The organism is Flavobacterium sp. T12S277 (assembly GCF_048514875.1).
GTDB lineage: Bacteria > Bacteroidota > Bacteroidia > Flavobacteriales > Flavobacteriaceae > Flavobacterium.
Map to the genome: position 1 here is coordinate 115,344 of NZ_JBLYEG010000010.1, position 89,996 is coordinate 205,339.

General features: G+C 36.4%; 79 protein-coding genes. 28 read left to right on the plus strand and 51 right to left on the minus strand.

The window, feature by feature from the left end:
- Positions 1–63: 63 nt before the first annotated feature.
- Entirely contained in the window at positions 64–2,670 is a 2,607-nt protein-coding gene (gene mutS, locus ACN1CN_RS15100; protein WP_419136231.1) for a DNA mismatch repair protein MutS, read from the minus strand.
- A gap of 156 nt (positions 2,671–2,826) precedes the next feature.
- Between mutS and ACN1CN_RS15105 the strand changes: the two genes are divergently transcribed.
- Both ACN1CN_RS15105 and ACN1CN_RS15110 read left to right on the plus strand, forming a co-directional pair.
- Positions 2,827–3,249, plus strand: a complete 423-nt coding sequence (locus tag ACN1CN_RS15105; protein ID WP_264522786.1) for a DUF1573 domain-containing protein — start codon at positions 2,827–2,829, stop codon at positions 3,247–3,249.
- A gap of 77 nt (positions 3,250–3,326) precedes the next feature.
- A complete protein-coding gene (locus ACN1CN_RS15110) occupies positions 3,327–3,863 on the plus strand; it encodes an RNA methyltransferase (RefSeq protein ID WP_264522785.1) in 537 nt (178 codons plus the stop codon).
- A gap of 72 nt (positions 3,864–3,935) precedes the next feature.
- Here the strand turns inward: ACN1CN_RS15110 and folK are convergent, their stop codons facing one another.
- Both folK and ACN1CN_RS15120 read right to left on the minus strand, forming a co-directional pair.
- Positions 3,936–5,072, minus strand: coding sequence for a 2-amino-4-hydroxy-6-hydroxymethyldihydropteridine diphosphokinase (folK, locus tag ACN1CN_RS15115; RefSeq protein ID WP_419136232.1), 1,137 nt, complete (start codon positions 5,070–5,072; stop codon positions 3,936–3,938).
- 58 nt (positions 5,073–5,130) lie between these two features.
- Positions 5,131–6,318: a carboxypeptidase-like regulatory domain-containing protein gene (locus ACN1CN_RS15120; RefSeq protein ID WP_419136233.1), complete on the minus strand. Its 1,188-nt coding sequence runs from the start codon at positions 6,316–6,318 to the stop codon at positions 5,131–5,133.
- Positions 6,319–6,521: 203 nt separating this feature from the next.
- Here ACN1CN_RS15120 and sppA point away from each other — a divergent pair, with 203 nt between their 5' ends.
- The 3 genes from sppA to ACN1CN_RS15135 all read left to right on the plus strand — a co-directional run bounded on the left by sppA (position 6,522) and on the right by ACN1CN_RS15135 (position 12,008).
- Positions 6,522–8,279 (plus strand): signal peptide peptidase SppA, encoded by a 1,758-nt coding sequence (gene sppA, locus ACN1CN_RS15125; protein ID WP_291285938.1) that lies wholly within the window; start codon positions 6,522–6,524, stop codon positions 8,277–8,279.
- Positions 8,280–8,292: 13 nt separating this feature from the next.
- Positions 8,293–9,240 carry an alpha/beta hydrolase gene (locus tag ACN1CN_RS15130; protein ID WP_419136234.1) on the plus strand — a complete coding sequence of 316 codons (948 nt, stop codon included), beginning with the start codon at positions 8,293–8,295 and terminating at the stop codon, positions 9,238–9,240.
- A gap of 173 nt (positions 9,241–9,413) precedes the next feature.
- Complete coding sequence (locus ACN1CN_RS15135) at positions 9,414–12,008, plus strand: AsmA-like C-terminal region-containing protein (RefSeq protein WP_419136235.1); 2,595 nt, start codon at positions 9,414–9,416, stop codon at positions 12,006–12,008.
- A 46-nt stretch (positions 12,009–12,054) separates the two neighbouring features.
- Here ACN1CN_RS15135 and ACN1CN_RS15140 read toward each other — a convergent pair whose 3' ends face one another.
- A complete protein-coding gene (locus ACN1CN_RS15140) occupies positions 12,055–13,134 on the minus strand; it encodes a glycosyltransferase family 9 protein (RefSeq protein ID WP_419136236.1) in 1,080 nt (359 codons plus the stop codon).
- Between the two features lie 240 nt (positions 13,135–13,374).
- Complete coding sequence (locus ACN1CN_RS15145; protein WP_395343601.1) at positions 13,375–14,169, minus strand: DUF2797 domain-containing protein; 795 nt, start codon at positions 14,167–14,169, stop codon at positions 13,375–13,377.
- 249 nt (positions 14,170–14,418) lie between these two features.
- Between ACN1CN_RS15145 and ACN1CN_RS15150 the strand changes: the two genes are divergently transcribed.
- From ACN1CN_RS15150 to ACN1CN_RS15165, 4 genes are read left to right on the plus strand one after another with little or no spacing between them, the layout of a single operon-like run.
- A complete protein-coding gene (locus ACN1CN_RS15150) occupies positions 14,419–15,927 on the plus strand; it encodes a GH3 auxin-responsive promoter family protein (protein ID WP_264522778.1) in 1,509 nt (502 codons plus the stop codon).
- 40 nt (positions 15,928–15,967) lie between these two features.
- Positions 15,968–16,573 carry a hypothetical protein gene (locus ACN1CN_RS15155; RefSeq protein ID WP_419136237.1) on the plus strand — a complete coding sequence of 202 codons (606 nt, stop codon included), beginning with the start codon at positions 15,968–15,970 and terminating at the stop codon, positions 16,571–16,573.
- On the plus strand, positions 16,570–17,160 hold the full coding sequence (locus ACN1CN_RS15160; protein ID WP_419136238.1) for a Zn-dependent protease: 591 nt from the start codon (positions 16,570–16,572) through the stop codon (positions 17,158–17,160). The genes ACN1CN_RS15155 and ACN1CN_RS15160 overlap by 4 nt, the downstream gene beginning before the upstream one ends.
- Before the next feature lie 43 nt (positions 17,161–17,203).
- A complete protein-coding gene (locus ACN1CN_RS15165; RefSeq protein ID WP_264522775.1) occupies positions 17,204–17,449 on the plus strand; it encodes a redox-active disulfide protein 2 in 246 nt (81 codons plus the stop codon).
- 175 nt (positions 17,450–17,624) lie between these two features.
- Here ACN1CN_RS15165 and serB read toward each other — a convergent pair whose 3' ends face one another.
- The 6 genes from serB to ACN1CN_RS15195 form a co-directional block, all read right to left on the minus strand.
- Positions 17,625–18,854 carry a phosphoserine phosphatase SerB gene (gene serB / locus ACN1CN_RS15170; protein WP_264522774.1) on the minus strand — a complete coding sequence of 410 codons (1,230 nt, stop codon included), beginning with the start codon at positions 18,852–18,854 and terminating at the stop codon, positions 17,625–17,627.
- Between the two features lie 250 nt (positions 18,855–19,104).
- The gene (locus ACN1CN_RS15175) at positions 19,105–19,545 is read right to left on the minus strand and encodes a VOC family protein (RefSeq protein WP_264522773.1); all 441 of its coding nucleotides are present in this window, start codon (positions 19,543–19,545) and stop codon (positions 19,105–19,107) included.
- A 45-nt stretch (positions 19,546–19,590) separates the two neighbouring features.
- Positions 19,591–20,028 (minus strand): SRPBCC domain-containing protein, encoded by a 438-nt coding sequence (locus ACN1CN_RS15180; protein ID WP_264522772.1) that lies wholly within the window; start codon positions 20,026–20,028, stop codon positions 19,591–19,593.
- A 2-nt stretch (positions 20,029–20,030) separates the two neighbouring features.
- On the minus strand, positions 20,031–20,438 hold the full coding sequence (locus tag ACN1CN_RS15185; RefSeq protein WP_419136239.1) for a VOC family protein: 408 nt from the start codon (positions 20,436–20,438) through the stop codon (positions 20,031–20,033).
- A gap of 91 nt (positions 20,439–20,529) precedes the next feature.
- On the minus strand, positions 20,530–20,934 hold the full coding sequence (locus ACN1CN_RS15190; RefSeq protein ID WP_419136240.1) for an SRPBCC family protein: 405 nt from the start codon (positions 20,932–20,934) through the stop codon (positions 20,530–20,532).
- A gap of 54 nt (positions 20,935–20,988) precedes the next feature.
- Positions 20,989–21,393: an SRPBCC domain-containing protein gene (locus tag ACN1CN_RS15195; protein WP_419136241.1), complete on the minus strand. Its 405-nt coding sequence runs from the start codon at positions 21,391–21,393 to the stop codon at positions 20,989–20,991.
- A 169-nt stretch (positions 21,394–21,562) separates the two neighbouring features.
- Between ACN1CN_RS15195 and ACN1CN_RS15200 the strand changes: the two genes are divergently transcribed.
- Positions 21,563–22,528, plus strand: a complete 966-nt coding sequence (locus tag ACN1CN_RS15200) for a GlxA family transcriptional regulator (protein ID WP_291285928.1) — start codon at positions 21,563–21,565, stop codon at positions 22,526–22,528.
- A 20-nt stretch (positions 22,529–22,548) separates the two neighbouring features.
- Here ACN1CN_RS15200 and ACN1CN_RS15205 read toward each other — a convergent pair whose 3' ends face one another.
- From ACN1CN_RS15205 to ACN1CN_RS15235, 7 genes are all read right to left on the minus strand, one after another.
- Entirely contained in the window at positions 22,549–23,058 is a 510-nt protein-coding gene (locus ACN1CN_RS15205) for an isoprenylcysteine carboxyl methyltransferase family protein (RefSeq protein ID WP_419136242.1), read from the minus strand.
- A 244-nt stretch (positions 23,059–23,302) separates the two neighbouring features.
- Positions 23,303–24,535 (minus strand): ATP-dependent Clp protease ATP-binding subunit ClpX, encoded by a 1,233-nt coding sequence (clpX, locus tag ACN1CN_RS15210; protein ID WP_264522765.1) that lies wholly within the window; start codon positions 24,533–24,535, stop codon positions 23,303–23,305.
- Between the two features lie 180 nt (positions 24,536–24,715).
- Positions 24,716–25,390, minus strand: a complete 675-nt coding sequence (gene clpP, locus ACN1CN_RS15215; RefSeq protein WP_089054473.1) for an ATP-dependent Clp endopeptidase proteolytic subunit ClpP — start codon at positions 25,388–25,390, stop codon at positions 24,716–24,718.
- Between the two features lie 241 nt (positions 25,391–25,631).
- Entirely contained in the window at positions 25,632–26,954 is a 1,323-nt protein-coding gene (locus ACN1CN_RS15220) for a trigger factor (protein WP_264522763.1), read from the minus strand.
- A 118-nt stretch (positions 26,955–27,072) separates the two neighbouring features.
- Complete coding sequence (locus tag ACN1CN_RS15225) at positions 27,073–27,417, minus strand: phage holin family protein (protein WP_264522762.1); 345 nt, start codon at positions 27,415–27,417, stop codon at positions 27,073–27,075.
- 39 nt (positions 27,418–27,456) lie between these two features.
- Entirely contained in the window at positions 27,457–27,945 is a 489-nt protein-coding gene (locus ACN1CN_RS15230) for a YdcF family protein (RefSeq protein WP_419136243.1), read from the minus strand.
- Between the two features lie 40 nt (positions 27,946–27,985).
- Positions 27,986–28,750 (minus strand): alpha/beta fold hydrolase, encoded by a 765-nt coding sequence (locus ACN1CN_RS15235; RefSeq protein ID WP_419136244.1) that lies wholly within the window; start codon positions 28,748–28,750, stop codon positions 27,986–27,988.
- A 208-nt stretch (positions 28,751–28,958) separates the two neighbouring features.
- Here ACN1CN_RS15235 and ACN1CN_RS15240 point away from each other — a divergent pair, with 208 nt between their 5' ends.
- Complete coding sequence (locus tag ACN1CN_RS15240; RefSeq protein WP_419136245.1) at positions 28,959–30,341, plus strand: hypothetical protein; 1,383 nt, start codon at positions 28,959–28,961, stop codon at positions 30,339–30,341.
- Positions 30,342–30,383: 42 nt separating this feature from the next.
- Here the strand turns inward: ACN1CN_RS15240 and ACN1CN_RS15245 are convergent, their stop codons facing one another.
- The 3 genes from ACN1CN_RS15245 to ACN1CN_RS15255 form a co-directional block, all read right to left on the minus strand.
- Complete coding sequence (locus ACN1CN_RS15245; protein ID WP_419136246.1) at positions 30,384–31,244, minus strand: DUF4249 domain-containing protein; 861 nt, start codon at positions 31,242–31,244, stop codon at positions 30,384–30,386.
- Positions 31,245–31,247: 3 nt separating this feature from the next.
- On the minus strand, positions 31,248–33,527 hold the full coding sequence (locus tag ACN1CN_RS15250; RefSeq protein WP_419136247.1) for a TonB-dependent receptor plug domain-containing protein: 2,280 nt from the start codon (positions 33,525–33,527) through the stop codon (positions 31,248–31,250).
- Between the two features lie 140 nt (positions 33,528–33,667).
- Positions 33,668–34,381, minus strand: a complete 714-nt coding sequence (locus ACN1CN_RS15255; RefSeq protein WP_291285921.1) for a pyridoxine 5'-phosphate synthase — start codon at positions 34,379–34,381, stop codon at positions 33,668–33,670.
- Positions 34,382–34,497: 116 nt separating this feature from the next.
- On the opposite strand from ACN1CN_RS15255, the gene ACN1CN_RS15260 reads away from it, so the two are divergent.
- The 8 genes from ACN1CN_RS15260 (at position 34,498) to murI (ending at position 43,071) form a co-directional block, all read left to right on the plus strand.
- Positions 34,498–35,157 carry a CBS domain-containing protein gene (locus tag ACN1CN_RS15260; RefSeq protein WP_264522755.1) on the plus strand — a complete coding sequence of 220 codons (660 nt, stop codon included), beginning with the start codon at positions 34,498–34,500 and terminating at the stop codon, positions 35,155–35,157.
- Positions 35,158–35,268: 111 nt separating this feature from the next.
- Positions 35,269–36,156 (plus strand): NAD kinase, encoded by an 888-nt coding sequence (locus tag ACN1CN_RS15265; RefSeq protein ID WP_264522754.1) that lies wholly within the window; start codon positions 35,269–35,271, stop codon positions 36,154–36,156.
- Positions 36,157–36,329: 173 nt separating this feature from the next.
- Positions 36,330–37,019: a DUF6089 family protein gene (locus ACN1CN_RS15270; RefSeq protein ID WP_419136248.1), complete on the plus strand. Its 690-nt coding sequence runs from the start codon at positions 36,330–36,332 to the stop codon at positions 37,017–37,019.
- A 4-nt stretch (positions 37,020–37,023) separates the two neighbouring features.
- On the plus strand, positions 37,024–37,764 hold the full coding sequence (locus tag ACN1CN_RS15275) for an isoprenyl transferase (RefSeq protein ID WP_264526376.1): 741 nt from the start codon (positions 37,024–37,026) through the stop codon (positions 37,762–37,764).
- Entirely contained in the window at positions 37,697–40,444 is a 2,748-nt protein-coding gene (locus tag ACN1CN_RS15280; RefSeq protein WP_419136249.1) for a BamA/OMP85 family outer membrane protein, read from the plus strand. Before ACN1CN_RS15275 ends, ACN1CN_RS15280 begins: the two co-directional genes overlap by 68 nt.
- Positions 40,445–40,486: 42 nt before the next feature.
- The gene (locus ACN1CN_RS15285) at positions 40,487–41,503 is read left to right on the plus strand and encodes an OmpH family outer membrane protein (protein WP_419136250.1); all 1,017 of its coding nucleotides are present in this window, start codon (positions 40,487–40,489) and stop codon (positions 41,501–41,503) included.
- A gap of 15 nt (positions 41,504–41,518) precedes the next feature.
- Entirely contained in the window at positions 41,519–42,022 is a 504-nt protein-coding gene (locus tag ACN1CN_RS15290) for an OmpH family outer membrane protein (protein ID WP_264522751.1), read from the plus strand.
- A gap of 272 nt (positions 42,023–42,294) precedes the next feature.
- Positions 42,295–43,071, plus strand: a complete 777-nt coding sequence (murI, locus tag ACN1CN_RS15295) for a glutamate racemase (RefSeq protein WP_419136251.1) — start codon at positions 42,295–42,297, stop codon at positions 43,069–43,071.
- 4 nt (positions 43,072–43,075) lie between these two features.
- Here murI and ACN1CN_RS15300 read toward each other — a convergent pair whose 3' ends face one another.
- Entirely contained in the window at positions 43,076–44,311 is a 1,236-nt protein-coding gene (locus tag ACN1CN_RS15300; protein ID WP_419136252.1) for an aromatic hydrocarbon degradation protein, read from the minus strand.
- On the minus strand, positions 44,312–45,640 hold the full coding sequence (locus tag ACN1CN_RS15305; RefSeq protein ID WP_419136253.1) for a DUF4270 family protein: 1,329 nt from the start codon (positions 45,638–45,640) through the stop codon (positions 44,312–44,314). It abuts the gene before it with no gap.
- A gap of 231 nt (positions 45,641–45,871) precedes the next feature.
- Here ACN1CN_RS15305 and ACN1CN_RS15310 point away from each other — a divergent pair, with 231 nt between their 5' ends.
- The 5 genes from ACN1CN_RS15310 to ACN1CN_RS15330 all read left to right on the plus strand — a co-directional run bounded on the left by ACN1CN_RS15310 (position 45,872) and on the right by ACN1CN_RS15330 (position 50,051).
- Positions 45,872–46,714 (plus strand): DUF6268 family outer membrane beta-barrel protein, encoded by an 843-nt coding sequence (locus tag ACN1CN_RS15310; RefSeq protein WP_419136254.1) that lies wholly within the window; start codon positions 45,872–45,874, stop codon positions 46,712–46,714.
- A gap of 16 nt (positions 46,715–46,730) precedes the next feature.
- Positions 46,731–47,735, plus strand: coding sequence for a Kelch repeat-containing protein (locus ACN1CN_RS15315; protein ID WP_419136255.1), 1,005 nt, complete (start codon positions 46,731–46,733; stop codon positions 47,733–47,735).
- Positions 47,725–48,057, plus strand: coding sequence for a DUF4907 domain-containing protein (locus ACN1CN_RS15320; protein WP_264522745.1), 333 nt, complete (start codon positions 47,725–47,727; stop codon positions 48,055–48,057). The genes ACN1CN_RS15315 and ACN1CN_RS15320 overlap by 11 nt, the downstream gene beginning before the upstream one ends.
- Complete coding sequence (locus ACN1CN_RS15325) at positions 48,058–49,167, plus strand: sensor histidine kinase (protein ID WP_419136256.1); 1,110 nt, start codon at positions 48,058–48,060, stop codon at positions 49,165–49,167. It abuts the gene before it with no gap.
- Positions 49,168–49,334: 167 nt separating this feature from the next.
- The gene (locus tag ACN1CN_RS15330; protein WP_264522743.1) at positions 49,335–50,051 is read left to right on the plus strand and encodes a LytR/AlgR family response regulator transcription factor; all 717 of its coding nucleotides are present in this window, start codon (positions 49,335–49,337) and stop codon (positions 50,049–50,051) included.
- 94 nt (positions 50,052–50,145) lie between these two features.
- Here the strand turns inward: ACN1CN_RS15330 and ACN1CN_RS15335 are convergent, their stop codons facing one another.
- Both ACN1CN_RS15335 and ACN1CN_RS15340 read right to left on the minus strand, forming a co-directional pair.
- Entirely contained in the window at positions 50,146–50,670 is a 525-nt protein-coding gene (locus tag ACN1CN_RS15335; RefSeq protein ID WP_419136257.1) for a gamma carbonic anhydrase family protein, read from the minus strand.
- 9 nt (positions 50,671–50,679) lie between these two features.
- The gene (locus ACN1CN_RS15340) at positions 50,680–51,669 is read right to left on the minus strand and encodes a type IX secretion system membrane protein PorP/SprF (protein ID WP_264522741.1); all 990 of its coding nucleotides are present in this window, start codon (positions 51,667–51,669) and stop codon (positions 50,680–50,682) included.
- 145 nt (positions 51,670–51,814) lie between these two features.
- Between ACN1CN_RS15340 and ACN1CN_RS15345 the strand changes: the two genes are divergently transcribed.
- The 3 genes from ACN1CN_RS15345 to ACN1CN_RS15355 all read left to right on the plus strand — a co-directional run bounded on the left by ACN1CN_RS15345 (position 51,815) and on the right by ACN1CN_RS15355 (position 54,188).
- Positions 51,815–52,714 (plus strand): NifU family protein, encoded by a 900-nt coding sequence (locus tag ACN1CN_RS15345; protein ID WP_264522740.1) that lies wholly within the window; start codon positions 51,815–51,817, stop codon positions 52,712–52,714.
- Positions 52,715–52,877: 163 nt separating this feature from the next.
- Positions 52,878–53,285, plus strand: a complete 408-nt coding sequence (locus ACN1CN_RS15350) for a YtxH domain-containing protein (RefSeq protein WP_419136258.1) — start codon at positions 52,878–52,880, stop codon at positions 53,283–53,285.
- An 87-nt stretch (positions 53,286–53,372) separates the two neighbouring features.
- Positions 53,373–54,188, plus strand: a complete 816-nt coding sequence (locus ACN1CN_RS15355; RefSeq protein WP_264522738.1) for a mechanosensitive ion channel family protein — start codon at positions 53,373–53,375, stop codon at positions 54,186–54,188.
- A 7-nt stretch (positions 54,189–54,195) separates the two neighbouring features.
- Here ACN1CN_RS15355 and tsaB read toward each other — a convergent pair whose 3' ends face one another.
- The 7 genes from tsaB to ACN1CN_RS15390 all read right to left on the minus strand — a co-directional run bounded on the left by tsaB (position 54,196) and on the right by ACN1CN_RS15390 (position 62,098).
- Positions 54,196–54,870 (minus strand): tRNA (adenosine(37)-N6)-threonylcarbamoyltransferase complex dimerization subunit type 1 TsaB, encoded by a 675-nt coding sequence (gene tsaB, locus ACN1CN_RS15360; RefSeq protein WP_264522737.1) that lies wholly within the window; start codon positions 54,868–54,870, stop codon positions 54,196–54,198.
- Positions 54,871–54,903: 33 nt separating this feature from the next.
- Positions 54,904–56,196 (minus strand): efflux RND transporter periplasmic adaptor subunit, encoded by a 1,293-nt coding sequence (locus ACN1CN_RS15365; protein ID WP_419136259.1) that lies wholly within the window; start codon positions 56,194–56,196, stop codon positions 54,904–54,906.
- A 6-nt stretch (positions 56,197–56,202) separates the two neighbouring features.
- Complete coding sequence (locus ACN1CN_RS15370) at positions 56,203–57,654, minus strand: TolC family protein (RefSeq protein WP_419136260.1); 1,452 nt, start codon at positions 57,652–57,654, stop codon at positions 56,203–56,205.
- An 81-nt stretch (positions 57,655–57,735) separates the two neighbouring features.
- Positions 57,736–58,851, minus strand: coding sequence for an efflux RND transporter periplasmic adaptor subunit (locus ACN1CN_RS15375; RefSeq protein WP_264522734.1), 1,116 nt, complete (start codon positions 58,849–58,851; stop codon positions 57,736–57,738).
- A gap of 40 nt (positions 58,852–58,891) precedes the next feature.
- Complete coding sequence (locus ACN1CN_RS15380) at positions 58,892–60,157, minus strand: ABC transporter permease (RefSeq protein WP_264522733.1); 1,266 nt, start codon at positions 60,155–60,157, stop codon at positions 58,892–58,894.
- 2 nt (positions 60,158–60,159) lie between these two features.
- A complete protein-coding gene (locus ACN1CN_RS15385) occupies positions 60,160–61,404 on the minus strand; it encodes an ABC transporter permease (RefSeq protein ID WP_291285906.1) in 1,245 nt (414 codons plus the stop codon).
- Complete coding sequence (locus ACN1CN_RS15390; RefSeq protein ID WP_264522731.1) at positions 61,397–62,098, minus strand: ABC transporter ATP-binding protein; 702 nt, start codon at positions 62,096–62,098, stop codon at positions 61,397–61,399. Before ACN1CN_RS15390 ends, ACN1CN_RS15385 begins: the two co-directional genes overlap by 8 nt.
- 180 nt (positions 62,099–62,278) lie before the next feature.
- Between ACN1CN_RS15390 and ACN1CN_RS15395 the strand changes: the two genes are divergently transcribed.
- On the plus strand, positions 62,279–63,685 hold the full coding sequence (locus ACN1CN_RS15395) for a DUF4403 family protein (protein WP_419136261.1): 1,407 nt from the start codon (positions 62,279–62,281) through the stop codon (positions 63,683–63,685).
- 75 nt (positions 63,686–63,760) lie between these two features.
- Here ACN1CN_RS15395 and ACN1CN_RS15400 read toward each other — a convergent pair whose 3' ends face one another.
- The 19 genes from ACN1CN_RS15400 to ACN1CN_RS15490 form a co-directional block, all read right to left on the minus strand.
- Entirely contained in the window at positions 63,761–64,027 is a 267-nt protein-coding gene (locus ACN1CN_RS15400; RefSeq protein ID WP_419136262.1) for a hypothetical protein, read from the minus strand.
- On the minus strand, positions 64,017–64,559 hold the full coding sequence (locus ACN1CN_RS15405; RefSeq protein WP_419136263.1) for a DUF420 domain-containing protein: 543 nt from the start codon (positions 64,557–64,559) through the stop codon (positions 64,017–64,019). The genes ACN1CN_RS15400 and ACN1CN_RS15405 overlap by 11 nt, the downstream gene beginning before the upstream one ends.
- Before the next feature lies 1 nt (position 64,560).
- On the minus strand, positions 64,561–65,250 hold the full coding sequence (locus tag ACN1CN_RS15410) for an SCO family protein (RefSeq protein WP_419136264.1): 690 nt from the start codon (positions 65,248–65,250) through the stop codon (positions 64,561–64,563).
- A gap of 10 nt (positions 65,251–65,260) precedes the next feature.
- Positions 65,261–65,902 carry a hypothetical protein gene (locus ACN1CN_RS15415; RefSeq protein ID WP_419136265.1) on the minus strand — a complete coding sequence of 214 codons (642 nt, stop codon included), beginning with the start codon at positions 65,900–65,902 and terminating at the stop codon, positions 65,261–65,263.
- A 78-nt stretch (positions 65,903–65,980) separates the two neighbouring features.
- On the minus strand, positions 65,981–66,331 hold the full coding sequence (locus ACN1CN_RS15420) for a cytochrome C oxidase subunit IV family protein (protein ID WP_173965424.1): 351 nt from the start codon (positions 66,329–66,331) through the stop codon (positions 65,981–65,983).
- Positions 66,332–66,349: 18 nt separating this feature from the next.
- Positions 66,350–67,333, minus strand: coding sequence for a cytochrome c oxidase subunit 3 (locus ACN1CN_RS15425; protein WP_264522725.1), 984 nt, complete (start codon positions 67,331–67,333; stop codon positions 66,350–66,352).
- Positions 67,334–67,375: 42 nt separating this feature from the next.
- Positions 67,376–67,975 (minus strand): cytochrome c oxidase subunit 3, encoded by a 600-nt coding sequence (locus tag ACN1CN_RS15430; protein WP_264522724.1) that lies wholly within the window; start codon positions 67,973–67,975, stop codon positions 67,376–67,378.
- A gap of 2 nt (positions 67,976–67,977) precedes the next feature.
- The gene (cyoE, locus tag ACN1CN_RS15435; RefSeq protein WP_263362698.1) at positions 67,978–68,880 is read right to left on the minus strand and encodes a heme o synthase; all 903 of its coding nucleotides are present in this window, start codon (positions 68,878–68,880) and stop codon (positions 67,978–67,980) included.
- A gap of 159 nt (positions 68,881–69,039) precedes the next feature.
- The gene (locus tag ACN1CN_RS15440; RefSeq protein WP_419136266.1) at positions 69,040–71,163 is read right to left on the minus strand and encodes an energy transducer TonB; all 2,124 of its coding nucleotides are present in this window, start codon (positions 71,161–71,163) and stop codon (positions 69,040–69,042) included.
- Positions 71,164–71,181: 18 nt separating this feature from the next.
- Positions 71,182–71,925: a deoxyribose-phosphate aldolase gene (deoC, locus tag ACN1CN_RS15445; protein WP_419136267.1), complete on the minus strand. Its 744-nt coding sequence runs from the start codon at positions 71,923–71,925 to the stop codon at positions 71,182–71,184.
- 398 nt (positions 71,926–72,323) lie between these two features.
- On the minus strand, positions 72,324–72,695 hold the full coding sequence (locus ACN1CN_RS15450; protein ID WP_419136268.1) for a VanZ family protein: 372 nt from the start codon (positions 72,693–72,695) through the stop codon (positions 72,324–72,326).
- 4 nt (positions 72,696–72,699) lie between these two features.
- Positions 72,700–73,080: a glycine cleavage system protein GcvH gene (gene gcvH, locus ACN1CN_RS15455; protein WP_173965419.1), complete on the minus strand. Its 381-nt coding sequence runs from the start codon at positions 73,078–73,080 to the stop codon at positions 72,700–72,702.
- A gap of 86 nt (positions 73,081–73,166) precedes the next feature.
- Positions 73,167–80,384, minus strand: coding sequence for a cell surface protein SprA (gene sprA / locus ACN1CN_RS15460; RefSeq protein ID WP_419136269.1), 7,218 nt, complete (start codon positions 80,382–80,384; stop codon positions 73,167–73,169).
- A gap of 24 nt (positions 80,385–80,408) precedes the next feature.
- A complete protein-coding gene (gene ruvA / locus ACN1CN_RS15465) occupies positions 80,409–80,990 on the minus strand; it encodes a Holliday junction branch migration protein RuvA (protein WP_264526340.1) in 582 nt (193 codons plus the stop codon).
- Between the two features lie 77 nt (positions 80,991–81,067).
- Positions 81,068–83,359, minus strand: a complete 2,292-nt coding sequence (locus ACN1CN_RS15470; protein WP_291285896.1) for an NADP-dependent malic enzyme — start codon at positions 83,357–83,359, stop codon at positions 81,068–81,070.
- A 158-nt stretch (positions 83,360–83,517) separates the two neighbouring features.
- Entirely contained in the window at positions 83,518–83,943 is a 426-nt protein-coding gene (locus ACN1CN_RS15475) for a CBS domain-containing protein (RefSeq protein WP_264526338.1), read from the minus strand.
- Positions 83,944–84,711: 768 nt separating this feature from the next.
- Positions 84,712–86,652, minus strand: coding sequence for an OmpA family protein (locus ACN1CN_RS15480; RefSeq protein ID WP_419136270.1), 1,941 nt, complete (start codon positions 86,650–86,652; stop codon positions 84,712–84,714).
- Positions 86,653–86,663: 11 nt separating this feature from the next.
- On the minus strand, positions 86,664–87,569 hold the full coding sequence (locus ACN1CN_RS15485; protein ID WP_291285893.1) for a type IX secretion system membrane protein PorP/SprF: 906 nt from the start codon (positions 87,567–87,569) through the stop codon (positions 86,664–86,666).
- A gap of 49 nt (positions 87,570–87,618) precedes the next feature.
- Positions 87,619–89,996, minus strand: a 2,378-nt coding sequence (locus ACN1CN_RS15490; protein ID WP_419136271.1) for a gliding motility-associated C-terminal domain-containing protein, incomplete at its 5' end; no start/stop codon positions are given.

Below are 89,996 nucleotides of genomic sequence, written 5' to 3' on the forward strand. Positions count from 1 at the left end.
TTTTCGAAAAAAAAATCGACTTATTTTATAACTTTCTGATAACCTAAACTTTAAAAATGAAATTTATTTTCGAACTAACATCCTTTTAATCTCGTTGAGTTTCATCAGCGCTTCGACCGGTGTAATCGCATTGATATCAAGCCCCAGAATTTCTTCTTTTATCTCTTCCAATAAAGGATCATCTAAATTAAAGAAACTCATCTGCATTTCGTCATTTTCAGACTTAACACCATTTAACGCTTCACTTGAATGGTTTTTCTCCAGTTTCTTCAACAGCTTTTGCGCCTTCAAAATTACGATCTGAGGCATTCCAGCCATTTTCGCCACATGAATTCCAAAACTATGGGCACTTCCTCCTTTTACCAGTTTACGAATGAAAAGAACATTATCTTTTAGCTCTTTTACCGCAACATTATAATTCTGAATTCTAGGCAACGATTCCGTCATTTCATTCAATTCGTGGTAATGTGTTGCAAACAAGGTTTTAGGTCTTGATGGGTGTTCGTGCAAAAACTCAGCAATCGCCCAGGCAATCGAAATCCCGTCATAAGTACTGGTTCCTCGTCCTATTTCATCCAGAAGTACCAAACTGCGATCTGAGATATTATTCAAAATAGAGGCCGTCTCATTCATCTCAACCATAAAAGTAGATTCTCCCATCGAAATATTATCCGACGCCCCTACTCTGGTGAAAATTTTATCTACAACTCCCATTCTAACACTATCAGCAGGAACAAAACTTCCCATTTGAGCCAACAATACAATTAAAGCGGTTTGCCTTAAAATAGCAGACTTACCCGACATGTTTGGACCGGTGATCATGATCAACTGTTGTGTCTCTCTGTCCAGATAAACATCATTAGCAATATAAGGAGTTCCAACCGGCAATTGTTTTTCAATAACAGGATGACGTCCGTTTTTGATCTCCAATTCAAAAGTCTCATCGATCTCCGGACACACATACTGATTTTCTATAGCCAATTGCGTAAACGAACACAAACAGTCCAGCTGCGCCACCAAATTGGCATTCATTTGTACCGGTTTGATATAAGTTGCAATCCACGCAACCAATTGCTCAAAAAGCTCCGATTCTATTTTATAAATTTTCTCTTCTGCTCCCAGAATTTTGCTTTCGTATTCTTTTAATTCCTCTGTGATATAACGCTCCGCATTTACCAGTGTTTGTTTACGAATCCATTCTGCAGGAACTTTGTCTTTATGGGTGTTTCTAACTTCAATATAGTACCCAAAAACATTATTAAATGAAATTTTAAGCGAAGAGATTCCTGTACGTTCTGATTCTCTTTTTTCAATACCTTCCAGATATTCTTTTCCGGAAGTTGAAATAGCACGCAAATCATCCAGCTCTTCACTGATTCCTTTTGCAATGGCATTTCCTTTAGCCACAGCAACCGGCGCATCCTGATTTAAGGTGGTTCCGATTTTCTCTCGTAACAAATCGCAGGCATGCAGACTATCTCCAATAACCTTCACCGCTTGTTGCGGACTTTCAAGTGCAAGGGTTTTGATCGGAATAATAGCATCGAGAGATTCCTTCAGATAGACAATCTCACGCGGTGAAACTTTCCCTGCTGCAATTTTAGAAATCAAACGCTCTAAATCTGAAATCTGCTTGATCTGATACTGGATACTTTGTAAAACTTCGGAATTGGATTTTAAATACGAAACGACATCATGACGTCCTTTTATTTTAGCATTATCCTTTAAAGGCAAAGCCAGCCAGCGTTTCAACAAACGTCCTCCCATTGGCGAAAGCGTTCTGTCAATCACATCCAGAAGGGTTACAGCATTCGGATTGTAACTGTGGTACAATTCTAAGTTTCTGATGGTAAAACGATCCATCCACACATAGGCATCTTCAGCAATACGCTGAATGGCTGTAATGTGCTGCACTCGGTTATGCTGTGTTTCCGACAGGTAATACAAAATTGCTCCGGAAGCAATGATTCCTTCTTTTAATTCTTCTACACCAAAGCCTTTTAAGGAAGCGGTCTGAAAGTGCTTCGTCAGCGTTTCCAAAGCATAATCTTCCTTATAAATCCAGTCTTCTAAATAAAAACTATGAAAATCATCTCCAAAAGCGCTTTTAAAATCGCCCTTATTGTTTTTCGGAACCAAAACCTCACTCGGGTTAAAGTTCTGCAACAATTTATCGATATACTCGGCATTTCCCTGAGCCGTTAAAAACTCTCCTGTAGAAACATCCAGAAAGGAAACTCCGATATTTTTATTAGCAAAATAAACCGATGCTAAAAAGTTATTTGATTTAGACTGTAAAACCTCATCGTTTAAAGAAACACCGGGAGTTACAAGCTCCGTTACACCGCGCTTCACGATAGTTTTGGTCATTTTCGGATCTTCAAGCTGATCGCAGATAGCCACACGAAGTCCGGCTTTGACCAATTTTGGCAAATACGTATTAATAGAATGGTGCGGGAAACCAGCCAAAGCAGTTTCTGTGTCAGAACCTGCACCTCTTTTGGTTAACGTTATTCCCAGAATTTTTGAGGCTCTAATAGCATCTTCTCCAAAGGTTTCATAAAAATCACCTACTCTAAAAAGCAAACATGCATCAGGATATTTTCTCTTGATCTCGTTGTACTGTTTCATTAAAGGTGTTTCTTTCACCACTTTCTCTTTCGCTGCCAAATTATTGTATTTTAAATGAAAAAATTAAGACAGCGAATTTATGATTTTTTGGAGGAATATAGAAGTCGTTCAAAAATTAAAATATTTTAAGCTTTTTTTAAGTTGAGATATAAGAATTTTACATAGATTTGTCATAATTAAAAAAGACTCTAAAAGATGAAAAAAATAATTTTAATCGCTATGTTAGCTGTAGTTGGAATTACAGCTTCTAACGCTCAAAGCGCTAAAAAAGGTAAAGCTCCTAAAGTTGAAGGTGCTGGAATGGCTTTCGAAACAGAAACTATTGATTACGGAACTATCGCTCACAATGCAGATGGAAAACGTGAGTTTGTTTTTGTAAACAACGGAACTAAACCATTAATCATCACAAACACAACAGGATCATGTGGTTGTACTGTACCAACAACTCCAAAAGAGCCAATCGCTCCGGGAGCTAAAGGTATTATTGGTGTAAAATATGCTACTGACAGAGTTGGTGCTTTTACAAAAACAGTAACTGTTACTTCTAATGCTGAAGGACAACCTACAAAAGTTCTTACTATTAAAGGTACTGTTTTACCAGATCCGGTAAAAAGCTAATCTGAAAAGTAAAATAAAATAATTAAAAAAGCTTCCTTATCTTTGGAGGCTTTTTTTATGACCTGAATACAAACAATATGAGAAAACTTGAAAATAGCGAACTGGACCGAAAATCAATTGAAGATTTTAAGAGATCAGACAAAACTCCCTTAATTTTAGTCTTAGATGATATTCGCAGTCTGCACAATATTGGATCTGTGTTTAGAACCGCCGATGCTTTTTTGATCGAAAAAATAATCCTGTGTGGTATTACCGCCACTCCACCCAATAAAGAAATCCACAAAACAGCTCTTGGCGCTACCGAAACCGTAGCCTGGGAACATCACGAGAATGTACTCGAGGTGATCGAAAATCTTAAAAAAGAAAATGTACTGACGCTTGCCATCGAACAAGTGGAGAGTGCTATTTTTCTTCAGGATTTTAAAACCGAAGAAAATCAAAAATACGCATTGGTTTTTGGCAATGAAGTTTACGGTGTTGCTCAGGAAGCCGTTGCGCTTTGCGATGGCTGTATCGAAATTCCGCAATTAGGCACCAAACACTCTTTAAACATTGCGGTAAGTGCCGGAATTGTTGTTTGGGATCTGTTTCAGAAATTAAACTGGCCGAAATAGGGAATGTGGCAATTAGATAATGAGGTAATTGGTCAATTAAGTAATTATCTCATTATCTAATTGACTAATTATCTAATTAAAAATCTTCTTCTGAATTTCGTCTAATATAAAAAGGTAATCTTTGTGGTTTTTCACAAAATCGCGATCGGAAACGTCAATAATCAGTACGTTCAGATCGGTTTGAGACTTAATGTACTCCAAATAACCGTTGTTGATTTTATCCAAATATCCTGCTTCAATATTCTGCTCGTAATTTCGCCCGCGTTTCCTGATATTTTGCAGCAATCTTTCCGTATTCTGATACAAATAAATGTACAAATCAGGTTTTGGCATTTCTTTATAGATGATATCAAACAAATTTCGATACAAGCGATATTCATCTTCTGCAAGGGTAATTTTGGCAAAAATCAAGGATTTAAAGATGTGATAATCGGCTACAATAAAATCTTTAAACAAATCAAACTGCGCCAGATCATCTGATAATTGCTGGTAGCGATCGGCCAGAAAAGACATTTCCAACGGAAAAGCATAGCGATTTTGATCTTTATAAAATTTAGGCAAAAACGGATTATCGGCAAAACGCTCTAAGACTGTTTTGGCATTAAAATCTTCGGCTATTTTTTGCACTAAAGTCGTTTTCCCTGCTCCGATATTCCCTTCAAAAGCAATATAATTGAAGTTTTCGAGTGCAATTTCACGCAAAGGATTTTTCAAATGCTGAACGACTTTGCAAATACTATCGTCCGGCGAAATGGCAATTAACTCTGAAACGGATTTCTGAAAAACCGGATGTTTCCAGTCTAAGTTTAAATCCTGCATGGGAAGCAAAACAAAATTTCTGTTTTGCATTAACGGATGTGGAATCTGTAATTTTTTAGATTCAATAGTTTCATCATCAAAAGTAATCAGGTCAATATCGATAATTCGGGATTGATATCCTTGCTGCTCCAACCTGATTCGGCCTAATTGTTTTTCGACTTTTAAAACCTGACTTAATACTTTTTGTGCCGATAAGTAGGTATGCAAAACCAGCGCGCAATTATAAAATGCATCGCTTTCAAACCCCCAGGCAGGAGTTTCATAGAGCTTTGAAACTCTGATTACAGTCCCCACTTCTTTATGTATCAAACTGATACACGTTTCGATGTTTGCTAACCTGTCTCCCTGATTACTGCCTATTGATAAAACGATCTGATGTTGTGACTTCATAATTAATGCAAATTAACTAAAACTATTTTAGAATTAACCACATTATTTGATTCAAGAACTAGAAGTTTCCATCTATTTCAAACTCTTTCTTGTTGTCTTTGTTTTCTGAAACCCGTTTCAAAAACGTACTTAAATCATTTGTTAACGGCAGCTGATTCTGACTTTTCCAAAATTGCTGCGAGTACGGATATTTGACTTTAAAAAGATCCTTATCCATCGACAGGTTTGACTTTGCTTTTTCGGCAATAAAACTATTGGTTACAAAAAAATTAGTCGAATAATCGTAAAACGCTTTTTTCACTACTTCGTTTTCAAGCAATTCTACTCTAACCTCTGATTTTGCGTTATTCAGATAATATTTTTGGGTACTGCTGCTTTTCTTATAGTTTGCGCTGATCTTTAAAACAGTCGTTCGATATTCGACTTTACCCTTTTTTTGAAACGGTATCTTTTCCTCATTATCATTAAAATCAAAATAGGTTTCTACAATAGCATAGTCGTCCTTATTGATGATAAAATAACCACTTCTTTTTTGCCCACTCGCATTCTCCGTTTTTCGGATAAAACTAATTTTAAAAAAATTACCGCTTATCTTTTTTTCCTGCGTTAGCTCAAAGTCTTCCAGATTGATTAATATCATCGCATTGGTATCAAATAATTTTTCAAAACTCTGAAATTCAAAATACACAAAATCCTCCTTCACTTTTATTCCGGCTTTCCTCATATTCAAAATCTCCACTTCGCATTTATTATCCGGTTGTGATTTTGTTTTAAAAATACCCTTTCTCGATACTTTTCCATAAATATCCTGCAGTCGTTGCATTTCTCCATTTCTCTTCAAAACACATCGCAAAAAGAAATTTTCATTGTAAGGTTCGAAGATATAATTCTCTTTCACTTTGGCATATGCTTTTTTCATGATTGCCATTTCGGCACCCACTACTACTTCTTCCAATTCAATGGTTTTGCTTTCTAAAAAGATGGTGTCCCGTTTGTTTATTTCCGCAAAGCTGAGTTTAAGATTTTCATAGCCAATCAAACTAAAATTCAATTCATCCTGATCTGAAATAAAAGAAAAAGCACCGTCCGCATTGGTCATCGAATTGTCTTTTTGATTGTAAACACTTACATTTTCCAAAGGAAGTTTCGTCAATTTATCGACTACTACTTTTTTGGTCTGTATTTTTTGAGCCCCGGCATAAAACCCAAAGAAGAAAAGGGTTAAAATGATCACTTTATCTTTCATAGTACAACAATTGTTTTCATCAAATATAAAATATTCTAAGCTCAAACAATATTTATCTTACTAAATATCTTATCTTTAATTTAATGTCCCAAAACATAGCAGTTACAGCTATTTCATCAAATTCTGTGTTCAAATTACTTTGTTTTTAGACTACTTTTGTAACAAACCAACCTTTTTAGATACTTATTAAAAAAAATACACTTATGAAGTTTTTAGGAAATATAATTGCCACCGTTATTGGTATTTTTGTGTTTATTATCCTCTTCTTTTTTGGGGTAATTCTTATTGGAGCAATTTTTGGAGGAGACGATGCTGTTTCTGTCAAAAGTGATTCTGTAATCGAATTAAATTTAAAACAAATTCAAAACGACTATGCCGGAAAGTACAAAGACCCTTGGGTTACTGTTTTCTCGGATAAAAAAGGCATCGGCTTAACTGATGTAATCAATGCCATCGAAGCGGCAAAAACAGATGACAATATTAAAGGGATTTCTATTTTAAATGACGAGTCTTCTTTAGGTTTGGCACAATACAAAGATTTGAGAAACGCGCTTGAAAGTTTCAAAAAATCAGGAAAATTTGTTTGGGCTTATGCCAATACTTACTCTCAGAAAGAATATTATCTTAATTCAGTAGCCAATACTATTTATTTGAATCCTGCCGGTGATTTAGACTTTAAAGGTCTTTCGTCTGAGGTGATGTTCTTCAAAGATTTTCAGGACAAATCAGGCATTCATATGGAAGTGATTCGTCACGGAAAATACAAAAGTGCTGTTGAGCCTTTTCTTGAAAATAAGATGAGTGATGCCAACAGAGAACAAGTAACTGCACTTTTAAACTCGATCTGGACTACTGTTTCGACGGATATTTCAAAAAGCAGAAATATTCCGCTGGCCAAATTAAATGAAATCGCCAATGGTTTATTAGCGAGAACTCCGGAAATGGCCAAAGCACAACATCTGGTAGATATTATTGCTTATGAGGACGTCTACCATAATGCGATCAAAAAAGCCCTGAAAGTAACGGGAGATGACGATTACAACAAGATTTCTATTTCAGATTATACGCAAAATAACATTACAACAGCTTTAACCAATACGGCAACGGATCAAATTGCTATTATTTATGCTCAGGGCGAAATACAAAGCGGCGAAGGAGATGTTACGGTAATTGGTGAAGGTTCTATGCGACGTTCTTTACAGGAAGCTCGCAAAAATGAAGATGTAAAAGCAATCGTTCTGAGAATCGACAGTCCGGGAGGAAGCGCCTTAACTTCTGATCTGATCTGGAGAGAAATTGAAATTACCAAAAAAGTAAAACCGGTTGTGGTTTCTATGGGGAATTATGCTGCATCAGGCGGTTACTATATTGCTTGTAACGCCAACAAAATTTTTGCGGAGCGCAATACGATTACAGGTTCTATAGGTGTTTTCGGGATACTGCCCAACTTTACGCCTTTGGCCAATAAACTGGGTATAAACACCGAACAGGTAAAAACACATGAAAACTCAGCAAATTACAGCCCGTTTGTACGTGTGGACGAAAAATTTAAAGCCTTTACTTTAGAAGGTGTAGAACACATTTACAACACTTTTGTAACGCATGTGGCGGAAGGCCGAAAAATGACTTTTGCTCAGGTAGATGCTATCGCACAAGGAAGAGTCTGGTCAGGAAGTGAAGCTTTAAAAATTGGATTAGTGGATCAAATTGGAGGCTTGAATGATGCGATTGCTGAAGCGGCGAAAATTGCAAAAATCAAAACGTACAGCACACAAAACTATCCTGAATACGAAAAAACATTCAATGACCTTATTTCAAGACTGCCTTTTGCACAATCAAAAGAAGCTTTTATTAAGGAAGAAATTGGCGAAGAAAACTATATGCTTATCGAGCAGGTAAAAAGACTTCAGCAACAAAAAGGCGTTCAGGCGATGCTTCCTTTTGGAATAAACATTAAATAATTCCTTTTTAAAAATGAAAAAGTTATTTGCGCTTGCTGCTCTTCTGTTTCTGAGTTTTGTAAATGCCCAAAATAAAACGGAAGTTTCTTTTAAAGAAACTCCGATCGTTTTAAAAATCAATATCGATCAGCTTTTTGGTACGTTGACAATGCCGGATTTAAAAACAAAATGTCCGGTAGCCTTAATCATTTCGGGTTCGGGCCCTACGGATCGCAACGGCAACAATCCGATGATGAAAAACAATTCTCTGAAAATGCTGGCAGAAGCCCTGGCAAAAAACGGAATTGCCTCATTGCGATACGACAAAAGAGGAATTGGAGAAAGCAAACCATCGGCCATTTCAGAACAAACTCTTGTATTTGAGAATTACACTGAAGATGCCAAAAGCTGGATCAATTTGTTAAAGCAAGACCTTCGTTTCTCTCAGATCATTGTAATCGGACACAGTGAAGGTTCTTTAATTGGAATGATTGCTGGAGCAAAAGCCAATAAATTTATCTCCATTGCAGGGGCAGGAGAATCTGCTGACCAATTGATCAAAACGCAAATTGCTTCTAAATCAAACAAACAAATAGAGGAAATGACTTTCCCTATTATTGACAGCCTGAAAAGCGGTCATACCGTAAATAAAGTAGATCCAATGCTGAATTCTCTTTTTAGACCAAGCATTCAGCCCTATTTAATTTCTTGGTTTAAATACAATCCGCAAACCGAAATCAAAAAGTTGAACCTCCCTGTTTTAATCGTTCAGGGAAATCAGGATTTACAGGTAACCGTAAAAGATGCAGAACAGTTGTCTCAAGCCAATAAAAATGCGGAGCTCCTGATCGTTGACAAAATGAATCATATCATGAAAATCGTCGACGGAGACCATCAGTCCAATCTGGAAAGTTATAAAAATGAAAGTTTGCCTGTCTCCAAAATCATGATCGATAAGATTGTTTCTTTCATTAAAAAATAATCGCAATCATAAAATCCTTAAAAAACCGTTTGAATATATAATTCAGACGGTTTTTTGTTTTTAAGAAACAGGAGTATACTCTTATGTTTTACAAAAACTTTATATACGAACTCCACCAAAAAAAACTATTTTTGCAGCAATCAGTTAGCAATTTAACCCCTCAATTTATTTATATGTTAAAGAAAATTTTAAAAATAACAGCCATAGTTCTTGTGGTCCTAGTAGCGGCCTTATTTGCCATTCCGTATTTCTTTAAAGATCAAATAAAAGCCAAAATTTCAGAAGCCATCAACGAAAGTGTTGACGCGAAAGTAAGTTTTACGGATGCCGATTTAAGTTTGTTTCGAAACTTTCCGAACGCGACAGTGGGGATCGAAAAACTGGTGATTATCAATAAAGCTCCTTTTGAAGGGGATACTTTGGTTTCGTTAGGCGAACTGAATTTGAAGATGAGCATTAAAGAACTTTTTAAAGGAAAAGACGAACCTTTGAACATACAGGGAATCAGTTCTACAAACGGTCTCATCAATATTATTTTTAACAAAGATGGTGTTGGTAATTTTGATATCGCCCTAAAAAACAAAGAAAAAGAAGCGAAAGACGACAAAAGCAAACCGCTTTCGCTGAAAATTCAAAACTATAAAATTGAACAATTTACTTTCAGATATATCGATCAGGGATCTAAAATAAGAATGGTAATCGACAGTTTGAATCACGAAGGAACGGGCGATTTTACCAATTCAAAATTAGATTTAACCACAAAGTCTACGGCTAACGTTTCTTTGGATATGGATAAAATCAATTACATGAAAAATGTAAAACTGACTTTAGATGCTGTGTTAGGAATTGACCTTGAAAAGAGCAAGTATACGTTTAAAGAGAACAAAGCTTTAATCAATCAATTGCCTTTAGAGTTTGACGGATTTATTCAGATGGCAGATGCCAAACAAATTTACGATCTGAAGTTTAAGACACCTACTTCGTCTTTTACAAACTTCCTGGGACTAATTCCTTCCGCTTATGCTTCCAGTCTGGACGGGGTAAAGACTACCGGAGATTTTACAGTAGCCGGTTTTGCTAAAGGAGAATTGACGGAGACTACGGTTCCTAAATTTAATATTGCAATTGCTTCAAACAATGCTTCGTTTCAATATCCAAACCTGCCAAAGTCGGTTCAGAATATTGTAATTGATACAAAAATTATCAACGAAACAGGGATTCTGAATGATACTTATGTAAATCTGGATAAACTTTCCTTCCGAATTGATCAGGATGTTTTTAACGCCAAAGCCAACATCAGAAACATAACACAAAATCCGATGGTGAATGCCGCTTTAAAAGGAACGATCAACCTTTCGAATCTTTCTAAAGCGTATCCAATTAAAATGGACAAACCTCTTGCCGGTATTTTAAAAGCTGATGTTACTACACAATTTGACATGGCTTCTGTTGAAAAGAGTCAATATCAAAATATTAAAAATGCCGGAACAATGAGTTTGTCAGGGTTTAAATATACCGACGAGAACAACAAATCAATGAACATTAGTACGGCATTGGTTGAGTTTAATCCGAGTACCATAAACCTGAAGAAATTTGATGCTACGACCGGAAAAAGTGACTTAAGCATTAATGGTGTACTGGAAAATTTCTATGGTTTTATGTTCAAAAAACAAGAGCTGAGAGGAAATTTCAATATGAGTTCAAACCAATTGGCGGTTGATGATTTTATGACTTCAGGAACGGCTGCAACAGAGAAAACGGCTGCAAAACCATCTGAAGCTATGAAGATTCCTGCTTTTTTAAATTGTACTTTAAATGCCAAAGCCACTACGGTTTTATACGACAATCTAAAACTAAAAGACGTTTCGGGCAGGTTGATTGTGAAGGATGAAAAAGCAACTTTAGAAAACTTTAAAACATCGATTTTTGGCGGAACAATTGGTCTTAACGGAGCTGTTTCTACCAAAACAAAGGTGCCTACTTTTGATATGAATTTAGGTTTCAATCAGGTGGATATTGCGCAAACATTTACGCAATTGGACATGATGAAAAAAATTGCTCCTTTGGCCGGAATCATCAACGGAAAACTAAATTCTACTATAAAATTAAACGGAAACTTAGACGACAAAGAGTTAACTCCGGACTTAAAATCGATTTCAGGAGATTTGATTGGTCAGTTGCTTTCGACTACTGTAAATTCTAAAAACTCAACGGTTTTAAATGCCTTAACTTCAAACCTGAAATTTATTGATCCTAATAAAATAAATCTGAATGATATTAAAGCGGCCTTAACGTTTGATAACGGAAAAGTAAGTGTAAAACCATTTGACATCAAATATCAGGACATTAAGATTACAGTTGGCGGAACACATGGTTTTGACCAAACGATGAATTACAATTTAAAATTAGACGTTCCTGCCAAATATTTAGGCAATGAAGCCAATGCTTTCCTGGCAAAAATGTCTCCTGCAGATGCTGCAAAACTGCAAAACATTCCGATAAATGCTATTGTTAGCGGTAATTTTTCGAATCCAAAAATAACAACGGATATGAAAAATGCGGTGACGAGTCTGGCGGCACAGGTTGCGAATCAGCAAAAAGACAAGCTGACTCAAAAAGGAACTTCAGCCCTTAATGATTTTATCAATAAAAACACAAAGGCAAAAGACACCACAAAAGCAGCTGCCACTGAAAAAGAGCAGAAAACTCAGGAAGTAACTAAAAAAGCCAGCGACTTAATCAATGGCTTGTTTAAGAAGAAAAACTAAATAAAAAAAGGCATCTACGGATGCCTTTTTTGTTGTTCTTATATTTTTAAATTGCTTGTCCGATAGTACTAAGCTTCCCATTATTCAGGATGGAGTTTATGATTTTCACATAATCCTTTTTAGTGTGTAAGTTAATATCTATTCCGATACTGCAATTGTCGTAAGGTTCGTATTTTTTAAGGTTGGAGACCGAGAAGAGTCCAATTGTTGGAGTCTGTACTGCGCTGGCCAAATGCATGATTCCGCTATCGGCACCAATAAACAAGTCGGCATTGGCAATTACAGATCCTATTTCTCTGATGTCCTTGCTGTAAAATGTTGGCGCCTGAAAGGCAATCTGCGAAACATTTTCTACAGGCAGAATTTCGATAATATTATAGTCTTTATATTCTTCCTTTAGCTGGGTGTAGAAGTTCTCCCACCACTCCTCTGACAGGCATTTTGCACCAGTAGCATAAGTAAAAATACAAATCGTTCTTTTAGAGTTTTGTACTAAATCATTTAAGATTTTCTTTCCTTCCACAATTTCAGAAGAAGACAATCTAAGGTCAATCGGGGCTATTATTTTATTGCTTTTTGCTAATCCAAGTTTCGTTAAATAATTTCGGAAATTATAAACGGGGTATTTCGCAATATGATCGTAGTCATTTTTTAGAAGTTGAGATTCATCGTTTGAATCTCCGTAGAATTTATATTTAGCATTAGAGAACTGGACCGCTAAACGTCCTGAAGAAGAATTTTGATCGACATTGATCGCGATATCGTAGTTTTGTCTTTTTATTGAAATCCAGACATTCAGATATTGGAATAAATTGCTGAATGGTTTTTTAGGCAAACCGATTACTTTATTAATATTTTGATAATTTCCAAAAATCACCAGAGCTAAAGCTCCCTTAACAAACAAATCGACTTTACAATTTGGAAACATATCGGTGACTTCCTGAACAAGTGGCGTAATCAATAATAAATTTCCCAGTCTGGCATTTGGCCTACAGATCAAAACCCGCCTTACTTCGTTTTTATCTACTAAAACAATGTTCTGTTCTGTTCTTGGTTTTCCAATGTTCTTAGTGAGGTAGTGCATTAAGCTGCGCCTGACCACATTTACTCTTTTTAAAACACTCATCTTTTAACTAATTTATTGATTAAATATTTGTCTTTGGAAATTCAAAAAAAACTTTCGTTTATCCTTTTACTAAACTAGGTTCTCTTTAGATCTAAAATAAAAATCTTCTAATAAATAATTATTACAAAATTGTAATCAAATCTTTCAGGATTCAGATTACAACATGCTAAAAACAGTGTTATAAATATAATAAAAAATTAACAATCAATACTTTACGATATATTTTTTCTCTCTAAAATGTTAAACCGCTATGCTCACCACATAACCTTCGGACCCTCTAACATTAAAAACAGTTCCATTTTCAAAAATCAGATACTGCCCTTTAATTCCGGTTAGTTTTCCCTGAAAAGTTGGGGTTTTATCCAGATTTAGGCTTGTTACTTTGGTCGGATAATTTAAAACCGGATAGTGCAGTTCATACAAATCATTCTTTTGAGCATAAAAATATTCCTGTACTTCTGCAGGAATTAAGCTTTCCACTTTTGCTTTCTCTGCAAGCAGGTCAAAACTTTCACCTGTATTTTGAAGCATCTTTCTCCAGTTTGTTTTGTCGGTATAATGGTCTTTTAGTGCGACCTCCGTGATTCCGGCCAAATATCGGTTTGGAACTTCAACAATTGCAATGGCCTGAGTTGCTCCCTGATCGATCCAACGTGTCGGCACCTGAGTTTTACGGGTTACTCCAACTTTTACCTCACTCGCCAAAGCCAGATAAACCACGTGCGGCTGAAGCTGTACTTTTTGTTCGTACTCCAAATCCCGGTCTGCAATTCCAAGATGTGCCGTACTCAGTTCCGGACGCATAATCCAATCACCAACAGCAGGGCTCGAATAAAAGCATTCATAGCAAAATCCTTGTCGGTATATCTTTTTCTTCTTATGACAGTTCAGACATTCAAATCCCACAAAATTAATCTCAATTTCTTTGTTCAGTAATTGATTCATGTTTAGAAAACTGTCTTCGAAAACCAAATAATACTGAATTGGAGCCCCTATTTCAGTTTGCATTTTTGTAAGTACGCCTTGATATGTCATTAGAATTGAGATTGCTGATTGTAGATTTTAGATTGGCCTGCCTGAATTCTGAATTTTAAGGATTAAAATTCAGCTGAACCGGAATGTTTAATAAAAATAGAATGTTATTTTTTACAAAAAAACACTATTTTTGATACAACGGCAAAGTTAGTATTTGTCTTTCGATATTCAAATTTTAAGGTTCCTGATTTTACGCGAATTGTAAAATCTAAAATCTACAATCAGCAATCTAAAATATAAATTTCACTCATGCCCTTATCAATAATCAACTCTTTCGCTTCCTGGGTCCTAAAACAAAGGATACATCAAATAGAACTTTTTCTAAAATATCCGAATGAAGTTCAGGAAGAGCTGCTGCACAATTTATTGACAGCTTCAGAAAATACTATTGTAGGGAAACAGTATGATTTTGCATCGATCAATTCTTATCAAACTTTTGCTGAAAGGGTGCCGATTGCTACCTACGAAGAGCTTCAGCCTTTGATTGAACGTACCCGACAAGGGGAACAAAATGTATTTTGGGAAACCCCAATAAAATGGTTTGCTAAATCGAGCGGAACTACAAATGCCAAAAGTAAGTTTATCCCTGTGAGTAATGAAGCCCTCGAGGATTGTCATTATAAAGGGAGTAAAGATTTACTTTGTCTGTACCTCAACAACAATGAGGATTCGGAATTGTTTCTGGGCAAAAGCCTCCGTCTGGGCGGAAGTTCCCAAATCTATGAAAACAACAATACTTTCTTTGGCGATTTATCTGCTATTTTGATTGAGAATATGCCTATCTGGGCTGAATTTAGCAGTACCCCAAGCAGCAAAACTTCGCTAATGAGCGAATGGGAATCTAAAATTGCTGCGATTATAAATGAAACGAAAAACGAAAATGTAACCAGTTTTGCAGGCGTTCCGTCATGGATGCTCGTTTTAATGAATAAAGTTTTGGAGAACACGGGCAAAGAAAGTCTTTTGGACCTCTGGCCAAATCTGGAAGTTTATTTCCACGGAGGCGTGAGTTTCTCTCCATATAAAGAACAATACAAAAAGATTTTACCAAGCAAAGATTTCAGATACTACGAAATCTACAATGCGTCGGAAGGCTTTTTTGCTATTCAGGATTTAAACAATTCGAGCGATTTGCTGTTGATGCTGGATTATGGTATTTTCTATGAATTTATAGCCATGGATACCTTTGGTACTCCAAATCAAAAAGTAATTCGTTTGGCCGATGTAGAGCTAGATAAAAACTATGCCATTGTCATTACAACGAATTCCGGTTTATGGCGCTATTTGATTGGAGATACAGTTCGTTTTACTTCTCTAAACCCTTATAGAATCAGAGTAACGGGCAGAACCAAACATCATATTAATGTTTTTGGAGAAGAACTAATGGTCGAAAATACCGATCAGGCCATTGCCAAAGCTTGCCAGCTGACGCACACCGAAGTGATCGATTATACCGTTGCTCCTATTTTTATGCAGGACAAGGAAAAAGGAGCTCACGAATGGATGATCGAATTCAAGAAAAAACCTGCTGATGTAGGACTTTTTCAAAAAGTGCTGGATGAAACACTACAAACTTTAAATTCTGATTACGAAGCCAAACGTCACAACAATATGACTTTAAATCCTTTGGTGATTAATGTGGCGCGTGAGAACCTGTTTTACGACTGGCTAAAAGAGCGTGACAAATTAGGCGGACAACATAAGATTCCAAGACTTTCGAACCAGAGGGATTATTTGGAGCAATTGAAAGAAATGTAGTTTTTGATAAGATCTTTAATGAAATACCACGTTAGTTAGAATGGAATCAACAGAAAAAATTCAGAATTTAATTCCAATAGGTTATCTGTTTCTTGTCGTACTGGGAATTTTAAAAGAATGTGTTTTCTTTTTCCAATTGAAAATAAACATTCTGAAATATTCAACCATTATGGATATTCTAATCAGCCCCATTGCTGATCTAACTGCAAATCCGATTATCATTTTAAGCCTAATGGTTTTCGCCGTTCTTATCTTAGTTTTTCTGAGTTTGTGCTACAAGGATCGCAACAAAAGCTGGGCAAAAAAATTAATCGGTACTAAACCAGATGGCGATAAATTTTCAGACCTAGAGATCAAAAGCAAGCTGAAACATTTTTTATTAGTTTCCATTGGAATTGGATTGCTTAGTTTTTTCCTTGGTTTGGGAATTGGCGAAGGTCACAAAATTGCAGAGAAAATCAGGCTCAATAAACTGAAATACGAGCAAAAACTTACCTTTAACACAGGTGAAACCGAAGCCATTTTTTTGATAGATGTAAATAGCGCTTATTATTTTTATCTGACTCCAAAAAATAATGCGATCAAAATTGCTCCTCTGGGATCTATTAAAAATGTTGAGTTAACGAACTTAGAATCTGCAAAATGAAAAGTTCCCTTTTGATTTTACTGTTTATTCTCGTTTCCTGTACCAAAGAACAACATTCAAAAATAATTGTTCTTCAACCTTTGGGGAATTTCAAAACAGAGCAGGCAAAAAATGTTTATCATAAAATACAAACGATTAACCCTAATGTTGTTTTAAGAGCCAACATTCCCTTCCCGGAAAATGCATTTTACCCGGCCCGAAACAGGTATCGCGCCGACACTATTATTAAAACCATCAAAGATAATGTGGGCAAAGATTCTGTAATTGTGGGTTTATCCAACAGCGACATTAGCGTTACCAAAGGTAAAAACAAAGATTGGGGCGTTATGGGACTGGGGTATCATCCAGGTAAATCCTGTGTGGTTTCTGATTTTAGACTGAGCAAAAGAAACAAAGAAGTACAATTCTATAAAGTTGTTTTGCATGAGTTAGGCCATACCGAAGGTCTGCCTCATTGTCCTGTAAAAACATGTTTAATGAGGGATGCTGAAGGAAAAAATCATTTAGATGAGGAAACTAATTTTTGCATAAACTGTAAAAACTTTTTAATCGGAAAGGGGTGGAAACTAAACTATCCTACAACCTGAAATCTCAAAATACACTATTCAATTAACCAAAAACCAAAATAAGATGAGTACTAAAAAATTTAGCGAAATGACTACTGAAGAATTACTTAAAAGCCAAAAAATGTCAAAAACAGCCACCTATAGCTTTGCCGTAATTTTACTTTTATTATGTATTGTCAACATCTATCTTGTTTTTAAAAAAGGATTCAGTGCTTCTCAGGTTGTTCCTATTGCTTTACTGCCACTACTTGTTTTGAATTTTAAGACTTTAAAAGACATCAAAGAAGAATTGAAATCCAGAGAAAAATAAGACTCAATATTACCGAATCGCATGAGGGATAGAAGTGGAAATCCTTTTGTGCTGGGGTTCGGCACAAAAGATTGAAACGTATAGCCCGACCCGCTTTTTCAGCGAGACATGCCCATAAAAAAACCTTAGGTTTTATAAAAACTAAGGTTTTTTTGATTTATTTCAACTGTCAGGTTTACATCATATCAATATACCTGTCGTGGTACCCTAATAAATATAAAACTCCGTCAAGACCCAGACTTGAAATCGAGGTTGCCGCGTTTTCTTTTACTTTTGGTTTGGCGTGAAAGGCAATTCCCAAACCTGCTAAATTTAGCATTGGCAAGTCATTGGCACCGTCTCCGACCGCTATAGTCTGATTGATGTGAATTCCTTCTTTTTCGGCAATTGCTTTAAGGTATTCGGCTTTTTTCTGACCGTCTACAATATCGCCTATATATTTACCGGTTAGCTTACCGTCTTTAATTTCCAATCGATTCGCATGAACATAATCGATACCCAATTCTTTCTGCAGGTACTCTCCAAAATAGGTGAATCCTCCAGACAATATTGCCGTTTTATATCCGTAATATTTTAAGGCTTTCATCAATCGATGCGCTCCTTTTGTAATGGGTAAATTGAGGGCGACATTTTGCAAAACATCTTCGCTTAGCCCTTCGAGTAAAGCCATACGCTGTTTAAAACTTTCGTTAAAATCAATCTCGCCATTCATTGCCGATTCAGTGATAGCACGAACCTCATCTCCTACTCCGTTCAGCTCAGCCAGTTCATCAATTACTTCGGTCTGAATTAAAGTCGAGTCCATATCGAAGCAAACCAAACGTCTGTTTCGTCTGTAAATATTGTCTTCCTGGAATGAAATATCGACATCCAAAGTTCTGGAAATTTCCATGAAACTTGCCGTCATATGGATCTTATCTACAATTTCACCGGTCACGGATAATTGTATGCAAGAGCGTGGATATTCTTCTATTTCTACAATAGACGTTCTCCCTGTTAATCTTATAATAGAATCAATGTTCAGATGCTGGTCTGACATTATTTTAGTCACAGCGGCCAGCTGAGAAGCGGTCAGTTTTTCGCCCAGTATATTGATGATGTAACGCTGTTTGGACTGTGATTTTACCCACTTTTCGTAATCGTCGATAGAGATCGGAATAAATTTTACTTTAATTTCCAACTCATAAGCTTTGAACAGCAAGTCTTTTAAAACCGGACCCGAGGAGGAACCTGCCTGAATTTCAAATAAAATCCCCAAAGAAAGTGTATCATGGATATCGGCCTGACCAATATCTAAAATATTAGCATCGTAGGTTGCCAACACAGCAGTCAAACCTGCCGTCACTCCTATTTTATCATGTCCTGAAACTTTTAATAAAATAATCTCTTTGTCTTCTCTTACCATCTTAATCTTTATTGATTTTATGAGTGACAAAAATCGACAATCTAAAGTTGATAAAAAAAGATATTGCTTGTTTTTTAAAAAGAAAAAGCACCTAAGAATGTGCTTTTTGGAGTAATTTAACAATTATGTTCCGGGATCAAAATAACCTAACTTTTTTGATCTCAGAACTGTTTTTGACCACAGATTTCAAGGATTAAAATAAGCAATCCCTGAAATCTTTTTTATGGTGGACAAAATGAAAGAAGTTATTTTAAGTCGGTATATTTTCATCAAAGTTTACCATCCAGCTTACACCGAATTTGTCTTTGAACATTCCGAAATAAGCTCCCCAAAAGGTTTTTGCCATTGGCATAAAAACGGCTCCTCCTGCTGAGAGTCCGTTAAAAATTCGATCTCCTTCTGCTGCGCTGTCTACATTTATTGAGATTGAAAAATTCCCGCCAAAAACTACATCACCGGATTGTTCACTGCTATCACTTCCCATCAGGATAGTGTTTCCAATTGGCAATGACACGTGCATGATTCGGTTACCGTCTTTTTCGGATACCGGACCACATCCTTCTTCGCCTTCCGGCATTTCATTAAATCTTCCAAGAAACGGAAATTCTCCTCCAAAAACGGATTGATAAAACAGAAATGCTTCTTCACAATTTCCGTTAAAAATTAAATAGGGGTTTACTGCTGTTGCCATGATATTTGTTTTTTTGTTTATTGTTTATTGTTTGTCGTTTGTTATTTATTGTTCTGAAAGTTCTTTGGCCATTTCGAGCCCTTTAGGAAAAGCTTCTTTAAAGTAGTCAATGTATTTTTCGACTACATCTACCTGAGCCACCAAATCGGTAAACTCATCGTCGGCTGTTAAACGATAGGTTTCCATTGCGCCGCTCCACTTTTTTGTTTCTTCGTCAATAGGCAGTTCTTTAAAATCTTTGATTTCGCCTATATGTTTAAAAGCCATGTACTCGTTTGGCGTTTTGGTCTCGATAATGCTGTTCATTCCTTCTCCGTTTGGAGACAGAAAATGTATTTTATCCCCCTGATTCCATTCACTTACCGCATATGAACCTTCACAAAAAGCTCCTGTCCATTTTTTATACGTTTCGTCATTCCACAAAACCGACCAGACTTTTTGTGCCGGAGCTTTAATTCTAATTTTAAATTCTAAAGTTTCCATACTCATGATAGTTTACTAAAATCCATAAATAATACGTTCCAACGATGACCGTCTAAATCCGCAAAACCGCAACCGTACATCCAGCCCTGACTTTCTGCAGGGGAAGCAAAAACAGTTCCTCCGGCTTCTGTAACTTTTCTCGCCAGTTCATCGACCTCGGCAATACTTTCGGCATCAATGGAGATCAAAACTTCTGAACTTGTTTGGGTATCGGTGAGTTTATTTTGAGAAAAACTGGCAAACAATGCTTCTTCAAAAAGCATCACTACAAATTTTCCTTCTCCAACCACCATGCAAGTTGAGCTTGGTGTATCGTGTTCTTCATTAAAAGAGAATCCTATTTTCGAAAAAAAAGCTTTTGATTTTGCCACCTCTTTTACTGGCAAATTCAGCCATATTTGCTTTGTCATTCTTACTGCTTTTTAAAATTAAATTCTTTCTCTGCGATGTCAATCAGCACCTTTGTCACTTTGCTTCTTTGAACCTTTGAGCCTAAAAAAACTAATTGCTCTCGGTATAACTTTTAAAATTATCCATGATCGCTTGCCAGCCGCCGCGTTGCATTTCTTCCGGATTTTGCGTTTCAGGATCAAAACTTTCAATGACCTCCACTCCGTTTGGCGTTTCTTTAAAAGCAATTTCTACTTTTCTCCCATCTTCTAAAATATATTCAATGGCTTTATTTTTTTCGACTACTGTATATTCTCCTCCAAAATCAAAACTCATACTGCCATCTTTTGCAGCCATAGTCGATGTAAATTTCCCTCCTACTCTCAGGTCATTTTCGGCATGAGGTGTATGCCAGTCCGGAGAAGCAAAACTCCACTTTGTGATGTGTTCCGGTAATGTCCAAAATTCCCAAACTTTGTCTATTGATGCTTTAATCGTGTTTTGTACTGTTATCATTTTGTTTTTGTTTTTAATTGTATTTTTAAATTTAAATCTTGTTCCGTTTTTTATTTAATTATTTTCAACATAGTCTTTAAAACAGTCAATCACGGCCTGACACCATTGCCTTTGCATGCTTTCAGAATTTTCTGTTTCAGGTTGAAATTTTTCTGTAAGAATTACTTTTTCACCATTTTCTTCAAAATGAACACTTCCGATTCTGTTGTCAGCTAGTTGATACGCTATTACCAAAAAGGTTTCTACCCCGGTGTAAACTCCTTCATAATCAAAAGTCGCAGTTCCGTCTTTGGCAGCCATCGTATATTTGAATTTACCTCCAACCTTCAAATCATTTTCGACATAAGGTGTAGACCAGTCCAGAGAACCAAAACTCCATTTTGTGATGTGTTCGGGTGCTGTCCAGAACTCCCAGACTTTGCTTACGGGTGCGTTAATGGTATTTTGTACTGTTATCATGGTTTATTTATTAAAATAAAAGATCTTTCTTTATAAAATTACAAATTATTTAAAGCAAATTTAATTTTTTAGGATTAGCTTTAGGTTACATTAAAAGTCAATTTTAGGGGCATTTAAGACAAAATACTTACTTTTGTAAACATTCATTTTTCCAAAAACCTATATTATCATGACTAAGAAAGTAGGATTAATTGTTCCGCACGACTATAAATTACTAAGTATAGCGGCCATTTTAGAAGTTTTTGAAACCGCCAATAAACTCTCTAAAGAAAACGAAAAACCTTTTGAAATTATGGTATTTCAATCGGCTGAACAGATCAATGAAGGACAGTTGTTTGGGTATAAGGTTAATCCGATTGAAGATTCGGATACCATTCTTGAACTTATTTTGATCCCCGCTTTTACCACTGATAATATGAGTGAGATGATTGCAAAGAACAAAAATTTCATCCCCTGGCTGAAAAAACACCATCAGTCCGGAGCCGAACTGGCGAGTTTTTGTACCGGTGCCTTTTTATTTGCCGCTTCGGGTTTGCTTAACGAAAAGTTAGCCACAACACATGTTGATGCCTGCAGCGCTTTTACCAAAGCATTTCCGTTGGTGAAATTAAAACCCGAGGAAACTTTAACCGCAGACGGTAGTTTGTATACCAGCGGAGGCTCGACCTCAACTTTTCACTTACTGATTCTTTTGGTTCAGAAATACTGTGGAAATGAAATTGCAGTTCAAATTGCGAAGATTTTCTCGATTGATTTAAACCGATACAAACAAAGCTATTTCAGCACCTTTAGACCGAATCATTTGCACAATGACACCTTAGTTGCGATGCTGCAACAAAAAATAGAAAGCCAATACCACACGATCGAAAAACTGGAAGAGATTACCAAAGACATTCCCACAAGTGCCCGCAACATGACAAGGCGGTTCAAGCAAGTTACAGGTATCCCGCCAATCGAGTATTTGCAAAATATAAGAGTGGAAAGTTCTAAAAAATATCTGGAACAAACCCAGCTTTCGATTTCTGAAATTATTGAAAAAACGGGCTATAATGACCCTAAAGCTTTTAGAAAAGTATTTTACAAAATGGTGGGCATGAAACCTATTGAGTACAGAGAGAAGTTTAGGGTGCAGTAAAATGCCCCGGAAATGATGGGTTACTTTATGCTTTTCATCGCCTCTTCTTCCTGAATAATCCGAATCACTAAAAGTATCAGATACACAGGGAAAAGGTATGTTAATGTCTTCCATGCATTACACAATAATCCGACTCCCACAAGTTCGGGAATGATATTTAAAAAGTAATTTGGGTGTCGTATCGTTCGAAACAAAAATGATCGGACTATTTTGTGATTGGGAGCAATATATATTTTTACAGTCCATATCTCCCTTAACTGATAGATAATATAAAAAAGCATTGTATAGCCAAAGATCATGAGACAAAGTCCGTATTCACTATATCTGTTGAACATTATTTTCTGGGTATAGGCTTCATAAAAGGAGCATACATAAAAAAGAAAATGTGTTACGGATAGAAAAAAAGAATTTAGTTTTCCAAATTGTGTTGCTCCCTCAGCTTTTAGTCTTTTCTCATTTGCAAGTGATATGGCAAGTGATATAATCCGCACTGTAAAGAATGCTATTAAGACAATTAATACTTTATTCATAATTTGTTATGTTTAATTAAAATGGTGTTTTTAGGACGGTGTCAATCAAATAGTTCTCAATTATAACTCGTAATTAACATAATCGCCAATTACCCTGGCTAGCTCCTTCTCACAACAACACATTTTTTTCAAATATAAGAAAAAACTTAAAAAACTAAACTAAAAAAATATTTTACTGAATAAAAAAACCTGCCCGAATTAACGAGCAGGTTTTAATAAACTGTTTTAATCTAATTTTAGAAACTTATGAAGCGATTTCCATACGTTTCAATAGATTTTTATTTAAAGTATGTTTTGCATAATCTTTATCGATACTTAAGATTTTATCGTCTGAACTTGGCAATTCGTACATGGCATCGGTTAAAATTGCTTCGCATAACGAACGCAATCCACGTGCACCTAATTTGTACTCTAATGCTTTGTCTACAATAAAATCTAATGCTTCATCTGTAATGGTGAACTCAACATCATCCATTAAGAATAATTTTTGATATTGTTTTACCAGAGCATTTTTAGGCTGTGTCAAAATTGCACGCAAGGTCTCTTTATCTAAAGGATCCATATGCGTTAAAACTGGTAAACGTCCAATAATTTCAGGAATCAAACCAAAATCTTTAATGTCTTTTGGAATGATGTATTGCAATAAATTGTCTTTATCGATATTGTCTACATTTTTAGAAGTCGAATATCCAACAGCCTGACGGTTCAGACGTTTAGAGATAATGCGTTCGACACCATCAAAAGCACCTCCTGCAATGAACAGGATGTTTTGGGTGTTTACTTCCACAAATTTCTGGTCCGGGTGTTTACGTCCTCCTTTTGGCGGTACGTTAACCACTGTTCCTTCTAATAATTTTAGTAAAGCCTGCTGCACTCCTTCACCAGAAACGTCACGGGTAATGGATGGATTATCACTCTTACGGGCAATTTTATCGATCTCATCAATAAAAACGATTCCTCTTTCGGCTTTGGTTACATCATAGTCGGCAGCTTGCAGCAAACGTGTCAAAATACTTTCGACATCTTCTCCTACATAACCTGCTTCTGTAAGTACGGTCGCATCAACGATAGCCAAAGGAACATCTAACATTTTAGCAATCGTTTTGGCTACTAATGTTTTTCCTGTTCCGGTTTGTCCCACCATGATGATGTTACTTTTTTCAATCTCTACTTCATCGTCTAATTGCTGTTGCATTAAACGCTTGTAGTGATTGTAAACAGCAACCGACATTACTTTTTTTGTCTGATCCTGACCAATAACATATTGATCTAAGAAGGCTCTGATTTCTTTTGGTTTCTTTAAAATTAAATCCCCAACAAGTTTTGCGCTTCCGCTTGATTTTAATTCTTCTAATACAATTCCATGTGCCTGTTCGATACACTTATCACAGATATGTGCATTAATACCTGCAATCAATAAATTGGTTTCTGGCTTTTTTCTTCCACAAAACGAACATTCTAATACTACTTTAGCCATTCTTTCTTAGTTACTAAGCTGCAAAGTTACTAAGTTTCTAAGATTTATCACTAAAACCTTAAAAACTTAGCAACCTCTTAACTTTTTATTTTTTGTTTCAGGTGTAATTTTGTTTCAGGTTTCAAGTTTCAAGTTAATCTTATAACCTTAATAACTTTGCCACTTTGAACCTTTAAAAAATTATCCTCTTCTTAATACTTCATCAATCATTCCGTATTCTTTCGCTTCGTCAGCAATCATCCAGTAATCACGCTCACTGTCTTTATGTACTTTGTCAAAAGTTTGTCCTGAATGCTGAGAGATAATATTATACAATTCATCTTTCAGTTTCAACATTTCGCGTAAGTTGATTTCCATATCTGTTGCAACTCCCTGAGCTCCTCCTGATGGCTGGTGAATCATTACTCTTGAATGTGGTAAAGCCGAACGTTTTCCTGCTGCTCCTGCACATAATAAAACAGCTCCCATAGAGGCTGCCATACCGGTACAAATTGTCGCTACGTCTGGTTTGATATACTGCATGGTGTCATAAATTCCTAATCCTGCATAAACACTTCCTCCAGGAGAATTTAGATAAATTTGGATGTCTTTTGAAGCATCAGCACTTTCTAAAAATAATAATTGTGCCTGAACGATATTCGCGATCTGATCGTCGATACCTGTTCCTAAAAAGATAATTCTGTCCATCATTAATCTCGAGAAAACATCTAATTGAGAAATATTCAACTGACGTTCTTCAATAATGTATGGAGTCATATTAGTTGGATTCATTGCAGCTATGATTTTATCATAGTACATTGCGTTTACTCCCTGGTGCTTTGTAGCAAATTTTTTGAATTCTTTACCGTAGTTCATATTTTTAGTTTAAAGTTTGAAAATCTAAAGTCAGAAAGTGACTTAATCGGATAAGACAAAGTTCATACCTTTTTATAAAGGATGCCAATTTGTCTTACTTTTTTTTGTTTCAGGTTTCAAGTTTCAGGTTGTTTACCGTTCGTTCCAACGAAAACTTGAAACCTGAAACAAAAAAACTTGAAACAAAAAAAAGAGCGTCAGAAAAAACTCCTGACGCTCAAATATACTTATTTTTTAGAAATTATTCTCCGTATGAAGCGGCAATAAATTCTTCGTAAGTTACTTCTTTTGTTGTTGGATTTGCTTTTTCTTTGAACACTTCCAATAATTTTTCAGCTACTACCTGCTCAGAAAGTCTTTTCACTTCTTCCTGGTTAGATAATACTCTTGCAACAATTCCCTGAACTTCTTCGTCAGTTGGATTTGTTTGTCCAAATTGAGCCATTTGCTGTCTGATTGCGTTTGTTGTAAAAGCTTTCAAATCTTCAAATGTAATTTGGATATTGCTTTGAGCCATAGCTTTTCCTTCGATCAATTGAAAACGTAATCCTTTTTCAGATCTTGCATATTCAACCTCAGCTTCTTCTGCAGAAAGTTTTTTCTCTCCAACAGTTTGTAACCATTTTTTAAGGAATTCAGCCGGTAAATCAAATTTTGTGCTTTCGATCAGGAATTCCTGAACGTCTAACAATAATTTTTGGTCTGCCTGTTGTGCGAATTGAGCTTCAGCATCTTCTTTAATTTTAGCTTTCAAATCTTCTAAAGAAGCTACTTTCCCTTCACCAAAAAGTTTATCAAATAACTCTTGGTTCAATTCAGCCAATTCAGCTCCGTTGATTGCCTCGATAGTAAAGTTTACTTCGATATCTAAACCGTGAACATCATCATGAGCTACTTTTAAGTAATCCATTAATTGGTGATCATCTTCGAATAAACCTTTTGTGCTTACTGCTACAACATCACCTACTTTTTTACCGATGAATTTATCAGCAGTAGCTTTGTTGAATGTAGATAAAGCAATTGTAGTGGTATTGTTGATTCCTTTTTCTTCGTTAGAGAAAGTTCCTGTCAAATCTGAATCAGCCACTACCGCTTCTTGTGGAATTGCTTTTCCGAATTGTTTTTGGATACGCTCTACCTGACCGTCGATTAATTTATCGTCAGCAGTTACGATGTATTTTACGATATTGTTTTTAGCTTCTAAATCAATTTCGAAGTTTGGCACTAAACCAATTTCGTATTCAAATGTTAATTCTTCAGCATCCCAGTCAAAGTTTTCATTTTCTTTGGCAAGTGGAGTTCCTAAAAGATTTAATCTTTCAGATTGAACAAAACGCTCTAAAGCCAAATCAACTACTTTTTTAACTTCTTCCTGCTTAATTGCTTTTCCATATTGTTTTTCAACAAGGTCTTTAGGAACCTGTCCTTTTCTAAAACCTTTTACAGTAGCCAATGGCATTTTTTCGTTTATTCTTTTTGCTACCTGACCTTTATAATCCATGTGAACAACTGTCATTACGATGGTTTCGTTCACAGCGTCTGTTGCTACTCTTTTAATATCCATTTTCTTCTTTAATTTACATAATAAAATTGGGTCGCAAAATTATAAAATTTTTGCAACCCAACCAAGTTTTTAATCTATTGTATTTGAATACGTTTTAATCACGCTCTCTCAATTTGTTTTAATTCTCGTCTCCTACTATTTTGTAGGTAATAGACTGAAGGATAGACAAGATGACACTAAAGAACAAGGCTGTCCAGAATGAATCGACCGCAAATCCTCCGACAATATTGGTACATAGTAAAATAATGATCGCATTAATCACCAGTAAAAACAAACCTAAAGTAATAAGTGTCACAGGCAATGTCAGGATGACTAATATTGGTTTTATAAACAGATTTAACAACCCTAAAACAACCGCAACAATTATTGCTGTCGTAAAACTTGCCACATGTACACCCGGTAAGAAATTTGCGATTAACAAAACCAAGCCTGCAGTAACAAGGAGTCTAAGTAATAGTTTCATATTTTTTTGATTTAAAATTTTATTTAAAAGTACTAAAATTTAATAATATAAACCTTTAGTTAAAATTCCGCTGATCGCTTTTTTTTCGTGAGCCAGCAATTTCTCTTTTTCCTCATCAGACATGTCGTGTACTACTCCGGCGTATTCTATACCATCAAATCCTAAAATTTCATCAAAAATAAGCTTTACCCTTTCCACATGATAATCGGAAGTAATGACAACAACTGAATTTAAATGATGCTTTAAGATTATTTTTTTGGACAACACAGCATCTTCAACTGTATTAGCCGACAATGCGGTCTCTAAAAAATTTTCCGGACAAAGTCCGTTGTTTCGTAAATGTTTCATGGCATAATCGGCATGCGGAAGCAACGCCTTATTAAAATGTTCGCCAAAACCACCTGTACAAATAATACAATGCTCTTTAGGGATAAAAATATCCAGACAATAATTTAAACGGTCTAAAGCAATTTCCCCCAAGTCTCCATTGTCTGAGTTTGGTGATCCTAATACAATTATAACTTTCATCTTTTTAAACAGAATAGCATTTACAGTCTAAAATCAAAGCTTACTCTTTTAAAAAGGTAGCGGTCAGTTCAAAAAACAATTTTGGATTTTCGGCATGCAGCCAGTGTCCGGCATTGGGAATGGTTTCGAATTTCGCCTTTGGAAAATGCCCGCGTATGGCGTCAAAATCTGAATCTGCAATATAACCTGAATCTCCTCCTCTAATAAATAAGGTATCTTTATCGAAAACCAGACCTTCAGCCAGTGGTTTTCCGATAGCATCCAGATTGTCATTAAAAACAGCCAGATTGAATCTAAAAGCCAACTGCCCTGGTTCAGCCCAGTATAAATTTTTCAGCAAAAATTGTCGGGTACCAAAATCAGGAACGTATTGTGCAACGATTGCCTCAACATCATTTCGGCTTGGTTTTACCGAAAAATCAACGGCATTTAAACCTGCCAAAATATCCTGATGGTGTTGTTTGTAAAATCTCGGACCAATATCGGCTACAATTAACTTATCAAGGATTTCAGGATAGGTAGTCGCAAAAAGCATGGCTACTTTCCCTCCCATTGAATGTCCCAAAAGATCTATTTTATTCAACTGATTGGCCTGACAATATTCAAACACATCCTGTACCATCGCCTCATAAGACCATTCATCTGAATGAAAACTGCGGCCGTGATTTCTTAAATCTAAAAGATGAACCTGAAAACCGGCATCGACATATTGTCCTGCTAGTGTTTTCCAGTTATCAGACATTCCTAAAAATCCGTGCATGATGACTAAAGGTTTTCCTTCCCCTTCTATTTTTGAGTATAACATTTATTGTGGTTTTAAAAACTGCTCACAAAGGTAAAAAAAGTTTAGGGATCCACCTTTAAACTAATTAGGCTTCATACGGCTATTTTAGTAGAAAAAAGTTCCCTGCCTTACGGCTTCCCGTAAAGAAAGCACAAATACTAAACGTAACTTGCGGCTCTAAAAATCAAAGTGAATTTTTGATTCAATTTATTTAATTTAAACCTCAACCATGATTAAAAAATTATTTTTACTATCGTTAGTTGCTTCTCAACTTATGGTTTCATGTTCTAGTGACGAACTCAAAGAAGAAACTCCAACTGAACAAAATCAGACTCTGGCAGAACAAATTGCAAATCTTGTAAAACAGCCTTATTCAAAACTAACTCCGGCGGAACAAAAAGTAAAATTAGAAGCTGAAGCTAATGAGATGCTGGTTCAGTTAGACAAATCAAAAAGTTCTGGCGCTATTGAAGCAATACAAAACTTAGGCAGATTATTAGGCCTTAGAAAGATTGATATTTTTAATGGAAAAAATGATAATGCAGTAGAAGATATTTTAAATGTTTCTGGTGTTTACGGTATTTATACCTGGGACAATACTGCAAAAATCTGGGTTAAAACAGCTTCTACTACAGAATTAAAGTTTGTTTTCCCTGCAAAAGCGTCACAAACAGCAAACAATGCAGTATTCTCTGCTAAAAGCACTTCATCTGATATCAAAGTAAAAAGCATCGATACTTATGGAAGCTGGAAGTATGACCCTGTAAAACAGCAATACACTCAAAGTCCATCTGTATATGACTATTTCTTTTTACCAACAACTGCAGATGCTACCTTAACAATTGATAATGCTCCGGCAGCTACTTTTACACAAACTGCAAAGTATTCTAACAAAAAAGAAATTCCAGACGATTTTGCCTACAAGATGACTTTAAATGATGGGTATGCCTGGGAAATGAGTGGTAAAAAAGCACTTGAAAGTACTTCAAAAGCAGCTTTTACTTTTAACGGAAAAACATTAGTTGATTTCAACGCCGGAAGTACAGCAAACATTGATGGTTTACTTGAAAATAGCGAACTGGTTCAGTACAGAGGAAAAGCAAATGGTTTAATTAAGTTAATGGACAATTTTATTATTGTTGCTAATATGGATTTAGCTACTGAAGCAGCTGATGATATTGCATTAGACAAAAGCATAATCCGTCCTGCTTATATAACTGACAACACCAACCCTAAAAATGACTACAAAGCCTATTACACTGCTTTAAACGCATACGAGAAAAAATACTCTGAAGGCTTGGTCGCTCTTTTCAACAAAAACATAAAATTGATCTTAGTTTCTAAGAAAGACGGAACTAAAATAGCTGATATTATCCAACATTCAGAAGCGAGAGGTAAACATACTTTTAACCTGCCAGTTTGGAATGAGAAAGACAAATACTGGTCATGGGGTACAAATCAAGGGGAATCATTCTCACAACCTTACATGGAAGAAATCTATTACCTGAAATTCAGTGACAACACTGAGGTAGAAATGAGCACTTATTTCTCAGAAGGTTTTGGAGCACTTGAAACTAAATTCGAGAATTTCGTAAAAGCATTCCAAAGATAATTGCTTTTAAAAGATAACCTTAAAGCCGTTTTGAAAACATTTTCAAAACGGCTTTCTTTTTTCCGGAGTCTTAACAATCAAAGTACTCTGACCATATCCTGCCCAAATACCTATACCGCCTTTTATGTTTGATTTTAAACTAGTGTTTGCCGGATAAATAGGGTTTCTGCTGTTTACGATTTCGTTTTGCCAGCTGTTCCAAAAATCCAGCGCTTCTTTATTTTGAGTTCTCAATTTTACATGAATTAAATCTCCGTCTGTAAAATAAGGCGTAAACTTAGTTTTAGGAAAGAGTAAAACTCCTCTGTTAATTTGTACGGATACTGCGGCTGTACTAAAGTTCTTATCGTCTAAATTACCATAAAACGAAGGCACAAAAATAGACTCCTTCCCTTCTATTCTTGTCGCAATCTGATAATAGTTCTTTTCGTTTACCGGATCGTCAAATTTCACAAAAACATAACCCGTTGTATCGGAATCCGTTTTCTTTACGTACTCAGCACTTTTTATCGCTACGGTTTTTGGAATTTTGGTTGTCGCTTCCACAATCCGATTCAGGAATTCAATTTTTAACGAATATTCTTTTCCTGCTTCTCCTTTTAAGGTTGTCCCATAATACACAAACGGAGGCACTCTGTCTTTATCATTTTTAACCTTTAAGACCTCCGACGTCTGACCGTCAGAAACTGTAATTTTGGCTGATCGGATCACATGATTTAAAACATTGGTAGAATCAATCATTTCGGTAACCGGAATACTCCTCGACAATAAAACCTGAGCATAATCGCCTTCCTCAATCCAGCCCTCTACTACAATTTTAGATTCGGCACTTTGCGTACTAAAATCGTCTTTCGAACAACTTGTCACGACCAAAACTACAAGAAACAGTATATATTTTTTCATCTTTTAAAATTTAAATCTCCAACTTACAGAAGGCAATATGCGATACAAAACCTTTTCTTCCTGTTTTACAATTACACTGTTTTTATCTTTATTCACCTTAACATCCAAAACCATATAAATCGGATTTTCGATATTGAAGGTATTGTAAATTGAAAAATTCAGCGCACTTTCTTTTTTATTGGTTTTCAGGAAAAAGTAATTCACCGAAAGGTCTGTCCGGATATAATTGGGCATCTGCGCATTGTTGTAGCCCGAATATTCTTTAACGGGATTATTGTTGATGAAATACCAGGAAGTAGGCATTGTAAATCGGTTCCCGGAACCAAATAACTGTGTTACTCCAAAATTCCATTTGGCATTCAGCTCATACATTCCGACGATCGACAAATTATGGCGTCTGTCGTATTTGGCAAAATATGTTTTCCCATTATTCAATTCCTCAAAATTTCGATCGGACCAACTTAACGTATAACTCAGCCAGCCTGTAAACTTCCCATTGCTTTTGCGCAGCATTACTTCTAGTCCGTATGCTTTTCCTTTTCCAGTTAACAAATCGTTTTTAAATGTTGTCGTTTCATTAAACTGAGTAATCCCGTACGGGTATTCGAGTAAATTTTTCATCGAGCGATAGAATCCTCCGAGAGAAGTCGTAAAGTTCTTCGAAATATTCTGATTAGAACCAATCGAAAATTCATCCGACAATTGCGGTTTTATACCATCGGAACTGGCGATCCAAAAATCAGTAGGAATCCCGACACTTGAAGTTGTGATCAAACTCAGATACTGATATTGTCTGTTATAAGATCCGTAAAAAGAGTATTTCTCGTTCCAGCTATAATTCAACAAAACACGGGGCTGAAAATGCAAATAGGAATCACGGGAACCGGACGTGTAATAATTAACCCTAAGACCCAATTCAGCATTTAAACGATCGGTGAATTTTGGTCTTATGGTAGTAAAAACAGCCGCTTCATTGGCATTAATTGTATTGTTTTGAATAGCACTATTGGCATCGGTCAGGTTTTCGACATTGACTTTTTGAGGCTGCAAATCATGATGTACATATTGCAGACCAGATTCTACAGGAACATTTTTGATCTGATATCGAAAGACATTATTAAATCCAAAGTCTTTTACATAGGACGAAACGTCAAACCCAATTGTAGCCTGCTCCATATCCAGCTCATTAGAATATTTACTAAAATAAACGGCGTTTGACATGCTTATTTTTGGCGAAATGGTTGTGACTAAGGTTGGCGAAATGGTAACATTGCTCCACTTTAAACTTGTGCGCAAAGCAAGATTTTCATCATTGATTTTTAATGCATCACCACTAACAAAAGCATCTACAGAGAGTAAATTGTTCTTAGAAACCTGAGAAATAAAAGTGATATTTCCGTCAGAGAAACCGTATTTCATATTCTGAACGTCATTGTTTTTTGAACCGGAACGCAGTAAGGGCGCAACAATCTCATCAATATACGTTTTCCTGCCCGAGAGGTACAAGCCCGAATTTTTACCTATTGGAGCCGTCAAGGTAAGCTGTGAAGCTAAAATTCCAACATTCCCCTGAATACCCAATTCTGAAGGTACTTTTTTATTCGGAATCAAAAGTGTGGTTGAACTTAAACGTCCGCCATATTTTGCATTCGAACTTGATTTATCAAACTCGACACCTTTAATATGATCGGTATTGTAAAAAGGAAAAATGCCCAACAAGTGAGACATTCCATACACAGGAGTGCCATCGTATAAAATGGCATTGTGCCCCGGGTCTCCACCCCGAACATATAAATATCCGTTTGCATCTCCCGAATTTTGCACTCCGGGGGTCAACTGCAAAAGCTTTATGATATCGGTGGTTCCTAAAACGGTTGGAACAGAAGAAAGTTCTTTTAAATTAAACAATAATTTGCCTCCTGATAAAGTTGTAATGGCACTTTTTTTATCATTGTTTACTATAACTTCTTTCAGATGAGCAACATCTTTTTCGAGTACGATCGAAAGCACGGTATCTTTGACAACCTTAAGCTTAATAACTTTCTTAAGATATCCCAATTGGCTAATGGCTATTTCTACCTGCCCTAAGGGCATTTGCTGTGAAAAATGACCAATAGAATCTGATATGGCGTAATAGTACTGCTGATCCGTCTCTAAAGAAACACTTGCTCCAATGAGGTTTTCATGTTCAGAAGATTTTATATTCCCAATGACGCTGGCTTTGGATTGGGCAAATACATTGGAAAAACAGAGTAAAAAAAAGAGGGTAATTGTTTTTGGCACTTGATTTTAATAAGAAAAGTGCGAAAGTAAACAATTACCCAATGTTTTCTGAGCGTATATGCTATTTTATTTCCTCAATGAATTGGCGTTCTGCTCAATTCGGTACGCAATGCGTTCCAAAATCATCTAAAACAGAAAACTTACTTCAACTTATTCAGATACATATTTACTACATTATCCAAACCAAGATAAAGCGCTTCTGAAATTAAAGCATGACCAATAGAGACTTCTAGCAATCCTGGAATATTTTGTTTGAAAAACTGAATATTATCCAGGCTAAGATCGTGACCTGCATTGATTCCCAAACCTAATTCATTGGCCAGTTTTGCAGCTTCCACATAAGGATCGATTCCGTTTTTATTTCCTAAGCCGTATTGATGTGCAAAAGCTTCGGTGTACAATTCGATACGATCTGTTCCGGTTTTTTTTGCTCCTTCAATAACCTCCAGCACCGGATCAACAAAAATCGAAGTTCTGATTCCGTTGCGCTGAAATTCCTGAATAACTTCGGTTAAGTACGATTGATTGGCGACAGTATCCCAACCCGCAGACGAGGTAATCGCCCCAATAGCATCAGGAACCAAAGTCACCTGTGTTGGTTTGCATTCTAAAACCAGATCGATAAAATTATGCTGTGGATTTCCTTCAATATTATATTCGGTATGTACAATTGCTTTTAAATCGCGTGCATCCTGATAACGAATATGACGCTCATCCGGACGCGGATGAATCGTGATTCCCTGCGCACCAAAATTCTGAATATCGGCCGCAACTTTTAATAAATCAGGAACATTTCCGCCACGTGCATTTCGCAGCGTTGCAATTTTATTGATATTTACACTTAACTTTGTCATATAAATAGATAATTAATTCTAGTAACACTATATTTGTTACGACAAAAATACAAAGTAAAACGTAGCGTTTTTTGCTATTTTTTGATTATTTTGCATGAAATATCTTCAATAGATTTATGACAGAAATTACAAACTATATCACCAATGATTTCAGGGCAATTGATAGTCAGGAAACGATAGCATCGGTTCAGGACTTTTTTGCTGATTTGAATTTTTCGCATTTTCCGGTTCTGGAAAACGGCATTTTTATTGGAAGTATTGCCGCTGATGATGTCGAAACTTTTGACACCGACAAAAAAGCAATTGATTACAAATATACTTTAGAACGTTTTTATGCCCGAAAATCGATGCTGTGGCTCGATGTTTTAGAAGTATTTGCTAAAAATCATACCAATACCATTCCGATTCTTGACGAAAATAATGCCTATGTTGGTTATTATGAAATGGAGGACATCATGAAATTTTTTCAGGAAACCCCATTCATAAAAGAACAAGGCGGTATTATTATTGTTCAAAAAGGACTTTTGGATTACTCTATGGGCCAAGTGACTCAAATTATAGAAAGCAACAACGGTAAGATCCTTGGCTGTTTTATCTCTGAAGCTGATTTAGACAATGTTCAAATCACCATAAAAATTGGTGTTGGACCTATGAATGAAATCATTCAGACGTTTAGACGCTACAATTACGAAATCATCTCAGAACATCAGGAAGACGCCTATATCAACAGTTTAAAAGAGCGTTCAGATTACCTGGACAAATACCTTAATATATAATGTGCCAATGAGTAAATTAGATAATTAAACAATTTCCTATTGACAAATCATCTAATTAACACATTAACTAATTATCTAATTTCTAATTACCTCATTATCTAATTACAAAGAATGAAAGTAGCCATTTACGGGCAGTATTACCAAAACAGTACGGAGCCTATTATTAAAGACATTTTTATTTTTTTCAATTCCAATAATGTCGAAATGGTAATTGAAGAGAACTTCCTGAAAATGCTCTACGAAAAAAAGATCGTTAAAAAGGAATACAACACCTTTTCGGCCACTACTTCGTTAGATGATAGTTTTGAAATGCTTATTAGTATTGGTGGTGACGGTACCATTTTGAGAGCTGCTACCCTGGTTCGCAACTCGGGCCTTCCTATATTAGGTATCAACGCAGGAAGATTAGGATTTCTGGCAAGCGTTCCAAAAGAAAGTATTGATAATTTTCTACAATATATCATTGACAAAAAATACACCATCTCCGAAAGGACTTTACTGAGTTTAACCTGCGATCCGAAAAACGACGCTATCGAAGACGAATTAAACTTTGCGATGAACGAAGTTACGGTGAGTCGAAAAGACACTACCTCGATGATCACGGTTGAAACGTATTTAAACAACGAATACCTAAATTCGTATTGGGCAGATGGTTTAATCATTTCAACACCTACCGGTTCAACAGGTTATTCTTTAAGCTGTGGCGGTCCAATTTTGACCCCAAATGTCGAAAGTTTAGTAATCACTCCTATTGCACCACACAATTTAAACGCCAGACCTTTAGTCATCCCGGACAATACCGAGATCAAACTTCGCGTTACCGGAAGAGAAGATCAGTATTTAGTCTCTTTAGATTCCAGAATCACTTCTGTAAAAAACGAATCTGTTTTAAAAATCAAAAAGACGGATTTCAAAATAAAAATGGTGGAAATACCGGGCGAAACTTTCTTAAAAACCTTGAGAAACAAGCTACTTTGGGGAGAAGACAAGAGAAATTAAGCTTTTTTCTGAATTACCACTATACGATAATGCTACATTTTCCCGTTCTGCATATAGCGAATCGACATTAAATGGCTTAAAATCATATTGTAAATTGAAAAAAAAGCACATTTAGCTAAACAAACGTTGATTCGTATCGATAATTATTATATTTGCACGCAATTTCCAATTAAATGAAGAAAATTTTTAATTTATTGTTATGTTTTTTCCCCTTTATTACACTAAATGCTCAAATCAATGAGATTGGTGTTTTTCTGGGTGGAAGCAACTTTGTAGGAGATGTAGGCAACACTACTTATATCTCTCCGGAAAAATTGGCTTTCGGCGTTTTGTACAAATGGAACAAGAGCCCACGTCATTCGTATCGCTTCTCCTACACTCAATCAACCATTGTTGGAAACGATTTAGACTCAAAGGAAACAGGAAGAAACAGAAGAGGCTATAGCTTTAAAAATAATGTAAAAGAACTTTCTGCGGGTTTGGAATTCAATTTTTTCGATTTTAATCTGCATGATTACCACCCAAAAGTGACTCCTTATATATTCTCAGGACTAAACTTTTTTATGTACGACAAATTGTATCGCTTTACATCAAGTCCAAGCGTAACACAATCAGTGAGTTCAAACTCATTTGCCATACCTATTATATTAGGTATAAAATCTAACATTACCCCACATTTAGTGCTTGGAGCTGAAGTTGGAGCACGATATACTTTTACAGATGCTATCGACTCCAGCAACCCAAATACAAAAAACACGAACATATTACAGTTTGGAAATTTAAATAATAATGATTGGTATGTCTTCTCTGGTATTACTTTAACTTATACCTTTGGACAAAAACCTTGCTATTGCGCAGAATAATAAAATGAATTTACTAGAATCTATAGATCAAACAAACTTACCCAAACATTTGGCCATTATTATGGACGGAAATGGTCGTTGGGCAAAACAACAAGGTTTTTTAAGAGCATTTGGTCACGAAAACGGAACAAAATCTGTAAAAAACACTATAAAAACCTGTGCCAAACTTGGTATTGAATACCTGACACTATACGCCTTTTCGACAGAAAACTGGAATCGTCCAAAATTGGAAGTCGAAGCACTGATGAAAATTTTGATCAATTCATTAAAAAAAGAGCTTGTTACCTTACAGGAAAACAACATCAAACTTAATGCAATTGGCAACCTTGAAAAACTACCAAAATCGGCTCAAAAAGAGCTTTTGGATGTAATCGACAAAACAAAAAATAACACGCGTCTAACCTTAACTCTTGCATTAAGTTACGGATCAAGAGAAGAATTGGTAAATGCCGTGAGAATCATCAGTGATAAAGTTAAAAATAATATAATTTCAATAGACGCTATTGACGATTCAATTATAAATGAGCATCTTTACACGCAAAATTTACCTGACGTAGATTTATTAATAAGAACAAGTGGAGAGCATAGAATAAGTAATTTTTTGCTATGGCAGATCGCCTATGCAGAACTATATTTTACTAATGTCTTATGGCCAGACTTTAAAGACCAAGATTTATATGAGGCTATTATTAGTTATCAAAAAAGAGAACGTAGATTTGGAAAAACCAGTGAACAAATTAAATAATATTTTAGTGTTGCAAAAAAGAATACAAATAGTCTTTACCCTACTTATTTTGGGTAGTTTTTCACAAATTAAAGCACAAGAAAGAGTTCCTTTTGATCAAGGGAAAAAATATATTCTTGCTAAAGTTTCTGTTGTTGGTAAAATAAGCTTTAACGAACAAACCGTTGTTACTTTCTCTGGCCTTCAAAAAGGACAGGAAATAGCAGTTCCGGGGGAAGAAATTAGTGGCGCTATTAAAAAATTAGGTAAACTAGGACTTTTTGACGAAATCTCTTTTTACGTTAACAAAATCGACAACGACAGTATCTATCTGGATCTGAACATTGTTGAGCTTCCTAAATTAAATGAAGTTAAATTTGTAGGGGTTAAGAAAAATAAAATCGAAGGATTAATTAAGGACAACAATTTAACCAAAAACAAAATTGTCAACGAAAACTTAATCACGACAACCAAAAATTATATTGAAAATAAATATAAAAAAGAAGGTTTCTACAACACCAAAGTCACCATTACCAACACTCCTGATACCCTAAACGGTCATCGCGTAAACATGCTGGTACGGATAGACAAAGGCGATAAAGTCAAAATTAGCAATATCGATTTCATAGGTAACAAACAACTTACCGGAAATCAATTGCGCTCTGCCATGAAAGATACCAAGCAAAAAAATGTACTTCGTATCTTAAAATCTTCCAAATTCATTCCTGAAAAATACAAAACCGACTTAGAAAAAGTCGTTGCTGCTTATAAAGAAAAAGGATATCGTGACGCCCGTATTATTTATGATTCTGTTACTTACAACAAGAACAAGAACATGTTGGGCATCAAAATTAAAGTTGAAGAAGGAAACAAATACTACTTCGGAAACATCAAATTCTTAGGAAATACCGTTTACTCTGATCAATTATTAAACCGTTATTTAGGAATCAAAAAAGGAGAAACCTACAATGGTGTTTTATTGGAAAAACGTATCGCCGACAAAACAAAACCTGATGCAGAAGACATCACAAACTTATATCAAAACAACGGTTACCTGTTCTCTAACATCAACGCTGTAGAGGTAAAAACAGTAAACGATACCATCGATTTTGAAATTAGAGTTACCGAAGGTCCTATCGCCTACTTCAACAAAATATCGGTTGTAGGAAACGATAAAACAAATGACCACGTTATCTATCGCGAGTTAAGAACAAAACCGGGAGAAAAATACAGTAAAGAGCAATTGGTAAGAACCATTCGTGAGATTGGACAATTAGGATTCTTTGATCCTGAAGCAATTGATCCAAAATTCAAGAACGTAGATGCCGCAGCCGGGACTGTTGATATTGAGTACCATGTTGTAGAGAAAGGATCAAGCCAGGTCGAACTTCAGGGAGGTTACGGTGGTGGAGGTTTCATTGGAACACTGGGATTATCGTTTAACAACTTCTCAGCAAGAAACCTTTTCAACAAAGAATCGTACAAACCATTACCAATGGGAGACGGTCAAAAAGTAGCCCTTCGTTTACAAGGAAGTACTTACTTTCAAACCTATAGTGTATCGTTTTCAGAGCCATGGTTTGGAGGGAAAAAACCGGTACAATTTAGTTCATCTATCTCATACAGTAAACAATTCCTAAACAACTTTGCTACCAGAAATGTAGATAAAAGCAAAAGTTTTAACATCTTAACGCTACAAGTTGGTTTAGCAAAAAGACTTAATGTGCCGGACGATTACTTCGTATTGTCACAATCTGTAAGTTACCAGCACTATGATTTGAACAATTATAATACAGGATTGTTTACCTTTGGTAACGGAGCGTCAAGAAACTTAGCGTATACTATTGGACTTTCGAGAAGTAATAAAGGGCTTAACCCAATATTCCCGACCTATGGTTCAGACTTTAGTATTTCTGCAAAAGTAACACCTCCTTATTCCTTATTTAACGGAATTGATTATGGTGATTTAAAAAATCAAAAAGAATACAAAACACAATATACAGGAAGTCCAACATCTGGTGCAGATGGAAGACCAATGAATACTGGAGATTACACTAAAACAGAAACTATAAACGGACAACCGGGTGTAGTGAGTGTAGGTTCTGATTACGCAAGTGCAGATACAGACCAGGGTAAAGTGGATCAAAAAAGATACAACTGGCTTGAATATTATAAAATTAAATTCAAAGGTGAGTGGTATACCAAACTTTATGGTAAATTAGTAATGCGAACTTTAACAGAGTTTGGATTCCTTGGAGCCTATAATCAACAAAGAGGTGTTGTACCGTTTGAGCGCTTCTATTTAGGAGGAGACGGAATGGCGAACTACTCGATGGATGGTAGAGAAACAGTACAGTTAAGAGGTTATGAAAATAACTCTTTGACTCCGGTAAATGCAAATGGAGATCAGATTGGAGCAACAATCTACAATAAGTTCTCTATGGAATTGCGTTATCCGATTACGTTAAAAGCTTCTGCATCGATTTATGCATTGGCGTTTTTAGAAGCGGGTTCATCATACCCAACTTTTAAAGCTTACAATCCATTTGATCTAAACCGTTCAGCAGGTGTTGGTTTACGTGTATTCATGCCAGCCTTCGGATTATTAGGAATTGACTGGGGTTACGGTTTCGATCCTCAACCGGGAGAAACTAAGGCGCATGGTAAAGAAATTCATTTTATTATCGGACAACAATTTTAAAAAAACAATAGTTGGTTAAAAATTTTCAAATAAAGTAATGTTATGAGAAAACAATTTTTATTTATATTTTTAGCCCTGATTGTAGCAAATACAAGTCAGGCTCAAACAAGAACGACAAGGATTGGCTACATCGATATGGAGTATATTTTGGAAAATGTTTCTGATTACAAAGAAGCAAAAGCACAATTAGAGCTTAAAGCTCAAAAGTGGAAACAAGAAATAGAAACCAAAAAAATAGACATCAATAATCTTAAAGAAAGCCTTAAAGCCGAAAGAGCTTTACTGACGAAAGAGCTTATTGAGGAAAAAGAAACCGAGATTAAATTTCTCGAAACTGAAATGATGGATTATCAGCAGAAGCAATTTGGTTCTGACGGTAATTTAATGCATCAGAAAGCAGGATTGGCAAAGCCTATACAAGATCAGGTTTTTACAGCGGTACAAGATATTGCCGAAGCAAAAAATTACGATTTTATCTTTGACAAATCCTCTGATTTAACCATGCTTTTTAGCAATAAAAAGTACGACATCAGCGATCAGGTTATTCGTATTCTGAACCGAACTGAAAAACGCGAGCAGCTGTCTAAAAAACAATTGAAAAACCAGGAAGCTAAAGAAAAACTGGAAAATGCAATTGATGAGAATCCGGAAATGGCTGACCGTCAAAAAACATTGGACGACAAAAAAGCAGCCCGATTAAAATTGCTTGAAGACAGAAGACTGGAGCAGGAAGCTAAGAAAAAAGAATACGACGACAGAAGAAAAGCACTAGCAGCCGAAAGGGATGCCAAAAAAAATGGCACGGTTTCTGAACCTGCGAAAACAGAGCCAGTGAAAACAGACGGTACAACAGCTAAACCTGCCGCTACCACTGTTACACCAACAGAAGGAACAACACCGGCACAACCGGCAGTAAATAAAGCTGAAGAAAGACAAAAACTTTACGAACAGCGCAAAAAAGAATTAGAAGACAGAAGAAAGAAAATTTTAGAAGAAAGAGAAGCGGCTAAAAAAGCAAAAGAAGCCGAAATGCAAAAATCAAATACGACCAATAATTAATTAATATTTTTAAAAATGATGAAACAAATCAAAACTTTACTAATTGCTGCAATACTAGTTTTAGGAGCAAGTAACACGATGAACGCGCAAGCTAAGGTAGCTCACGTTGATGTTAGCGAGATTATGTCGAAAATGCCTGCAATGCTAGATGCTCAAAATCAACTACAAAAATTAAGTGGTACATATGATGCTGAATACAAAAAAATGGTTGACGAATATCAAGTAAAAATCAAAAAATACGAAGCTGAAGCTGCAACTGTAACTGATGCTGTAAACGGAGAACGTTCGAAAGAAGTTCAGGACATGCAAAAAAGAATTGTTGACTACAGAGACAACGCTCAAAAAGAATTACAACAAAAAGAAACTGACATCGTAAAACCATTAATGGAAAAAGTAAGAGCTTCTATCCAAAAAGTTGGAAAAGCTAAAGGTTTCCAATATGTATTAGACGGTTCTACTTTATTATTAGCTGATGGTCCAAACATCACTGCTGATGTAAAAAAAGATTTAGGATTCTAATAAACGAATTCTTTATATAAAAAACGGTCTGTACTTGTGTACGGACCGTTTTTTATTACGATCTATTCAACCGTAAAAAACCTGTCATCTTTTCATATTCTACCGATATGTAATCTCTCCGAGATACCGGCTTTGTCTACTTTTTTAGGAGTTAGATATCGGTAACCAAAAAAAACTTGGCGACTTAGCGTCTTCGCGAGCAAAAAAAAACATTCAAAGATTTCCTTTAAATTGAGAGATGCATATATTTCAAAAAACATTAAATTTGTACTATGACAAACAACAATCCTATAGGCGTTTTTGATTCCGGTATTGGAGGAACTTCCATCTGGAACGCCATTCATGAGCTACTTCCAAACGAGAAGACCATTTATTTAGCCGACAGTAAAAATGCTCCTTACGGTCAAAGAACAAAAGAAGAGATTGTTGCTCTAAGTAAAAAAAATGTCGATTTTTTACTGGAACAAAACTGCAAACTAATCGTCGTAGCCTGCAATACGGCAACAACCAATGCCATTCGTGAGCTTCGCGCTGATTACGACATTCCTTTTATCGGAATTGAACCGGCCATTAAACCGGCTGCCACCAATTCGAAAACACAGGTTATCGGAATACTGGCGACCAAAGGAACTTTAAACAGTGAATTGTTTAATAAAACTGCTGAAATGTTTCAGCATACGACTATTATTGAACAAGTGGGTTACGGACTCGTTCAGCTCATTGAAGACGGGAAGCTCTATTCTCCGGAAATGACTCAATTACTGGAATCCTACTTACAGCCTATGATCGATGCCAATATCGATTATCTTGTGCTGGGGTGCAGTCATTACCCCTATTTGATTCCGCAAATCAAAAAGATACTTCCGGAGCACATTCACATCATTGATTCGGGAGAGGCCGTTGCAAGACAAACGCAAAACATCCTGCGCGAGACCGTTGGTTTTACCACCAACCCAGAAAGCGAGCCTGTATTTTATGTCAACTCCAATCCTGAGGTTTTAAAATCGATTTTGGAGTACAAATATCCTGTGATCGAAAAGGATTTTTAAAGTCTTATTCAAATTTTCGCTTGACGAACCAAATTCCGTCCAAAGATAAATTAAGGGATATTTTATGGTAGTTTTCTTTGATTAGATTATCCGAAATTCTCCCTCTTTGTCCGTACGAATAAGAAATATTTAAAGACGAGTTTGTATTTTCGATAGGCAAAGTAAGCCCTATGGAAATTGCGGCATTGTTGATTCTTTTTCCATCGATTTCAAGATAACCGGTATCAAAATTGGCTCCCGCAGCATACTGTACCCTATCCCAGTATTTGCGCACATTTTTTCTCCCACTATAGGTAAATCCCAAAGCAAACCGATCCTGGTTTACAAAATTGCCGTACAATTCAGATTGATTGGTATTCCCCCACAGGCTTTTTTCGTAATCCAATGTCATGTTTAAATTGTTTTTGAAGCGTTTACTAATCCCGATACCCATCTCTAAAGGCATATAATAATCATCGGTATCTGAAGCCACATCCGATTCTATTGTTGTTACCACATCATTGGCAATGGTTTGAACGCTTTGTACTTTGGACGCCTTTATCTGACTTGGTACTTTAAAAGTTGTCGCAACCGTAAAAGTAGAATCAATTTGATATTGAGCCCCTAATGTGGCACGCAGACCGTTGTAATTTGTTTTTTTCTGAATGCTGGTAACCGAATTCATGATTAAAAAACTCCTGTTGTCGGTTGTATTTCCAAACAGCACGGATGCCGAAGCTCCAACTGAAAACTTCTTACCAAATCGGTAACCATACGACAAATCCAGATTGTTTAATCCGCCCGAACCTGCTGCCGTTAAATAATAAAAATCCTGACTGTTTTCGATTGGCAGTTTTAAATTCGAAATTTTAAAAGCCGAACTCGAGTAAGGGCGTATCGCGATACTAAATCCTGAGTTTTTAGTTACGGGAAATGCAAAAGCCAGATGTGAAAATTGAAAATTGTTACGGCTTTCGCTTCGTGAACTGCTTTGATAAGTGGTAGAAATGGCTTTTCCGCCAATATCAAACATAAAATGATGCTGTGGCAGATACCCCAGGGAAGCCGGATTCAGATTATTAATAAAAGTAGCAGACGGCAAAGCAATTCCCGACGACCCAATAGACGGAATGTCTCCAAAATCGGAGTCATACACGCTTCCCAAACCATACAACGAATAAGGAGAACTTGAAATACTTTGAGCAAACGAAGTAAGTGACATCAAAATGAGCCCACTTAAATAAAGAATTTTACTTTTCATTTAATAAGAGATGTAATAAATTTTAAGCAGGAGTTTATTGTTCAAATGTTTCTGATCACCCAAAACAATCCGGTCAACTGTCTTAGAAATCCCGGGCAAGGTGAGAATAAGAGAAGATCTTGTATTGGATGGTTTCAGCATTTCTTTCTGCAGGAAATAACCAATAGGGATCAAATAACCAACGTTCTCATTAAATTCATCGCTCTTTTTGTTCAAAACACCAAATACTTCCTTTCTGGCTGAATTGACCAATGAAGCACTAATTCGGTTTAAATTATCACCTACATAAATTTTCAAAGAATCGGCCAGCGGGTATTTCTCTGAATAGGTATTGTTAACCGGTTTAAGAAACAATTGCGCATCGACAATTGCTCCATTGGCCGAGATATTCTTCAATTGCTTAATGTTGGGAAAATCAATCCTACAGGCCACTCCGGTACCCGCCTGAATAAATCCCTGTCGATTGGTCAGCGAACTCGGCAGTTTACTATTCGAAGCCGGCAAATTTTGGATTATGGTTCCCGTTTTATCCAAAGAGATCGCATTAAACTGTTTTTGAGCATCCGAAATTTTAAAATCTATGATGTATGGCACTTCTTCGGTGTTTGCCTGATATTTCGAATAATACATCCGCACTGTACTTGTCGCGACATGAAAACCAATAACGCTTCCCGAATTTGCAGTAGACGGAACGAGAACGAGCCCTTTCAGATATTCACTAAAACTATCAAAATCTGTAATTTCTCTTTTCTTGAGTTTCTGAAAAAGAGCGGCTCCAAAAGTGCTGCTCATTTTTACATTAATCGAGTCTTTCTCACCTGGTCTGGGCTTGTATGAAATAGTTCCCAGACTCTCATCACCATAACTTAAAACCGAATTATTGTAAAAATTATAATCGTTTGTATTGGGCTTGACTTTCTGAGTCAATCGACGAATGTCAAAAGTCTGTACTCTGGTGGTATCTCCGTAATAATACTTGTCGTATTTGAGAATCATCGAAATAGAATCAAAAACATAATTGGTTGTTTCCGTATCCGATCCGTCATTTTTTAAAGCATAAGAATCTGAAGCCAGTTGAAAATAACTGTTCGATTTTACCTTTCCGTAAATAGGATCTTCATAATTTCCAATTAAAATCCGCTTTTGATTAGACGTTACCAAAGAGTCAAAGTTTATGGTTGACACCTCTACACTCATTGTGTCAATCAAAATAACCTTATTGCCTAAGGCCAGATAATCGGACCCCACCACAAATTCGCCGGCATCCGAATCGGTTCCGCATGAAAACAGGCTAATCGCTAAAAATAACATCCCTATATACTTGTGCATAATCTAATTTTTTGAACAAATATAAATGGCACTCTTTCGCGCTGCATCATAACATATACAGTCCTGCTTTTTTGCACTACAAACAGCCAAAAATCATCTACAACAGATCAACACCAACAAATACCGCATTCAGCCTTAAAAACGGCTGTTTAGTCTATCAAAAATAGTCATACATATATCTTCTTTTTTTTAAAACCAGTAGCCTCCTACTTTTGAACCAATAAATAAACAATGAAAATAAGGGTACTCATTCGTTCGATGTTATTGATTTCGTTTTTCGGGATGAAAGCTCAGGAAAATATTGAAGTCAACCTGAGTTTAAAAACGGAACCAACCGATCAAATTGATTTCACTCAAAGTAGTATTGGCATATCCTACAGCAAAAAAACAGGTCGTAAAAACGAAATAACAAACACATTAGCCTATTCGAATCTGAGCGTGAATTATGAATTAGGGCATTACAAAACAAAGGAAAATGAGGAACAATTCAACCAGATTCAAAACAAATTTGAAATTACGCATGCGCTTTCCAATACAACCCATATGAGTTTTTCGATTGTTCCAACACTAAATTTCCAGAGTAGTCCGGAGCTGAGTGATCTTTCTCTTTTGGGAAGTTTAGAAATGAAGCAGCAGTTCAATTCGCGAACAAGCCTTAAGATCGGAATTGCGAGATCGACGGCACTGGGCAATGCCAAGTTCTTACCTGTACTGTCTTTGCATTATCAATTCAACACGGAGGGCAGCTTGTTCATTGGTTTTCCGGATTCAAAGATCACCTACTCTAATAATGTCCGCAACAAATTTAGTCTGACCAACAGCTTCAATGGTAATTTCTATCATTTAGATGCCGAAAACCAACCGATTAACGCTGCTGAAAAGGCTACTTTATCACAAATGACAACAGCATTTGAATATGAAAGAAATGTAGACAAAAACTGGTTTTTGAATTTTAAAGCCGGATATGATTTTAACAAAAAATACAGTCTGACGGACAAAGACGATCATAAAGTCTATGATTTTAATACCGGCAATGGCTATGTCTTAGGAATTGGCATCAAATACAAACACTAAATAAACTTAATACATTATGAATAATTTTAAAAAAAGAATAGTATTCGCAACGTTGTTTTCAAGTCTCTTTTTTATAGGCTGCAGCAACGACAGTGACGAAGATTTAATAGGAAACTGGATTAAAAAATCGGCATTTGACGGACCTGCAAGATCCAGTGCCACCAGTTTTGTAATTGGCGATTATGCTTATGTAGCAACAGGTTATACCGGAGATGTTTATTTGAAAGATTTATGGTCTTACAATTCTACCGGAGATTACTGGGAGCAAAAAGCTGATTTTCCGGGGATCGGAAGAAGTTCTGCCTCGGCTTTTGCCCTGAATCAAAAAGGGTATATTGGTTTGGGTTATGACGGAACGAATAAATTAAAAGACTTTTATCAGTACAATCCCACTAACAATACGTGGAGTCAAAAAGCCGATTTTGCCGGAACAGGCCGTTACGCAGCAGTAGGTTTTCAGGCGGGTGGCAAAGCTTATTTTGGAACCGGTTATGACGGAAATTATCTGAAAGATTTCTACCAATACAACGACCAGACCAACACCTGGACACTTGTAAATGGTTTTAGTGGAAATAAACGACGCAACGCAACAGCCTTTGTGATCGCCGATAAAGTGTATCTTGGAACGGGAAGTAATAACGGCGTTTATCAGGAAGATTTTTGGGAATTTGATCCTGCGACTGATGTATGGACGCGAAAACGCGACATCGATAAAGATACCGATGATGACAATTCGTACAATGACGATTATGCTATTGTTCGTTCAAATGCCTCAAGTTTTGCAATGAACGGTTTAGGATATGTTGTGGGCGGAGAAAACATCAAAACGATCTGGGAATACAATCCAACTACCGATTTATGGGCAGAAAAAACACCTATGGAAGGTGCCAGCCGAACAGATGCTGTGGGGTTCGCCATCAACAATCGCGGATTTTATATGCTGGGAAGAACAGGTTCAACGTATTTTGATGATGCCTGGGAATTTAAACCTTTAGAGGAACAAACAAGTGATGACAACTAAAATAAAAATGCAATTCTTCTGGAGTAAAATCCGGAAGAATGTATTGCTTACGGTACTTATTTTACAATTTATAGCCTGCGCGAAAAATGAAACTTTTAAAATCGAAGCCTTCAAAACTACGTCAGGTTGGGGTTATTCGATTGCTATAAAGAACAAAATCATCATCAAGCAGGCTATTATTCCGGTCATAAACGACTCTAAAAGTTTCGCTACAGAAAGTGATGCCTTAAAGGTGGCGCACTTAGTCGCAAGCCGACTCGATCAAAATAGATCGCCAACAGTAACCAAAAATGATTTAATTTTATTAAAAATAAAATTATAGATGACACTAGATACGATCAGAAATACAAGTTCAAACAAAATTTTGTTCCATACCATCATCTGGGTTTTCTTTATTCTGACTTCATTAATTCAGTTTTATGAAAGTCCGTTTAAGGTCAGCACCGATTTTTATGTACAATGGAGCACGGGGATTGTTTTGTTTTATCTGAACTATTTTTATCTGGTTCCTGTTTTGCTTTTAGAGAAAAAATACTGGCTCTATTTTGTATTTGTATTTGCTCTTATTTTACTTTTTATGATTATCCGAATCAATTATTTTATTCCTGATTTTACCCAGGCAAGACCTTTAAAAAATTTGCCGCCTCCGGAAGATCTTAAATTAATGTACAAAGGCACAAGAGTAAAAGCAATTTTTGCAACAAGACAGCAGCCTTTATTTTTTAAAATTGGCCCATCGTTTTTCTATATTTTAATCATCACCATCAGTGCGATTATCAGAACACTTACAGCTTTTTACAACAATCAGCAAAACAAACTAATTGCCGAAACCCACCGAACAAATACGGAGTTGATCTATTTGCGCAAACAAACCAATCCGCATTTTTTATTCAATTCCTTAAATAGTATTTATTCTCTGGCACACAAAAAATCCGATTTAGTTCCCGATGCCATCGTTACCTTATCCGAGCTCATGCGGTATATGCTGTATGAAACTGATAATAAAACCGTTGATTTGGAAAAAGAGATCAATTACATCCAGAACTATATCGAATTGCAAAAACTACGATTAAACAATATTGAAGACATTGTTATCAATGTTCATGGCGACACCCGAAACAAGTTTATTGAACCCCTGTTATTGATTTCGTTTGTCGAAAATGCGTTCAAATACGGAACTGATTATAAAGGTGCGGCTCATGTTAAAATTAAAATATTCATTCTGAACAGCAGTCTCGATTTCTGGATCGAAAATACAATCGAAAACTATAGCAAAGATCCTGACAATTCAGGTATTGGGTTGGTGAATATTCAAAACCGACTGGATTTGCTGTATCCCAATGCACACAAATTGGATATAACGCAAGACGACAAATTTTTTCGTGTGCATTTGAATCTGGAATTAGATAAAATTCAAACGGCCATAAACTAAATACGATGAATTGCAATTTTACAACAGCTTACCGCAAAAAAAGACCCTGAAAGTAGCAGGATCGTTTAAAATCCGGTCCGTATTTTATGATAATTTTAAAACTTATTTTACTGGTTTAAAAGTACTTTTGGCTCTAAACAAAATTTTTAAAATTAAAACTTCAACAGATGAAATGTGTAATTATAGACGATGAACCTTTAGCGGTTGAGTTACTGGAAGATTTTGTTCGAAAAGTAGATTCTCTCGAATTGGTGCACACTTTTAACAACGCCATTGATGCCGTTTCTTTTATCAATCAAAACAATATTGATCTGATTTTTCTGGACATACAGATGCCTCATTTCTCCGGAATCGATTTTTTAAATACCATTGAAAAAAAACCATTGGTTATTTTTACCACCGCCTTTTCCGATTATGCTGTAGAAGGTTTTAATCTGGGTGCAGTAGATTATCTGGTAAAACCCATTCCGTTCCATCGTTTTCTAAAATCGGTCGTACGAGCACAGCAGGTTTTACACCCGGCCACAACCGTTCAGGCTATTTCTGAAAACACAGCCGGAGCTGAAACAGAACAGGATTTTATGTTCGTAAGAGCGGAATACGAAAATGTAAAAATGAATTTTTCTGATATCCTTTTTATCGAAGGACTTAAAGATTACGTAAAAATATATACTATTGATAATAAATTTACTCTTACTCTAATTAGCTTAATCAAACTTGAAAACCTGCTTTCCAACAAAGGGTTTTCACGCATTCACCGCTCTTATATCATCAATATAAAACATGTGAAATCCATTCAAAAAAATAAAGTTCTGATTAGCGACAAGCGAATCCCAATTAGCGAAAGCTATAAAACGGCTTTTTTCGAAAAGATCAACCTGTAATTTTTTAAATTTCAAAAATAGAAATTCCAAATTCCAAAAGCGTCGAACCTTGGAATTTGGAATTTGATTTTTGGAATTTGGAATTTTGAAATATTTATTCCTGTTCATCGTTTTTAAACCAGCCGGAATACATGACGTAATTGTTTGAAATACGTTCAATTTCGCCTGCAAAATCGGATTGATCAATGTCTTTGACTTTTTTAGCCGGAACACCCGCATAAATACTTCCCGAAGTGATTACCGTATTTTGCGTAACCACAGCACCAGCCGCAACAATAGAGTTGCTTTCGACTATACAATTGTCCATGACAATAGCCCCCATCCCGATCAGCACATTATCGTGAATGGTACAACCGTGAACAATAGCATTATGTCCGATTGAAACATTGTTTCCTATGATAGTTGGGTGTTTTTGATACGTACAATGAATAATGGCTCCATCCTGAATATTGACCTTATTTCCAATGGTAATAAAGTTTACATCACCACGGATAACGGCATTAAACCAAACACTGCACGAAGCTCCAAAGGTAACATCACCCACAATTGTTGCATTTTCGGCAACATAACAATCCTCTGGAATCAAAGGTGTTTTTCCATTTACAGATTTAATCAGCATACTATATTTTTAATTAATTGCAGGACAAGCGCAGTCGTAGCGTTCCTTTTTACAAAATAAATTGATTCCCAGTGTAATTTGGTGATAGCCACCTGTATTAAATTTTACATCACCGGTAACCTGAGAATAGGTATAGGCAAACATGAAATTTTTATAATTCACACCCACGATTGGTGTAATATACTGTAGTTTTTGAGCGGCTACCCCACTGTTAGTGCTGTATTGCGTACCGTTAAGACTTTTTCTGTAGGACAAAGCAGCCCATAAACTTCCGAAGTCCATGTTTTTGTAAGCTTTAAGGTTTAAATCGATTGTTTTTTCTTTGGTTTTATCAAAGAACTGAAACAATACGGAAGGTTCCCAGGTAATATCACTTCTTTTTCCAAAAACATATCCGGCGCTAAAAAGAAATTTTCTCAGATTATCGCTCTCATATTCGGTATATAATTCTCTTCTGGTTTCCAGCACGCCCTGAACTGTTGCATGGGCATAAAAATCAAGATAGTTGTACGATGCTCCGATATCTAAATTGAAGTACGAATCTTTTTGAATCGAACCAAAAACGATAGGATCAAAAGTAGTTCCGAATTTCGTTTCATCCAGCTGGCTCTGAATCACTCCACCGCTAATACCAAATGACAGCTGATTTAAATCAACTTCGTCTCTCGAAAACATAATATGATGTGCGTAGGTAAGTTTTAATCCTTTTTGAGAATGGTAACCGTTTTTGTCGTTGAAAATAATGATTCCGGCTCCTGATCGTTCCCCTATCCTGCCATTAAAAGTCAGTGTTTGTAGCGAAGGAGCATCTTCCTGACCAAACCATTGTTTCCGGGCCGTCAATCTTATCTTAGCGCAATTTGCAGCGCCCGCCATAGAGGGATGAATTAAATAATAATTATCTGACAAATAATCGGAGTAAACGGGAATTCCTTCTTGTGAATAGGAGTAGGTCGATACAATTAAAAAAAACAATAAAACACTGATTCTAAACTTCATAAAACAACATATTAATCAACTAAATTTAAGGCAGTACAAATTTAATAAGATTTATTGGAAAAGAGTCTTAATTCTTTTATTAAAAAATCAAATAGTAGGTATCAGCAAAAAATAACTTTACTAAATTTGTAAAAAATTACAAATCATGACAAAAATCACCATAAAAGAAACTCAAAACCCAACGATATTAAAATTTGAATTTGAAGATTTTATTACTCAAAATCAAAGTTTTGAATTCAAAAATATTGACGAGGCGCAAGCGTCTCCATTAGCACAGCAATTATTCTATTTACCGTTCGTAAAAACCGTTTACATTTCAGGAAACTTTATCGCAATCGAAAGATACAGTATTGTAGAATGGGATGATGTAAAAGATGCTGTTGCAGAACAAATTACGGCATTTGTAGACAAAGGTGGTGTAATTATCAAAGCGGATGAGAACACAGCTAAAAAACAGCCCATCACGGTTTATGGAGAAACAACTCCAAATCCTGCTGCGCTGAAATTTGTGGTAAGCAGAATGCTGACAAGAAACGCGGTTGAATACAAAAATATCGATCAAACGGCTTCTTCTCCACTAGCTAAAGAGTTGTTCAAATTTCCTTACGTGAAAGAAGTTTTTATTGATGAAAATTACATTTCGGTAACCAAATACGACATCAACGACTGGCAGGAAATTACGCTTGAAGTAAGAACTTTTATCAAGCAGTTTATTGAAAATGGCGGAACTGTTTTGGATGAGAGCCTTATTGAAGTGGCTACTAAAAACGACATTACAAAAGACGAAGCTTTTGATAAATTAGATGTTACCTCACAACAAATCATCAACATACTGGAAGAATATGTAAAACCGGCAGTAGCTGCTGACGGGGGAAATATTGCTTTTGATTCTTATAATGAAAATGACAAAACGGTAAAAGTAATTCTACAAGGTGCTTGCAGCGGCTGTCCGTCCTCTACTTTCACTTTAAAAAGCGGAATCGAAAATATGCTAAAAAGCATGTTAAACGATGAAGAAATTAAGGTAGAAGCTTTAAATGCTTAAAATTTTTATCCGATAATAAAGAACAAAAAGCGTCTGCCATTGGTAGGCGCTTTTTTTACGAAAAAACATATCCCGCTAATTATCAGCAAATTATTACTCTAAAAAGGTTATAATACTTTAAAAATAGTTAATATTGTATTCTAAACTAATCAATATCATAACTATGGGATTATCTTCATTCTTTAAGAATTTGTTTGGCACAGCCAAAGATTCTGCTACTGATTTGGCACAACAGGCCGAAACTACTTTTGAACAGGCCAAAGAAGCTGCTGCTCCTTATATCGATAAAGCGGAAACCTTTGCCGAAGAAACTTTTACAAAAGCCAAAGAGGCATCAGAACCACTGATCGAAACGGCAACGGGCTATGCACATCAGGCGAAAGACTTCGTTAGCGAATATGTAGAAAAAGCATCTGATTCGATAAGCGATGTAATTGATACCGTAAAAGAAAAAACCAGCGAGCTTACCGGAGAAACCAAAACAGTTGTTTCAGAAACCGTAGCCGATATTAGCGAAAAAACAGCTGCTAAAGTGGATGAAGTTATTGACGAGACTCCTGAGAAGGAATAAAACTACTTTTTCTTATCTTAGGAAATATCTTTATATTTGCAAAACTAATATACCTTCTCTTTGAGAAGGTTTTTTTATTCGAAAAACATGTACATTTATCCAGAGCAGATTAGTAGTTATGCTACTAAATTTATTAACGTATTAGTTGATTATTCTCCAAAATTAATCTCGGCATTTATCATTTTATTTGTCGGAATCTACGCCATCCGATTGATAAACAGAATCATTACAAAAATAATGGTGCAAAGAAATTTGGATCCTACCCTGACCCGATTCCTTTCTGACATCTTAATTTGGGCACTCCGAATTTTATTGTTTGTGACTTTTATTTCAAAATTGGGAATCGAAACATCATCATTTGTTGCCATATTAGGAGCCATGGGACTTGCAGTAGGTTTGTCTTTACAGGGATCACTTTCTAACTTTGCAGGAGGAATGCTGATTATTGTTTTCAAACCCTTCAAAGTTGGTGATACCATCGAAACTGCGGGCGGAATTGTTGCAACAGTAGTCGAAATTCAGATTTTTGTAACCAAGATGTTAACGGCCAACAATCAGACCGTTTTTGTTCCTAACGGTGCTTTATCAAACGGAACAATCATCAATTATTCGATGCAGGGAGAACGAAGAGCCGATTTGACGTTTGCTGTTTCTTATGACTCCGATATCAAAAAGGCAAAAGACATTCTTTTGAACGTTTTAAACAGCAATCCGAAAGTGCTTAAAAAGCCTGCTGCGGAGGTTTTTGTCAAAAACTTAACGGCAAGTTCGGTAGAGTTCGCCGTACGTCCGTGGGCAAAAAATGCTAATTATGGAGCTGTTTTCTCTGAAACTTTAGAGAATTGTAAAGCCGCTTTAGATGAAGCCGGAATTTCGGTTCAGCCATATACACTTCAGAAATAAAAAGGTTTTATGCTTTTTTTGATGGAGGTGCCATCATAAAATCTTTTAAATAATAAGGTTCAAAATAAGCGACATCAACAGTGTCGCTTTTTTGGTATTTATCGTAACTGATTTGACTCATCGCAGCCGCTGAAGGATATTTAATGTCTTCTAAAAAGACAAAATTCGGCTGGGTTAAAACTGCTTTACATTTATCGGCACAATCTCCCACAAAATAAACAGTCTCTGTATACTCTTTGAAAGAGTCTTCCGTAATAACTTCAGCCTGAATCGTTCTTTCTACTTTTAAATCTGCTGTAAACACTTCGCTATACACTTCCATTCTTCTGGCATCGAGCATCGGAATAATTTTTCCTTCGGCAACTTTGGCCTGTGACGCTAAGGTTTGTAAAGTGTCCACTGCGATCAATGGAATATTTAAAGCAAAACACAGTCCTTTGGCTGCCGAAACACCAATACGCAAACCGGTATAAGAACCCGGTCCCTGGCTCACGGCAACAGCCACCAAATCCTCAACTGCGATACCTGCTTCTGCAATTACTTCTTCGATAAAAACATGCAGTTTTTCGGCATGCGAATAGCCTTCTTCGGCTATTTCCCTGCATCTGATTGTTTCTCCATTTTTAGCAATGGATACGGAGCAATTTTTGGTAGCGGTTTCGATATTGAGAATAAAAGACAATGTGTGTATTTTTAAAATTGATAGTTATGCAAATTATTTCTTAGGAGCAGCTGCTGTTTTAAGCTTTACTTTATCTCCTGAATTTAAATCTTTAGAAACGGTACTATAAGGGCCTGTGATTACAACATCTCCCGATTTTAATCCTGACATTACTTCGATATTAGTATCGTCCTGAATACCCGTTTTAATAATTCTGATTTTGGCTTTGTTTCCTTCTTTTACAAAAACGCACTCAAACTTTTTATCGCTTTTCGGAGCTGCTTTTTTGTCTTCGTTCGGATCTTCTACTTTAAAGTCCTTTACAGCACTAGTATCTGATTTTACCACAACTGAACTGATTGGCACTGCCAAAACATCCTTTTTAGTTTTGGTCAAAATATCAACTGTAGCGGTCATCCCGGGTCTGAAAGGTGAATAAGTAGACGGCTGTCCTTCCAGTAAGTCCTGGTAAGACTCTTTCAGGATACGCACTTTCACTTTAAAGTTTGTTACCTGATCTGAAGTCAGCGCTGTACTGGCTGAGTTAGAGATACTGGTTACAATACCTTTAAATTTCTTTTTCAGATAAGCATCAACTTCAACGTTTGCTTCGTCGCCAATTTTTACTTTAACAATATCATTTTCGTTTACATCCACTTCCACTTCCATGTTGTTTAGGTTGGCTACACGCAAAAGCTCTGTTCCTGCCATTTGCTGTGTTCCTAAAACACGCTCTCCGAGCTCTACATTTAAAACTGAAATTGTTCCGTCGGCAGGAGCATAAATTAAAGTACGTCCTAAATTGTCTCTGGCTTCGGTAACTGATGCCGAGGCACTTTTAACATTGTAGTACGCATTTTGTTTGTTTGCCTTGGCTACTTCATAAGTCGAAATTGCTTTATCCCAATCTGATTTTGAGATTACTCCTTTATCGTATAAAGTTTTATTACGGTCGTAACTTGCTTTTGCTTCTTTATAACTCGCTTCAGACTGGGTTAAACCAGCTTTAGTTCCGGATAAATTAGCAACAGAACGATCCAGACCTGAGGTATACAAATCAGGATTTATTTTTACCAATAAATCTCCTTTTTTAACTACCTGACCTTCTTTTACGTTTAACGCAATAATTTCTCCCGAAACCATTGACGATAGTTTAACTTCTATCTCGGGCTGAATTTTACCCGTTGCCGAAACTGTTTCAACAATTGTTGAAGCTATTACTTTTGAAATTTCTACTTCTTTTCCCTCATCCTTATTCCCTATAACCCCCGCTTTCGAAAGACCAACTAAAACTGCAATAAGCGCTACTGCACCGCCTACTAAAAAATAAATCGTTTTTTTAGACATAATAAATTATTTTGTAACAATTGGAACAATTGGAATTCCAAAGTAGAATTCAAGAATTTTTATTTTGAAAATGTAATCGTATTTTGTTCTGATAACGTCAGACTGTGCATTGGTTAATAATGTTTGTGCCTGCGTAAAATCAAATGAATTCATCAAACCTACATCGTATTTCTCTTTTGCATAGTTGTAAGCCTGCTGTCTTGCCTCTAATGTTACGGTTGACGATTCATAAGTATTTAAAGCTCCTTTTGCATCTGTAAAAGCAGTATAAACATTACGTTGCAAATCTAAACTTTTTTGCTCTAAATCTATTTTAGATTTCTCTAAACTTACTTTACTTCTTTCTACATTATTTCGAACAGAGAAACCATTAAAAATAGGAATCGAAAGTTGCAATCCATAAGATTGTCCTTTATTATCGTTAAACTGATCTAAAATTGGTGCTGCATTTCCTAAAATTGGTGAGTAATTATCTTTTAAAACGGGTTGATTTGTTCCCTGAACATAACCGATCGGAATCGAAGGGTTAGCCGTATTCAAAGTAGATCCGGTAACAATCTCCGAATAACTCGCTCTTGTATTAAAATTGTAAAAAGCACTCAAAGTTGGCTGATAAGCTCCTTTTGCAATCGCTACATTTTTCTGCGCAATTTCAAGATTAGTCTGAGCCAGTTTTAATTCGGTTCTTATTTCTTTTGCTTTATTGTAAATATCAACCGGGCTTTGTGCCATGATGTTATTTTCATCTTTTGCGTTTGTATTATCAATTACATCAAAATCTGCAAATTCTTTTAATTGTAAAAGCTGAGCCAGACTCAATTTAGAAATCAGCAAATTATTTTCGGCAACAATAATACCTTGTTTATCTGTAGCCACTGTTGCTTTCAGGTCAAATAAATCACCACGCGGAATTGTTCCTGCATTTACCATCTCTTCAGAACGTGCCAAACGTTTTTCATCGATAGACAATTGCTCAGTTTTTACTTTTAAATTTTCTTTGTTAAAAAGTATCTGCAAAAAAGCATTGGCTACATTCAGCGCAATATCTTCCTGCATTTTCAGCAATTGATACTTTGATGCGACTATAGAAAGATTTGCTTTTCTAAGTGTATTCTGATTTTGTAAACCTCTGTAAATATCAACTCCAACCGTAGCTCCGATAGAAGAATACTGAGTTGTTTGGTTTTCAAGCAAACCTGTTGTAATATTCTGATTCAAACCAATGTTCCAGGAATGTGAAGCGTTTGCACTAACACTTGGTAAATAATTACCTATTGCTCCTTTTTTATCAATGGCTGCACTTTTAATATCCAGTTCTGAATTTTTGATCGTGATATTATTCTCCATTGCATATTTCACGCACTCTTCCAAAGTCCATTTCTTCGCCTGTGCGTGACCAGACAGGCCAAACCCAAATAACATTGCAAAAACCAGGCTATTGTATTTATTTATTTTCATATATTTTGAATGAAAGCATAGTAAAAAGACTACGCAAATTTAACATTTTTTAAAAACCAAAAACTCTTTATTTGCTTCAATTTATTTTTTTTCTGTTTCAGTAATCAATCCCTGATTCCAGATTTTAATTTTATCTGAAGCTTTAACTCCGCTTTTCACCTGAACATAAATTCCGTCGCTAACCCCTAAAACCAAGTCTCTTCTTTGAAATTTTTGAGGAGCAGTTTCAATCTCCACATAAGGCTTTTGCGTTTTTTTATCAAATTGCACTAATGATTCTTTGATCGCTAAAACTTTATCTGCTTTTTCCAGGATAATCGAAGCATTTGCACTTAAACCGGCTCTGATAAAAGTAGCGTCTCTATTCTCTAAAGCCGCTTTAATTTCAAACTGAATGGCTCCGTTTTCTACAACTCCTTTAGGAGCTATATCGGTCAGAACTGCATCAAACTTCTTGTTTTCGATTGCTCCGACTGTGATTTCAATTGCCATTCTTTCTTTGATTTTCCCTACTTCAGATTCGTCAATTTTTCCAATAAAAATCATTCTTCCCACATCGGCAACACTGGCAATGGTAGTTCCTTCGTTAAAGTTGTTACTTTCGATAACCTGATTTCCTACTTTAACCGGAACGGCCAATATCATTCCGTTTACCGTTGAACGAATTAAGGTGTTGGCATAATTTCCAAGCGAAGTTGTTGTTCCTGTTTTTACGATATCTAAACTTTGTTTGGCTGCAAGATAGGTTTGTTTGGCCTGTTTGTAAGCCAATTGTGCCGCATCAAAATCATTTGCAGAAATTACATCTTTGTCAAATAATGTTTTTTGTCTTTGATAAATTTTCTCCTGATTGTCTAAAGCAATTTTACTGGTTTGTACCTGATTCTGGGTACTGCTCACATTAGAAACATTGGCTACAACTCTGATTTTTGCGATCATATCGCCCGCCTTAATTTTCTCTCCTGCTTTGATATACACTTCTTCGATAATACCTGAAATGTTTGGTTTGATTAAGACCTCTTCATTAGGCTGAATATTACCCGTTGCAATTGTATTCTTCACGATCGTTTTAATCTCTGCTTTCTCCGTTTTAAAAACAATTGGAGATTCTTGGTTTTTAGCGTACAAGTAGTATAGTGCGCCAAAAAAAACAATAGCAATAAAGATTAAAATGGTTACGGTTACTCCTTTTTTCATTGTGTTTTCGGTTTAATTCGATTATATTCTGATTGATAATTTATTCTGTTCGCAAAGCGTCTACCGGCTTTACATTAATTGCGGTTTGTGCCGGAATAAATCCTGCCAGCAAACCAGATCCTACTAATATGATTAAAGCAACAAATACAACTCCTAAGTCGACACTTGGATTAGCAAACATAGTGTTACTATCTGCCGGCATAGAATCTAAAGCCATATTTAAGAGCGCAATAATTCCGGTAGCTACAGCAATCCCAAGCATTCCCGAAATAATCGTTAGAAATATAGATTCAGATAAAATTTGTCCACGAATTGCTGCAGGAGTCGCTCCTAAAGCTCTGCGGATACCGATTTCCTTAGTACGTTCTTTAACTACAATGAGCATAATATTTGAAATACCAATTACGCCCGAAATCAAAACCAATGTCCCCACAAAATAGGCAATAATTTTCAGTATGTTAAAAAGACTTTGTACTTTATTGTACTGTTCGTATAAATCAAAATTTCCAACAGCTCTTTCATCAGCAGGATTTACCGAGTGAAGCGCTTTTATTTTTTCTAAAATCTTTGGTTTTAAATCGGTAATAGAGGTTCCGTCTTTTGCGGTTAGTGCCATCCAGCCTACTTTATCCCCAAAATTAAAGGCCTGTTGAAAAGTGGTAAACGGAATAAATATATTTTTCTGTTCCTGCTCTGCATTCCCTCCCTGCTGTTTTGATTTATAAACGCCCACAACCATAAAATTGATCCCATTGATTTTCACATAGGTTCCAACCGCTTCTTCCTCTTTTCCGTAAAGTTCACTAATCACTCCTTTACCAATTACCGCTACTTTTCGTCTGTCAAGAATGTCCTGCTGATTGACAAATCGTCCTTTAATGATATCCATCGGCTGCTGTTTGATTAGCTCCGGATAGTCTCCGTAAATGGTAAATGCCGCAGTTTTGGTACCACGAACTACATTATTGGTTCCGTTAAAATCACCCAGCTGATTTCGGGGTGATACGTATAATAAATCCGGTAAAGTCGATTTCAAAGCCGCAACATCACTATTTCTAAAATCATAACGACGTGTTTTAGGCAAACCTTTGTATGCTTTTGACGTTGTCTGACTCCACATAAACATGGTATTGGTTGCAATTCCGTCAAAACCTTTTTTTACACCATTTTCCAAACCATTTCCGGCTGCCAGTAAAATGACCAGAATAAAAATTCCCCAGAATACCCCAAATGCCGTTAGAATCGTTCTGAAAACGTTGGCTGTCAAAGCCTGTAAAATCTCGTCCCAATTATCTTTTTTAAACATAATTATTCGTCTCTAAGTGCTACAATAGGTCTAATTTTGGCTGCTCGGTATGCCGGAAAAAATCCTGCCATAGCACCAGCAAATACAAGCAGGACAAGCGTGGTTAAAGCTACACTAAAGTCAACTTCAGGATTTCTAAAATATTCACTTTGTACCAATGGCCCCACAAATTCCAACAACATTAAACTGGACAATAAACCTATAAAACCAGCGATCGTGGTAATAAAGATAGACTCATGGAGAATCATCGAAATAATGGAAAACGGAGAGGCTCCAAGTGCTTTTCGTATTCCAATTTCCTTTGTTCTTTCTTTTACGATGATAAGCATAATATTACTTACTCCCACAACTCCGGCGATGATGGTACAAATACCAACCCACCAAAAGAACAATCGGATATAAAGATTTAAATCATAAAATTGTTTTGCCTCCTCTACTGAACTAAAAATACCGATACCGCTATTGTCATCAGGCGCAATAATGTTTTTACTTTTCAATAATGCTTTTACCTCTTCTGTGAATTTTTTTGATTGTGCCAAGGCCTCATCATAATTCTCTTTTTTATTTAAAACAAACTGCATTCCGTCTATTTTATCGCCAGCTCCGTAAGCACGCTGATTAGTGGTCATAGGCATATAAACCCTTGATTCTTCACGCTCTCCTGAAGGATCTGTAAAAACCCCAATCACTTTAAAATTAATATTGTTGACTAAAATCTCTTTTCCTATAGGATCTTGCTCTTTAAACAGATCTTGTTTAACCTTCAAACCAATAACTGCCACTTTCTCATTATGAATCATGTCATTATTATTAATGAAGCGTCCTTTAATAATAGTTGCATTTTCAAGCACCATATAATCCGAACTAATCCCCCTAAACAAATAATTTCCTGATTCTTTCCCGTAACTCACAACCCCTCCCCAGGTACTGCGAACAGGTGATTTTTTATCAATCACGTCACCAAACTTCTTAACCGGAAGATCATAATCGCTATTTCGTAACTGAATTCGTCTGCCAGGATTTAGCCCCTTATATTGTTTAGTTGTTGCTTCAGACCAGACTTCGATTATTCCCTTTGCGTCATTTTCAAATTGCTTCTCAATTCCGTTTTGAAGTCCTTTCCCTGCTCCGAGCAAAATCACTAAAATAAAAATCCCTGACGCTACAGAAACTCCGGTAAGAAATGTTCTCAACCGGTTTTTAGAGATTGCATCAAATATTTCCTGCCAACGCTCAATATTAAACATAAGATGAGGCTCTAACTTGTTCTACTTTTTTATCATCGATAATTAATCCGTCTTTCAGGACCACATTTCTTTTGCACATTGCGGCAATATCAGGTTCGTGAGTTACAATCAGAATTGTTTTTCCTTCATCGTTAATTCCCTGAATCAGCTCCATAACTTCATAGGAAGTTTTAGTATCCAAAGCTCCAGTAGGCTCATCGGCCAATAAAACTTTTGGATTTGAAGCCAAAGCTCTCGCGATAGCAACACGCTGTTTCTGACCTCCGGAAAGTTCATTAGGCAAGTGATGAGAATGTGAACCAAGTCCGACCTTCTCCAAATATTTCATTGCGATATCGTAACGTTCTTTTCTTTTGATTCCCTGATAATACAAAGGCATTGCAACATTATCGAGAGCCGTTTTGTAATTGATGAGATTGAAAGATTGAAAAACAAAACCTAAAAACTTGTTGCGATATTTAGAGGCTATGGTTTCGTTTAACTTCTTAATAGGGGTTTTATCTAACACATAACTACCAGAATCAGCCTCATCCAGAATTCCCAATATATTTAAAAGTGTTGATTTCCCAGATCCTGATGATCCCATAATTGCAACCAGTTCACCTTCTTCAATATTAAAATTAATTCCTTTTAACACATGCAACTCCGAATTGCCCATTTTATAGGACTTGTGCAAATCTTTGATCTCGATCATGGTAATAACTGTTAAATTTTAAAACAATAATAACATTTTTCTTAACCGGTTTATGGTAATAAAACGTTAATAATTAGCCTTTGTTCTTGGAATTAGACTCTCTTTCTTGCTAATTGTTACACATTTTCACGATAATATAATTGTTTTCTTAATTTTGTCAGACTTAAAAAAATCTTAACGATGAAGTTTACTTCCATTATCTCTTTATTCACGCTAATTGCGGTACTTACAAGCTGCTCTACAGCTCAAAAACTGGAAACCTTAAAGCCGGAACCGGACGACGCAAGCCCCTTAGTTTATGAAGCAACACCCTCTTTTATCAATTTACCCATCACGGTAAAGCTTACTGACATTGAAAATCAGACCAATTCTCTTCTAAACGGATTGATTTATGAAGACAATACGATCGACGACGACGATATCGAGATGAAAATCTGGAAACAGGCTCCGATAAGAATCCTAAATGATCCCGCAGGTCCGGACAAAAAGATAAAAACAATTTTACCACTAAAAGCAACGATCAAATACCGTATTGGTACCAAAAAACTAGGCGTTGAACTTTACGATACCAGAGAATTCAACCTGAATGGTGTGATTACGCTCTCTAGCGAAGTGGCACTGACGAACTGGAAATTAAACACCAAAACGGAGTTTAAATCATTGGACTGGAACGAAAGTCCAACCATGCAAATTTTCGGAAAAAACATGCCTATTACGTATCTGGTAAATCCTGCGATTTCGATCTTTAAATCGAAAATCGAAAAGAAAATCGATGAGGCGATCGAAAAATCAATGGATTTTAAACCTAATGTATTAGCGGCCTTAGAAAAAATATGCACGCCCTTTCAATTGAGTGATACCTATGAAAGCTGGCTAAGAGTTGTTCCGGTTGAAGTTTATTCGACCAACGCTAAACTGAAGAATGATCAGTTTGTACTGGATATGGGAATGAAGTGTAATATGGAGACGATCGTAGGCAAACAGCCCGAATCGAAATTTAGTGCTAATAAAATCATCCTGAAACCTGTCGCTAAGATCCCAAATCAGATTTCGGCAAACATAGCGGCTATATCGACTTATATTGATGCTTCAAAGATTATGACCAAAAATTTTGCCGGTCAGGAGTTTGGTTCCGGCAGTAAAAAGATCACGGTAAAAAATGTATCGATCTGGCATAAAAACGGAAAAATGGTGATCGCACTTGATGTTTTAGGATCGATAAATGGTACGCTTTATCTCAACGGATTCCCGCAATACAACGCTCAAACCAAAGAAATTTACTTTGAAAAGCTTGACTATGTTTTAGATACCAAAAGCAAATTAATGCGTACGGCAAGCTGGCTGGGACAAGGTTATATTTTAAGAAAAATGGAAGAAAGCTGTCGCTATTCGATACAACCTAATTTAGAAGAGGGTAAAAAAAACATGGCTGCCTATCTTAAAAACTATTCTCCAATGCCGGGTGTTTTTGTGAATGGAAAAATGGAAGACATTCAATTTGATAAAATTCAACTGACCAATCAGGCCATTATCGCCTTTATCAAAATAAATGGAACCGTAAATGTCTCGGTAAACGGTTTGAAATAATAATGAGGTAATTAGTTAATGAGATAATTAGAAAATTAGGTAATGTGGTAATTCATTATCTAATTTTCTAATTGACTAATTATCTTTTTTCTTTTTAGATTGATACATTCTGTAGATCAGAACACCTATTACAGCCACCAGTAAGTACGGGATGACCATTAAATAAACAATTCCGTTGTTTACTGCTTCTGCTTTTTTAATATTTGAATCTCCGGCAAGTGCCGCACGACACATCGCGCATTGTGCATTTGCTGAAATTCCAATGAAGAAAAAACAAATTCCAAATAGTATTGCCTGGAATTTGGATTTTAAAGGTTGAATATTATTGTTTTTAATGCGCATAATAAGGAGAAATCATTAGATAAACTACAACCCCGGTAACGGCAACATACAGCCAAAGCGGGAAGGTAATTTTTGCAATTTTTTTATGTCTGTCAAAACGTTTTGCAAGTGCACGTACATAGGTAATTAACACCAATGGGATAATTGCGATAGACAATAAAATATGAGTAACCAGGATAAAGAAATAAATGTAACGGATTGCTCCTTCTCCTCCAAATTTAGTAGAATCAGAGGTCATGTGATACGCCACATACATTACTAAAAAAGCAACTGAAAGCGCGATCGCAAAAGTCATTAAACGCTCGTGAAGCTTGCGTTTTCCATTTTTAATAGCCAATACAGCCCAAACCAAAACTACAGCCGTAATACCATTTGTGGTAGCGTAAATTGGAGGCAGAAAAGAAAGCGGCTCAACATTAACTCCAAAATCTTTTAATTTGACTCCAAACAGTATCGCCACTACAAGCGGAATTATAATTGAAACCGCAACAATAAGCTTACTGTATTTTTTTTCTAATGAATGATCTTCCATTTTATTCTTCTAATAATATTTTAATGTCTTCCTGTATCTCTCTTACGCCTTTTTTGTCTAATCCGTCATAATAGATGTTTGGGTTTCCAAATTCATCTTTTCTGCAACGAATATTTCCGTCTTTATCAATTAAAGCAAACAAACCTGAATGTTCAAAACCTCCGCTTACTTTTTCATTCTCTCCTGCATACAAATTAAAGCCTTTGTTAGACAATTCCATGATCGTCGTTTTATCTCCCGTTAAGAAATTCCAGGTAGATGATTTCACTCCTAATAACTTCGCATGGTCTTTTACAACTTGCGGTGTATCGTGTTTCGGATCGATGGTGATGGATACAATTCCGAAATTCGGATTTCCGAAGAATGTTTTTTCAATTTCCAGCATGCTCAAATTCATTTTCGGGCAGATTGACGGACAGGTTGTGAAGAAAAATTCTAAAACATATACTTTTCCTTTATAGGTTTCATTCGAAACTTTTGCATTATCCTGATTCGTTAATTCGAATTTTGGAGCAGGTCCGATCTTCATCAATTTACCATTGGCTTTTGATGTTTTTACACCAACATTGTCCAAACGGTTTCCTTTTACAATTTCACCGTTCTTAATTCTGTCAACGATTTTAGGTACAGCATAAATTCCAAAGATTAAAATGATAAATGAAATACCGATATAGGATTTATTTTTAAACATGATACAAGGATTAAAGTTGCTTAGTTGCGTTGTGGTTCTTTTTTAGAGCAGCACGATATTCGTATAGAATAATTTTAAAATCATCCAGCATTTCATTGCTTAACTCAGAAGGATGAAAGGTATCATAGCCTTCTTTGTATTCGGCAGCATCTTTTCTACCTCTCAGGTTTCTTTCTTTGTCTACAATATAGACATTCGGAGTCCCAAGGTTCTGATCTAATTTTCCTTTTAAATGCAGTTGATTGTAAAATGTTTTAATTTCCTCAGGTGAAGCAAAAACGAAGTTCCAGCCTTTCACATCAGTAAAAGGTTTAAGTGCATCTAATACTTTTTGTGCATCAGCTTCTGTTCCTAGCGGACAAAGTATCACAAACTGAAGATCTTCAAAACCATTATAACGTTTGTAGATTTTTTCGTTTAAGTTGAAATAATTCCCTCGATTACTTAAAATCTCAGATCCTGAAAAACCCAAAACTGTGATCTTTTTATCCAATAAAACTTTCTTACCGTCCAGAGATTTCCAATTACCAAAGTCGGCAATTTTTGGCGTTATAACGGGAAGTGTAGTGAAGCTGTTAACACCGGAAGCAAAAAACAAATAAGCTACAATTGGCAAAACAAAAAGGACAAAGAGAACTATATTTTTTTTCATTATATCTGCAGAAGTTATTGAGGTACAAAAATAAAAAAATCCCGATGTTATCGGGACTCTTTTCGAATTAATATCATGTTAAAAATTCCATTTAATAGTAGAATCTTTAAAAACCCCATAAATATAATGTCCTTCTGTCAATAGAATAAACAATAAATATAAAACTAGGAAAATAACCGGTGCTACCACAGACCATCTAAGGCTGCTTTTTTCACCTTCCATGTGCATAAATGCCCATACTATATAATATGCTTTAAATATTGTAAGGATGTAAAATATCCAGTTCAATAAATTAAGACCAACAAAATGATTAAATTCTAATACTCCAGGTTTGTAAATACCAAGGATAACTTCTACTGTAGTTACTACTGATAGTAATGCAAAAACAAACCAGATTCTTTTTGTATTTGATACGTGCTCGTGTGACATAATAATTAAAATCTAAAATTAAACTAAGTAGAAAACTGTAAATACAAATACCCAAACTAAATCGACAAAGTGCCAGTATAAACCAACTTTCTCTACCATTTCGTAGCTTCTTCTTTTTTCGTAAGTACCCAATAATACATTAAAGAAAATAATGATATTAATGATAACTCCAGAAAATACGTGGAATCCGTGGAATCCTGTGATGAAGAAAAAGAAATCAGCAAATAATTTATTTCCGTATTCGTTTCTAATCAAGTTAGCTCCTTCTACAACATATTTAGCGCTTGCTAAACGAGTCTCAGATTCTTCTCTTGATAAAACTGTTTTTTTCTTTTTATCTGTAAGTTGTTCTGTTCTGATCAAAACTTCAGGATGTGCTTTAAAACCAGCCTGAATTTCAGCAACTGTATAAGTTGGCTGTGACTGAGCATCTTCCATAAACCAAGTTGAATGGCTTCTTGTTAAAGCTTCTCTTTGTTCTGGCAATTTAACTGCAAAATCAGCAAGAGCTACTCTTTTACCATCTTTATCAACAAACTGCAATAAACTTCCACCTGCTGTTTCTACTGCTCCGTACTCACCTTTGATGAAGTTTTTCCACTCCCAGGCTTGAGAACCCACGAAGATTAAACCTCCAATGATCGTTAAGAACATATAGATTGCAACTTTTGTTTTTTTCAATTGGTGACCTGCATCAACAGCCAAAACCATTGTTACAGATGAGAAAATCAAAATAAAAGTCATTAAGGCCACATAGTACATTGGTGCCGCAACGCCATGCATAAATGGAAAGTGAGTAAACACTTCATCAGCCAAAGGCCAGGTTTCAATAAATTTAAATCTAGAAAAGCCATAAGCGGCAAGGAATCCAGAGAATGTTAAGGCATCCGATACGATAAAAAACCACATCATCATTTTACCATAACTTGCTCCTAGTGGCTGAATGTCTCCGCCTCCCCAAGTTTTTTCGTCGTTGTTTGCAGTAGTAACTGTCGCTCCCATAAAAGATATTCGTTAAAAAGTTCCCAAATTTACGTTTTTTTCTTATTTAAAGAAATATAAAAATAAAAATAAATACAACCATAATAAATCCAAAAAGTGCCAATACATCGCACCTAGTTCTATACCAAGAGTTTGAGTCGAATTGTATTTTTGTTTAAAATGATTATAAATTATAATTAAAAGTGAAATTAACCCTCCGGCCAAGTGTAACAAGTGTGTCACGGTTACTACATACAAAAATGTTGTAGTAATTGAACTACCTTCTCCGGTGAAATAATACCCGCTTTCTACGATTTGTCCGAAGCCTGCAAATTGCAGTACAACGAATAAAATCCCCAAAGCCAATGTCCCCAAAAGCAATGCTGTAGTAGCGCTTCTATTGTCTTTTTGAATGGCTTTTTTAGCCAGGTAAAAAGTAACACTACACGCTATAATAACTGCCGTACTGTAATAAAAAGCTGTTGGCAATTCAAAGTTTTTCAACCAGTCGGCTCTTGATTTACTTACCACAAAAGCACTTGTAAGTCCGGCAAACATCATGGTCATACTTACCATTGCGAATAACAGGATAAGTTTTGCCGATTTGGCTTTCCTTAGCTTATCTTCAGCTGCCGTTTCTGTTCTTGTTATTGTCATTTCCATAACTATCTTAAAAATTTATCTACTATAAATACGATTTGCAGCAATGATATATACGAAACGCTTACCAACATTAATGTTCTCGCTGCTTTTGCTGTTCTTAACTGATACAAACGCACGGCATAAAACAACATCCACAATCCCAATAAAAACACTAAAATTGCTGCTATTGGTGTAATAAACAATTGCCCTGTATAACCTAAAACCGGCAGTAACGAAGCAATGATTAACCAAACTGTATATAAAATAATCTGCAAAGCGGTTCCTTTATCTTTTTTTCCGGTTGGCAACATAAAGATCCCAGCCTTCTCATAGTCTTCATACAAAAACCATCCAATAGCCCAAAAATGAGGGAATTGCCAGAAAAACTGAATCAAAAACAGCGTTCCGGCTTCGATACCAAATTCTCCTGTAGCGGCAACCCATCCTAACATGAAAGGAATCGCCCCCGGAAAAGCACCTACAAAAACAGATAACGAAGTTACCGTTTTTAAAGGGGTATAAATACTGGTATATAAAAATATGGAGATGGCAGCAAACATTGCCGACTTGGCATTTATGGTGTAAAGCAAAGCGATACCCACAATAGTAAGCAAACTCGCCACAAACAAAGCCATTTTTGGAGACATGCGACCAGAAGGAACCGGACGATTTTTAGTTCGATCCATCAAAGCATCGATGTCTTTTTCGATCACCTGATTGAAAGCATTTGAAGCCCCAACCATGCAATACCCTCCAATTGCCAAAACTGCCAAAACACTCCATTTGAAAGGATGTTCCTCATTAACTCCCAATAAATACCCGGCAACAGAAGAAAACAATACACTGATTGCTAAACCAGCTTTAGTAATCTCTTTGAAATCGGTAAATATTGATTTTATTGAAAATGTATTTTTAGTAGCGTTCAATACGGTAATTGTTTGGATGTTTTTTTTGAGTGGTGCAAATGTACAAATTAGATTGTAGAATTTAGACCTATAAATTTAGATTTTTTTCAATAAAACCTTTACAAAATAAGGACTTGCAAATCTTTAACACAATTATTTCGAAAAATCTTATTAAAAATCCTAGTAATCAAAATACCAATTGAAGATATCCGAACGCAATCCGATAGAAAACCAGGTTGTACTTTGCTTAAAAGTTGTTGCTGTATCTTTTGTAGGATCAAAGTTTCGATATAAGAAACTTCCAAACAGTTTCAGATTCGTCATCGGGTTTAACAAATAACCTCCTTGTATGTCGGCAATAAAAACGCTTGTTTTGTTCCCCTGCCCTACTTTTACCTCATTATCGAACGGACGTTTTTCATCATAACTTTTGTAAATATTACCTCCGTAGTTAAAACTATCCTCTGCAGTATCAAAGTCCAGTCCTCTTGTACCCATAGTAAACTTGGCATCGGCAAAATAACGTCCTCTGTGGTAACGTCCGATCACCAATAGTTCTTTAAAATTCCCGCCCCATTGGTGCCCGACACTCTGATTGTTATGCCCGTAATTGGTAATCACCGCACTGTGCGAGTATACATACGGACGTACATGGTTGTATTCCAGTTGCAATAACAGATCTTTCACTTTAAAAGCATTGTAATACTTCGCTCCAATCTGGTATCCAAATTTATTTTTCCAGCTATTGTTTCCACTTTTAATGTCTCCCAATGAAAATTCATCCAATAAAAACTGAGCATACAAATTAACATTATTGTTCCATTTGTACTTAGAAGTTAATCCCAAAAGTGCATTTCCACTTCTTGACGATGAAGCGAATTCTACAGATCGATAGAAAATAATCGGGTTCACAAAATTAATATCAAAACCTCTGTTGTTGGTATCCGTCCAGACTACTGACTCAAAAAAACCTAAATTCAGTTTATTCGAAACATTCCAGCTCAAATAATGATTGGCCATAAATTTTGTGGCATAAGTTTTTTCTAATGTAACATCCGGACGAACATCTTTGAGCCACATATAGGTGTTCGTGTATTTTATTTTCCAGAAAGTGGTGTTGATTTTAAAATACGGATACGGACTTGCCCCGTCGCTTTCCAGCAAAGAGCGATAACCATCACCGATAAAGTTTCTTCCGTAACCCAATTGCAGATCAAAGATTTTGCTTGGAGCGTAAGTAATATTCGCTTCTGCCAAAGGAAAATCATAGGCATCCGTTTTGAATCGCTTGGCAATTCCCATTCCCGGAAGAATGGCCGGATTTCCTCCTGACGGCTTTAAAGTTTCGGCAAAATCATTGTAATAACCTGCAAATCTTCCCTGACTTTCAAAGATGGTTGTTGTAAAATTAATTTGTTTCCCTAATCCTCCTCTAAAATTCAAAGCACGCGTATTGACATAGGTGTAGGAAGCATCCAAATCTGAAGCTTTACCCATTTGCAAGTCAACAATTGGATTTAGAGCCAGCCAATAGTCTTCTCCCTGAATCTGAACCATGTTTTCATTCCAGAATTTTCTTCCCAGCCAGGTAGAAACATTTTTTTGAAGCGATTGATTGACTGCTTTTAAATTGTAGTATTTCGAAACTTCGGTATAGGTATAAGGCTTAGATGCGGTATGATTGTTACTTCCCACCTGATTCATCGCTCCATCAAACTGCGCATAATAACTGTGTGAAAACGGAATATTCAAATGACTTTCAAATTCCGGATTGTTGTATTTTTTATACACAATACTATCCAGCTCGGTCATTGGTTTCTCAAGAGGTTTTAAAATTTGAGCCGCTGCCAATGCCTCCTCAGCAAGCTGATTGGCGCTTTTTAGCGGAATGTCTATTGAAATGGTGTATTTGGAATAGGTTGGTTTCCCGTTATAGGTAGAAGGTTTTATTTTCGGGAATTTCTTAAAAACACGTGTCGCTTCTTCTGACAAAGCATCGTTTACCGCATTTACATAAATTACTTTGAATTCTCCATTTGCATCTACTTCAAAAAGCACTTTTACTTCTCCTTTGTAGTTGGCTTGTTTTAGATTTTCGGGTACCTGATAATTTTGAAACACAAAATCCTGTACTTCTTTATAAAAACAATTTTCCAGTTGTTTGGATTGAAGGTTTTCGCAATTTGGGAAAACCGGAAATTGTTCTGCGGTAAAACCGGGTTTAATAGAGGTGTTTGTATTTTCCTGCGAAAAAGCAAACAAAGTGGTTAAGGTTAAAATACAAGACAGGAAAATCTTATTCACGTAAATTTGGGTTTTTATTTAATATTGATTTGGGGTATTCCCTCCATCTGCGATTGTTTTTGCAGCAGAGGTTCCGATTCGTTTTACTCCTAAACGAATCATTTCTATGGCATCGTCGTAAGAGCGAACTCCTCCAGCCGCTTTAACCGGCAAAGGCGATGCGTTTTCTAACATCATTATAATCGTTGGCAGTGTTGCTCCGTTTGGCAAATCGTTTTCGGTTTTATAAAAGCCGGTAGACGATTTCACAAAAACCGAAGCATAGTTTTCTTCTTTAAAATGCGATATGACTACATTTTTAATCAGTGCCGAAAGCTGAATTATTTGAGTATCATTTAGGGCCGCAACCTCGATAATCCATTTTACGGTTTTATTGTTCGCAAGACCAATTTGTGTTCCCACTAAAATTTCCTGCTTCACTAAGTCGATATCACCCTCTTTAAAGGCAGCATAGTTGCAAACAAAATCCAGATCATCTGCTCCGTCTTCAATTGCTTTGTTTGCTTCTTTTAATTTAGATTCTAAATCTGAGCTTCCTTCAGGAAAGTCAATAACGGTGCCCACCAGTAAAGTCGAATTGGCTTTATGAATCATTTCTTTCGCCAAAACCACCTGTTCCGGCCGAATCATGATTAGTTTAAAGCCTTCTTGAATTGCTTCTTCAATAGCATTTTTAACCACAAGGGTGTTTTCTGCTTCTGACAGTCCCGCTTGTTCAGCGGTTTTTAAATAGGTAGAGTCCAGATATTGCTTAACATTCATGATTTGCGAGTGTTCTGAGAATTGGGACAAAAATACATTTTAAATTAAAATTAACAGTCATGGCCGCGAAGATTTACACAAAGTCGACACCGGTTTCTTTTCAAACAAAGCAACATGAAAAAATAATCTGACAAGGTGCAATCGTTAAATTAATAGATTTTTGAATGTAGCGTAACGATTGCTGCTTTTTGATTTGATGCTTCTCAATAGTATAATCGACCATTTTATAGCACATCAAAAATCAAAAATCGTTAATCAAAAATCGCTAATCTTTTCATCCTTTTTTTTCTGACTCAAAAGAATTTCTCGCAAAGTCGCGAAGCCGCGAAGGTTTGACCAAACTGGAAAGCGTTACCATTAGGGCACAAAAAAACCCACCGAAGTGGGATTTTATATTTTTAAATTTTATCTATTTGTTTTTTAAACACTATAGCGGCAAAGATGCCAAATAGAGCTCCAAGTGCATTAGCCAAAACATCTGTTACATCAGATGCTCGTGTAACCGTTAAAACACTTTGCAGAATTTCGATTGTAATTCCGAAAAAAACTGAAAATATAAATGAAATTAAATAAGCTTTGAAATCGTCTGGTGCTTTCCCTTTCAGCTCTTTTTTGAAAAACAAAATCCAGGAAATTGTAAATCCAAAATGAAAACAAAAATGGACAATTTTATCTATACTCGGAAAATTTACCGCCGGAATATTACTTGAATCTGTCAAACAAAAGTAAGTAATGATTCCTGAACAGATAATCGCCCAGATTAAGAGCAATTGTTTAGGCACCTATAAGTTCTTTATAAGCGTCAGCAGACAATAAAGAATCTATTTCTGATGCATCTGCAATTTTAATTTTGATCATCCAACCATCGCCGTAAGGATCAGAATTAACAGTTTCAGGTGCACTTTCAAGACTGTCATTAAACGCAATGATTTCTCCTGTTAATGGTAAAAACAAATCTGATACTGTTTTTACAGCCTCAACTGTTCCGAAAACCTCGTCTTTGTCAAGTGTCTGATCTAAAGTTTCTACTTCAACATACACGATATCTCCTAACTCTTTTTGTGCAAAATGAGTAATTCCTACTGTTGCAACATCGCCTTCGATGCTAATCCATTCGTGATCTTTTGTGTACTTTAAATTTGCTGGTATGCTCATAATAGTTGTGTTTGAAAATTGGTAATTTAATAATTGAGGCACAAATGTAATAATCTTCTAATAAAATCCCCTTTAGAAACTAAAAATTAATTTCCAAAATTATAGCGGAGTGTAAATCCTGATCTAATGTTGGTTAAAGGAAATGACGTCGAGATTACCGCTTTTGAAAACGAGTGATCGTAATAGAATATTGCGGTCAGGTTTTTACTGAAAGCATAATCTGCTGTTAGTTTTAACGACCAGATATTTTGTCCCGCTGCCAACTGATTGTTGTCGTAATCTAAATAACGTACTAATGTTTCGTTGTTTCTATACGAGAAATCAGCCTTAATATTGATGTCACTTTTTATAATTCCTGTTGGAGTATCCGCCAATCTTGATGAGAAGATCACATCTTTGAAACGATACCCCAGACCAATAACATATTCCATTCCTTTTACTTCGGTCAACAAATTATTATCAAAACTCATCGACAAAGCTCTGTCTTTTTTAATCTCTGTAAGCACACGCAATGAACTTTTCAATTCAAAATCCATTCGGATTAACGGACTGAACTGCTCTACCAGGTTGATGTTTGACATGATGGTTTTGTTATAGAAATTGGTGTTCACATCTTGCCCGTTAGGTTTTTCAATATAGTCAAAGTTCGAACGGAACTGATTGATTGTATACGACGCCCTGTAGTTGTGCTGTAAAGAGAAACGCTTGAATTTATCTTTAAAATATTTATAACGCATCAAACCGTTGTATTTCACACTCCAGTTTGGAATAGGGAAACTTCTGAAAATATCGGTCGAACTGCTTGACGCATTACCTCCGGAATAAGCCGCCAGGAATGCCGGCAATAAAACAGCCTGATTGCTTTTGGTAAATCCTATTGGATATCCTTCATTGGCAACATATACTTTATAATTAGGATCTGTTGTAGCCGGAATCGGATTATTAGCATCTCCGTATCTCGGTATTGGAGCTCCTGCACCATAACGGTCCTCTGCCAGACGGTTTGCTATAATCAAACGGTTGTTTCTGAAATCATCAAATGCAGCAGACTCTGTGGCACTGCTGGTTGAGAATGCCGTTTTGATCAGCACTGTCGAAATAGAGAACATCCCGTAATTATAGGGTGACAAAGGCGTGTAATCCAACTCTCCTGTCCCAGTATTTTTGACAACACTATATTGCTCTGATCTGTTTTCGGAATAAGCGCGATCCATATTCAGATCAATTTTTAAATCCGGGAATAAATCGATGTTTGCAGTCACTTTCAATAATTTGTTTGTTACCTGCGTAAAGCTTTGGTTGAAATCCTGATAGGTCGTTAACCAGCCATTTTTGGCAGCCTCATAACGAATATCATCCTGACTTCCGAAAACAAACCCTAAAGTAGGTCTTGATGTTCCAAAGAAACCAACACCCGGCGTATACCCCGGTAAAACCGTTCCGCTATTTTTAGTATAGTTAATCTGAATGTTTTTTACACTGGTCAGAATACCAATCATGCCGTCGTAAAACGGACTGCTGGTGGTTGCCGGTTTTGCTGTATTTACAATTTTCTCTCCTGGTTTTGGAGGTGCAATTGCTTTAGGTTTTGCCCCTGCTTTTGCACCCGGAGTTAATCCTAAATACTTGTACAACATGTTCATGTTAAGTGTTGTCGTAAGCGTATTCGAATTGGCATTCTGGATGGTATTTCCTAAATCAAACTGGTTCCCGTTAGGATCCTCATATTGCGAAAATGCCGTCGAAGCACGCTGCCAACTGTAATCGGCAGTATACGAATAAGTCGCTTTTACGAAACTCAAAACCGGAATTTTATTGATTGGAATATCATAGTTCAACACCAATTGCTGTAAGTGCTGATTTGGTGTTCCGATATCAAAATAATCGTCCCAGATATTAAAATCCTGTTTTGGAGAATTATCATCGTTCAGGAAGTTCCTTACGATATTATTGGATGCTGCCGTGTAGTTAATTTTCAGAGATTTTGTCAGATTAAAACCAAATCCGTACTGATAATTAAAGGCAAAATTTCGGCGGTACAAAGGATCGAGACCAATCCCCTCTACTTCAACTTCTCTAAATTGCTGACGGTTACTTTGTCTTAAAACATTTGTATTAAAAGAAATATTTGAAGGCAAATAGTTAAAATTAAAATCACTTAACAGCTTCCAGTACTCACTTTTCTTCATGAATTTGGTCTTCTTGAAAGGCACTACTTCTTTAGGCTGAAAGGTGTAGGCATAATTCACCGCTGTATTCGATTGCTCGTCTACAAAGTCTGCTACTTCATAATCGTGACGCTCTACCTGATTGTACGATTGTGAGAAGGTTAAATTCTCGACGTCATAAACATGCGGCTTCTGTTCAGGAGCCCTGTCTTTTCTCACCCCGATAAAGTTAATGCTTCTGCGTTTGGTATAATCAATCGCTCTGGTTCTGATATTTTCTTTTTCAGCCTCATTAGTAGTTTCTCTAATCAGCTGCTTTAGTTTGATATCCTGATTGAACGGATCGTATTCCGGTGTGATTACTTCTTCTCCAATGGCATAATTGAACGGCAAATTGATCCCCCATTTTGGCGGTAATAATTTACCCAAATTCAAGTTGGTTACGATATTATACTGTTGAATGTCTTCACGACTTCTTTCGTTGGCTCCTTGTTCTAAAGATCCAAAACCAATTGTACTTTTCTTACCGGTCGCAGATACAGTTGCAAAATCGGCCATATTGGTATCGATGTTTAAGATCGCTGCCATACCTCCTTTGTTCTCTAAATCGGCCATACGAAGTTCGTTAAACCAAACCTCTCCTTTTATGGTTTTATGATCGGCTCTACTCTTAACCCCTACCATTAAATTTCGCACCAAACCAAAGTTCGGATTTCCTTTTATCCCTAATCTTAACTTACCGTCGCCGTCACCTCCGCTAATACTTAAGTCGTCGTCCGGATAATAAATTCCGTTGATATCTCTTTTATCAGAGTTAATATCGATGCTCATGGCTTTAATCTTCATTCTGGTCAATAATTCCAGTGCCAAGTCAATATTGTTCTCTTCGAGCCAAACCTGATCAGGGCTTATGGTACAAGACCCTCCTGTTCGGGTAACTTTTAACGGAACTTCGACCTGATAGAAGTTTTGAGTGTAGTCATTTCCAAAACGAATAAAACCAATCATTTCATCGTCTAATAAAGTATTCTCGTTTGGCAATGATTCTGCGTGTAAAAACATTTTTAGTTTTTTGTACTGACGCATGTCTACACTTACATTTTTAAAAACTCCTCTTGCGTCTGTATATTGCAAACCAGACCCTCCTACACGCAATGCCAAAGCCTGCTCGTTTTGATTGATGATTGTATTGTTGTTGTACAATTGCTCTCTCTGAACTCCTGGCGGCACCACGTAATTCACAGGGCATTTTGTACCATTCTCCTGAATGTTTACAGCCGAAACATCAAACTCCGTTCCGTCGTCATTCGGATTCGTATCGTTAGCATCCAGTGTTCCTGTGTATCTTCTCCACTCTCCTCTAACCAAATCTAAAGCTCCAAAACGAACGGTCATTTGATTGCTGAAGCCTGTCATAAACATACGCATGAAACGAATCGATCTGAAATCGGTGATGTTTCCAATAGTATTTTGCGGTTGAGCAACCGGGATTTTAAACTGAATCCATCTTGCTGTAGTGGTTGATCCGTTTGGCAATTCGACATTACTCACTTCACGAATATCGGTAACGAAGTTTTGCCCTACCTGCATTCCCGGTTTCATATCAATACTGTATTCATAATACGCATTGATGGTACTCATGGTGTTGTCACGGTTAATGTCTTCTACATCCGGCAATGTTGTTGATCCACGATTAGGTGAATCGATACTTACAGGTGAGTTCCCCTCAGTACCGTTGTAATTTTTATAACGTTCTAAAACGCCTCCGTCTGTATTTAAATAATAAGTATAATCGTCTGCAGCGGGATCTCCTTCTCCTCCGTAATTTGTATATACCGAAGCTTCTTTACCATTTGGCAAACCGTCTAAACCAACATCCTGATTGCTACGGTTACCTGCATTGTTATCGAAGGCATAAATTAAAGACTGCGATGCAGGAACGTCTCCCCACAGTGGTCTCGGATTCACCATAATCTGATCCGGGCCTAATCCGTTTTCATATTGTTTTCTTCCGTCTTTTAATACGTCTTCTGAAACTTCTCCTAAGTTGAAATAAATTTTTCCGGTATTGTTAACTGCCGCTTGTCCATTACCCACATAAGGATCCATTACCCAAAACTGAATGTATTCGACATTTCCCTGTTCGAAATTGGTCGAGTTCAAAGCACGCATGATCCCTCCAAAGTTTGAACTGGCCGGACTTGTACCGAAGTTTGGATTGTTGTTGTAAGGTCCACGATCAGATGGATAATAGCTTAAATCTAAGGTATTCACGACCTGAATCTGCCCCTGAGCGATGTCTGTGTTTGGATATAATTCTCTGCTATAAATACGTCGGGTGGTATTCAATGATAAGTCATCGTTTGAAATACCGGATGGTTTTGAGGCATAAAAAACAGGGTCAATGGTGTACCAGGCTAATTTTGCACGTTTAAAACCATACTCTAATGTATTGGAATTGGCATTAAAAGTATTGTCGTTTATAGAGTTTACAAATGGTGTTGAAGCCAGACTCCATGCATATGCAGATCGCATATCGATGGTAGACTGTGAGCCTTCAAAGTCGTCTACATAAATAGTAGCTTCTCCTTCAAAATCACTCGCTTTTGGAGCATCCGGTTTTAAGAAAGCTACTTCTCCTCTTATCGAAAGATTGGAAGGAACATCGGTATCAATGTTTGGTAATTTATTTACTAATCGAGTGAAGAAAGGAACTTCGGTGGAGTAATTTCCATTGAATCCAAAAATAGCGTTGTTTACAGATTCCTGACCATAGCTTGATTTTTGAGTAAATGGTTTTTCATTCATTTTCAAATAGGTTCCTCCAACGATAAATTTATCTGAGATTTTATGCTCAACATTGAAGCCAATAAATCTTCGGGTTTGTTGTCCGAAAATTGAATTGTTCTCCAACGATACCTCGATCGGTGTATTCGAAGCCTGAAGCGAAGGGTCCAGAATCTGAACACGCCCTAATTGATAATCTACGCTATAATCGATTCCTTCTACCAGTCTTCTTCCGGCAGCCATCACGACAACCGATCCCTGAGGAACGTTAAACGCTCCAATTGGAATACCATTACTTCCGGATGATTTGTATTTCCCTCTTAATAAAAATTTATTTTTATCACTATCCTGTAAAGCTCCGGACTGTGTGTTGCGGTACATGTTTCTAAAAACGTATCTTTTCTGATTGGCGTTATAGGAATTTGGATCGTCATAATTTTCTCCCGCACCTGTATTCAACTTTTTAAACAATAGTTCTCCAAAAGGCTCTTTTGTGGTAAAAATAATTCGCCCGTTCTGAACGTCTACTGTAACCCCCGGAATATAATCGAAGAAACCATCCCCTCCGGTTTGCGGATCATTGTTGTAATTCAGTCGGTCCAGATTAAAGACATTTAATAACGGAGTCTGATCGACTTTGTTATCTGCGGTTGGGTTTGCAGGGAAAGTTGTTCCCGGAACCGGCGTAATGTAGTTGATCGGAGAAGGATCCGTATAAAGTATGTTTAATCTGAAATCATCTTGTTTGATTTGATAGGCCTGAGGAATTTGATAAACGTTTTTCATCATCAGATTCCAAACCGGATTCTGAACGTTTGTCAAGTTACTTTTCAGCATTTTTAATACTAAACTTTGTGTGATGATCGCTTTATTGGCGTTGTTGTTTCCGGTAACTACTGTCCCGTCAACTCCGTCACTTCCAAATTCTCCAACCTGATAAATTTTCCCTCCAACGGTGTATTCAAAGGCTACTGCCAAAATTTCGTCATTAGCCAGACGCTGCTGTAAAGAGATGTATCCTAACTGTGCGTTGAAAGTAAATTCGTTTGCGGTTAACTTTCTTGCATTTTCCAAAACAGAATAATCTGTTCCTTCACTGGTATTGGCATTATTGAATCCGGTTTTTGCCGTTACAATTTCTCTAATATTCGAATTTAAATAAGCACCCGGTTTTCCAATGGTAGCCGGATCGTATTTGTTGTTGTTGTTGTCTGTTGGTGTATCGATCGGGTTGTTAAAAAAACCAGCCGGATTGCTTATTACTACAACCTGATTGTCCGGCACTCCGGTAACCTGCCCTTCTCCTAAATCCTGAAGCGCAATAATGTTACGCAAGTTATTATTGTTGGTGGTTACCCTGTTTTGTTTATTGGTTACCCAAACTTCTATTCGGGTTACCTGAACACGGCTATCGATAAAAGGATATTTTTTTAAAGAGGCGTCGTATTTGTTTCTGAAATACTGCGATAAGAAGAAGTGTCTGTCATTATCATAGTCGAGTGCATACAAATCAAAGTTCTGAACTGTTCCACCACCTTCTGCAACTATACTCTTGGTTTGTGACTTCTGTTCGGAGAAAACACCGGTAACAGTTGTCTTACCAAATTGTAAAACGGTTTTAACTCCAAACAAACTTTGAGCTCCACGAATAAGGGTACTGTTTAAAGGCATGCTTACATTACCTACTTCAACTTTTTGAACAATATCGTCTTCTGAAGGGGTGTAGGCAAGCTTAAATAAGTTTTGAAAAGCAAAGGTAGACTGGGTGTCATAATTTGCATTTACCTCTAATCTGGTTCCTATTTTCCCCAGTAAGCTCATGCTGATTCGCTGATCAAAATCGAAGGTAAGGCTCGATCTGTTTCGAGGTGAAAAAGCGGGATTATCCTGTTTGGTATATCGAACCCCTAAGTCCATTTCTACTGATCCTGTTGGCTTTACGTCTATCGTATTACTTCCGAAGATGCTTTCAAAAAGTCCTGAATTAATATAATATCGAGGCAGCAAATCCTTTTTCTTGGCTTCACTTCCCGTTTTTTTACCGTCTATAGCATCTGATTTTTTTCTGAAATAATCTCTTCTCGATTCTTTCAAAACTAAATCTTCATACTCTTTTGGTGTTAATACAATAGGGTAATTGATTGAAAATCCATCTACTGAGCTGGTGTAAATGTATCGGTCAGTTATGGGATCATACCGATAGGCCGAAAGTATACTTGGCGGATTTCCTAACTCTACTTTACCAACGGAGAATTGTGTTTTAGTTGTATCTTGAACTGTTGGGTTTACTTGCGCACGCAAAACATTACCGCAAAATAAAAACAGTAAAAAAATACAAATTTTACGCATACTCTTGGTTTAAATAAATTGGTTTTATAGGCTTTTTAATGCTTTTTTGATGATGGTTTCCACCGTAGCTTCAGGGTCTTCTTTTACGATTTTCTCCACTACTTTTTCAGAAGTTTTACGTACAAAACCTAAAACCTCCAAAGCAGATAACGCTTCATCTCGATTTGTATTGTTTTGAACGACCGAAACTTCGTCCAAATCGTACAATTTTAACACTTTTTCTTTTAAATCAAGTATAACTCTTTGTGCTGTTTTGTTTCCGATTCCTTTTATGGACTGGATTACGCCTACATCTCCAGAGGCAATAGCATTGATAATTTGTCTTGGTTCTATAGACGACAACATTGTTCTGGCAATGTTTGCTCCAATTCCGGAAACCGACAATAACATTCTGAATATTTCGCGCTCTGATTTTTCTACAAAACCAAATAATGTATGCGCATCTTCTTTGATTTGAAGATGCGTATACAATTTTATATTTTCTACATTGGGAATTAATGAAAAGGTATGTAAAGAAATGTTTACCTGGTACCCCACTCCGCCGCATTCAATTACGACATCTGTTGGATTTTTCTCTACTAATTTCCCCTGTAAATGTGCTATCATAGTATAATATATTAAGGTCAAATATAATAAAAATGCGTTAAAAATACGACAATATTATTGCAACCTTATTTTTTATACTATTTTGCTAATTTAATCTTTTTACTCTCTTTTTCCTGAGCGTCAATTACTGCAATTGCAGCCATATTTACCATTTCTTCAACGCTTGCTCCTAATTGGAAAATGTGAACTGGTTTCCCCATTCCCATCATAATTGGTCCAATAGAGTTTACTTTATACAATTCCTTTAACATTTTATAGGTAATGTTAGCCGAATCTAAGTTAGGGAAGATCAAAGTATTCACTTTTTTACCTGCTAATTTAGAGAATGGGAATTTTTCGGCAAGCATTTCCTGATTCAATGCGAAATCGGCCTGAATTTCTCCATCAACAATCATTTCCGGATGGTTTTTATGCAGATAAGCTACAGCTTCTCTTACTTTTGAAGCATTTGGACTTGTTGAAGATCCGAAGTTTGAATAAGAAACCATTGCAATAACAGGCTCTACTCCAAACATTTTAGCGGTTTTAGCAGTCATGATTGCAATGTTAATCAAATCTTCTGTCGAAGGGTTGATGTTAATTGCTGTATCCGACAAGAACATTGGTCCGCGTGACGTCAACATCATGTTGGCTGTAGCGATTAATGAAGCTCCCGGTGCTTTTTCGATCAGTTGTAACATTGGTTTCACTACTGTTGGATAACTTCTTGTATGTCCTGTTACCAAAGCATCTGCTTCACCTTCGTTCACCATCATGGCAGCAAAGTAGTTTCTTTCACGCATGAATTTTTGTGAATCCAATAACGAAACACCTCTTCTTCCTCTTGTTTCCCAATAAGAATTTGCAAATCGGTTACGTCTTCCTTCTTCTTCATTCGTTTTAGGATCGATGATCTCCAATTCAGCATCAAAACCTAATTCTTCTTTCAGCTCTAAAATAACTTCTTTGTTTCCTAGTAAAATTGGGTAACCAATTCCGTCCTCATGTACAATTTGCGCTGCCTTAAGTACGTTTAACTGATCTGCCTCAGCAAAAACAATTCTTTTAGGGCTTACTTTAGCACGGTTGGTAATCAAACGCACCATTTTATTATCGTTCCCCATACGTTCGCGAAGCACATCTTCATAAGCTGCCCAGTCTGTAATAGGATTTTTTGCTACTCCCGATTCCATTGCTGCTCTTGCAACTGCAGGTGCAACCACGGTAATCAATCTAGGGTCAAATGGTTTAGGGATGATATAATCATTACCAAAACCTAATTTTGTTGCTCCGTAGGCTACGTTAACCTGCTCCGGTACCGGCTCTTTTGCCAAAATAGCTAATGCTTTTACCGCAGCCATTTTCATAGCTTCGTTTATTTTTGTAGCACGTACGTCTAATGCTCCTCTGAAAATATATGGAAAACCTAAAACGTTGTTTACCTGGTTAGGAAAGTCCGAACGTCCTGTAGCCATAATAACATCTTTACGAGTTTCTGTCGCTACGTTATAATCGATTTCCGGATTTGGATTTGCCATCGCAAAAACAATTGGATTCTCTTTCATTGTCAATAACATTGCAGGCGTCAGAATGTCTCCTGAAGATAATCCGATGAAAACATCAGCTCCTTTTACGGCTTCTGCCAAATCAACTTTAGGACCATCAACTGCATATTTCATTTGCAATTCTGATAGTGAAGGGTTGTCTTTTGTTAAAAGTCCTTTACTGTTAAACATCTTGATGTTCTTAACCTGAACTCCTAACAAAACATATAAATCTGTACAAGCGATCGCTGCAGAACCTGCACCCGAAACTACGACTTTTACATCTTCTGCTTTTTTTCCTGCCAATTCAAGAGCATTAATTAAAGCTGCTGACGAGATAATGGCTGTACCGTGCTGATCGTCGTGCATTACCGGAATGTCTAATTCTTCTACCAATCGTCTTTCGATTTCAAAAGATTCCGGTGCTTTAATGTCTTCCAGATTTATCCCTCCGAAAGTTGGGGCAATATTTTTTACGGTCTGAATAAATTCTTCAATATCTTTTGTACCGATTTCAATATCAAAAACATCAATATCAGAGAATATCTTAAACAATAATCCTTTCCCTTCCATTACAGGCTTAGAAGCCTCAGGACCAATGTCTCCAAGTCCTAAAACTGCTGTACCGTTTGAGATTACGGCAACTAAATTACCTTTTGCTGTATATTTGTAAACGTCTTCTACGTTTGCTGCAATGTCTAAACATGGCTCTGCAACTCCTGGCGAATAAGCCAAAGACAAGTCTCTTTGGGTTGCATATTTTTTTGTTGGAACTACCTGAATTTTTCCTGGAGTTGGTTCTGAATGGTACAGTAACGCTTCTCTTCTTTTACTCTCTTTGTTCATTTATTTTAGCTTTTATTCTAGCTTACAAAGATATAAGTCTTGTTTTAAAATGGCCTATTTTTGCTACTTTCTTTTCTTAAAAATAAATTTTAGAGACCTCAAAAAAAATAGCCCAAAAAATTTTGGACTATTTAAAAGATTCTATTTTTTAGCTTGTTTTACTGCGAAATATAAGAGTTTAAATGATGTATCGTGTCTTTCTGAATTTCGATAATGGCCTTAACCACATCACTTATAGATATTATTCCTACTACGACTCCATCTTCTAAAACCGGTAAATGCCTGATTCTTTTGGTACTCATCAGTTCCATACAATCTTCAATATTATTTGAAAGTTTTACCGAGAAAATATTGCTTTCCATAATTTCATGCACAAAGGTTTCTTTTGATGATTTATCTTTTAAAACAATTTTTCGGGCATAATCCCTTTCAGACAATATTCCTTTTAAATCGGAACCATCAATAACAAGAATGGCTCCTATGTTTTTCTCTCCCATCACTTTTAAGGCTTCATAAACCGTTGTCGTTGAAAGAACTGAGTAAACATTTTTCCCTTTTGTGTTTAGTATTTGATCTACAGTCATATCTGAAAAATTTTAGATCTATAAAGTTAGAAAAAAATGTACACACACAACAGCGAAAACGATTTTTTAAAATATAACTCATTCATTTTAAACAAAATAACTAATATTTTCTGTTTTATAAATTTTAGTTTAAAAAAGTGATAGAATTTTAAAACTTTTTTGCGAATTATATTACTTAAGGGATGCTTTTTGCTCGCAGAGACGCTAAGGCGCAAAGTTTTTTATTGTTGGCTGTTGATGTCAATGTGTATTTATACATCGTTTTGTCATTCCGAGGAACGAGGAATCTTAGGGAGTAACTCAACAACGTCATATACTTTGTGTCAGTTTCTTGTGGAGATTCCTCGTTCCTCGGAATGACAAGATTGCGAATAATTTGATAACAACAACAGCATACACTTTGTGTCAGTTTCTTGTGGAGATTCCTCGTTCCTCGGAATGATAAGATTGCGAATAATTTGATAACAACAACAGCATACACTTTGTGTTAGTTTCTTGTGGAGATTCCTCGTTCCTCGGAATGACAAGATTGCGAATAATTTGATAACAACAACAGCATACACTTTGTGTTAGTTTCTTGTGGAGATTTCTCGTTCCTCGGAATGACAAGATTGCGAATAATTTGATAACAGCAACAGCATACCCTTTGTGTTAGTTTCTTGTGGAGATTCCTCGTTCCTCGGAATGGCAAGATTGCGAATAATTTGAGAACAACAAAAAGCCCTTTTCTAAAACTTAGAAAAGGGCTTTTGAGCTGTTTATTTTTGTTTACAAATTGGTGATTACAAACTCACTTCTTCTGTTGCGTTCGTGTTCTTCTTCGGTGCATTTTACACCATCAGAACATTGGTTTACCAATTGAGTTTCACCATATCCTTTTGCGGTTAATCGGGTTGAATCTACTCCTTTTTGAATCAGCCAGTTTCTAGTCGATTTGGCTCGTTTATCCGATAAAACCTGATTGTATTTCAAGGTTTGTCGACTGTCTGTATGGGAACGGATATCTAATTTTAAGGTTGGATATTGTTTTAGTATTTCGATAATTTTCTCCAGTTGGTAAGCAGATTCCTTTTTAATAGTCGCTTTGTCCAGATCAAAATAAATAATCGGAATATCAAGTGTCTTGGCCAGATCGGTTCCAACTCCAATTGGTTTAACTCTCTTCTCTAACTGAATCAGTAAAGTTGTTTTTCCGGAGTTTCTGTTTATGGTTACCGGGGTTTCTTTGCTTTCATAATCTGTTTTTGAAGCGCGTACAAAATAATTTTTACCACATTTTACATTCGGAAAAATATAGTTTCCTTTTTCATCCGAAACAACTTCTGCTACGGCCTGAAAATTTTCATCAAACAATGCTACTTTGGTATTTGAAAGAACCACATTGGTTTCCAAATCGGTTATAGTACCCAGTAATTCCTGCTCGCAATTTAGTTTTCGTCTTTCGGTAAATCGGTAAACATCATCAAGTCCGTGGCCATTGTCTCTGTTGGAAGAGAAAAATCCGTTTCTGTTTTTACTGTTTATTACAAAAGCAAAATCGTCCTGTGGACTATTGATTGGTTCCCCTATGTTTTGTATTTCTTCAAAAGTGCCTTCTTTATTTATTTTTGCTACGAATACGTCAAGTCCGCCCAATCCGGGTCTTCCGTCGGTTGCGAAATAAAGTTCATTATCTTCTGAAATAAAAGGAAAGGTTTCTCTGCCTTCGGTATTGATTGCTGCACCTAAATTTTGAGGTTTTCCAAAGCTTCCATCACCGTTTATGGTTACTTTAAACAAGTCAGACTGGCCTAAGGTTCCCGGCATATCTGAAGCAAAGTAGAGCGTTTTTTCGTCTAAACTTAAGGTTGGATGCGCCACACTATACTGATCGCTGTTGAACGGAAGTGCTTCTATGTTTTTCCATTCCCCTTCAATTAAGTTTGCTTTATACAATTTTAATAAGGTGACTTTTTTCTCGTCTCTGCCTCTTTTTCCGTTTAAAAAATTATTGCGGGTAAAGTACATGGTTTGGCCGTCTTTCGTGAAAACGGGTGTCGATTCGTTGAATTTTGTATTTACTTTTTTCTGAAAACGCTGTGGTGTTCCTATACTCCCGTCCGGCAACATCTCGGCGGTGTATAAATTGGTAAAGGAACTATTGGTCCATTTGAAATTTTTCTTTGCCACTCCTCCTGTATCCCTGGCGGAGGTAAAAACTAATTTATTATCAAAGATGGTGCTTCCGTAATCTGAATATTTAGAGTTTATTCCGGCATCGGCAATTTCAAATCGCCCTGAATTTGCTTTTATGGCACTTAAATAGTTCTTATTCGTTTCAAACAAAACCCCTCTTTTATCGGTTGCTTGTTTTTGATTGAATTTTTCTAATGTTGCATCTGCTTTCGTATAATTTCCGGCCGCTTTAAGGCATTGTGCATATCGGTACAAATATTCCGGTTCCTGCTGTTCGTTCATGGCAAACAATTCATCATACCACTTTAAAGCTTTTACAAGCTCTCCGTTAAAATAGTAGGAATTCCCAAGACGCTGAAACATTTTTTCGTCTTTATATCCTTTGTCAGCCACATTTTCATAGATTTTTATGGCATCGATATAAGCGTACTTTTCGTATTTGGCATCAGCATAATTTATTTTGCCAGTCTGTGCAATTGTATTTAGAAAAAGAAGTAAAAAGGATAAGGTGTATAATATTTTTTGGCTTTTCATAGAGGAACATTTTAGAAGAATCTTGGTGAGGTAATTCTATTATAATTATTAAGAAACTCAAAACGCAGGAAGATCTCATGTGATCCCGAATTGTATCTTCTTAAATTAGTGGTTTCATGATCGTAGCCATAGCCAATATATAAACCATCTGTTACCTGAAAACCTGCCATTGCACTCAGCGAGGCACTCCAACGATAGGCCAGTCCTACGACAAATTTATCATCGAACATAAAGTTAGCCGAAGCATCTACTTGTAAAGGTGCTCCCTGAACCATTTTGGTTAATATTGCCGGTTTGAATTTGATGTAATAGTCCAGATCAAAAACATAACCAGCCATTAAATAGTAGTTGATTTTATCTTTAAAAATTGCGGTATCATCATCATTGAAACGATTGGTTTCGATAAAATTCGGAATGGACAATCCTACATAGGCTTTATCAGAATGCCAATACACTCCGGCTCCAATGTTAGGCGTAATTCTATTGTTTAGATTCTGAAATTGCGGGTCTCCCTGATTTTCGGGATTCAATTTATTGATATCCAAATTAAAAAGATTTGCCGTGGCTTTTATTCCGAAAGAAAGTTTAAAAGTTTCTGAGGTTGGAACACTATAAGACAAATCGGCTGATAAAGTGTTCTCGTTGGTAGGGCCAATTTTATCGTTTACCAAAGAAACTCCTAATCCTAAGTTACTGTTGTTTAGAGGGGTATTGATGGAGAAAGTACTGGTTTCGGGTGCTCCGTCCAGTCCAATCCATTGTGTACGGTACAACCCAAAAACACTTAATGCACCACGGGAGCCCGCATAGGCAGGGTTTATTGCGATGGTGTTGTACATGTATTGTGTGTATTGCGCATCTTGCTGAGCCGAACACACAACCGAAAATAACAGGAACATTAAAATTATCTTTTTCATTTGAATGGCTTTTAAGAAGCGGCCCGGAAGTGCCAGGCCGCTGTAATTTTTACTTGTTGATATATAAATAACCCGATTGTTCATGCGGATTCGATTCGTTGTCTCTATATTTCAGGATGTAGAAATAAGTTCCAACCGGTAATCCTTCAGATTGTTTTATAGTGGTACGACCTTCAGAGAAACCTTTAAAAACACGATCTTCATTGTTGTAGTTGTCCATTTCAAAGACCAAAACTCCCCAACGGTTGTAAATTTCAACCGTATTACTTGGATAACATTCCAAGCCCTGGATATAGAAACGTTCGTTCTTAGAATCTCCGTTTGGTGAGAATGCATTAAAGACTTTTATCACACAGCCCGTTAAATCCAATACGGTAGGTTTGTCTTCCAGGTTGCTTTCATCATCTGAAATATCATCGACCACAACTCCTTTACCACTTCGTCCCTGAACGCTTGCCTGATTGCTTACTTTACCTTTATTGATATCATTTTGTGTGATTTTGTAAGTAGCAGTAAAACTGTGTTCATCAGATTCGTTTACCTCTAAAGTAATTGCCTGTCCTGAAACCACAACTCCCGGTAATGGGTCAGAAATCATAACACCTGTTAATCGCACGTTTCCGGTATTGGTTACTTTAAATTTGTACGTAATGGTTTCACCGGCATTTGCAAATCCGCTTCCGTTTTCATCATTAAATACTGCTGTTTTAATTACTGCAATAGCAGGAACTTCAACAAAAACAGTTAGCGTAGCGGTACCACAATTAGTTGGATGCGCTTTTTCGCAAACCTGATAATTTAAGGTGTAATTTCCACCCGGAGTATTTGGTTTTACATTTACAGTTCCATCTGAATTAAATTCAAAATAAGGGTTTTTAGACAGATCTGTAAGTGTAACTTCTGAAGGATTAATTGGTAAACCTTTCAATAAATCATTGCCTAAAACATTGATAAATTCAAGAGAACCATTTATCCCGTCAACATTTACAATACCATCATTTACAACCACAATCTTCACAAATGGTAGTGGAGGATCAGGATCTACAATATTAATTACCGTAATCTTCGCAACCGCCTGACTGCAATTCGTTGGGTTTAAAGCTTCACAAATCTGATACGTTATTTCATATGTTCCAGATGCTGTTCCCGGTTTTACTTCAATTGTACCATCCGCTTTTAAAGTCAAATTCGGATTTGGAACAACGGTCGTTAAGATAACCGTTGAAGGATTCAACAGCGCACCGTTTAAAGTATCATTTTGAAAAATACTTGTTGTCGAGCTTAGTCCCTTACTGCTGTCAACAGTTCCGGCATTATCATTATTTGCTTTTATAACCGCCCCTGTTACCGGAACATAACTTTTTACAGTGGCACAGTTTGTTGGATTCAGATATTCGCAAATACTGTATTCAACTTCGTATTTCCCTATCGGAGTTCCTGCTTTTACAGTTACTGTTCCGTCTGCATTTAAAGTTAATCCTGTTGGAACATTTATGGCTTTTAAAATTACTCCTCCCGGACTATTTTTAATCACTGCCGGATTTCCATTCAAAGTATCATTATTTAACAATGAAGCAGTGGTTCCTCCAACACTTCCATTTATCGAAGGTGTAGTTTCCGTCAGCGCATTAATCGCTCCACTTCCAACTATAACGGTAGCCGTAGCAGAAGCACAATTTTTAGGTGTTGCTCCTTCTTCGCAGATTTCATAAGTAATTTGGTAAGTACCCGATACCGTGTTTGGATCTAAGGTTAATTTACCATCAGCGTCAATGCTCAATGGTCCTGTTTTGATTGGGGTTACATTGGTATTGGCAGCGGTTACTATTACTCCGTTTAAGGTATCATTTCCTGTTACGTTTCCAACGGTAGTGGCTACTGTTGTACTTGGTGTTTGTACCGGATAGGTAGTATCATCATTGGCTACAATTGGATTTTTAACTTCAACTGTTGCTGTAGCGGAAGCACAGTTTTTAGGTGTTGCTCCTTCTTCACAAATTTCATAGAAAATTTGGTAAGTACCCGATACCGTATTTGGATCTAAGGTTAATTTACCGTCAGCATCAATGCTCAATGGCCCTGTTTTGATTGGGGTTACATTGGTGTTGGCAGCTGTTACCAGTACTCCGTTTAAAGTATCATTTCCTGTTACGTTTCCAACGGTAGTGGCTACTGTTGTACTTGGTGTTTGTACCGGATACGTATTGTCATCGTTGGCTACAAGTGGGTTTTTAACTTCAACTGTTGCTGTAGCAGAAGCACAATTTTTTGGTGTTGCTCCTTCTTCGCAGATTTCATACGTAATTTGGTAAGTACCCGATACCGTGTTTGGATCTAAGGTTAATTTACCATCAGCGTCAATGCTCAATGGTCCTGTTTTGATTGGGGTTACATTGGTATTGGCTGCGGTTACTGCTACTCCATTTA

Excerpts from the sequence above, each read along its gene's own strand:
- ACN1CN_RS15120 (WP_419136233.1), bottom strand. The coding sequence starts at position 6,318 with ATGAAAGATAAAGTGATCATTTTAACCCTTTTCTTCTTTGGGTTTTAT.
- ACN1CN_RS15195 (WP_419136241.1), bottom strand. The coding sequence starts at position 21,393 with ATGATAACAGTACAAAATACCATTAACGCACCCGTAAGCAAAGTCTGG.
- ACN1CN_RS15425 (WP_264522725.1), bottom strand. The coding sequence starts at position 67,333 with ATGGGAGCGACAGTTACTACTGCAAACAACGACGAAAAAACTTGGGGA.
- ACN1CN_RS15300 (WP_419136252.1), bottom strand. The coding sequence starts at position 44,311 with ATGAAAAGTAAAATTCTTTATTTAAGTGGGCTCATTTTGATGTCACTT.
- ACN1CN_RS15365 (WP_419136259.1), bottom strand. The coding sequence starts at position 56,196 with ATGTCTAAAAAAACGATTTATTTTTTAGTAGGCGGTGCAGTAGCGCTT.
- sppA (WP_291285938.1), top strand. The coding sequence starts at position 6,522 with ATGAAGTTTTTAGGAAATATAATTGCCACCGTTATTGGTATTTTTGTG.
- ACN1CN_RS15415 (WP_419136265.1), bottom strand. The coding sequence starts at position 65,902 with ATGAAAAAAAATATAGTTCTCTTTGTCCTTTTTGTTTTGCCAATTGTA.
- ACN1CN_RS15485 (WP_291285893.1), bottom strand. The coding sequence starts at position 87,569 with ATGAAAAAGATAATTTTAATGTTCCTGTTATTTTCGGTTGTGTGTTCG.
- ACN1CN_RS15375 (WP_264522734.1), bottom strand. The coding sequence starts at position 58,851 with ATGAAAAAAGGAGTAACCGTAACCATTTTAATCTTTATTGCTATTGTT.
- ACN1CN_RS15145 (WP_395343601.1), bottom strand. The coding sequence starts at position 14,169 with ATGACATATCAAGGCGTACTTACAAAAATGCAAACTGAAATAGGGGCT.
- ACN1CN_RS15290 (WP_264522751.1), top strand. The coding sequence starts at position 41,519 with ATGATGAAACAAATCAAAACTTTACTAATTGCTGCAATACTAGTTTTA.
- ACN1CN_RS15240 (WP_419136245.1), top strand. The coding sequence starts at position 28,959 with ATGATTAAAAAATTATTTTTACTATCGTTAGTTGCTTCTCAACTTATG.
- ACN1CN_RS15395 (WP_419136261.1), top strand. The coding sequence starts at position 62,279 with ATGAAGTTTACTTCCATTATCTCTTTATTCACGCTAATTGCGGTACTT.
- ACN1CN_RS15245 (WP_419136246.1), bottom strand. The coding sequence starts at position 31,244 with ATGAAAAAATATATACTGTTTCTTGTAGTTTTGGTCGTGACAAGTTGT.
- ACN1CN_RS15380 (WP_264522733.1), bottom strand. The coding sequence starts at position 60,157 with ATGTTTAAAAAAGATAATTGGGACGAGATTTTACAGGCTTTGACAGCC.
- ruvA (WP_264526340.1), bottom strand. The coding sequence starts at position 80,990 with ATGATAGCACATTTACAGGGGAAATTAGTAGAGAAAAATCCAACAGAT.
- ACN1CN_RS15160 (WP_419136238.1), top strand. The coding sequence starts at position 16,570 with ATGAAAAGTTCCCTTTTGATTTTACTGTTTATTCTCGTTTCCTGTACC.
- deoC (WP_419136267.1), bottom strand. The coding sequence starts at position 71,925 with ATGAATGTTAAGCAATATCTGGACTCTACCTATTTAAAAACCGCTGAA.
- ACN1CN_RS15265 (WP_264522754.1), top strand. The coding sequence starts at position 35,269 with ATGAAAGTAGCCATTTACGGGCAGTATTACCAAAACAGTACGGAGCCT.
- gcvH (WP_173965419.1), bottom strand. The coding sequence starts at position 73,080 with ATGAGCATACCAGCAAATTTAAAGTACACAAAAGATCACGAATGGATT.
- ACN1CN_RS15165 (WP_264522775.1), top strand. The coding sequence starts at position 17,204 with ATGAGTACTAAAAAATTTAGCGAAATGACTACTGAAGAATTACTTAAA.
- ACN1CN_RS15155 (WP_419136237.1), top strand. The coding sequence starts at position 15,968 with ATGGAATCAACAGAAAAAATTCAGAATTTAATTCCAATAGGTTATCTG.
- ACN1CN_RS15420 (WP_173965424.1), bottom strand. The coding sequence starts at position 66,331 with ATGTCACACGAGCACGTATCAAATACAAAAAGAATCTGGTTTGTTTTT.
- ACN1CN_RS15275 (WP_264526376.1), top strand. The coding sequence starts at position 37,024 with ATGAATTTACTAGAATCTATAGATCAAACAAACTTACCCAAACATTTG.
- ACN1CN_RS15185 (WP_419136239.1), bottom strand. The coding sequence starts at position 20,438 with ATGACAAAGCAAATATGGCTGAATTTGCCAGTAAAAGAGGTGGCAAAA.
- ACN1CN_RS15325 (WP_419136256.1), top strand. The coding sequence starts at position 48,058 with ATGACACTAGATACGATCAGAAATACAAGTTCAAACAAAATTTTGTTC.
- ACN1CN_RS15405 (WP_419136263.1), bottom strand. The coding sequence starts at position 64,559 with ATGGAAGATCATTCATTAGAAAAAAAATACAGTAAGCTTATTGTTGCG.
- ACN1CN_RS15205 (WP_419136242.1), bottom strand. The coding sequence starts at position 23,058 with ATGAATAAAGTATTAATTGTCTTAATAGCATTCTTTACAGTGCGGATT.
- ACN1CN_RS15140 (WP_419136236.1), bottom strand. The coding sequence starts at position 13,134 with ATGAGTGTTTTAAAAAGAGTAAATGTGGTCAGGCGCAGCTTAATGCAC.
- ACN1CN_RS15480 (WP_419136270.1), bottom strand. The coding sequence starts at position 86,652 with ATGAAAAGCCAAAAAATATTATACACCTTATCCTTTTTACTTCTTTTT.
- clpX (WP_264522765.1), bottom strand. The coding sequence starts at position 24,535 with ATGGCTAAAGTAGTATTAGAATGTTCGTTTTGTGGAAGAAAAAAGCCA.
- ACN1CN_RS15385 (WP_291285906.1), bottom strand. The coding sequence starts at position 61,404 with ATGTTTAATATTGAGCGTTGGCAGGAAATATTTGATGCAATCTCTAAA.
- ACN1CN_RS15430 (WP_264522724.1), bottom strand. The coding sequence starts at position 67,975 with ATGGAAATGACAATAACAAGAACAGAAACGGCAGCTGAAGATAAGCTA.
- ACN1CN_RS15350 (WP_419136258.1), top strand. The coding sequence starts at position 52,878 with ATGGGATTATCTTCATTCTTTAAGAATTTGTTTGGCACAGCCAAAGAT.
- ACN1CN_RS15260 (WP_264522755.1), top strand. The coding sequence starts at position 34,498 with ATGACAGAAATTACAAACTATATCACCAATGATTTCAGGGCAATTGAT.
- ACN1CN_RS15105 (WP_264522786.1), top strand. The coding sequence starts at position 2,827 with ATGAAAAAAATAATTTTAATCGCTATGTTAGCTGTAGTTGGAATTACA.
- ACN1CN_RS15310 (WP_419136254.1), top strand. The coding sequence starts at position 45,872 with ATGAAAATAAGGGTACTCATTCGTTCGATGTTATTGATTTCGTTTTTC.
- ACN1CN_RS15255 (WP_291285921.1), bottom strand. The coding sequence starts at position 34,381 with ATGACAAAGTTAAGTGTAAATATCAATAAAATTGCAACGCTGCGAAAT.
- ACN1CN_RS15150 (WP_264522778.1), top strand. The coding sequence starts at position 14,419 with ATGCCCTTATCAATAATCAACTCTTTCGCTTCCTGGGTCCTAAAACAA.
- ACN1CN_RS15345 (WP_264522740.1), top strand. The coding sequence starts at position 51,815 with ATGACAAAAATCACCATAAAAGAAACTCAAAACCCAACGATATTAAAA.
- ACN1CN_RS15200 (WP_291285928.1), top strand. The coding sequence starts at position 21,563 with ATGACTAAGAAAGTAGGATTAATTGTTCCGCACGACTATAAATTACTA.
- ACN1CN_RS15180 (WP_264522772.1), bottom strand. The coding sequence starts at position 20,028 with ATGGAAACTTTAGAATTTAAAATTAGAATTAAAGCTCCGGCACAAAAA.
- ACN1CN_RS15220 (WP_264522763.1), bottom strand. The coding sequence starts at position 26,954 with ATGGATATTAAAAGAGTAGCAACAGACGCTGTGAACGAAACCATCGTA.
- ACN1CN_RS15230 (WP_419136243.1), bottom strand. The coding sequence starts at position 27,945 with ATGAAAGTTATAATTGTATTAGGATCACCAAACTCAGACAATGGAGAC.
- ACN1CN_RS15135 (WP_419136235.1), top strand. The coding sequence starts at position 9,414 with ATGTTAAAGAAAATTTTAAAAATAACAGCCATAGTTCTTGTGGTCCTA.
- ACN1CN_RS15470 (WP_291285896.1), bottom strand. The coding sequence starts at position 83,359 with ATGAACAAAGAGAGTAAAAGAAGAGAAGCGTTACTGTACCATTCAGAA.
- ACN1CN_RS15475 (WP_264526338.1), bottom strand. The coding sequence starts at position 83,943 with ATGACTGTAGATCAAATACTAAACACAAAAGGGAAAAATGTTTACTCA.
- murI (WP_419136251.1), top strand. The coding sequence starts at position 42,295 with ATGACAAACAACAATCCTATAGGCGTTTTTGATTCCGGTATTGGAGGA.
- ACN1CN_RS15335 (WP_419136257.1), bottom strand. The coding sequence starts at position 50,670 with ATGCTGATTAAATCTGTAAATGGAAAAACACCTTTGATTCCAGAGGAT.
- serB (WP_264522774.1), bottom strand. The coding sequence starts at position 18,854 with ATGGTAAGAGAAGACAAAGAGATTATTTTATTAAAAGTTTCAGGACAT.
- ACN1CN_RS15270 (WP_419136248.1), top strand. The coding sequence starts at position 36,330 with ATGAAGAAAATTTTTAATTTATTGTTATGTTTTTTCCCCTTTATTACA.
- clpP (WP_089054473.1), bottom strand. The coding sequence starts at position 25,390 with ATGAACTACGGTAAAGAATTCAAAAAATTTGCTACAAAGCACCAGGGA.
- ACN1CN_RS15400 (WP_419136262.1), bottom strand. The coding sequence starts at position 64,027 with ATGCGCATTAAAAACAATAATATTCAACCTTTAAAATCCAAATTCCAG.
- ACN1CN_RS15410 (WP_419136264.1), bottom strand. The coding sequence starts at position 65,250 with ATGTTTAAAAATAAATCCTATATCGGTATTTCATTTATCATTTTAATC.
- ACN1CN_RS15370 (WP_419136260.1), bottom strand. The coding sequence starts at position 57,654 with ATGAAAATAAATAAATACAATAGCCTGGTTTTTGCAATGTTATTTGGG.
- ACN1CN_RS15355 (WP_264522738.1), top strand. The coding sequence starts at position 53,373 with ATGTACATTTATCCAGAGCAGATTAGTAGTTATGCTACTAAATTTATT.
- ACN1CN_RS15110 (WP_264522785.1), top strand. The coding sequence starts at position 3,327 with ATGAGAAAACTTGAAAATAGCGAACTGGACCGAAAATCAATTGAAGAT.
- ACN1CN_RS15280 (WP_419136249.1), top strand. The coding sequence starts at position 37,697 with ATGAGGCTATTATTAGTTATCAAAAAAGAGAACGTAGATTTGGAAAAA.
- ACN1CN_RS15305 (WP_419136253.1), bottom strand. The coding sequence starts at position 45,640 with ATGCACAAGTATATAGGGATGTTATTTTTAGCGATTAGCCTGTTTTCA.
- ACN1CN_RS15315 (WP_419136255.1), top strand. The coding sequence starts at position 46,731 with ATGAATAATTTTAAAAAAAGAATAGTATTCGCAACGTTGTTTTCAAGT.
- ACN1CN_RS15175 (WP_264522773.1), bottom strand. The coding sequence starts at position 19,545 with ATGGCAACAGCAGTAAACCCCTATTTAATTTTTAACGGAAATTGTGAA.
- ACN1CN_RS15320 (WP_264522745.1), top strand. The coding sequence starts at position 47,725 with ATGACAACTAAAATAAAAATGCAATTCTTCTGGAGTAAAATCCGGAAG.
- ACN1CN_RS15225 (WP_264522762.1), bottom strand. The coding sequence starts at position 27,417 with ATGAAACTATTACTTAGACTCCTTGTTACTGCAGGCTTGGTTTTGTTA.
- ACN1CN_RS15285 (WP_419136250.1), top strand. The coding sequence starts at position 40,487 with ATGAGAAAACAATTTTTATTTATATTTTTAGCCCTGATTGTAGCAAAT.
- ACN1CN_RS15390 (WP_264522731.1), bottom strand. The coding sequence starts at position 62,098 with ATGATCGAGATCAAAGATTTGCACAAGTCCTATAAAATGGGCAATTCG.
- ACN1CN_RS15190 (WP_419136240.1), bottom strand. The coding sequence starts at position 20,934 with ATGATAACAGTACAAAACACGATTAAAGCATCAATAGACAAAGTTTGG.
- ACN1CN_RS15330 (WP_264522743.1), top strand. The coding sequence starts at position 49,335 with ATGAAATGTGTAATTATAGACGATGAACCTTTAGCGGTTGAGTTACTG.
- ACN1CN_RS15340 (WP_264522741.1), bottom strand. The coding sequence starts at position 51,669 with ATGAAGTTTAGAATCAGTGTTTTATTGTTTTTTTTAATTGTATCGACC.
- folK (WP_419136232.1), bottom strand. The coding sequence starts at position 5,072 with ATGAAGTCACAACATCAGATCGTTTTATCAATAGGCAGTAATCAGGGA.
- ACN1CN_RS15235 (WP_419136244.1), bottom strand. The coding sequence starts at position 28,750 with ATGTTATACTCAAAAATAGAAGGGGAAGGAAAACCTTTAGTCATCATG.
- ACN1CN_RS15130 (WP_419136234.1), top strand. The coding sequence starts at position 8,293 with ATGAAAAAGTTATTTGCGCTTGCTGCTCTTCTGTTTCTGAGTTTTGTA.
- sprA (WP_419136269.1), bottom strand. The coding sequence starts at position 80,384 with ATGCGTAAAATTTGTATTTTTTTACTGTTTTTATTTTGCGGTAATGTT.